We start from the raw sequence: 107,026 nt of genomic DNA on the forward strand, positions 1-107,026 counted from the left end.
AATTTTTCCATATCCGGCATTAAACTGTCGCTGTACCCGCAGCTGATAACTTCATTTGCTCAAGTAAAAACCGCAGCCGCACGGGCAAACCGGGACTTGGGACTTTTACCCGATAATTTGTACAGAGCGATTGAAAAAGCATGCGACGAAGTGCGTACCGGTGCGTTTAACGGCGAGTTTATCATCGATATGGTACAAGGCGGTGCGGGAACTTCAACGAATATGAACGCAAACGAAGTGATTGCCAACCGCGCGCTCGAACTTTTGGGGCATAAAAAAGGCGAGTATACACACTGTCATCCGAACAATCACGTCAATTTATCGCAGTCTACAAACGACGCCTACCCTACCGCCGTAAAAATCGCCCTGTACGCGGGCAATAAAAAACTGACTGCCGAATTAAGCACGCTTATAAGCGCAATGCATGCAAAGGCTAAAGAGTTTGCAAACGTGTTAAAAATGGGGCGCACGCAGCTTCAAGACGCCGTTCCGATGACACTCGGTCAAACCTTTGAAGCGTATGCCGTTACGCTCGAAGAAGAAATTCAGCGCTTAAACGAAAACGCACGGCTTTTTTTGGAAATCAATATGGGGGCTACTGCCATAGGAACGGGAATCAATAGCGAGCCCGGCTATGCCGAAAAAGTAACGGAACATTTAAGCGCGATTACCGGTACCCCCCTTGTTTCGGCACCCAATCTTATAGAAGCCACCCAAGATACCGGTTCGTTCGTTATGTATTCTTCATCGGTAAAGCGGCTTGCCGTAAAGCTTTCAAAAATCTGCAACGATTTACGTCTTTTATCGTCCGGACCGCGCTGCGGCATAAACGAAATAAACCTGCCGCCCATGCAGCCGGGTTCTTCGATTATGCCGGGCAAAGTAAATCCGGTTATTCCCGAAGTGGTAAACCAAACTGCTTTTAAAGTAATTGGAAACGATTTAACCGTTACGCTCGCTTCAGAGGCGGGACAGCTTGAACTGAACGTTTTTGAACCGATTATTACGCTCAGTTTGTTTCAATCGCAGGATATGATTTGCAATGCCATGAACACCCTGCGCGTACGCTGCATAGAAGGCATTACGGCAAATGCCGAACACTGCCGCAGCATGGTTTACGGAAGTATCGGTTTGGTAACTGCTCTTAATCCGGTAATCGGATATGAAGAAGCAAGCGATATTGCGCGCACTGCTTTAAAAACGGGAACGTCGGTATATGATTTGGTGCTGCAAAAAAAACTGTTGACTAAAGCTCAGCTCGACGATGTTTTAAATCCTGAAAACATGACACACCCGCGCAAAATATGAGGGAAAAGCACTGACATACAACGCATAGGTACCAAACCATGATTATAAAAAAATCGGTTTGTATTTTACTTTGAACCGCTGCCGAAAGTATTTTTTGCAGGGTTAAGCGTAAAAGTTCCGTATTCATCTTCGATAACGGTTTTTAAACCTTTCATCGGTTTCCACAGCACGGATAAACTAAAATAAGGTTTGTAATCGTAATATTTTTTTCCGTTTTGCTGCTGTACAATGCGCGGTTCGACTTTAAATTCCGATGCCAGTACCCAATCGTGTAAATCGTGTTCAACTTTTAAAGAAAGACGTTTTATTTTAAACCCGGACGTATTGCGTTTTACTTCATCCCAAAAAGCAAAGGAATTGTATAAATCCAAAAAAATATTTTGCTCGCCGGGAATTTCGGTTGATAAACCCGCTCCTTTTTGAAAATACCGCAAAAGCTCACCGTTTCTGCTTTCTGCGCTGAATGTTACATCTAAAAAATCTTTTATTTTCAGCGTTGCCGACGGATTAAAACTAAAATAACTGTCGGTAGGCTTTACCATATTCCATGCAAAAATTGTGGAAAGAGATGGCTTAAACGCGGTTCTTTTACGTTTATCAGTTAATTCAAAGTTGGTTATATTCCAGCTTGCACTGATTGAATACGGCAAAAAGCTTTGGTTTTTTGATGCTTCCCAGCCTTTTGACGGATTTAATGTGTATGAATAAGAATATGCCATTTCGTAAGCAAAGCGTAAACCGCGCCACGATAAAGCTGTGCTGAATTTTTCAGGATGTTTGTCTTCAATATTGTACTGAAAGCGTTCGGAAAGCGACAGCTTGTTTTTATTTGCACTGCCGTCGGCATGCTTTGAAAACAAATTCCACGACGAAGATTGTACAAGGGGGTTAAAATACCAGCGCTCGGAATACCGACTGTTTTTTTTGTATCCTGTTTCCAACCCGGTACTGCCGATGGGAAAAACAAATTGCAAGTTTCCCGTATACGAATCTACCAAAGGCGGTAAATTCGTTTGTACGCTGAGCGTTTGAGAAAATCCGTTTTCTTTTGCGCTGACGGTAAAATTCAAATTGTGCGCGCTCATACCTTTTTCATCCCACGACGGACCGTCATACTTCCACTGAGGATCTGAAACCGTTCCGATAAAATTGCTGCGCAAAAATTTTACCCCCGTGTTCCAGCTTACCGATGAATCTTTTAAAAGCGAAACATTTAAAAGCGGTTTTACCGTCAGCGCGTTGGTATTTAAAATATCCAGTTTCTGCGCCGAATAATCGTTAACGATTATTCGGTCGCGCTCGGCGGCGCTGTACAAAGACGACAAAATCGGGTGTGTTTGATACTGAGGCGAAAACCCGAATGTGTTTGATACGGAAACAAAAGAATCGTACAGCGCCAGCGTGCTATTGATGTCAAGCGGCGATTTAAAAACGATTTCGGCAGCTTTAGGGTCCGCTGCCGAAAAATCGGCAGGACGAATGGAAGTGCCGTCCGCTTTAACGGCGCTGTACGTAAACAAAGATACAAAATCGGGCTTTATAGAATAACCAAGTTTATAAGAAAGCGGTTTATCGGAACGTAGTTGCGGTTTTTCAAAGGCGATATCGGGTAATGTCTGCACTTTAAACAAAGTGTCCGCCTCAGTAGAAAGAATCTCAGTAGAGCCACCCTCTGTAGCAGCCGCTGCAAACGAAGCATCCTGCCCTGCACTGACGCCGTCTTGTTTGTTTGCTTTTTGTTTGCCGCTGTCCGCTTCGCCGCCGTTTTTGTCAGCATTTTCAGATCCGGTTTGCCCGCCGTTTTTTTTCCGAGCTTCACTGTCATCCGCTATTTGTAAATTTTCCGGAATGCGCAAAGCGGGAAATGCCGCCAGTTTTTCACTGCCTTTGGTGCGCGAGCTTTTTTTTACGGCGGGCCACTGCACAAGCGTACCGGAAAAATTGACAGAAAAAGCAAGCGGTTTAATTTGCGAAGGGTAAAAAAAACGGCGGTTGGGACTGTATTCGTACCATTGGGTATCGTTTTCAAAATCGGCTTTAGGCGTTTCACGTTCGGCAAACACTATCGACGATGTAAACGAAGAAACGGAAAGCGTTTGAATATACGGCTGCAATTGCGGAAGCTGCGGAACATAGGAACCGGATATGTTCCACGTATAAGAAGAAACGGAAGACGCTTTAGACTGCGTAGCCGAAGCGACATCGCCCGTTTTTCCGCCGCCTGAAAAACCGCCTTTAAGAAAAAAGTCAATCCAATCCATATTTTCTTTTCTGTCGGCAAAGTCTTTATCAAACTGCGGGTCGGAATACAAAGGTAAAGAAAGCGCTAAAGAAAAAAAGCCGGTGCGGACATCGGTTTTTACAATACCGGCATAGCGGAAAGGCAGTTTTGCACCGAACAGCCATCCGTAATCGTTTCGTTTTTGCTTGCTTGTACTGTACGATATGTATTGCGTATAACCGCTCACCGGATACACGGTATTACTAAAGCCTATGCGGATATTAAATGAAAGATTGTTTACCGCTGTTTTGGGTTTAAACTCGCCTGCAATGCCTACCATAGAGCCCAAAGTAGTATAGTAGTCCGCCATAAACTTAAGAAAATACGGGGGCATTACGTCGTCGGAATCGAGGTTGCGCAGTATAAGACCGTCGAGCTGTTGTTTTTTAAGCGACGAGGGTTTCATAAAATTAAAACCTTTGGAATCCGTATCATCGCTTTCCAGCGGTTTTCTTCCCATAATGTACGTAGTGGTTTGTATAAAATAGCCTTCGCGGGGACGGTAGCCGAATGACGGATTAAAAACAAGTTCATCTTTCGGGTAATAAAAAAACGGAAAGTACATGACGGGTACAACCCCGACGTACAAAAGCGCATTTGCAAAAGCAAATTCGTTACCCGGCAAAAGCCATATACGGTGCGCTTTTATTTTCCAATGCGGATTTTCATCGCCGCAAAAGGTAATCATACCCTTTTTAAAAGCAACCGCATCAGAGCGGTCTTTTGCAAACAATTCGGAAGCGACTATCAGCGATGAACCTTCGGACAATTTAAGCGACTCTTGTTGTTTTTGCACCGCCCTGCCTTGCGTAAAAACACCTTCAAGCGTTACGGTATTAAACAATACCGTTTCGGCGCTGATAGTTTCGGTTAATTTGCCGTCGACATACCGTTCCACAACTACATCGCCGGAAGCAAATAAAACATCGCGCTTGCGGTCAAAGTTAACCGTTTCGGCGCGGATAAGCGTTTTTTTATTTTCCTTGATAACCGAAAGTATTACATTACCGGAAAAGCGTATTATTTCGGTGTTTTGCTCTTTATCTTTTACATAAGAAGTTTTAAGCGCCTGTTCTATGGATACGGTTGAAGCGCTTTTTTTTTCGCTCGCCGGTTTTTCCGAATCCGTTTTATCGTCGGAAAATGCCGAAACGGCGCATAAAAAGAGAATACACACACATACTATGCTTTTGCGCAGCATACTCATAGTTCAACTGCCGCCGCTTTTTTTCCGTTTGTGTTTTTTATGTTCGAGCATTTCTTTTATGTAGTATCCCGTATAGGAGTTTTTGCACTCGGCAATTTGTTCGGGAGTACCGCAAGCCATAACGGTTCCGCCTTTAAAACCGCCTTCAGGTCCTAAATCGATAATATTATCAGCTTGCAATATAACGTCCAAATTGTGCTCAATCATAACAACGGTATTACCTTGGTTTACCAAACGGTGAATTACTTCCATAAGCTGTTTAACGTCTGCAAAGTGCAATCCTGTTGTCGGTTCATCTAAAATATACAGCGTTTTTCCGGTAGACGGGCGGGCAAGTTCGTTTGCCAATTTAACGCGCTGAGCTTCTCCCCCGCTTAACGTAAGCGCCGACTGTCCCAGTTTTATATAGCCCAAACCGACGCTTAACAGAGTGTCCATTTTACGCGCAATATGCGGAATGTGGGCAAAAAAACCGGCAGCTTCTTCTATCGTCATATCCAGCACATCTGCTATATTTTTACCTTTATAGCGGACTTCAAGGGTTTCTCGGTTAAAGCGGTTGCCGCTGCACACATCGCAGGTAATATACACATCGGATAAAAAGTTCATCTCTATGGTAATTGTTCCGGCTCCCTGACAATTTTCGCACCTGCCGCCTTTTACGTTAAAACTAAAGCGTCCGGGTTTATAACCTTTGGCTTTAGCTTCCGGAAGAGACGCATACAAATCGCGTATGCCGTTAAATACGCCTACATAAGTTGCAGGATTAGAGCGTGGCGTTCTGCCGATGGGACTTTGGTCTATGTGAATAACTTTGTCGATATATTGCAAGCCGTCGATTGTTTTGTACGCGCCTACCGGCAAAGAAGTGCGCATTAATTTATTTGAAAGCAGCGGGTACAGTACATCGCTTATCAGAGTCGATTTTCCCGAACCGGATACGCCGGTAATGCAAGTGAATGTTCCCAGCGGAATCGACACCGATATATTTTTTAAATTATGTTCGCTTATACCGGTTAAACGCAAGCTGTGCGAATTACCCGTGCGGCGTTTTTCGGGGATATCCATTGTGAGCGTACCTGCCAAATACTGACCGGTAAGACTTTTTTTGCAGCGAGATACTTGCTCGGGAGTTCCTTGAGCGGTTACCTCGCCTCCGTGCACCCCTGCTCCCGGTCCTAAGTCTATAATCCAATCCGCCGTGCGCAAAGTTTGCTCGTCGTGCTCCACAACGATAAGGGTATTACCCAAATCGCGCAAATACGTAAGCGTGTCAATCAGTTTTTGGTTATCGCGCTGGTGCAAACCGATGGACGGTTCGTCCAAAATGTACAGAACGCCGACCAAACTGGAACCGATTTGCGTTGCCAAGCGTATGCGCTGGGCTTCCCCGCCGCTTAAAGTCGCCGCTTGCCGGTCGAGCGTTAAATAGTCCAAGCCGACATTTTTTAAAAAACTTAAACGGTTTTTTATTTCTTTTTCTATTTGAGCGGCGATTTGTTTTTCCGTTTCGCTTAATTTTAAAGTATTAAAAAAATCCAGCGATTCCGCCACCGAAAGCAAACAAAGATCGTAAATATTTTTTCCGCCGACGGTTACGGCAAGTGCTTCAGGCTTTAACCTGCGCCCGCAACAGCTTTGGCATTCGCGGTGTGCCATTAATTTTTCCAAACTGGCGCGCTGCGCTTCGGAATACGATTCGCGGTAGCGGCGACGTAAATCGGCATATAAGCCGGGCCATTTTTGATCGTAAGAAGAATAACCGGAACCGTCTTGTTTTTCGTATACGAATTGAATATTGTCTTTTGAACCGTTTAGCAAAATATCAAATTGTTTATCCGTCAGCTTTTCAATAGGATCGTCAAGCGAAAAACGCGCATACTTTGCAAGGGCTTCAAAGCGTGTCCGGTTCCACGCGGAATCCGGGTTGTACCACTGAATCGCCCCCTCGTTAAACGACAGCGTTTTATCCGGAATAATCAAATCGATGTCGAATTCCATTTTTTCGCCCAAACCGGTACATTCGGGGCACGCACCGAAAGGATTGTTAAACGAAAAAAGGCGCGGCTGCATTTCCGGAAACGATATTCCGCAATCGGGACATGCGTTTTTTTGCGAAAAAAAGTGCTCGCTTTCCGTTTGCTCATCCGGCAAACGGCGCACGGCAGTTAAAAGCCCCCCCGCACTTACAAGCGCGGTTTCCACCGAATCGGCAAGACGTTTTCTAATTCCACTTCCGCCGATAATACGGTCTATAACCAATTCTATCGTATGTTTTTTTTGTTTATCCAATTTTCCGACGTCTTCGAGTTCACACATAAGACCGTCTATGCGCGCACGGACAAAACCTGCCGCTTTTGCATCGTCGAGTACTTTTTGATGCTCGCCTTTTTTTCCGCGCACAACCGGCGCTAAAATTTGTATGCGCGTTCCTTCAGGCCATGTCATTATCGTATCGATTATTTGGTCGGTAGACTGCTCTTCTATTTCGCGGCCGCACTGCGGACAATGCGGGATTCCTATACGTGCGTACAGCAAGCGGTAATAATCGTAAATTTCGGTTACCGTACCGACGGTTGAGCGCGGATTGCGGTGTGTCGTTTTTTGTTCGATTGAAATTGCCGGAGAAAGCCCTTCAATATAGTCGATATCGGGTTTATCCATACGCCCCAAAAATTGGCGCGCATAAGCAGATAAACTTTCTACATAACGGCGCTGACCTTCGGCAAAAATCGTATCGAATGCCAAAGAGCTTTTGCCCGAACCGGACAAACCGGAAATAACGACCAATTTATTACGCGGCAGTTCCACATCTATGTTTTTTAAATTGTGCTCACGGGCACCTTTTATAATGAGTTTATCGCTTTCAGCCATACAAACGAGTATAGCTTAAAAAAAGGGTAAATGCAATCGTACGTTTATAAACCGCTTTACAAACAGCACACGCGGTTTCTGCCGTTTTGTTTTGCGCAATACAAAGCCGTATCAGCTTTTGCGATAAAATCCTCGTAGCTGTTACAATTGGTAACCGTCCACACAAAAACGCCGATGCTTACCGTAAGAGATCCGTCAAACAGTTCGCTCGTTTTGTTTTCCACGTTTTCGCGTATACGTTCGGCAAAAAAATTTGCCGAACCGCACTCATGCCGGGCAAGAAGTACGACGAATTCGTCTCCGCCGTAACGGAAAACATTCCCTTCTTTTTTAGTTACATCTTTTAACGTAGAAGCGATTATTTTTAAGATTTTATCGCCGGCAAGGTGCCCGTGCGTATCGTTGTAAGTTTTAAAATAATCGATGTCGACCATAAGAACGGCAAGAGAATCTTTATCTTTTACCAACAACGGCCATATTTTTTTTAGATAAGCCGTTAAACCGTGGCGGTTATATACTCCGGTAAGAGAATCTTTATAAGTTAAAGATTCCAGCTTTTTATTTTCTTTTTGTAAAGTACGCTGTATGTGTTCCAATTCATCCAAACGTTTGCGCGTGTGAGCAAGCGTACGCAATTTTAAAACCATAAACACAAAGGCAGCGGTAATTACAAGATACAAAAGCAAAAAATACCAACGCAAAAATAATAATTGTTTAATAACAAAAACCGTTTCCGCACTTTCGCTAGTTTTATCGTCGCCGGTTTTTACCGCTTTTACCGTAAACCGATAGGTACCCGGCCGCAAGTTCGTATACTGAACAAAATTCCGGTTACCGGCGGGAACCCAATCGCTGTCAAAACCTTCAAGTTTGTATGCGTAATTCGGACGGGCAAGCGGTGAATAGTCCAATAATGCGTATTGCGCATTAAACGTAGCCCTAAAAGCTTCAACGACCGGAATGTTGTTTTTTAACTGCAAACGTTGCGAAGATTCTGCCGAAAAACCGCCATCCGGCGATAAACCGTTGAGAGAAAAATCCGTAATAGCCATTTTGGGTTTGACAAATACTTCGCTACGGAATTTGCTGTACATATCTTCATCAAAATACACCAAACCCTGCGTCGTCGGAAAATATACGACAGTTTTGTTAAAACGCAGCGGATGACCGTTAAACCGTTCGGTAAACACATCGTTTGATACGTGATATATGGAAAAGGTTTTTAGGTCGGCTGAAAAAATATATAAACCACTGTTTGCCGCAACAAAAAAATCTCCGTTGCTCATTTGTTCAAAACCGAAAACGGTGTTTAAATTCAAACCGTTTTCAAAACCGTAATTTTCAAATATACCGGTTTCAGGATTAAAAATCGAAAAACCGTTTCCTTTTGTACCTATCCACAGTCTTCCGTCATCATGCACAAATAAATTTAAAATTCCGTTGCCAGGAATTCCTTTTGTATTTTTGGGGTCGTATAAATATTTTTTAAATTCTCCTGTTTGCCGGTTAAATAAATTCAAACCTCTATTTGTTGCAATCCACACACGGTTTTGCGCATCGCATTTGATATCGTATATGATATTATCGCTCAAATAGCAATCTTCAAACTCGCTGTATAAAAAATGACGGATTTCTCCGGTTTGTAAATTACAGCACATCAAGCCTTTGCCGTAAGTACCGACCCATACATTACCGGACAAATCCGTTCCCAAACTGTACACAAGCACATCGGGAAAAGCTTCAGCAAATTGCTTTACCGGTTCAAAGCGCTCTTTTGCCGCATTATATACCGCAAGCCCTTCATCCGTTCCGGCATAACAAGTACCGTCCGCACCGATGTGTATGGAATTTACGGTATTGCCGATCAAACGTCCGTTTTTTTTGTTAAAAAAGCTGCGGGAGCAGTTAAAAGTATCATATAAAATCAAACCGTCGTTTTGTAAACCTATCCATAAAAAATCCCCGTCTTGCTCCAAACAACGGATACTTTTACCGGGAAGCGCTTTATTGCTTTCGGAAGAGTTCAAAAACTGCAAGCGTCTTCGGTCATACATATTAATTCCGCCGCCTTGAGTGCCGACCCATAAAAGACCTACCGCATCTTCAAATATTGCCAAAACCGTATCGTGCGACAATCTGTGCGAAGCAAAACTTTTAGTTGTATACGAAACCGTTTTTTTAGTTTTTGTATCGAAACGGTATAAGCCGCCGCCGAACGTACCGGCTAAAACAACACCTTTTTCAAAGGTATGGTTTACCGTATAAATACGGTTATCGGGTAAAGAGTATACGGTAAAATCTTTTGTTGCAGGATCGGTTTTTATCAATCCTTTGTCCCACACTGCAGTCCAAAAAAAGCCGTTTTCGTCTTCAAAGGCGGCATAAACTTTACCGTCAAAAATAGGATTTCCTTTTACTGCAAAATCGGGGCGGTAAAAAGCATCGCTGTGTTCGTTATAGTAAAACACACCGCCGTATGTACAAGCATACAAAGTGCCGCTCACGTCTTCATATATGCTTCGCACGGTTTCGTTTTCAAGATAATGCTTTTGATTATCGGGGGCATAACGCACAAACGAGCCGTCTTTATCAAAAAATAAAAACAAACCGTTAAGAGTGCCGACCCATAAACGGTCGTGAGAATCTTTAAAAATCGAACAAACAACGCTGTCGGTTAAAGTAAAGTTATGCACGCTTCCGGATACCGTGTCGATTGCGGACAAACCGGCGTGCGTTCCTACCCACAAGCATTCTCCATCCATGTACATACACTGTACTTGGCTTGAAGCAAGACTGGATTCGTCAAACGGAACGCTTATAAAAGCTTTCCATGAACCAGGCACATACTTGATAACGCCGCTGTGCGAAGTTCCTATCCACACGTAACCGCGCGGATCCTGAGCGAATGCGGATACCGATAAAGAAGGCAAGTCGGAGCCTAAAGGATAGAATTTATAATCAAGATCGGCTGCAAGGGCAGTTTGAAATACGGTTAAAAAAAGCGCGCATAATAAAAAAGAGAGATTTATTTTCATATGTACATACGTGCACATATTATCCGCACCGCCTTTGCTTATCCTATCGCAACAGGTGGGAACAGCAGCATCCATTTTACCAAACCTCGTCCAGCTATTTATAAATCTTTTTTTAATATAAAATATAGTATATACTCAAAACATATAAATTGCAAGCAATATGAATCCGCACCAGCGTGCAGCCGATGTGCAGTTTAAAACCGAGCTTGCAATACTGCGCTTATAATGCCTTGACCAAGCCTTTCTTTTAGCCGATAATCGGTTTTATGAAAAAAGTTATGTATCCGTTTTTTTTATTTGTTTTACTGATCCATAGCGCGATTTTGCAAGCGCAAGCTGCAGCCGATATTTTTGATCCTTTTTATGAAGACCTTTCGGTGTGGGAAAAAACAAACTTAATATGCGATACGGTGCCGGAGCGCCCCTACCCTTTACAGGAAATAAAGCGTATTTTAAACCTCGTTATGCAAAACGGCGATACGGTACAGCAAAAAGCTGCCCGTGCGCATTACGAGCGTTTTTTCGGTAAAGTTTTTCATGCGGGAAGCAAAACGGAATTTGCTGCACAGATTGCACAAAGTGAACAAACGGCACAAAACGGTTTGCCCGGCGCACAAAATGAGACGGAAATCGATGCAGCCGCTTTTTGCGACTTTAATTATTTTTTAAACAATGCTCTGACGCTTTCGGCGCGAGGCGGCGCGCTTTTTACCGATAGGTTTATGCACAATGCGCTGGTACCCGCTTTCCGCTATTCTTCGTACGATTTAGCAGTAGACTATGTACACGTCGGTTCTTTGTACTTATTGCCCTTTGTAAATTCCGTTGCCGCAATCGGAAACCCTAATTGTTATTTAAGCGCAGGAATTACGCGTACAAACAGCGCACCGTTTTTTAGCGGCGGCATAGTTAGCGGAGCTCATGCTATGCATCAAGGGCGCTTTAATTTTGTTTTTAGACAAAACAACTGGACATACAGCCAATCGTTTTTAACACTGAGCGCATCGGATAACAAAGGACAAAATCTTTCGCCCGGCAAATTCGCAATGCTGCATTCGCTTACAATACAAGCATTTAGACAACTGTCATTCGGCATAACGGATACGGTTATATACGGAGGCAGGTTCGAACCGCTGTACGTTGTCCCCTTTTCGGCTTTTTTTATGAGTCAAGGATTGTACGCTTTTCCCGACAACAGTTTAATCGGCGTGCAGTGCAGTGTAAAACCGCTTAAAAGTTTACAAGTAAACGCTCAAGTATACGCCGACGACATCGGCTTTAATCAAATCATCACATTTAAAAAAGATGCAAAATGGCGTTTAAGCGGACAATTCGGCGTATCGTACGCCGCTTCCGGCACGTTTCCCTTTCCGTTTGCATTTGCTTGCGCCGATTTGGATTACACATTCGTTACGCCGTACACATATACACATGCGGATATAAAAGATGCTCAGTATTCCCCCTCACATGCCAACTACCAAAACTATACGCACAACGGCGCACCGCTGGGAAGCAATTTACAGCCGAATTCCGACCGCGTGCGTTTAAGCTTGCAATTCCGTCCTCTGCGCTTTTTAAACGGTTTGAGTATAAAAGCAGAAGACAGTTTTATACGGCATGGCAATGTAAGCGAAAGCGTTTCCGATATCCGCGCACTTAAAGATTATCTTTCAAATGAATATGCTACCGACGGTTCCGTTTTTAATCACGCTTCATACCAAATTGTCGCCCCCGGCGGCGTTATACACAAAGATCAAGTTTTTGCCTACGCTACCCCTTTTTTAAATCAAAAAACCGTTCAATACGTAAATCAGCTTGAATTGGAATTAAATTACCGCACGCCGATTGTGCGTTCTGCCGGCTACGTACAGTTTAAACTCAGCTATGTATTTGAAACAAACCTTAACCCGAAAGTCGGTACGCATATATATCAGCCTGACGGTACTACGGACGGTTGGAAAACAAAAACCGTAGAACAAATAGGACACGCAATTATCGAACAAAAAGCCGCACAACAATTGCAAAACTGGCGGCAGCAAGCGCAAGGTTATGAAGTAAAGCACTACATCAGGCTGGGAGCCGAAATAGTGTATTAACAGTATCACCAATATATACATTTTTTCCGTAATATCGTATACTATGTGTTATGGAAACAGTTACTTTACGCTTAAGCGACGGCAGCACAATACAAACACCTTTAGGCACTCCCGCTGCCGATATTATTTGTCATTTTAAAGAAAAACCGAACACAATTGTAGCCGTGCGCTTTAACAATGAAATATGCTCTTTAACCCAGCCGCTTGAAAACAGCGGCGATGTGGAACCGGTGTGCATCGGATCTTCGGAAGCGTCCGCCATTTACCGGCGCTCTTTGTGTTTACTGCTTGCCGCAGCCGCTCACACATTGTTTCCCGGAAAACGCTTGGTCGTCGGTCACAGTTTGGGGCACGGTTATTATTATACGCTGGATACCGCAAAATCGCTTTCAAGCGCCGATGTAAAACGGCTGCAAGAAAAAATGAGCGAATTGGTAAAACAAAACCACAGCATACGCCAATCCTTTATTTCATACAAAGAAACCACCGCTTTATTCGAGCATTTAAACATGAGCGAAACGCGGAAACAGCTGAACTTTATTTGTCCGCCCCGGTTTAAAATAAACACGCTCAACGGTTTTTCGGATTTGTATTTTGCACCGCTTTTGCCGTCTACCGGTTATATTACACAGTTTGAACTTATGCCTTACGGCGAAGGTTTTTTATTGCGCTACCCGTCTACCAAAAATCCGAAACACATAGAAAAATTTAAAGACATTCCGCAATTGTTCAATGTGTACAAACGCTACAAAGAATGGGGAAAAATGCTGGGCGTCACTTCCGCATCATCGCTGAACGAAATGGTATTTAACCGCAAAATAAAAGATTTTATAAACATAACCGAAACGTTACAAAACAAATGCATTGCAGATATCGCAGACCAAATAAAAGAAAAAAGCAGCATAAAAACGGTTTTAATTGCCGGTCCTTCAAGTTCGGGAAAAACCACTACATCAAAAAAACTGTCAATGCAATTACAAGTGCTCGGCTATAAGCCCAAAGTAATAGAATTGGATTCGTACTATGTCGGAAGAGATTTAACCCCAAAAACAAAAACCGGCGAATACGATTACGAAAGTTTGCAAGCGCTCGACATCGCTCAATTAAACCGCGATTTGGAAGATTTATTTTCCGGAAAAGAAATACAACTGCCTTCTTACGACTTTGCGCAAGGAAAACGCCGCTACAGCGGAAAAACTATGAAACTGGATACGCAAAATATTTTAATACTGGAAGGCATTCACGGCTTAAACGATAAACTTACTCCCGCCGTTGCTAAAAAAAATAAATTCAAAATATATCTTTCGGCGCTTACCCAATTAAATTTGGATGATCACAACCGCATTGCAACCAGCGACAACCGGCTTATTCGGCGCATTGTACGCGATTCGCAATTTAGAGGTAAATCGGCAAGCGAAACAATTCAAATGTGGCCAAACGTACAAGCCGGCGAGCGCACGCACATATTCCCCTTTCAAGATAATGCGGATGCCATGCTCAATACCGCGCTCGACTACGAATTAGCGGTATTAAAAATATATGCCGAACCGCTTTTGCGCTGTGTAACACCTTTGCAGCGCGAATATGCCGAAGCAAGCCGTTTATTGCGGTTTTTAAACAATTTTTTACCCATCCCGACACACTTTGTCCCGGGGCATTCGATTATAAGGGAATTTATAGGAGACAGCGCATTTAAGTATTAGCTTAAACCGAAAGAACCGTACACAGCGTCTTCTACGGCGCTTTCTTCATCTTTTTCGCGCGCTTTTTTCCACAAAAATAATTTCTTTTCTTTAAGTTTATCCAAAACACTGCGTTTTTGCATACGCTCTACAAAAACCGCCCGTTTTTGCTCTATAACAAGCTGAGCTTGAGCAAGAGCTTCCAATAATTCTTCTTTTCGCACATCCAAGCGGTTTACATAGTGTTCAATTTGCACTAAAGAAGCAACATCGACATTGTCGTTGCGCGTTTTGTTTATCCTCACGCGTTCTGCGGCAATAGTTTGCAATTCGGCTTGTAATTTTTCGGCTTCAGCTACCGCGTGTGCCAATGCATCTTTTGCTTCTTTTTCTTCAAATTCGCGCAACTCAAGCAATTTTTGCAAATTAAACGAAAAACGCTTCATACGATCATTTCTTCTTCGGGGATGTCGACACCGGCTAATGAACCCAAATCGGTTAAAGTTTGTTCAATCGAAGTTTTTTCCGCTTCTTCTTGCATTAAAAAGCGTTCTATTGCCGGGTGCAGTTCTACCGCCGCATCCAAATCGGCATTGCTCCCCTTTTGGTACGCGCCGACGGTTATCATATCTTCGGATTCCGCATACAGCGCCATCGAACGGCGCAAAGCGGCAACGGCTTTTTGCGTTTGGCTTCCCGACACACGTTTGGAAAGCCGGCTAATACTTGCTAATACATCTATTGCCGGAAAATGGTAGGCTTGAGCCAATTTTCGGCTTAAAATGATATGACCGTCCAAAATACCGCGTACGGTATCCGAAACCGGCTCATCCATATCGTCTCCGTCAACCAGTACGGTATAAAAACCGGTAATGGAACCGGTTTTTGCAGTTCCGCTTCGCTCAAGCAGTTTGGGCATAGTTTCAAACACACTGGGCGTATAGCCGCGTTGTGCGGGAGGCTCTCCTATGGCAAGACCTATTTCCCGCTGAGCGCGGGCAAAACGGGTAACCGAATCGAACATAAGCATAACGTCTTTGCCTTGGTCCCTAAAATATTCTGCTACCGCAGTCGCCGTATATGCACCGCGCAAGCGCGCAATGGGTGATTGATCGGAAGTAGCCGTAACCACTACCGAGCGTTTTAAACCATCTTCCCCCAAATCGCGTTGCAAAAAATCCACCACTTCGCGCCCGCGCTCGCCTATTAAAGCAATAACGTTTACATCTGCGTTTGTGTTGCGCGCAATCATTCCCAGCAGTGTGGATTTTCCCACACCCGAACCGGAAAATATACCTAAGCGCTGCCCTTTTCCGACGGCTAAAAGCGAATCGATTGCCCTCACTCCGGTTACAATGCGGCTTTTAATCGGCGCACGGTCCAAAGGATCGGGAGGAGATGCTACAACCGGATAAAATTGCGAAAATGCTATATCGCCTTTTTTATCGCACGTTTTACCGGTAGCATCGAGTACGCGCCCGAGCAATTCTTTACCCACGCCCACTTGCAGCACGCTGCCGGAAGCGCTTACCGTACAGCCTATTTCTATACCTTTGGTATCGCCGTATGCCATAAGCTGTACGGTAGTATCGTATAAGCCTACAACTTCAGCTAAAACGTGCGAACCGGTTGAAGGAATTTTTATAGTACAGATTTCCCCGATAACGGCTTGAGGTCCCTTGCTTTCTACAAGCATACCGCGCACACGGATTACCGAACCGGTATAATGGATTGTTTCGGTTCGTTTTACGGTTTCCATGTATTTGGTAAAAACGCTTTCCATGAGGCGCCTGCCTTATTCGCCGGGCAGGGGCGCCGTTTTCGATACGGTTTTTATAGGAGAGATTTCAAGAATCTTTTGTTCAAGTTCGGCAAGCTGACTTGAAATGCGGGCGTCTATGGCGCCGAAATCGGTTTCTACTATACAGCCGCCTTTTTCCACTGTGGAATCTTCAGCAACCGTAATACTTTTTACGCTTTCAACCGCTTGCATAAAATCTTTAATATGTTCGGTAGTTAACTGCACATCGGCAAGGTTTACCCTCACCGTTATATCCCCTCTACCCTTTACTTTGCGCAGCGCTTGCAGCACATTGGACATTACTACGTTGCGCTGACTTTCGGAAATAATTTTTATAACTTTGCGCGATATAAGCAATACCAAATCGACGATTTGCTGTTCGGTTTCCTGCAAAATATTTTGCCGCTTGTCCATCGTGCGCTCAAGAATAATATGCATACGGTCTATAAGCCGCTGTACTTCTTGTCGCCCGCTTTGGTAACCGTCTTCGTGCCCTTGTTCAAAGCCTTCTTTTCGCGCATCGCTTACGTTTTTTTCATAGTTTTGTTCAGCTTGGCGCACAATCTCGGCGGAACGAAGCTCTGCATCTTTTATAAGCTCGTCTGCTTTATCTTCGGCTTGTTTTTTTATAACCGCCGCTTGGTCCGATTTGCGCTTTACTTCATCAAATGCCGCTTGTTCCGCATTTTGTACAATTTGCTGTGCTTGCGTTTGTGCATCGGCAAGCATTTTTTCTTTTTCCGCTTCCCAATCTTTTTTAAACGCTTCGGCTTCGCGGCGCAAATCGTCGGCAGTAGGACCCGAGTACTCCGGAATCTCTTCAACTTCGCTTTCTTCCGGTTCCGGCGTAAAATCGTGAGTTAATTTAAGTAAAACCTTTTGGTCTGATTTTATTATTTCCGTCGGGCGGAAAACCGTTTTAGCCATTGCGTACTCCCCGTTACACTACCAGTTCGTCCTCTCCGGAACGTGCGATAACGATTTCGCCGCCGTCTTCAAGCCGCCGGATAGTAGACACAATCTTTTGCTGCGCTTCTTCCACGTCTTTTAAGCGTACCGGTCCCATAAATTCCATATCTTCTTTTAACATGCTTGCCGCACGTTTTGACATATTGCGGAAAATCTTATCCTGTACTTCGGTATCGACCGCTTTAAGCGCTTTTGCCAATTCTTGCGTATCGACTTCGCGCATAACCTTTTGAATGGAACGGTCGTCGAGCATAACAATATCTTCGAACACAAACATGCGCTTTTTGATTTCTTCCGCCAAATCCGGATCGTCTTCTTCCAAAGATTCTATAATGGATTTTTCGGAAGAACGGTCTACCAAGTTCAATATTTCTACGATACTTTCCACACCGCCGGCGGTTGCGTAATCTTCGCTGGACAGCGTAGAAAGCTTTTTTTCCAAAACGCGCTCAACTTCGCGCAAAACATCGGGAGAAGTTCTATCCATAGTTGCAATGCGCCGGGCAACATCACTTTGTATTTCGTCCGGCAAATTTTGCAAAATAATGGAAGCTTTATTCGGCTCAAGGTAAGCTAAAATAAGCGCTATGGTTTGCGGATGTTCTTGCTGAATAAAGTTCAAAAGGTGCGCAGGGTCGGTGCGGCGGATAAAGTCAAAGGGACGCACTTGCAGCGAACTGGTTAAGCGGTTGATAATATCGATTGCTTTTTGGCTTCCCAAGGATTTTTCCAACAGTTCGCGTGCAAAATCGATACCGCCGGAAGTAATAAAATTTTGCGCTTTTATTAAGTCTTGGAATTCGCGCAATACCGCATCTTTTAACTCCGCATCGACGGTGTCAAAGCGTGCAATTTCAAAGGTAAGCGTTTCAACTTCATCTTCGCGCAAATGCTTAAAAATTTCTGCAGAAATATCGGCTCCCAGCGAAACCATAAAAATAGCCGCTTTTTGCCGTCCGTTTAGATTTTTATAATCTTTATTTTTTTTGGAACTGCCGCCGGTTGTCGATGCGGGTTTGGTTTGCGTGGATGCCATATTATTCCTCCATCAGCCACGAACGTATAAGCATTGCCACATCTTCCGGATGTTCGCGGGCGATTGAGATCGCACTTTCCTGAAGTTCCGCACGTTCACGTTCTTCAACAGACATGGTAACTTCCATACCCGCTTGTTCCGCTTCCCACAGCGTTTTTTCACGCTCCATTTGATGCTTGCGCAAAAGCTCTTCTTCGCGCAGCCGCCGTCGGCGCTCCATTTCCATAGAAATAAAACGGAACAAAATAAAAGACAGCAGCACCACAATAACGGCGATAACCACTAAAAGCACCGTACGCTTGGTTTGCTCTTTGCGCAAATAAGCAAGGTCTTCGGCAGCAAACTGCGCCGTACGGTCTACCGCAATATTTGTTACGGTAACCGAATCACCGCGGCTTCTGTTATAGCCGACGGCATCTTTTACCAAAGATTTTGCTTTTTCAAGATCTTCTTCGGAAACGGGAATATATTCTCGCTCTATTCTGCCATCTGCGCTAATAATCGGCTTTCCCGTTTTAGCATCCGTTTTGCGCTGCCACAACCCGTCGATGTTTACCGCAACGGTAACACGGTCTATAGCAGGACTTTTTGTTTCCTGCGTTTCGCGCGTATTGATAACTTGATTTTTTGTTTCCGACTTTTCTTGATTTATGCCGTACACGTTCGACATATCGGAATACACCGGCGGATTTTGTCCTTCTATACCGGCAGGTCCTTCGGGATTATAACCGGTACCTTTCCACACTTTTTCGATTGTTTGCGAAGAAAGCGTAACCGAATCCAAAATTTCCGAATCGTCGTAGGGGGTGTCCGGATTGTCCGGACGGCGCGTAAACGGAAAATACTCGGTCGAATTGACTTGCTTTTCGGACATATCCATATCGACTTTTATATTCAAATTGCGTACGCGGTCTTTGTCGAAATTCGCTTGCAGCGTCGCCAGCACTTTTTCGCGGTAAATATTTTCCAGATTTTCTATAAGCTTTTGTTCTTTAGCAATAATGTCTACGCGCTCGGAAGCCGCCATTCCCTTAAAATCGTTGAGCACATCCCCTGCAGAATCAACTATCGTAATGTTTTCGGCTTTTAAACCGGGAACCGCCATAATTAAAAGCTTTTGAACGCCTTCAACTTTCTTTTTATTTGAAGCAAAATCGCTTCCGGGTTTTACGGTTAAAATCACGCTTGCGCTAACCGGCTTTTGATCCGCGCTGAACAGCTCTTTTTCCGGCATACCCAACACTACTTCGGCTCGGTCTATTTCGTCCAGCGATTCTATATGCTGGCGTACTTGCGCCGTTATCGAGCGCTGTAAATTAACGTTTTGCTGAAAATCATCAACCGTCCAGCGCTCCACATCGAACAGCGACCACGGATCCACATTGCCGGGAACCAAATCTTCACGCACTAAAAGCGAACGCATACGACGCGCCGTCATTTCGTCGTCTACCGACAGCATACCGCTGTCGGATACGTGCACGGCAACGTTTTCCTGTGCAAGACGGTACACAATTTTATCGCGCATAGTTTGGTCGCTTACCGGCACGCTAAACAGCGGCACTGTTGTCGGACGTGATGAAAACACCGTTACCAAAACCAAGGCGGCAATAACCGCCGCCGTAATGCCGATGAGAATAACCTTTTGAACTGCGCTCCACTTAGCCCATAGTTCTTTTATTTGCTGAAAAAGCTTTTTAAGCCATTCGTTCATGCACCCTCCCGTCAAAAGCGGCTGCCGCTTTTGTGAACGAATTTACTTCCGTTGTTATAATGTGTTATTATAACACGTTTTACACGAATTGTCTACCTATTCGTAGTAATTTCGTTCCACGCCTGCGTAAGGCGGCTTATTACGTTTTGCGCTATGCTCAGCGTAAGATGCGCTTTGGACATGGCAATCGTTACATCGTGTACGTCAACCGAATCCGGATCTGCGGCATAGCGCTGCATCATATCGGTAACGTCTTGCTGTTTATCGTTTACATACGTAACGGCACTCGTTAAATATGTGTCGAATGCGGTAGGTTTAGCTTCCCCGGGATTTGTATTTTGTGCGTTTTTTGCACGCGAAACGCTCAGCGCTCCTATATCTGCCAATTCCGAAGAACCGATATGAGCGGGATTTGAACGTACTAAAGCTAATTGACTAAACATAGTTTATTTTACCTTTTTTTATTGACCGATGACAAGGGCTTGCTGAAACATTTCTTTAGCCCCCTGAATAACCGTAGTATTCGCTTCATATGCACGCGAAGCCGAAATAAGATCTATCATTTCGTTTACGATATTAACGTTCGGATATTCAACATAGCCTGCATTCGGTCCGGTTTTTATGGCATCGGCATTGGTGGGGTCGTACACCAGCTTTCCTTCGGTGGTATCTTTTTCGATTTTCATAACGCGCACGCCCTTGCCGACACCGTTGTCCAAATCTTCGGGAACAAAGGGACTGCGGAACGTAGGATGTTTTTGAGCGCTTGCCAACACAACGCGCGAGCGCTTAAAGGGACCGCCTTCTTGTGTGCGGGTGGTAGTCGCATTGGCAATGTTATCCGATATAACGTCGGTACGCAAACGCTGAGCGCTTAAGCCCGTTGCCGCAATATTGATACTCGAAAAAAATCCCATACCCTACCCCCGTTTATTTAAGAATAACTTTCATTTGCGAAAACTGAAAATTTTCCATTTGAGTTAACATTTGGTAACTCATTTGCGTTTTCAGTACATTCATAGCTTCTTGTTCGGCATCTACGTTGTTGCCGTTTGCCTTTACCGTACTCCAATAATCGGTAACCCGGCGCGGTTCAACCGTGCGGTAATCTATAAAGGTTTCGTTTTTTATGTGCCGCTCATCGGAAGTAACCAGCCGGGCAATGTCTTTGTCCGTTTTTTCCGATTCAAAGGCTTTTTTAAGTTCGCTTTCAAAGTTAAGGTGCGTGCGTTTAAAATTGGGCACTTCCGCATTTGCCAAATTGTGAGCCGTAATTTGATAGCGCAGTGCGCTCGCATCCAAAGCACGGTGCAATATGTCTACCGTGCGTGAAAAATCGTTCATCATATATTTATTTTCGGAAACGGGGTAAAAAAGTTTAGAAAAAGCTTCACATTACCGATTTTATAGTGTATACTGTTTCCAAGAAAATTTTAAACATTACAGGAGAAAAATCGTGTTAAGAAAAAAAATTCCGGCAACCCCTTCAATCAGACGTTTGCCGTCTTATCTGCATATAATCAGAAATGCCGTCAGCGAAGGCTATGACTTTATTTCGGGAACGGTAATAGCGCGTGAACTTGATTTGGAAGCAATTCAAGTACGCAAAGACTTGGCAATTACCGGTATCAGCGGTAAACCGAAAATAGGCTATCCGGTTACCGCTCTTATTGCAGCAATAGAACATTTTTTAGGCTGGGACAGTTCCAAAAACACCGTTATTATAGGAGCGGGTAATTTGGCAACCGCCCTTACAGGTTATCAGGAATTCAAATTTCACGGTTTGCACTTTGTAGCCGCCTTTGATACCAATCCCAAAAAGGTCGGCACCGACATACACGGAGTTCCCGTATATTCTATGGATGACCTTAAAGAGCAAGTAAAAAAATTAAAAGCTTCGATTGCCATTTTAACCGTACCTTCTTCATACGCGCAAGAAACGGCGGACAAAGCGGTTGCGGCAAATATAAAAGCTATATGGAATTTTACCAACGTTAAATTAAAGCTGCCCAAAGACGTAGTGTGCCAAAGAGAAGATTTAACTTCCGGCTATGCCATGCTCAGCCTTATGCTTAACAATAAAAAACCGCAGCGGCTTAAAGATTGACGGCATCAGACGGTAAAACGGCATGCCAAGCGCAGCTGTTTATAAACCGGCTGATAAAGCGAAGCCGCCACCTAAAAAAATGGGCGCGCAAAAACGGTATAAGCTGCTACCGGCTGTACGACCGCGATATCCCCGAAATTCCCGTGTGTCTTGACGTATACGAAGACCTTTCGCTTACAAGCTATGCCGTTTTATACTTATATGAACGCCCGTACGAAAAAGACAAAGCCGAAGAAGAGCTGTGGCTGAACGCTATAAAAAAAGCCGCATGCAGCGCATTGCATATTGCGGAGTGCAATATTTTTACCAAAACGCGCTACCGGCAGCGAAAAAACGGTAGCGGTCAATACCAAAAACAAAGCGCACAAACCGCTCCTGCCATGCAAACTGAAGCTCAAAAAGCTGCAGCTGTACGGCAGAGCAAAGATTCGGCTAGGCGTATAATTGTGCAAGAGCAAGGCTTGCGTTTTTGCGTAAACCTTGTTTTGTATTTGGATACCGGTTTGTTTTTTGACCACCGCATATTGCGCCAAACAGTGCGCGGCGCAGCACAAAATAAAACGGTTTTAAATTTATTTTGCTATACCGGTTCTTTTAGCGTATATGCGGCATCAGGCGGCGCACATCAGGTAACGTCGGTTGATTTATCTTCGACGTATTTGGATTGGGCGCACGACAACCTTGTGCTTAACGGCTTTACCGACGAAAAGCGCTACCCGCTTGTAAAAAGCGATGTGCTCGCCTTTTTGCAAAACACGCACCAAAGCTGGGATATCATTATCCTCGACCCGCCGACCTTTTCCAATTCAAAAAAAATGAACGGCGTGCTCGACATTAACCGCGATTGGCAAGTTCTTACCGCCTTGTGCCTTAAGCGGCTTAACAAAGGCGGCACGCTGTATTTTTCTTCAAACAGCCGCACGCTTAAATTCGATGAAGATTTTGTACGCACGTGCACGGCAAAAGGTGCGCCGTGCACGGTAACCGACATCGGCGAGTGCACAATCCCCGAAGACTTTAGGAACAAGCGCATACACCGCTGCTGGCAAATCGATAAAACTTAAGTATTTAAATTGTTGTTTTCAGGAGTTAACATATAATACTGGTGCGAAAGCGGTCCTTGCACCCACAGCAAAGACGGCAACCAAAAAAACAAACCGAAAATTAAATTAACGGCTTTTATTTCTTTTTTTGTTCCCGTGTGTATATCCTTATAACCATCTTTGCGGATAAGAATGTCGGGATCGTCCCATACGGCATTGCTCATGCGCGTGGTTGCAGGAGTTTTTCCGATGTATTCGCCGTCGACATATACGTCTGCACCGGGAACATCGGTGTTAAAACTAACCCTTGTGTGCGTAACACAGCTTGTTACAAGCGTAAGCACAAAAACCGAAAGCAATACAACTGCTCCAATCTTTTTCATCGTTTTCCTCACTTTAACTGTCGCTTAGTTACTTTTAAACTTATCCGGCGTCGTACCCATTACGGACGCTCTAGCTATATACATAGGTAATTGCTCCGCAGGCACTTGTATACCGCCGTCATCCAAATTTAAGCAGTTTTCAAAAGCTTTGCCGAAATTAGACTCACTGATATAATTGCAGTTAAGCGTAACCGAACGAAGTTCGCTGCAGCCTTTAAAACAAGTTGCAATATTCATTTCAGACGAAAAAGGAATTTCCGGTCCTTGCTGAAGCGCCGTGCAGCCTTCAAAAGCAGAGCTCATCACATTAATACTGTCCGGAATTTTAGATACCTTTGTAAGCGCAGTACAATTTTTAAAACAGCCGGTAAGGTCGGTAACGTTGTTAGGAATAAGCGGCATTTCCGTAAGCGCGGTACAGCCTTCAAAACAATAATCCAAATCCGTAACGCTGTCGGGAATGACAGGCGCCTTTGCAAGAGAAGTACAGCCTTTAAAGCAACCGTCCATCTTTGTAACGGTTTTAGGAATTTCCGGAGCGCTTACCAAATTGGTGCAGCCGGCAAAGCTGTAGCACATTTCGGTAAGATTTTCTATTGCACCGTCGAATTTAAGATCAATTTTTTTATCCGGATTTTCTTGCAGTATTTTTGCTAATTTACTTGTTTTATTTTTTTTAGCTTTCAAATCTTCCTGTGTAAGACCGGTTAGTTCAATACGGTTCACTTGTTCTGTGGAAGCTTTTTTTAGATAGGCATCCAAGCCGGCACCGTTTTGCCCAAAAGGCACTTGTGCGTACAGGGATTTACCTGCAGCAGAGTTCAAAAATGAAAAATCACTTTCATCGGCAACATTTTTACAACCGATACAGAGAAACAGTGCAACAAGCATCACTACAACCGAATAAAAAAAGATATTCGTTTTTTTGCAACTTGTTTTACTCATTGAAATCTCCTTAATATAACAAATCGTAAATAAATATATATCAAAATATATAAAAAATCAATAGTTTTAGCGATAGCATATACATTGACACAGCTTGCTCACCGTGATAAACTCGTTTAATATACCATTTTGTTACAAGGACTCACGCATGAAAAAAGAAGGTCATAAAAGCGTTACAAAAACGCTGTTGTATATAGGGTCGGTTGTTATACTGATTCTTGCGGCAGTATCTTTTGTCGTTATTCCGGCAATGCTTCCCGGCAAACAAACACAGCTGCCGCCGCTGGGTTCATACAAAAATAAAAAAATAGAATACGTGCAAGGCTCATACTTTTTGGATGCCGTTGCTTACTACGAACAGCAAAAAAAGAATTCAAACAAAACCGGACGCTCGCAAGAAAGCGATTTATTCGATGTTTTTAACAACGCATTCCGCGATACGGTTATTACCCTAGCTTTTAGCGACGAAGTAAAAAGAAGCGGTTACAAAGCTCCCGAACCTTTGGTAGAGCGTTCAATGCTGCCTTATTTTTACAATGCAAACGGCGTATATTCGGCAAAAATATTCCGCGATACGCCGGACAGCCGCAAAGCTGAAATCCGCAAAGAAGTTGAAAACCGGCTTGTATACAGCCGTTATGCAAACGATATCGGCAATTTAAAAACTTCGGCGGCCGAAATTCAATTTATATCGGACATGGGAGTACACAAGCGTTCTTTTGACGCAGCATTTTTTTCTACCGCAGATTATCCTCAAAGCGAAGCCGCTTTGTTCGGTACAAACAATGCACAGCTTTTTACCGTATATGATTTATCGATTATAACGCTTAACAGCGAAGCGGAAGCAAAGAAAATTTTATCGCAACTTAAAAACAATGAACTGGTATTTGCCGATGCGGTAAGCGAATACTCAACTAAGCAGTACAGCGATGCATCCGGTAAATTAAACGAAAGCTATTATTACCGGCTTAAAAATCTTATAAAGTCGGAAGAACAGCTTGCCAAAATAACCGAACTTGCAAGCGGTTCTTTAAGCGATGTAACTGAAACGAGTTTCGGCTTTTCCATTTTTTATGCAAACGGCGAAAGCATTCAGCCTGATTTTACTTCCGCCGAAATGCTGAACGTTGTACAACACTATATGAGCATTTATGAAGCCGGAATTATAGAAGATTACTACATTAACATTGCAAAAGACTTTTCGGCAAAAGCTGCCGTAGAAGGCTTTTTTTCCGCCGCAGCGCAATTCAATGCGCAAACATCCGATATTCCTTTGTTTCCGATAAATTACGGTAATGTGCCGCTTCTTTCTCCCCTGCCCGTGCAGGAAGTACCGCAGCTATCTCAAGAAACTTCAAACGAAAGCTTTTTACAAACCGCGTTTTCTTTAACCGAAGGAGAGTTGTCTTCTCCGCTCGTAACGGGTAAAAACATAACCGTGCTCCGTCTTAAAAAAATTGAAAATGACGATGTGGCTGCTGCAGGCACAATGAATTTTATGTATCCGTATTACGTATCTCAGTCGGACAGTGCCGCCGTGCAATCGTATTTTATGCGCAGCCCGCACTTAAAAAACAATTTGTTTAATGTGTTTTTTAAGTATTTTATAAACAGCTGAAATTCGGTGGCGAACGGCGTTTTAATCGATACAACCGGCACTCTTATCCAAACGGTACAAACCGAGCGGGGAATGTCGGTTTTATACGCGGGACAATATTTGTTTTCCCGCTACGATCCCGAAAAAACGCTGCGCACGCTTTTGGATTCGCTTACGTTCCAAAGCGGAACGCTGATTTTATGTTTTTCTCCCGTACTTCCTTTTACCGTAGAACTTATTAAAAAAAAGCTTGCCTCACAGCGCGCCGATAACTGTTTTATCCTCGGCATTGAAAAAGATGTACACTTGTACCGTTTGTATTGTAAAGCGGCAAGCACGTTAAAAAAAAGTGTACTAAAAAAAACAAGCACCAGCGCCCCCCCTGCAGCCGTTATGCAAAAGACAAGCGGTGTGCAGGATACAATCGGCACGCCGGAAAAAACAGCGGAAGCAAATGTACCGTCGGCAATCGTTTTGCTTGAGCGCGCGCAGGATACGGCAGTGCTGCTCGAAAAAGGCGGCTTTCCGGACAATCAGCAAAACCGTGAACGTTATTTTGGCGACAAATTGCCGAACGAGGGAACATTCCGCCGTATAAGCGTAATCGACGGTTCTGCGGGAGTACGCTTACATAAAGATTTTTACGATGCCGCAGCCGATTACGCACAAAACAGCATAAACGTTTTTTGGAAAAACCGCATAACCCTCGTTAGACTGGGCCGCCTTTTTTCCCGCAATGCACTTAAAAACTGCGCACGCGCGGCTGTTTCCGTTCCGCTCGTAAAACAATCGGTATGCCGCCCGATTTTAGTATGCGGCGCCGGCACTTCTTTAAACCGCCTTATTCCTTTTATCCGCATAAACCGCACGCGTTTGCATATTCTTGCGGTAGACGCCGCACTCCGCTCTCTTTTGGACCAAGGCATACGTGCCGACGCCGTTATTGCCGTAGAAAGTCAAGCTGCAACAAGCAAAGCGTTTACCGGAACAGCGGGTACCGATATTCCCCTTATAGCCGACTTGTGTTCAAGAGCGCAAATACTGCGCATTACCGGCGGCAGCGTATCGTTTTTTATATCGGAATATTATGCGAACCCTTTGCTTGAGCGCATAAAACAAACACTCGGTAATTTAAGCGTACTGCCGCCGCTCGGTTCTGTAGGTTTGGTATCTATGGAAATCGCGCTTTTACTGCGCGCGCAAAACGTTCCGGTATTTACATGTGGTCTCGATTTTTCCTACCCTGCAGGTATAAGCCACTGTAAAGAGGCTCCGTCGCAAAAAGAAAGCCACCGTGTCTCAAACCGCTTTTTTCCTGCAGGAAATCCCGAAAGCGCATTCCGTAACGGTACTTTTTTTGCAAAAAGCAAAAGCGGCAGCGATTTTGTATGCGACCCTGCTTTACGCGGCTATGCTCAATTGTTTAGCGCGCGCTATAAAAATGCGGCTCAAGTATACGACCTTGCAGATGAAGGCTTGGACACCGGTTTGCCGCGCTTAACCGAAACACAAGCATCCGCTATGTTGGATACATTTTTTTGCAATAACGGCACAAGTACCTCTGCTTCATCTGCGGTCGAAGACAATAAAAAAAATGCCGGCACCGGCACTAATAAAAGCTGCGCTCCAATTGATTTTTTTTATCTTGCCGAAAAAAAACGCTTAACCGATTTACGCGGCATACTGACCGGATCACTACCTGCCGTATCAAAAGGCGAACTTTTAGAACGCTTGAGTGAATGCAGTTACCTATATTTACACTTTCCCGACGGGTATAAAAATCCGCAATCCGACAAAAACTTTTTAAATCAAAGTTTTTTAAACCGTATCCGCAGCGAAATAGATGTGTTTTTAAAAGATATCGACATGCAAATCGAACAAAATAAAGAAAACGTATAAGGATGTTTATATGAATAAACTACACAAAATTGTATTACCCTTTGCACTGATATTAAGTGCCGCCGCTTTTTTATGCTTTTCATGCCGCAGCTCGGAGCAGGACAAAGCCGATTTACAAAGTATCGATTTCCGTTCGGAAATGCGCAGCTTTATCAGCGCCATAGCTCAAAAAGCACGGGTGCAAAATCCCTCGTTTATCGTTATACCGCAAAACGGTCAAGAGTTGATTACGTTAAACGACGAATCTGACGGACCGCTTGCACAAGAATACGTAAGCCGGATAAACGGTATCGGACGCGAAGATGTATACTTCGGCTACGAAAAAGACAATGTGCCCACACCCAAAAAAGTCAGCGAATATTTAAAAACATGGCTCGATGTGTACACACAAAACGGAAAATCCGTATTGGTTATAGATTATTGTAAGGGTAAAGAAAATACCGATTTTTCTTACAAAAAAAATGCCGAAAACGGTTACATTTCTTTTGCCGCAGACCAAAGAGCGTTAAACGCCGTTCCAAAATACCCTCAAAAACCGTTTCGTGTAAATACAAACGATATAAAAGAGCTTGCTCAAGCACGGAATTTTTTATATTTAATTAACCCGGAGCACTACAAAACAAAAGAAGAGTTTATAGACGACATGGCTAAAACCGATTACGACCTTATTGTCGTCGATTTGTTTTTTAACGGAACGGAATTAAGCGCTCAAGACGTGAAGCGCTTACAGCGCAAAAACAACGGAGCACGGCGCCTTATTATATGCTATATGAGCATAGGGGAAGCCGAAGATTACCGCTACTATTGGCGGCAGGAATGGAAACAACAAAAACCGTCATGGCTAAAAAAAGAAAATCCCGATTGGCAAGGAAATTACATAGTCGCTTATTGGGAAAGCGAATGGCAAAACATTATATTCAATTATACGGACAAAATAACATCGCGCGGTTTTGACGGCGTGTATTTGGACGTTGTAGACGTATTTACTTACTTTGAAAGTAAATAGGAGCAAAGCGGCGTTTGTATACCGCCTGAATGCAAGACGTCGGCTTACTTTGCTTAAGTTTGCAAGCTTTACTCTTTTCTAAAAGCTAAAAAACCGAGCGGCAGCACTTTACTTACCGAGCGCGCCCATGTTGTAGGATTTAAACCGACGGAAACCGCGTAAGCGTTTACAAACCAGTATTCGCCGGAAGCGGACGAAAATTCAAAATCTCCGTCACCGCTTTTTGGAAGCTGTGCTGCCGTATTGCCGAAATGAAAATCTTTATCGCCGTAACGGCGCGGATTAAAAGAAGGTACGGCAGTAGGAATACCGTCGTAAAAAACGCCCAAATTATAAGTATAGGGGAACGCGGCGCCTTCATTTACCAGTCTGATAACAACCCTATGACTTCCTTCTATAAGCATATCGCTTCCGGAAGATGTCCGTATGCGCCGATAGTTTAAACTTTGCATTTTATAAAATCCGTCGGCACTGTTATCTTTATTCACCGCATTTATTTGCGCGGCATCTTTTTGCAAAGTTTCTTGCGAATTATAAATGCGGTAATACACTTCGGTTCCCGAAGCGATAAAACCGGTATTTTGCACCGAAGAAAATTCAAATTTACGGGTTTCCGCCGTCGACGTTTGTGTGTTAACCGTTGTACCGTCGGCAGGATTTTGCGGCACTGCATTTTCGGGCGGATTTATTTCGTAAAAAGTTTCCAACCCGCATGAAGTAAACAGCAAAAAAAAGCACACTGTCAAACGGCACAACAAACGCACAGGCATGCTTACTGGATTTTTCCTTCCGAACGCAAAGCAATTATACGGCTTTTGCCCAAATTAGCCCAGTCGGTGCCGCTGTGCGTATCGTTTAATTTTTGATAACGTTCGGCAGCCGCTTGGTAATTCATCCTTTGATCTTCAATGCGTGCTGCGTTAAACATAGCTTTTGACGCAAGCGGAAAATCTTCTGCTTGCGATGCTTTATCAAAGTAAGCTACGGCATTGTCGAAGTCGCCAAGCTCTTCGCTGCATACGGCAGCATTGTAAAAACATATCGCAGCCGTATAGGATTTTTTTTGCGTTTCTGCTGCCAAAACCCAGTTTGTACGGGATTCTTCCCAATTTTTACGGTCAAAATCGATATCAGCTGCAGCCATAGCGGCTCTAACGCGTACAACGCCTGCCGATTTTTTTACCAGTTCGTTAAATCCGTTTAAAATTTCGGTTATTTGCGCTTCAGCCGTTTGCTCTTCTTTTTGCACTTTTTCCAAGCGGAATTGCAAAGCGTCTACCGCAGCAAGTCCCGATTTTTTTTGTGCGGAAAGCAGCGACAGTACAATACCTGCAATAAGCGCCGCACCGATAAGCACGGCAAGAAAGCTTAAAATAACTACGCGGTACTTTAAAATTGCCGCTCCCACATAATCGCTCAGTGTCTTTTTTTCCGTTTCCGACATATCAAAACTCCTGTACCGCTTGATCAGCGTATTTTTAATTCATTTAATAAACGGCACACATACGTGCGCTGTACATCCAATAATTTTGCAGCTTCCGTTTGATTCCACCCTGTTTGTTCCAAAACATTGATAACATAAGCTCTTTTAAAATCGAATAAAGCTGTTTTAAGCGACATATCGCCCTTTTGTTTATCCGCGTGCGCACGTAAATCAAAGCTTTGGACAGCGGTATTTTCAACCGCCGTTAAACGTAAATCTTCGGCGTAAATTAACGGCGGTTTTCCCAAAACGCACGCGCGTTCTATCGAATTTTCCAATTCACGGATATTTCCCGGCCACGAATAGGTGTGAAGTAAATGCAATGCGCTGTCCGAAAAACCGCTAAAATTCTTTTTTGTTTCAACCGAAAACTTTTTTCTAAAAAAATCGGCAAGCGCTTCTATATCGTTTCGGCGTTGGCGAAGCGGCGGCACTTGCACAGGCAGTACGTTAAGCCTAAAATACAAGTCCGATCGGAACGTACCCTTTTTTACCATTTCTTCCAAATTGCGGTTAGTAGCTGCAATAATGCGTACATCAACCCTTACGGTTTTGCTTGAACCGACTTTTTCAAAACTGCGGTTTTGTATAGCGCGCAGCAGCTTTGCCTGTACGTTAAGCGGAAACTCTCCTATTTCGTCCAAAAACAAAGTGCCGCCGTCGGCAGCTTCAAAACGTCCTGCCGCATCGGAAACGGCATCGGTAAACGCACCTTTAACATGACCGAACAATTCACTTTCCAAAAGCTGTTCCGATAAAGCAGCGCAGTTTACCCGCACAAACGGTTTTGAACAACGCGCGCTTTTTAAGTGGATATGTTCGGCTACCAATTCTTTGCCGACGCCGCTTTCGCCTAAAATCAAAACCGACGAATTGGTAGCGGCAATTTGTTCGATTACTTTTATCAAATCGAGCATTACCGGATCTGCTGCAATAAACTTATGGAATTCGCTTCGCGCAGCCAGTGCATTTTTCAATTCGTGTATTTCGTTACGTGCTTGCCGGTAAGTTGCGGCATTTTGGTAAGCGATTCCCACTTGAACGCTTAACAATTCCAAAATGCTCAAATCATCTTCGTCAAAAGGAATGCCGTTTTCTTTATTTAAAAGCTCAATAACGCCGATACAGGTTTGCTTTACCCGCAGCGGCACGACGGTCATAGATTTGGTAATATAGCCCGTTTTTTCCTGTACACCGGAAGAAAAGCGCGGATCGCTGGATACATCGTTTATAATAAGTGATTTATCGTTTTCGACAACCCAGCCGGCAATACTTCCCTTTACCGCAACGGGAATCGACATTACCTTTACGCCTGCAGGTCCCAAAGCAACTTTAAATTTAAGCGTTTGTTCGTTTTCTACCAGTAAAAGCGAAGAAGCTTCACATTTAACCAAACGCATTGCCGATTCCAAAATATGAACCAGCAATGCGTCCAAGTCGGCATAACTTTCATTTATCCAAGCGTTAATTTCGACAAGGGTATTCAGCTTTTCGACGTCAACGGCATGAGATGTCATAGCGAGCCAGCCGATATCAGCTTTGTTTGTTTTTCAGCAAATCACCCAGCGTAAATGCGCCGTCTTCGTCGTTATCCGAAGCCGACATATACTGCGAAATTTCAGCACGCTGCATTTTTTTCTTAAATTCTTTAACGGAAAAAGCGGCTTTTTGTTTTTCAGGGTTTATTTCAACAACGTATACATTGATTTTGTCGCCCACATTGTATTTTTTTACCGCTTCTTCGTAGGGTTCGTCTTTATCTTCGCTTAAATTCGATTTATTAACCAAACCTTCAATGTCGCCATCAACCCGCACAAACAAACCGAAATCGGTAATCGAAACGATTTCTCCTTCCAAAACGGAGCCTGCAGGATAAGATGCTGCAAAGGGCTGCCACGGATCTTCGGTAAGATGTTTTACACTTAAGCGGATGCGGCGGTTTTCAGGATCGTTTTCGGTAACGATAACTTCAATTTCCTGATCAACGGACAATTCGCTTCCCGGATGTTTAACTTTCTTTTTCCACGATAAATCTTCGGCAGGCAAAAAGCCGTCTATGCCTTCTTCCAATTCCACAAAGGCTCCGGCATTGGTTAACTTAACCACTTTGCGCGTTAAACGGGTTCCTACAGGATATTTATCAGCGATATTGTCCCATGGGTTCGCCGTTACTTGCTTTAAGCCCAGCGATACGCGACCTGCTTGAATATCGTAGCCGAGTACCATGCATTCCACTTCGTCACCGACTTTAACTACGTCGGAAGGTTTGTTTATTTTGCGTACCCACGAAAATTCGCTGATATGTACCAAACCTTCAATACCTTCTTCCAATTCGATAAAAGCACCGAAATCGGCAAGCTTGGTTACGTGCCCTTTAACGATATCGTTTACATGATATTTGTCTTCAAAGTGCAGCCAGGGGTCTTCGCTAAAGTGTTTAAGCGACAGGTTTATGCGTTTTTCCGCCGGATCGAGGCGGACTACTTTTAGCGTAATTTCCTGTCCTTTTTTTACAAAGTCTTTCGGACGCGTTACGTGTCCCCAGCTCATATCGTTTATGTGTAAAAGTCCGTCAAAGCCGCCCAAGTCTATAAAAGCGCCGAAACTGGTAAAACTTTTTACCGTACCGGTTACCGTATCGCCGATGGAAACATCGTTAAAAAATGCTTCGCGCTTTTTTTCCATATTTTCTTCCATGTAGCGGCGGCGGTTTACCACTACATTGGCTTTATTGTCCGAATACAAACGTTCTATATAAAATTTACTCTTTGTGCCCAAAAGCTTTTCGGGTTTTTCAACCCTTTGCATATCAGACTGGCTTATAGGCAAAAAAGCACGCATATCGCTGCCTAAATTAACTTCAAAACCGCCTTTAACGGCTTTTTCGATTACACCGTCCACCGGTGTTTTATCTTGAAAAGCTTGACGCAAATTTTTCCACAATTGTTTAGCGTCTGCTTTTTGCTTTGAAACAATAACTTCACCGTGTTTGTTTTCTTTTGCAATTAAAACAACACTTACCGTATCCCCGATTTTCGGCAATTCCGAAAATTCAGATATCGGAATTTTACCTTCAGATTTATACCCTACGTCGATAAACACTTGATCAGGTGTTATTTGTATAACAATACCGTCAACGAGCTGTCCTTCTTCAAGCGTCTCAAGACTTTTAAGATATTCTTCCTGTAACTGTGTCTGAATGTTCTCCGGGGAGTTTTGGGCGTCATTCACTGCCACTTCCGTCTTATCCATACTTAACCCTTAATCTTAATTTTTCGTATTATTATCTCACAAACCTGTTCAATGGTCAATAGCGTTGTATCGATATAATGCGCGTCCGAAGCGATTTTTAACGCTCCTTCTCTTTTATTTTTATCGATTTTGTCGCGCTCGATTATGGATTGTTTTATTTGTTCAAGCGATAAATTGCTTACTCCTTGCTTAAAACGCCGCTCGGCTTGGGCGTCTATCGATGCGTCCAAATAAAACTTGTAATCGGCATGAGGAAATACAACCGTAGTCATATCCCTGCCCTCGCATACAAAACTGAGCGAATCGGTTAGTTTACGCAGTTTTTCGTTTATAATATGACGCAGCTCTACAATACAGGATACTTGAGCGGCATGAGCGTCCACTTGGTCCGAATGCAGTAAGTGCTCAACGTCCGTTCCGTTTAAAATTAGATGCTCGTTTACGTAATCCATTTTTATTAAGCGCGCACGCTGCGTTACCGCTTTTTCGTCTTGCATATCTATACCGTTTTGCAATAAATCGAGCGTAACGGCGCGGTAAAAACTGCCCGAATTTAAAAACGCTATTCCCAGCGTGCGCGCAACCGCTTTGGCAACCGTACTTTTTCCCGTTCCGGCAGGACCGTCAATTGCTATAACCATATTTTTCCTCGAATAAATGTAATTCCGCATCAGTTAATTCTCTAAAAGCGCCGCACGCCAAACCGTCTATACGTATATTTCCTATGCGCACACGCTCAAGGGAGCGGATACCTGTTTCAAAAAAATCAAATACGCGCCGTATTTCGCGGTTTTTTCCTTCAACAAGCACAATGCGCATACTGCGCGCGGAAAGCGGCTGTGCACAACGGCATTTATAAAAAACACCGTCTATGCGTATTCCTTTTTCAAAACGCTGCGCCAATTCCCGGGGAAACGGAACACTTGTTTTTACAATGTATTCTTTTTCTATAAGCGACGAAGGGTGCTGCAGTTTTTTTGCAAACTGTCCGTCGTTGGTAAAAATAATAAGTCCTGAAGAAAACATATCCAATCTGCCGACATTGTACAAGCGTTCTTTAAAAAACGGCTGCAAAAGAGAAGCTGCCGTTTGCCTTCCCTGTTCGTCTGCCATAGAACACACATAACCTGCAGGTTTATTGAGCAGCACATAGCGCAAAGTTTGTTCCGGTTTTAAAACGCGGTTGTCCAAACTGACTTCATCGCTTGCACACACTTTTGTTCCTAAAGTGTCGACTACAACGCCGTTTACTTTTACGCGGCCCGAACTGATAAAAGTTTCTGCCGTGCGCCGACTTGCCGCCCCGCAGCGGGCAAGATACACTTGCAGCCGTATCGGTTCAGCGGGCAAGTTCGAATCGTTCACTTTCGGTTTCATCCAGTTTAGGTAAATCGGCTATACTGTTCAGTCTAAAAAATTTTAAAAAGTCTTTTGTCGTGCCGTACTGAGAAGGTTTACCGGGAATATCTTTTTTACCGACTTCTTTAATTAAATTGCGCTCGGCAAGCAAGCGTATCATATTGTCTGCGGATACGCCGCGTATGGCTTCTATTTCTCCACGCGTTATAGGCTGGGAATATGCAATAATAGAAAGCGTTTCCATTGCCGCGCGGGAAAGTTTTCCTTCGTTTTTTTTACCGTAGCGCTCTTTTAAAAAGCCCCACAAATCTTTTTTAGGAGTAATTACCCAGCCGCCCGATATTTGCGTCAGTTCAACGCCGCAATCTGCTGCACTATAGCGCTTTTGCAAACGTTCTAAAGCAGACGCCACCACTTCTTTGGACAAATCGGAAATACGCGCCAAAGCTTCCGTATTGAGCGGCTCTCCTTCAAGGTAAAAAATCGCTTCTACAAGCGCCGTTTCTTTGTCTAAATCCACTTACAACCCCGCTGGCATTGTACAGCCGCAGGGAAGCGCTTTTTTTATTTAAGCGCGCAGTACCCTTAGGCGGCTTGTACCGGCCTGATTTTTATATCACCGAACATACGGTTTTGGTAAATACAGGCAGTTTTGAATTTTACCGCTTCCAATATTGCCATAAAAGCGCATACAATGTCCATAATATTGCCCTTTTGTACAACCAAATCCGTAAAAAAACATTCACCTTTGTTGTCAAAAAACTCGTTCATAAGCGCCATTTTCTCGCTTACCGAAATTTCTTCGTACATGCTCATAATTTGTTCGTGCGAATAAGCACCGATAAGCTGCGAAAAAGTTTTCATTAACGACCATGTATCGATTTTTTCCCACAGTTCGTCTTCTTCAAAAGGCAAAACGCGCTGTATTTTTTTTCTTTCCAAAGTCCATTCGGCTTCCTGTTCTTTTTCTTCCATAAGCTCGGATAATTTTTTAAATTTTTGGTATTCAATCAGTTTTTCAACCAATTCTTTGCGCGGATCTTCCATATCTTCATCGGCAAAATCGGCTTCAACCGGTAAAAGCATACGGGATTTTATATATAACAAATCTGCGGCGGTTGCATAAAAATCGGTTAAACTGGCAAGGTCGGTAGTAACCGCATAGTCAAGATATTCCAAAAACTGTTCGGTAATTTCTCCGATGGGAATGTCGTAAATATTGACTTCGTTTTTTTTAATTAAAAAAAGCAATAAATCGAGCGGCCCTTCGAATTGTCCGAGTTTAAAAACCGTCGATTGTTCCGTTTCCGTTTGATCCGCATACTCTTCCACGCTGCGCCTCCTCGTGTAGTAAGCTCCTCTTAAAGTTTAAAGGGGCTGCAAAACTTTTTAATACCCGATACTTTACACACCGTATTCAAAACTTCAAAGCTGTACGCATCGGTATTGCAAACACAGTGCGCACCGCTTGTTTTTTGAACGGCAAGTGCACACAAACAGTGTTCATAAAAAGTTCTCTTTTGAGTATCGGCAGGTTCGGTTAAAATCTCCAGCAGAGGAATCAGCACAAAAGCTCTTTCGCTTAAGCGCGGATGCGGTATGTGCAGCGTTTGCGTTTGTATGTGCATATCGGCAAACAATTCGATGTCGATATCGAGTGTGCGCGGTCCAAAGCGCGTTTCTTTAGTTCTTGTGCGCCCGTATGCGGCTTCGGTTTGCTGCGTTAAACGCAAAAGCTGTTCGGCACTTCCGTCAAAAAAACCGGAAACCACCATATTGTAAAACAGGGGTTGCCTTTCCACATACATAGGAGCGCTTGTATACACCGATGAAAGTTTTATGCCGCTCAAAAAACCTTGTATTGAGCGGCATGCTTTTTTGAGTATGTCGAGCGGTTCAAGGCTTTGCCCGTTTGCACAAAAAGGAAGATTTGAACCGAGTCCCAAAACCACCGAAAAAGGCGGCATATTAAAACAAATCGGCGCCGGGATTTGCTGCAGCAGCGTTTGCGGCAGAAGCGGCGGCAGACGCACTTGCGTTCGGCGCACTTGAGCTACCCGCGCTTGCACTTTGCGCGGCGGCACTTGCAGAACTTGGAGCGTTTACTGCGCCGTTAGCGCCGGCACTTGCAGAACCGGCAGCACTTGCATTTACACCGGCATTTGACGTACGTGCAGCAGCTTTTGCATTCGCCGCGTCTTTTTTAGGCAGCACTTGCCCCGGAAAAAGTTTTTCGCGTATTTTCTTTTCAATATCCGCCGCAAAATCTTTATTTTGTTCCAAAAAGGCTATAGCGTTTTCTCTTCCCTGCCCGACTTTTTCGTCTTCGGTTGTATACCACGCGCCTTTTTTGTCTATAAAGCCGTGTCGCACTGCAGAATCGAGCAAACTGGCATAAGCGGAAACGCCCTTACCGAACATAATATCGAGTTCCACTTTTCTAAAAGGCGGCGCTACTTTGTTTTTTACTACTTTTACGCGCACGCGGTTTCCCACAACGTCTTCTTCACCTTTTGCATCGATGGATTCTATGCGGCGCACTTCAAGCCTAAGCGAAGAATAAAATTTAAGTGCATTGCCTCCGGTTGTCGTTTCCGGATTGCCGAACATAACTCCGATTTTCATACGGATTTGGTTGATAAAGATAAGCAAAGTTTTTGATTTTCCGATAATGGCGGTTAATTTACGCAGCGCTTGGCTCATAAGACGTGCTTGCAATCCCATGTGCGAATCGCCCATATCGCCTTCGATTTCCGCTTGCGGAGTAAGAGCTGCAACCGAGTCCACAACGATAACATCTACCGCACCGGAGCGCACTAAACTTTCGGCAATTTCCAAAGCTTGCTCTCCCGTATCCGGCTGCGACACCCACAGTTCGTCGATATTAACACCCAGATTTTTTGCATATGCCGGATCAAGCGCATGTTCGGCATCGATAAACGCCGCAATACCACCCATCTTTTGTGCTTCCGCAATAGCATGCAGGGTAAGCGTCGTTTTTCCTGAAGATTCGGGTCCGTATACTTCTATAACGCGGCCGCGCGGATAACCGCCTATACCAAGCGCTTCATCCAACAGGATAGAACCTGACGGAATAACGTCAATCCCCGCCGTGTGCGATGAAGTTCCAAGTTTCATTAAAGAACCTTGCCCGAACTGCTTTTCGATTTGCAGCCGAGCGGCTTCCAAAGCTTGCAATTTTCCCTGCATATCAGATGTTGCAGGCATTTCGTTTGTTACTTTAGCCATTATAGCCTCCCGCTATATATTATTAGGTATTTTTATTCATTTTTATCTAATTTTTCCGCACATTTTTTTCTTTTTTGTGTTTTATGCCTATTTTGCCGCCGTGCCGCACCGATTACCGTTATGCACGCTAAAGACAAACACACGCCGTTTATTATTGAGCGCGAACCGGCTGGTATACCGATTTACCTTTAAGCACAAGGCGTCCGTTTTCAATTCCGATACGGGCTAAAACGCTTACGGGCAAAGCCGTATCTATAACAACCGGCTGTTTTAAAACCAAAGGAACTATACCTTCCATTTTTTTCATCGTATCGTAGCCTACTAAAAAATCGCAGCGGTACTCGCTTGCTCCCGAATCGACGTTTGTTACCCTGCCCGACCACACTACCCAGCAATCCATATACAGCCACGGCTGCGATTGCACGGCAGTATAGCCGTAGTTGTCGCTGACGGTATCAAAACCGGGTTCTTTTAAATAGTCCATTAAAAGGCGCGCTTTTTGCCGTATAGCCGATGAAGCGTTTGAATTTAATATACGATTGATTTCCACTTGAGCGGCATTATCTTTGTATTTTTGAAAATACATTTGAGCGTCGGCATAAGCTTTTTCCAATTCTTTTTTGGTAAGAATGCACTTAAACACCGATGAGGCGGTATCTTGAACCAAAGCATTTTGCTTTTCTTCTACAGTAAGCACAAATGAAGAAAGATCCGCCCGTTTTTCCGTGTGTTTAAAAGGTGTTACAAACACAAATAAAACAAAAGCCGCACATAAAACGGCAGCGCTTGCCGCAATTAAAATACGCACGGCAGGATGCATAGCCAGAGGCGGATAAAATTGACGGATTTTACCGGTTTGAACCGCCGCGTTCAGTTTTTCCGCATCGCTGTTCTTTTTTATAAAATCGAGCGCTTTTTTTGCCGTCGGTTCGCCCGAATCGTATTCTTGCACTTCAAGGTAATATTCAACAGCTTTTTGCACATCGCCGCGGCGCAAAAACAGTACCGCTTGCGCATTGATAAGCGCAGTGTCGGTCAGTTTTAAATTGCGCGCTTTTTTATAATACAGTTCCGCCCCGCCTATATCTCCGACATACAAGCAAGCGGTTCCCAATGTGTAATAAAACGAAAACGAATCGCGGTAATCGATCAAAAGCGGTTCCAAAAGCGCAATTACTTCGGGAAAGCGGCGCGCATTGAGCAAACGCTTAGCCTTTGTTAAAACATCCGTTTTCATAGCGCCTACCGTTTTACCTTTGAAAGCACGGCATCTATTTCGGCATTTAAGCGTATAATCTCTTCAGGCTTTGCGGAAGCCGGATTTGCTTCCAAAACGCGTATGCGCTCCAACAACGAGTGTATATAAGCCGTTTCTTCATCGGTTAAATCGTAGCGCTCGCGCTCAAAAGGCAGCTGAGGATAAGAGCCGATATTTTCCGCATCGGGTTTATATTTTTTCATAGCATCATTGTCAAAATTGCGGTACAAATTTTCAAAATCAGCCGGCGGAATTCTTCCTGCACCCGTGGTAATATAAAAACGTATTTGAAGCGTTTCATTCGGATCAAGGTATTGCGGATTCCACGCGGCGCTTACAGCCGAATTATTAAACGATTGTATTGAATCGAATTTTCGCTGCGGAACCAAAACGGGCGCCCACACCGGAACGGCAAGCACGTCTTTGTTTGCCAGCGCAACCGTTTGTGTTTTTGTTATATCCCCGCCGAAAAACAAAAGACGCAGCGCAACTTCGCCGTTTGCCGATTGTATCCAGCGCTCGTTTTTCATATCGGTAAAATAGTATTCGGCGGCGGCGCTGTCCTGCAAAGCGGTGGAAAAATGCACACCCGAATTTTCGCCCAGCCACGTGTCGAACACGGCTTTTATTCCCATAAGGTGCTGTACGTCGTCGGTATTTTGAGCGCGTATGTCCACGCACAAAGCTTCGCTGTCGTGTACACCGTCGGAAATAAAAGTAAACACAATAGTGCATGCCATTTTATTTTGTACGGTAAAATTCAATTCGGCACCTTGTTCCAATGCGTTCGATTTTATACGGACGCCGCCGCTTCGCGACAGTTTTTGCACACTTCTGTCAATCAATGCGTAAAAAGCCGAGTTGGCGCTGTAGCGCTTTGAATCCAAAAGGGATACGTACGCGCCTTTAGCGTTTTTGCGGTATAAAAAAAATGTTCCGTCGTAATCTTCAATAACCAATTTAAGTTTACCGCTTGAAACTTCGGTATCGGCATATACAAAGCACAGCGCGCATACCAGTGCGGCATATATAAAGCATAGAATTTTTTTCATAACTTACGTTCCTCCCCTTACGGAACGTTCATCGAGCACGCGCTGCAGCCTGCCGGCTTTTTCGCGCAAAAGCCTCATCCAATCTTCCGAACCGTCGGGAAGTGCACCCTCTTGCTTCGGCATTTGTGCCGCATTTGCGCTTTCGCTTTCGCCGTTTGCAAAAGCCGAAGCGGTATCATCTGCTATAAGCGGCGCTTGGCTCGCTGCAGCCTCTTGTCCCGTTTGCGCTACAGCCGCTTTTTCAATATCCGCTTCGCTTCGCAATTGTTCGTTTAGCAAAAGCAAATCGTCCATTTTTCCGTCGAGTTCGGCATTGCGCCGGCGAGCTTCGTCCAAATCGCTTTGCAAAACGGCAGCTTGTGTTTCCAAATCCTGCACTTTACGTTTAAGCGCAAACGCTTCATCGCTTTGCATTTGTTTTATGCGCCGCTCGTAATCTTCTTTTGCCGCGGCAGCTTCTTCGCCGGTAAGGCGCAAAAGATACAAAAGTTTTTCTTCGCGTTCGCGCTGTTTTAATATTTCTATACGGTACAAACTTTCACCGTATTTTGAACTTTCGGGAAACTCTTGCACTACGCGCCGGTACAAGGGCAAAGCGCGCGCAAATTCATAAGAACGGTATAAAGATTCGGCAGTCCAAAACAAAGCCGAAGAAAACAAAGGATGATCGCTGTAGCGCGCGCAAAAAGCGGAAAAGCCTTCTGCCGCCTCGGCGTACAGTTTTAAGCCGAAGCGCGCCAACTGTGCTTGATATTCAACATACGAACGGTACGGGCTTGAAGCAAAGTGCGATATAAATATTTCACTGTCGCGCAAAACCGCAGCGTACTCGTGTAAATTCATTTGCGCACCGATTGCCAAATACCACACTTCTTCCGAAGCGGTTTGCGGGTTCCCTGCGGCTTTGCGCAAAAAAAACAATGCATTCGCCCAATCTTTATTTTTATATGCTTCAAGTCCGTGTATCAGCTCATCGTTGTACCGATACGAAAAATTGCGCGCCGGATTTTGTGCCGCGCTTTGGCGCACACTGCCGCCGGAGAGCAAAAAGTCTTCAGTTCTCGCCTCGGCGGTAAAACCGGTTTGAGCGGCAAATACAAGTACAGCGGCGGCGCATAATACGTTTAGTATAGAACGCAACGAAAACGGCTTCATCCTCTTAACTGCTCCCAGTGCAAGCTGCCGTCAAAAAAAGAAGAGCCGGAAACAAGCACATCGGCTCCCGCTTTTATCGCGTCTGCTGCCGTAAAATTGTTTATTCCGCCGTCGACGGAAATAAGATATGTTCCCCCGTGCTTTTCGCGGAAAAAAGCAAGTTCGGGAATTTTTTCCAAACAAAGCGGTATTAATTTTTGCCCGCCGAAACCCGGATTAACGGTCATAACGAGAACCAAATCGACATACGGCAAAAGCGCTTCTACCGCGCTTACCGGAGTTGAAGGAACAATGCTTACCCCGGCTTTTTTACCCAAACCGTGAATTTGTTCTACAAGGCGGTGTGCGTGAATAACGTTTTCCCAGTGAAAGGTTATATAATCGGCTCCCGCTTCGGCAAAAGAGCACACGTGTTTTTCCGGTTCGTTTATCATAAGGTGCACGTCAAAGGGTAATGTAGTCAGCGGCCGCAAAGCGCGCACTATAGGCTGCCCAAAAGAAATATTCGGTACAAAAGCACCGTCCATAACATCTATGTGAACCCAATCAGCGCCGGCACTTTCTATTTTTTCCATCGAAAAAGCAAGATGAGTAAAATCGGCGGATAAAACCGAAGGTGCAAGCAGTATATTTTTCATACTATTATAGTAACAAACAAGTTGAATTGTGTAAATGGGTGATTTTTGATTTTTTACTTAAGTTTTTGATATGCACATACATGCATATCAAGGCTAAAACCGCATATATAACGATAAATTGCAAACTGCCCGGCGGCAGCAAAGACAACGAACTTTGATGTATAAAGCCTATTGCCGAAAGTGCGCTTAAAAGCAAAGCCGTAACGCCAGCTCTTAAATATTCTTTTTTGATAATATACGCAATCCACACACTGTATAAAAAACCTAAAGTAAATGCACCGTTTGCCAAATACGTAAAACCCTGTACGGCAACTCCTGCTGCTGCAAAAGTTTTGTAGTCTATATCCGCTACCGAACTTCCGGCTGCATGCAGCGCATTGTCCAAAACCGTCAGCACATATTGTGCAAAAATAGGAAACAAAGAAAGATATATAACGCTGCTGTAATCTTTTTTTAAATTATTTTGCACTTCCACGGCAACGCTTATGCCTACGATAATTAAAAAACACATAATAACTTGAAAAGGAATAAAAGCGATAAGCAGCAAAGGCAAACCGAAAAACAACAGCACGTACGGAATAATCATACACAATAAATAACCGCTTTTTGCCCCGCTTCGTTTCCAAGCTGGGTGCCCGTAGTATACGGTTGTCGGAAACGGGCTTCCGAATACGGCGGCAGCAAGAGTTGTCAGTCCGTCGTATATCATAGTTTGACGCAAGGGGTAGCTGTCTCCCGCAGCATCGGCGCTTTCGACGGCTTGCATCGTGGACAAAGAATTTGAAATTTGTAGCGGCACAATCACGCACAGATACGGGTTAATTTGACCAAAAGCGGCTATAATATCTTTTATGCATAAAACGGGAGGATACCAACCTACATTTTGAACAGCTTGCGCTACTTGTGCACTTGTTTGCGACTTGGCAAGCCATGCCGAAAGCGAGCCTAAAATTAAAATTAAAACCGCATTCGGTACTTTCGGAATTAAGTTTTTAGTATAAAACAGCGTTAAAAAAGCTATAAAAAGCGGTACAAGCGCACTGCGCGGTTGACTAAACACTTCGGTAAAACCGTTAAACGAAAGCCACACCAAAGAAGCTGCAGCCATATTTCCTACAAGGGCGGAACGGGGAATAAAACGGCGGATAAAGGGAGCGGCAAAACCGCTGGCAATTTCAATAAGGCCGCCTACAAAACAGCTTGCCAAGCCTACCGTCCATGCAAAATACGGATTTCCCGTTTGCCGGTATACGGGTACTATAATAATAAAAAGCCACGCCAACGTTTGTGTAGAACTTATGCCGAAAGGTAACGCCGTTACATCGCTTTTGTGCTCCCGTATACTCAGCTTATAAGCTTGGCACACATAAACGATACTTCCGGCAATGGAGCTTACCGCAATACCCGGAAGTATGCGTCCCAGTACAAGAGCAGCCGGCATTTTTTCGGCAAACAAAAGAACTGTGATAACAATCGAAATTTTGGAAAAAGCATCGGCTAAAACGCCGAAAAAAGCCCCTACATCACCTGAAGAAAAATACGAACGCATCCGCATACTATAATACAGCGGAGTATTTTTTGTAAAGCCGGCTGCACACAGGTACGCTGCGGGCTGCATAGCCGACAAGTATCCGTAATTGACTAAAACGCTCTAATCTGCGATAATAAAAAGAGTATTATGAGTACTCAGGCTGAAACAGGATTAACCGCAGCTTTTAATGCACTCACCGAGGGCAACCCTCGAAAGGCAAAAGCGGTACTCGAACATACCTTGTCAAACGACCTCGAAAACGGGGAAGTGATATTCGCGCTTAAGTGCGCAAACTTTTGGTGCGTCATACTCGAAGAAGCGCAGCTTACGGAAACCGCCTACCGCAAAGGCGAAATGCTGCTGGAACAATGGAAGCGTTTTACCGCCTTTATCGGAGAAGAGGCAAAGCGCCATGAACAAGCCGTGTACGCGGTAAAAAAAGGTGTATTTTCTTTAGCGTTGGAAAATTACCAGCGCATGCTAAATGAAAAAAACAAAACCTTAAAAGCCGAAATGCTGTACAAAACCGGTTTGTGTCACAAACTGTTGGGGAACTACGAAACGGCTATACGTTTTTTTCAAGACGCAAATACTTTGCAGCCGAATTCGGCGGATATTTTTGCCGAATTGGCGGATTGCTATGCGTTATGCGGCGAAGAAAAAACGGCAAAAGTGCTGTTTCGAGAAGCTTTTTTTATAGAGCCGCAGCAAGTAGACAATTCATTTTTGGAATCGGAATTGTTTTGCCGTTTAGCCGAACGCACGCAAAAAGCCGGTTATAGCGGGCAAGCACTGCAAGAATGGCTGCCGGTATACGGTGTGCTGTACGGCGTTTTTAATATAAAACGCGAACTGAGGGCTTTGGAAGCGGGTAAATTAAAGCAAGCGGTGTTTGCTCTGGAAAACGAATTAAAAGAAGCGGAAAGTCAAACGGAATTGCTTGTGCCGCGTTTGATAAACCATTATTTTTGGCTTATAGACCATTATAATACTACAAACAGCGAACGGGCGCGGATAAACGAAACCCTGCTGAAGATAAAACTGCTAGACAGTTCCATATACGATATGTATACGGTGTAGAGCAAAAACGGCAAGCATTGCAAGGAGAAACTTATGTCGGAAACGTTGGTAAAGTCGGTTCAGAATATGCTGAACGAAGAAAAATGGACACGAGCCGCTATCAGCAATTATACCAAAAATCATTTTATTGAACTGGCAGCTGTCGTAGAAAAAGCGCGTGAAGAAAACCGTATCGATGAAATTCAAAAAGAGTGCGACGACCACCTTGCACATACTAAAAACAGCATTATCGCTTTATACATTTCAGGCATGCTCGGATTAAAGAAAAAAAACCTGGACAATTCCGCCCTTATTTCTTTGGTTAATATTTTTCAAGATAACCACAAAAACCCCATCGTCATATATTTATGCGAAACCATATTAGCCGAAGACGAAAGTAATAAATTTGCCTTGCGTACGCTTGCCAATGCATACCGCGAAGAAAACAACGAAAAAATCTGGGATATTTACGAAAGCTTGGTTAAATTGGATTACGAAGAAGCCGACATTGCCAAACTGCTTGCCGAAAAATATGAAAAAGACGGCAATATGGAAGATGCCGTTGACTACTATAAGAAAGCTTTGCTGCGCTATGTCAATAGAAAGACACTTAATCAAATTAAAGAAGTGTGGATAAAGCTGATAGCCCTTATCCCCGAAGAAATTGACTTTTTTTACTTGGTACAGCGCAAAATCGCAAAATCGATAAGCGATATACGCAGCGCATCGTTAATGCAGGAATTATACGCATACTATAAAGACAATCAAAAATGGGACACCGCAATCGACATATTAAAGCTCATTTTAAGCATTGACGAAAAAGACTCGTGGGCGCGCAAAGAATTAACCGAATGTTTCCGCGGTAAATATGCCGACCACAGCCAATTGGACGATTATATCCGCATTTCCAATTTAACGCAAAGCTGGCGCAACGTATTTGAAGCGATAAGCGATTTTGAAAAGCACATTGCTTTCGACGCTAAAAACTTTGTATTCCATCGCTCGTGGGGCGTTGGCATTATCCGCAAAGTACAGGACGATGAAATTTCCATTAACTTCGGAAAAAAATTCGGCATACGCTCCATGTCGCTAAAAATGGCGGTAAACGCTTTACAGCCTTTGCAAAAAGACCATATTTGGGTTTTAAAAGCTACCAAATCGAAAGAAGAATTGGCAAAAATGATAAAAGCAGACAAAGCCTGGGCTTTGAAAGTAATTATCAAAAGTTTCGGCAACAGCTGCGATTTTAAACGCATAAAAGCGGAACTGGTACCTTCAATTCTTACAGCAGGGGAATGGACAAGCTGGAACACGGGCGCTCACAAAGTGCTGGAAAACGATTCCACATTCGGCGTAAACCCGAACGATATAAGCATGTATATGGTGCGCGACCGCGCTATTTCACAAGAAGAAAAACTGTCAAACGAATTTAAAGCTCAAAAACAGTTTTTTATGCGCATAGATATTTTAATGAAATTCGCTCAAGATGCGGATACCGAATCGGAATTGTTTGCCGATATGTTTTCGTATTTTACCGGCTATTTGCGCGCTTTTTCGTCCGTTAACGAACAAACGCTGGCAGCATTTTTGGTTATACGGCGTATCGTAACCGAACACCCGCACATGAATCCGGGCATTTCTTATACCTTTGAACAACTGTACGGCGAAATTAAAAATCCGAATGCGCTGTATTTGGCTTTAAAAGACACTAAAAACACTTTTTTACGCAAAGATTTTCTTACCTGCATACGCACGCTGCTTCCCGATTGGCAAAAACAATACGTACGCTTGTTCCCCACTGTACTGCAGCAGGAAATGCTCACTGCCCTTTTGAACAACGGGCATACGGATTTACTAAAACAGCTTGCAATTAACAGCTTTGAAAACTTCCGCGATTACCGCGAAGCGGCTTTGTTTTTCTTTAAAGAATCACAAAACGAAGATTGGTTTAAAGAAACGGGCATAAGCTTCGAAAAACAATTAATTACGCTTATCCATATTTTGGATGTAACGTACCGTGAAATTGCAAACCACCGCGACACAACCGATAACAGAAAAATAAACCGTCAAGTGCAGCTGTTGTTGTTCAAAGAAAACACGCTGTTAACTTATATGCTAGAAAACGATGAAGACACCATCACGCGTTTGTACACATTGGTAAACGATGTGCGCGATTTGGATCCTGCAATAAAAATGAATATGCGCAACCGCATTTTGGAAAAACACCCCGAATTTAAATTTTACGGAACCGAAGAAAAAACGGTGGTTACGCGCGGTCTTATCGTTACGGCAAAAATGCTGGACCAAAAAAAGCAGCAGCTTGAACATATTATTTCTGTGGAAGTACCGGAAAACTCAAAAGAAATCGGCGAAGCGCTTGCACAAGGCGACTTAAGAGAAAACGCCGAATATAAAGCGGCAAAAGAGCGACAACAGCAATTAAACAGCACCGCTTCGCGCTTGCAAGATGAAATAGACCGCGCTCAAATATTCGATCCTTCAACGGTTACCACGGCGCGCGTATCGTTCGGCACAACAGTATTTTTATTAAATAAAAATACCGGAAAAGACGAAGAATACACGATTTTAGGACCGTGGGAATCCGACCCGGATAATAAAATTATTTCGTATATGTCGCCCTTGGGCAATGCTTTAATGAACGCAAAAGAAAACGAAGAATTAAACTTTGAAATTAACGAACAAAGCTATGCGTATACGGTAAAAAAAATAAAAGCCGTTAAATTTTAACTGTTAAACACCGGCTATAGGCAGTTATTGAGCGCTGTCCAACAGCGCTTTGGCTTTTGAACGGATGCTCGACGGTTTTTCTTCTTCGGCAATACTTTGCACAAGCGGCAAAACTGATGTAAAACGGTTTTTTTTGTATATATCCAATCCGGTTGCCTTTGTTGCTACATCGGCGCTTTTAATATAAGCGGCGCAAACGGTTTCAAATTTGGCGTTTTCGTATTTGGCAAATTCTTTGCCTAAAGCATAGCGGAGCGCCTTTTTTTTATCGTCGGCAAGCGATTTTTCTGCAAGTTCAACTACCGCTTCTACTCCGCCGGGAGCATTATATTTTAAAAGAGAAGCGGCAGCTTTTACCTTTAGCGTATCGCCGCGACGTGCGTCTTTTAATATGCCTATCATATAATCAATGCCGTCTTTATCGGTAAAAAAAGCCAAAGCGTCAAAACATTCGTATTTAACCGCATTTTCCGCATCGTTTTTTGCACGGTACAATAAATACGGCAACGCGTCCTTATACTCTTGTTCTTTAACGGCGCTCACTGCTTCCAAACGGACTTTATAGTGATTGTCTTTTAAAGCGGCTAAAAACACATCGTGGGCGGTATCGGTTTTACTGTGAGAAAGCCCCTTTATAACGTATTGGCGTAAATTGGGATCGGTGCTGTCAAAAAGTTCAACTAAAACTGCAGAAGCTTCATCCGGTTTTATATTACCGATTGCTTCAGCTGCATACATGCGCACAAAGCCGTTTTCTTCTTCGTCTTTTGCCGTTTCAACCAATTTGTCCCAAGTTTTTTCCGCTTTTATTTTACCGAGTGCTTTTACTACGCTTTGCTTTTGCGCTACGGTTATATCTTTATCAAACCACTCGGCTAAAAAAACGGCATCTTCTTCGCTGCCGACCGTACCGAGCGCGATAATCGACGAGTCGAAAAACGCTTCGTTTTCGTTTTCTATAAGCGCACGCAATAAAGGAGCGGCTTCGCGCAGTTTTATTTTTTCGGCATACTTTATTAAAGCGTTTATCGTCGATTTTTTTTCGTCGTACGGGTCAGCTAAAACTTCCAGAGCATATTCTTTTAAAACGGGATCTTCAAATTCCGTATGGTATGCGATTATTTTATCGCGCAAAGCACTTGTTTTTACCGCAGGAAACAGGCGCTCCAATTCGGCAGAAAACGAATCGTCTTTTTCTTTTATAAGCGTATCGAGTAAAGACACTGCTTCGCTTTCCAATCCGTATAGCAGGGTTTCTTTTCGACTTTCAGAACGGTCGGTATCGGACGCACCGGGCTGCTTTGCGCCGCCCGTTTCGTTTGCAGACGGCTTTTCAAAAGCGGAAGGCTTTTTCGCAGCCGGTGGCGCAGAGCCGGACGCTTTTTCCGAAACTGCCGGCTGCTCACTTGCCGCAGACGGCTTTTGGGCGCTTGCTGCCGGAGCAGCGCTCGGCTGTACAATCAGTACGCACAATAGCGCCGCAAAACTTACACCAAAGCTTTTCACTTACGTCCTCCGTATCGGCTTAAAAAAGCGCTGCGGTAATCTTCAAAACGTCCTTCGCGGATTGCGCTTCGCACTTCAATCATCATATTATACAAAAAAGCCAAATTATGATAGCTTCCGAGCATGGATGCGGCAATTTCATTATTTTTATATAAATGATGCAAATATGCGCGTGAATAATTTTTACACACTTTACACGTGCACTCACTGTCTATCGGAGAAAAATCGGCAGCATAACAGGCTTTTTTTATAGCAATGGGACCGTCTTTGGTAAAGTACGAACCGTTGCGCCCGTTGCGGGTAGGAAGCACGCAGTCAAACATATCTATGCCGTTTGCAACCGCCGTTAAAATATATTCGGGTGTACCGATACCCATAACATAGCGTACTTTATGAGGGGGCAAAAGAGAAGCGGTAAAAGCGAGCATTTCGCAATACAGTTCATAGGGCTCGCCGACGGAAAGTCCGCCTATTGCAATACCCGGCAAATCGAGAGAGGCAACAAATTCGGCGCTTTGTATGCGCAAATCTTTAAAAAAGTTTCCCTGCACAATGGGAAACAGCATTCCTTCGTAGCCTTCTGCTCTGCGTTTTTCCCACTGAGCTTTTGCGCGCCGTGCCCAATTTTCGGTAATGCGCAGCGCTTCTACAGCTTTTTTTTCGGTTATGCCGTAGCCCGTGCACACGTCAAGCTGCATTTGAATATCGCTGTTAAAGCGCGCTTGAATATCCGCAACGGTTTCGGGCGTTAAAATATGACGAGAACCGTCTATATGGCTTTGAAAACGAACTCCTTCGTTGGTAATTTTTCTAAACGGCGCAAGCGAAAATACTTGAAAACCGCCCGAATCGGTTAAAAAGTTTTTATTCCACCCGGAAAAACCGTGCAATCCGCCGGCTTTTTCCAAAATATCGGCACCCGGCCGCAAATACAAGTGATAGGTATTTGCCAATATAATTTCAAAACCGATTTCCGCCAAATCGTCTTTACTTACCCCCTTTACGGATGCATTTGTACCTACGGGCATAAAAACCGGTGTTTGCACGCTGCCGTGAGCAAGAGAAAGTACGCCGCAGCGCGAACGTCCGTTTGAGTCGGTATGAGTGCATTTAAAAATTTCTTTCACGGTAAAACATCCTCTATACCTTTAGTTTACTTTATTTTATGTGCGGGCAAAACGAAGCAGTACCGCACTGACTGCCGTAAACAAAAACACGGGAAACCACGCGCCGGCAAACGGCGAAATATAGCCGAACTGTGCCAAAAGCATAGTAACCATTTGCGTTATATAAAACAATACTGCAGCGCTTACACAGGATACAAGGCTTATCATTAAAACATTTTTACGCGACTTTCCCGCTAAGCCGACCGATAAAAATACGGCAATAAACACGATAAAAGGGAAAGCGAATTTTTTATGATACAAAGAACTTTCTTCGGCGTGCGGTATACCGGTGCGTTTTAATTTTGCAATATATTCGCGCGCTTGTGCAGTGCCGATTTCTTCAACCGAAAGGGCAATATTTTTAAACGTGTCCGGAATTTCTGTTGAAACGAAATCGGAACCTTCGGTAAACGATAAACCGTTTTCATCGTGTATATAGGTGTACGGTTCGGTTAACACCCATTTTTCCCCGTCCCACCAAGCGCTTTGTGCGCAAATAATACGGTCGAGCGTTTTATCTTGCGCGCGCACTACAATCATAGGAGAGTACAAACGCTTTTGCGTATCATCATAGTAGTCGGCGCGGTACACAACCGAACCGCCTTCCGCCAACACAACAACGCGGTCGTTATCGTATGAAACGGGACGGTTAAGTGTTACCTTTTGTAAATCGGTTTTTTTGCGGTAATACGGCACCACTACATTGTCTTCAAAAAAGAAAAAACCTATGCTCAAGGCAAACGAAAAAATCAAAAGCGGCAAAGAAAAACGCAAAAGCGAAACGCCGGAAGCAAAAATAACAGTTAACTCGTTGTTTGCATACAGTGCACTCAAAGTAAAAGCTGCTGCAAACAATACGGCTAAAGGAATTGAATACGAAAGTGCTTTGGGAACATACAATAAACTGATGTGTGCAATACGCTTTAAGCCGGCTCCTTCAAGTATATACTGCCACAGATTGGTTAATAAATCGACTAAAAGCAATATAAAACAAAAAAATACCAAAGCACCGATAAACACGGGTACAAAGCGCTTTAAAAGATAGCGGAGCAGTGTCATGAGCGCACCAACTTAATATAAAACAACAGCGCGCATACAAACGTTAAGATGTTGGGAATCCACATAGACCAAAACCCGTTAAAACCGTTGCGCAAACCGAATTGCTGCCCTAAAATCATCAGCGCCCAATAAAAAACGGCAATAACCACGCCTATAATCAAACCTGCCGTTTGCCCGTTGCGTTTGCCGAACACGGCAGCTAAGGGAAAAGCCAGCAGCGCAAAAAATAAAGAACCGAACGGGAGCGAAAATTTACGGTGGTATTCAAGTTTATATGAATTAAGCAAAAGTTCGTTTGCCGAATTTGAATTTTCTTTCATTTCTTTTAATTTGATTTTTAAATCATGCGAAGTTAATTCCTGCGGGTTTACGTTTTTATACGACGGCAAAAACGACGAAGAAAAGATATTGAGTACGGCTTTATCGGATCGCAAAAAATCGTAAAAATCTTTTCGTTTTGCGTCAAAAAAAATAACCAACGCTTTTTTCATATCGAGCCGCATAATGACCGCATCGTCTTCAGGAGCTTGAATATCCGCTCCGGCTGCAACAACTATACGCTGATTTCCGGCAGAATCGGTGTCGAACAAAAGCAAATCGGAAACCGAGCGCTTGGACACATCGCCGATAACGAGGGTGGAATTTTGAGTGCGTTTTATGGAATGCGGTTCCAATTCAACCGCAGGGTTCGACACAATAATGGATAAATACAATTTATTGTATGAAATCGTTCCCAAAGGCAATAAATAATCGTTTACCGCAAACGAAAATACGGAAATAAGCAAACCGAGCAGTACCACCGGCAGCATAAAAAAAAGCGGAGAATGACCGGCGCTGCGGATAATAAGAAACTCGTTGTCCGTTACCATGCGTCCGATACACATTAAAAAACCGACAAGCGTTGCAAAGGGAGCCGATTGCGCGATTACAAAGGGAAGCGAATAAAAAATAAACAAGGCAACTTTTCCCAAAGGAACGCGTTTTTCCAAAATATCGCCGGCGCGCAAAAGCATGTGGTTAACAAAAAATATTAAAAAGAAAAATAAAAAAGCGACGATAAAGTACAAAAGCAGCTCACGCAAAATATACGAAAACAACACGTGTTTCATGCGCACGGCAGCTCGAAAACGTTTTACGCGCTCGATATAAGGTAAAAGATACGGTACAAGCGTTTTATAAACGCGCAAAGCTGCATTTAAAACGGAGCGCCGGCACACACGGTATATGTCGGCAAATATGCCGATCATACGCCCGTACTTCCGAAGCCGCCGTCGGAGCGCTGCGTGTGCGACAAAGTTTCGGCAAGCACAAAAACGGCGCGTTCCGTACGGGCAATAACCAATTGTGCAATTCTGTCGCCGTGCGAAACGGTAAAGTTTTCTTTTCCGTGATTGATTAACAAAACTTTAAGTTCTCCGCGGTAATCCGAATCGATTGTTCCCGGCGCATTTAATACCGTAACGCCTTGTTTTGCCGCAAGACCGGAACGCGGACGCACTTGTATTTCGTAGCCTGCAGGAATTTCAAAAAAAAGACCGGTAGGAACGGCGCACCACTGGCCTGCACAAAGGACCAGCGGTTTTTCAAGGCATGCACGCACATCGGCTCCGGCAGCCCCTTGCGTTTGATATTCGGGAAGCACAACATTTTCGGCGGCTTTGCATTTTATGTGTACGGTATTGTTTTTTTTACTATCCGTATCGGTGTTTACATCGGCATACATATCGTTCATATCGGCGCTCCTTTAAATGCACATATTCATAACAGCGCGCACTTGTTCCAAAGTTTCGCATGCCGTTTTTTGTGCAGTTTCGGCTCCGTCGAGCAGCACTTTGCGGATATAGGCAGGGTCGGCTTCCAAGCGTTTGCGTTCAGCGCGCAACGGGCGCAGCGTTTCGTTCAAAGCTTCGCTGAGCATCTTTTTAAGCATACCGCCGCCGCCGTCGCCTATTTTTTGTGCAACGGCAGAGGGATCTTCTCCCGTACACAAAGACAAAAGCATCAGTAAATTTGCAACTTCCGGACGTTTTTCCGGATCGTAGGTAATAAAACGCTGCGAATCGGTTTTTGCTTTTTTTATTAAAGCAGCCGTTTCGTCTTCGCTTGCCGAAAGCATAATCGCATTGCCGCGGCTTTTACTCATTTTTTGACTGCCGTCCAAGCCCAAAATCGACGGTGTTTTACTGAGCAAAGCTTCCGGTTCGGGGAAGAGTGGCTTTTTTGCACAAAATTTTTCGTTAAAGCGGCGGGCTATTGTGCGCGTCAACTCCAAGTGCGGCAGCTGATCTTTTCCCACCGGCACAACCGTCGCTTTGCAAAACAATATGTCGCATGCTTGGTGCACCGGATAGGTATACATGCCCGCATTTACGCTTTTTAAACCTGCCGAAACGATTTCTTCTTTTACCGTAGGATTGCGGTTTAATTCGGCATTGGTCACAAGCGCTAAAAAAGGCAGCATAAGCTGATTTGCTTGCGGAATATAGCTGTGCGGAAAAATAACGACGTCTTTTGAAGGCACAATGCCCGATGCTAAATAGTCTATAGTCAGCTGCTTTACATTTTGCGATATTTCACCGAATGCATCGTGATCGGTTAACACTTGATAATCGGCAATGACGATATACGTGGGAATGCCCATTTTGGCAAGACGCACTCTGTTTTGCAAAGAACCGAAATAATGCCCGATGTGCAGCCGTCCGGTAGGGCGGTCGCCGGTGAGCACCCGATAATTTTTAGGATGTTTTTGAATATCTGCTTCCAGTTTTTTGCTTCGTTCTAAAGCCGCTTTATATGTATCCGACATAGTAACCTCAACGGCAAGTATAGCAAAAAATATAACATATTGGAAGCGTCAGTAGCGGCACGGATGCCGCCGATTCCACGCAGTAGTGAGTTTCAGCCGCAGCTGAAACTCATAGTGAAAACTGCACTCATGACGTGCAGTTTTCATCAGGGGCGGCAAGCCAACCGCAAGCCAACACCTCTTTGACTGATGCCGTTGGTCGGGTAGCTCCAGCCCCGCCACACACGATTGACGGACCCCACCTCGTTGTACCAGCTGCCGCTACGCATGATGCGGTTAGGACCGAAAGCGCCCCCCGCGTAGTCTTCCGGCAACGGATCGGGCAAAGTGCCTGGGTCCCAGCACCATTCCCATACATTCCCGCTCATGTCGTAAAGCCCGTAGCCGTTCGGCAGCTTTTTCTTTACTTCATGCGACTTATCTTCACTGTTTTTTTTGTACCACGCATACTCACCAAGTTTGTCTTCTTCATCCGTTCCTGCCCATCTGTCCTCAGTGCCGCCCTTGGCAGCCCATTCCCATTCAGCCTCAGTCGGCAATCGGAACCCTTTTTTATTCATTTTCATGACAGGTACTTTTTCTGCCGCTGCATCGGTCGTGCTGTAGGTATGACCGCCAACCGTGTATACGCACTCGCTGTCAGAGCCTCCATTCACTTTCTTGGTAAGCTCATTGCAAAATACTATACAATCATACCAACTTACACTCTCTACCGGGCGCTTTGCCTGTTCTTCGCCGCTTGCAGGATTATTCTTATACCGACTAGGGTTCTCCCCCATCACTGCCTGCCACAGCTCCTGTGTTACTTCGATCTCTCCGATCCGGTAGGCGGAAAGGCTTACCGTGTGCAGCGGATTAGTGCTGTTATCGTTGTGCCCTACAGTCTTGTTCTTTACGGCGGCGATCTTTTTCATCGTAAAGTTCACTCCGCCAACCGTGTATGTTTTATCGGCAGATGCAGGTGGCTGGGGTTCTTTCGGTGCTGCCGCATTGGGGCAGGCAGTAAAGACCAGTGCTGCGCCGAGCGTCAGTGTGATAAGTGCTGCTGTGATGAGCGCTGCTCTCGTATTCAATTCACACCGTTTTTCAAAGGAGGATGCCCCCCCTGGAAACCATACATTTGTATAGTTTTTTTTGTTTTTGTCATACAATTCTCCTGTATATAAATAGTGTGCTTTTAGACCGCTTCGGACAGCGGTTAAGCTACTTTTATGCAGTATACCACATTCCCCGGAAAAAACCAATTTTTTTGAGGATTTTTTTAAGAATTTATGCAATATTTTCCCTGTTTTTATACATCATCAGCAACTTGGAATATGCATACAAAAGGTTCGGAAACAAACGTGTAAGACGGTACACCAGTTTTGATGTAAAACCGGGAATAATTAAAAATTTTTTACGTTTAACGCCGCGCAATATGGCATACGCTGTTTTTTCAGCACTAAGCGGTTTGATTGAACCGGCAATGCGCTTGGTTATATCCGGCTTGGTAAGGTTTTCATTTGCCAATTGCGGAGTATCAGTGTCCGGCGGCAAAACAAGGGAAACATGTATAGCGCGGCATAACAATTCACAGCGTAAAACTTCGGTAAATCCGGTAACGGCATATTTTGCAGCGCCGTATGCAGTATAGCCGTATACACCCATAACACCCGCCATCGAAGAAATATTGACTATATGCGCGCCTTTTTGCATATGCGGTACAAAATGCTTTACCGTTAAAACCGTTCCCAAATAATCGATGTCGCTTACCAGCCGGTATTCGTCAGAATCGATATCTTCCATTTTTTTACAAACGGATATACCGGCACAGTTAAACAAAAAATCGATAGTTCCTTGTGATGTTTGCGCTGCCTGTGCTGCCGCATGTACGCAAAAATCGGCAAACTGTGCAATCGATTTTTCATCGGCAACATCAACTCGGCATGAATGCACAAACTGCCCCGCGATCGCATACGATGCCAAATCCGCACATGCCTTGTCAAGCGAATGTGTTTGTCTGGATCCGATAATAACGTTCCAGCCGTTTTTTACACACGCTTTTGCTAAAGCTTTTCCTATACCGCTTGAACCGCCGGTAATAACGGCGCATAGATTTTGCATATAAAAATCACGCTATAAAATATATTTGGACAAATCTTGATTTTGTACAATGTCCTTTAGACGCTCGTCGACATAAGAGCCGGTAATTTCAACCGTTTCGCCGGAATGTTCGTCTGCTGTAAAAGACAAGTCTTCCAAAAGGGTTTCCATAATGGTATGCAGCCGGCGCGCACCTATGTTTTCCATACGGGAATTGGTATCCGCTGCAAGGGCGCTCATTCTTTCTATCGCTTCTTCGGTAAAGGTTATAGTAAGGTTTTCGGTTCCCAAAAGTGCCGTATACTGACGGGTTAGTGCATTTTTGGGCTCGGTTAAAATACGCTGAAAATCCTGCGCATTTAAAGAATCCAACTCCACGCGTAACGGAAAGCGCCCTTGCAGCTCCGGTATCAAATCGGACGGCTTTGATAAATTAAACGCGCCGGCTGCAATAAACAGTATGTGCGTCGTATCGATAACACCGTATTTGGTATTTACGGTCGAACCTTCTACAATCGGTAAAATATCGCGCTGCACGCCTTCGCGCGATACGTCGGCACTGCCGCGGTTGTTTCCCTGAACGGCTATTTTATCGATTTCATCGATAAAAATAATTCCCATCTGTTCAACGCGCTCTTTTGCTTGTTCGGCGGCTTTGTCGGGGTCGGTCATACGATCGAGCTGATCTTCAAGCAGTATGCGCCGCGCTTCGGCAACGCTTACCGTCCTTTTTTTAGTCCGTGATCCGGTAAGCAGCGAAGAAATATTTTGCATAGCGCTTTCCATATCTTCCATATTGCCGCCGGCAATAATTTCCATAGAAGGCATACGTTGTTTTTTTTGAACGGTTACTTCTATGGGACGGTCTTCCAATTTACCTTCACGAAGCATTGTGCGAAACTTTTCGCGCGTACTGCCGCTGTTTGTATCTTTAGCCGAAGCGCCGTCTGCAGCGGCACTTGAGCGCGTATGCTCTCCGGCGGAAATGGCAGCCGATGCGCCATCTGCAGCCGACAAAACCGGCTCACTTGTAGCACTTGTACCGCTGCCGCTGTTGTCTGCACTGCCGTTAGCGGCGGCACCGGTTTCAGTATTTACAGCGTTTTTATCGGATGAAACATCCACACCGAATACGTTAAACGGCAGTACAAAACCGTTTGATTCGGCTTTTGCTTGCCCCGCTGCAGACTGTTTTGTTTTTCCGCTTCCCGGCAGTAAAAGATCCAATAATTCTTCTTCTACCCGCTCTTGGGCGGCGTTTTTTAATTTTTCCTGCATTTCGGCTTTTACCATATTGTAGCCGACCGCCATTAAATCGCGTATCATAGATTCCACGTCGCGCCCGACATAGCCTACTTCGGTATACTTTGTCGCTTCAACTTTTAAAAACGGCGCACCGCATAATTTTGCAAGACGGCGCGCTATTTCAGTTTTTCCTACCCCGGTAGGTCCTATCATCAATATGTTTTTAGGCGCAATTTCGTCGCGGATTTCCTGCGGCAATTTTAAACGGCGCGTACGGTTTCTTAATGCTATTGCAACCGATTTTTTTGCTTTTTTTTGCCCGATAATGTATGTATCCAGTTTTTCAACTATTTGTTTCGGTGTCAGCGTTTCCAACGCGGTTTCCGTACTCATTTATAATTCCTCCGCAGTAATGTTAGCGTTTGTATATATGCAGATATCTCCTGCGATTTTAAGACTTTTTTTAGCTATGTCTAAAGCGCTTAATTCGGAAGATTCCATGTATGCCAAAGCTGCCGCATAAGCATAATTGCCGCCCGAACCGATGGCAAGCACATCATTTTCAGGTTCTATAACATCCCCGTTACCCGAAATCAGCAGAATTTTATCACGGCTTGCAACCAAAAGCAGCGCTTCCAAATTGCGCAGCGCTTTATCGGTACGCCATATTTTTGCAAGTTCCACTGCAGAACGAACGATGTCTCCTGAATATTCTTGCAGTTTCATTTCAAATTTATCAAACAAATTGAATGCATCCGCCGTAGCTCCGGCAAAACCGATAATCACTTTGCCTTCGTAGATTTTACGCACCTTGCGCGCATTGCCTTTCATAACGGTTTCGCCCATCGTTACTTGCCCGTCTCCTGCCATAGCGATATGCCCGTTGCGTTTTACGGCAATAACCGTAGTACTGCGAATCTTTTTACTATTCATTGGTGCCTCTTTTATAACCTCGTTTGTTTTTTTTATTTTGTACCGTGCGGGTGCGCACGGTTGTACAATGCTTTTAATTGTGCAGTAGTTACATGGGTATAGCGCTGCGTAGTGGAAATACTGGAATGACCGAGCATTTCCTGCACTGTCCGTATGTCCGCTCCCGCGCCTATCATAGCGGTTGCAAACGTGTGTCTAAAAACGTGAGGCGATACGTGACGGTTTGTACCTTCGGCAGACGAATAGCGGCTTATAATAAAGCGGATACCGCGTACTGAAAGGTTTGTTCCTTTGCAGTTAATAAACAAAGCTGCAGGATTTTTTCCCGCTTGCAGCAAACCCAATTCACGCAAACGTTTTTCGCGTTCTTGCATATACCGTTTAAGAGAAACCACCGCGTCGTGCGAAAAAAACACCCGCCTGTCTTTGCCGCCCTTACCTCGCACTAAAGCGGAATCCTGCAAAGCCGAAAGATCCTCAAGTTTTATGCCGGCGATTTCGGAAACGCGGCAGCCCGAAGAATACAACATTTCAAACAAAGCATTGTCGCGTTCTGCCCACAACAAAGGATTGTCAATCGGACAGCGGCATAAATCATCGACTTCGGCGGCATTCATAAATTTGGGAACGCGCACCGGCTGTTTAACCGTTTTTAATTCGGCTGCCGGATCTATTTTAATATAATCAAATCGGCGGCAATAGGCAAAAAAATTACGGACTGCCGCTATAAAGCGATTTATACTTGAAGCCGCTTTTTTATCCCGGGAAAGCTGTCCTATGCACGAGCGAAGATCTGAGGTTTGCACGCTACACACCGGTGCACTTCCGGTAAAATTTGCATTTACAGCGGACAGTATGCGCAGCATTTGAGATAAATCGCGCCGATATGCTTGCACCGAATGCGCCGATAAACCGCGAACACCGTCTTGCCATGCAAGAAATTCTTCGATTAAATCATCTAATGTATCGCTCATTCGTCCTTATCTTTACCGGCAAAATTTTCCTGTACATCGTCATCGGCGGTATGCAGATAATCGCATTCCGGATTGATGCACGATTTATACGTACCGCGTTTTTTGTCATATTTTTCAACTAAAAACTGACCGCATTTCGGACACTGTGCATTAATCGGTTTAAAATGACTGATAAAATCGCATTCCGGATAATTGGTACACCCGTAAAATTCTTTTCCTCTGCCCTTTGTTTTTCTGGCAACGATTTCTCCGTTGCAGCCCGGACGCGGACATTTTGCCAAAGGAACCGAACGGGTATTGCGGCATTCGGGGAAACCGGAGCAAGCTAAAAAGTAACCGAAACGTCCCAGTTTTTTTATCATCGGTTTACCGCACAGTTCGCATACTTTGTCGGTAGGTTCGTCCATCGTTCCTTTATAACTTTCAAGTGTTGCCATAACGTCTTCCACACGGTTGTGAAACGGCGCATAAAAATCGCTCATCATTTGCGTCCACTTAACGGTATTTTCTTCAACTTGATCGAGCTTTTGTTCTATTTCGGCGGTAAAGTTTTCGTTTATAACTTCGGGAAACGAGTCTACCAAAATATCGTTTATAATTCTGCCCAAAGCGGTCGGCACAAGCTGGCGGTTGTTGCGCGTAACGTAATAGCGGTCTAAAAGAACCGATATAATCGGGGCATAGGTTGAAGGGCGTCCGATACCTTTTTCTTCGAGGGTTTTTACGATTGAAGCGTCGGTATAGCGCGCAGGTCCTTGTGTAAAGTGTTGGGCAGGAGAAAATCCTGCAATTTCCAATTTTTCGCCAACTTTAAGGGACGGCACCCGCGAAGAGTTTTCTTCTTTTGAAGACAAAAGCTTGATAACGCTATAAAAACCTTTTTCTACAATTTTTCCGGAAGAAATATGAAAGACTGCCTCTCCTGCTTTAATGTCGAGGGCAAGGGTGCGGCTTTTTGCATTTTTCATTTGGCTGGATACAAAGGCTTCCCAAATAATCGTATACAAACGCAGCTGGTCGCGGTTTAAATATTTTTTTACGTAATCGGGAGTATAGGAAGTGTATGTCGGACGTATAGCTTCGTGTGCGTCTTGAGCCTTTGCCCCCACGCTGTAGTGAATGGCTTGCTCAGGTAATTCATTGGGAAAATTTTCTTGCAGCCAATGACGCACATCGTCTATAGCCGTTTGCGATATACGCACCGAGTCGGTACGCATGTAAGTAATAAGACCGACGCGGCTTGAACCGATATTTACGCCCTCGTACAATTGCTGGGCGATTTGCATGGTTTTGCGCGAGGTAAAGCCGAGTTTGTTTGCCGCCGCTTGCTGTAATTTTGACGTAGTAAAAGGGGCTTTCGGCTTTAATATGCGTTCGCTTGTTTTTATGTCGGCAACTTCAGCTTCGCAGCCTTTTAATTGCGCAACAATTTCCTGAACTGAGCGCTCTGACGGCAGAGATGGTTTTTCTCCCTTGTATTGCGTCAATTCCGCAGTAAAAGCGGTTTTACCTTTTTTAAATTCTGCTTCAAGCGACCAATACTCTTCGGGTAAAAAACTTTCAACTTCTTTTTCGCGCTCGCACAATAAGCGCAAAGCAACCGATTGTACCCGTCCTGCAGAAAGACCGTTTTTTACTTTTTTCCACAAAAGCGGCGACAAATTATAACCGACAAGCCGGTCAAGTACGCGGCGCGCTTTTTGTGCGTTTACTTTAAACTCGTCGATATCGGACGGGTGCGCAACCGCTTCTTTTATGGCAATCGGCGTTATTTCATTAAATACAATACGCTTTATCGTCGCATTCGTTTTTGCACTTAGCGAATTGCGCAAATGCCACGCAATAGCTTCTCCTTCGCGGTCATTATCGCTTGCCAGCAGTACTTCGTCCGCTTTTTTTGCGTCTTTTTGCAAATCCTTGAGTATCGGAGCGCGGCCGCGCACGGTTATATATTCCGGTTCAAAATTCTTTTCTATATTTACTGCCATGCGCGATTTGGGCAAATCGATTAAATGTCCCATGGAAGCTTTTACCGTATAGCCTGAGCCCAAATATTTTTCGATCGTTTTCGCTTTTGCAGGCGACTCCACTATAATAAGAGCGGAATGTTCTTTTTTGCTTTTTTTCGCTCCCGTTTTTGCTGCCATAATAACTCCCCTAACTCCTATTTTATAAGTTTTATAACGTCAGCGGCACACGAAATAAACGAAGCTCCTTCGTCTATATACTGTGAAACCCTGCGCGCATTCTTTTTTGTGCTGCGTAAGGCAAGGCTCCGATCCGCAGCTTTTTCATACTCCGAAGCGCACGAATGAAAACACAGCTCACGGTTTTGTTCGAGCGCAAAATCGGCGGTAATAAGCGCCCCTGAGCCCGGAGGAGCTTCCACTACAACTGTTACCGGACTTAATGCCGATATAATACGGTTTCGCTGCGGAAAATGCCATTTTTCAGGCGGCGTCCCGGGGGCATATTCGCTTACAATACAGCCGCTGTTTTTAAGCAAAGCGGCTGCAAGCGTTTTATTTGCAGCAGGCGTAACCGTATCCACTCCGGAACCGAGCACCGCCGCCGTTTTTCCGTTTTCCGCTTGCAAAGCACCCGCATGCGCACACGCGTCCGTTCCCAGTGCAAGTCCGGATACAACCGTAAACCCTGCAGCTGCAAATTCGCAAGCAAGGTCTTTGGTATGCCGCATACCCAAACCCGTCGGTCGGCGTGTTCCGACTATCGATACGCACGGCATATTTAACACGCTCATATTTCCGCGGTAAAACAATGCATACGGCGGATCGTATATTTCTTTAAGCAAAGCAGGATAACTCTCGTCGTCGTAAAACACCGCTTGAATGCCGAACGCTTCCATAATACGCACATCGTGCAAAGCCTGTTCTTCCATACTGCTTTGCTTTTGCTCCGTCTGCCACAAGCGGCTGTTAATCACCCTGCCGACCGCCAAAGAAAGATCATCTATAGAAAGTAACGCAAGGCGGGACACTGTGTCAAGTTTTTTTTCAAGTATCTTTTTTTCTTCGGTATTTAGAAAACTTAAGCGGCTAATCGCCGTACGCAGCAAAAATCTATCGTTCATGTTTTCACTCGGGTGAAGCGTATAAAGCGTCCAATACCGTTTTTTTATTAGCTTCGGCTTCGCCAATTTTTACTTTGTCTTTTGATGTTTTTATAATACGCTCATAGATATCGGCTGCAGCTTGATAGTCGTATAACATATAGTACGCACGGGCAAGCACAAACAAAGCGTCGGTGTGTCCTGTATCTATAGTTAAAAGCCGCTGTAAAAACGGAACAGCTTCGCCAGGACGGTTTAATTCAAATACGTACAGCACCGCAAGGGCATACAGCGAGCGCACAAAGCCCGGTTCAAGTTCCAGCGAACGCTTATAAGCCGATTCGGCAAGCGCCAAATACGAAGCGCGTTTTGCAGTGGAGCCTGAAGCGTTGTAATCAAGTTCTGCTTTTGCCATATACCCTGCACAAATACCCACATAATAGTATAGATTTTGATTGTCCGGATGATAGCGCACCGACTCTTGAAAACAGTCTAAAGCTTTACCGTACATACGGTTATCCAAATAGCGCACACCCAGTATTTTATACCAAATACCGATTTGATTTTCGGCAGCCATTATATCTTCCACGCGCTGACGATATTTTTGAATGGCAACGGTAATTTCTTCTTCCGTTTGCGGATGCGATACGCCTTCTTCCAAAGATTGCATGCGTTTTATGTATTTAACATTCGCTCGGCATGCGCTAAAAAACAAAAGCACACAACATGCCGACAAAATGCCTGTTAGCCGTATAACTTCCTTTATTTTCATTATAAAAAATATGGCTTATATTTACGCTTGTGTCAAGGTTTCGTTTGCTATTGACGAGTTTCGTTGGTTGCTTTGGTTTAGTTTGCTGTTTGACGGATTTTCAATCGGCGCCTCTGCGGTGCGCGGGGAAAAAGCGCGTGTGGTAGTCGTGCAGCGCTTTATCGTCTATATGCGTGTATATTTGCGTAGTGGAAAGGTCTGCATGACCGAGCAATTCTTGAACGCTTCGTAAATCGGCGCCGCCTGCAAGCAAGTGAGTTGCAAACGAGTGGCGCAGCGTATGCACTTTTGCCGTAACGCCCGAAAGCGCTTCCAACTCTTGAAAGCGCTTCCAAATACCTTTGCGCGAAAAACGGTTTCCTCTCCGATTTACAAACAGCCAAGGAACAGCGCGCTTACCGGTAAAAACAGATCTTCCGTTTTCAAGCCAATCGGCAATGCAGCGTTCGGCTTGCGCACCGAAAGGTACTAAGCGCTCTTTATCGCCTTTGCCGCGCACCCACAGTATGCGCTCCGCCAAGTGTACGTTTTGCAGTTCCAAATTTGCAACTTCGCTTATGCGAAGCCCCGACGAATACACCAGTTCAAACAACGCACGATCGCGTAATCCCAAAGGCGAAGTAAGGTCTATAACCGAAAGCAGTTTTTCTATTTGTTCTACGGAAAGTACTTTGGGAAGCCGCCGCTTTGCCCGGGGACGCTGCAGCAAAAGCGCAATGTTTTCGCTCCATATTCCGCTCCGTGTTAAAAACACACCGAATGAGCGGATTGCCGATATGTCTTTTGCAACGGTTAATTCATCGGCGCCGCTTGCACCTTTTTGTCCTGCTTTGCGCTCTACCAAATAATGCAGTAAATTTTGAATAGACAGCCGCTCATAAGCAATCGATGCACGATCGCACCAATCGAGTAATTCTTTAACGGCAATTTTATACGTTTGCGCGGTTAAAACGCTTTTGCGTTCTACGGTAATTAAATCGTCGTAAAAACGGTCAAGAACGGAAAAAAAAGAAAGCGTTTCCGCCATACGTCAATCGTCGTTTAAGTTAATACGGTTTGAACGCACGCATGCCGGAATTTCAAGATCCTCTTGCCCCTTAAACAGCGAAAAACTGCGCTTTGTATCGTCTGCAACCGACGACAAGGGCGCTTTTGCTCCGGAAAGCTGCGTTGCAGCTCCCGTATGAGGCTGAGTTGAAGAAACGCTTTGTGAGTGTGAAGACAGCGGGTGCAAAGAAGAAGTACTTGCCGCCGAAGCGGAAGAAGCGGCTTTGGAACCGTGTCCTATGGTTTCCCACTGACTGTAAGACACTAAATTGCCTTCAGGGGCACTGCTTCGCTCAAACGAAGAGCGCACGGGAGAATCAAAGGAATACCCGGTGCTTGCGGGAAATCCGGTGGCGATAACGGTTACCGCTACAGCGTCTCCCATAGAAGAATCTATAGTTTGACCGTAGATAATGTGTACTTCAGGATCCGCGGTTTGACTTATCGTATCGACTATTTCATTTGTTTCGGCAAGCGAAAGCGTATCGCCGCTGGTAATGTTTACCAAAATATTTTTTGCGCCTTCTATGTGAGAATCTTCAAGCAAAGGATTGTTTATAGCTGCCGTTGCAGCGTCTACCGCTCTGTTTTCTCCTTCTCCTTTACCGACGCCTAAAATAGCGTCTCCCTTACCTTCCATTGTTGTACGCACATCGGCAAAATCGATATTTACTTCGCCCGGCTGCGTTATCAAATCGGAAATTCCCTGAACCCCCTGACGGAGCACATCGTCTGCAATTAAAAACGCTTGTTTTATCGGCGTAGTTTTATCTACAATGCGCAATAAATTTTGATTGGGAATAACGATAAGCGTATCCACTTGTTCGTGCAGCTTGGCAATGCCTTCGTCGGCAAGCCGCATTTTTACCTTGCCTTCAAAATCAAAAGGTTTGGTAACAACGCCCACGGTTAATGCGCCGTTTTCTTTTGCGGCTTTTGCTATAATGGGTGCAGCTCCCGTTCCGGTTCCGCCGCCCATACCTGCCGTTACAAACACCATATCGGCGCCTTTAAGCATATTTGCAATCGTATCTATATCTTCTTCGGCAGCTTGCTCGCCGATTTCCGGTTTACCGCCGGCACCCAAACCGCCGGTTAATTTTGAACCGATACCTATTTTTTTAGGGGCACGCGATCCGGAAAGCGCTTGTAAATCGGTATTTGCGACAATAAATTCGACATTTTTTATGCCGGCATCTATCATTCTGTTTACCGCATTGGAACCGCCGCCGCCGACTCCGATTACTTTAATAACAGTCGGATTAGCGGCTTTTTCACCGATTTTGTCATCAACTATGGAAAAATCAATCATATATAACTCCCGTCCCGGCTTGCCCACCCCGGACTAATTTATAGATCAGTGTATACTGTATACCACTTCGCAATACATTTCAATATGTGCATAAGCTTATCTTAAAAGCCGGTTAGTTTTTTTTACAAGCTGCCGTTTTTAAAATCACGGAAGCTGTCTAAAACTTAAAATTTGCAGTCAAGCCGATGTAGTTTTTTAAAAAAACTCTTTAAACCAGCCGCCTATGCTTCGCAGCACGGACCCCTTGTCGTTTTCGCCGCCTTTTCCGTGTTTTTTTGCGCTTTCGCCGCTGTGCCGCACTCTGTTTGTTTCGGCGGTTAATAAGCCTATAACGGTGGAAAATTCCGGCGAACGATAGGTTTCAACCGGACCGCCGTAATTGGTAGGCTGTGCAATGCGCACGTTATCCGTTTTAAATTCTTTTGATGCAAGTTCGGCAATGCCCGGCAGCAGAGCCCCGCCGCCTGCAAGAATAACGCTTCCGCTTAACCTTTGCTTTTTTACTTGTTCAGGCAGCTTTTGGCGTACCATAGCAAAAATTTCTTCAATACGCGGCTGAATTATTGCACATATTTCGCGCCGGGAAACAACTTGGGGCGGGTTTCCGCCTATACCGGGAATAACGACTTCTTCATCCGCCCCTATAAGCGGCTCCCAACAACAGCCCGACGTTTTTTTTATTTTTTCCGCAGTATCGTAAGAAATACCGCGCACTAAAGAAATATCGTTGGTTACCAAACTTCCGCCGACGGGAACCGATACCGCACACAAAGGTGAACCTTCGGCAAGCACAAGCACATCGGTAGTTCCGCCGCCCAAATCCAAAACAATAGAACCCAATTCTTTTTCTTCGTCGGTAACAACCGCTTGGGCAGAAGAAAGCGTTTTAAGCATAACAGCGTTTACCGTGTAGCCTGCCCGCGAAATACAACGCAAAAGATTTTGAGTAGAAGTTCCTGACGAAGTGATAATGCATACTTCGGCTTCTAAACGCACGCCGAGCATATTCATCGGGTCTTTTATGCCGCTTTGCCCGTCTACAATGTATGAACGGGGTATAACATGCAAAATATGACGGTCGAGCGGAATATTAATTGCGCGCGAAGCCTCTATTACGCGCTCGATATCGGCTCCATTTATTTCGCGGCTGCCGCGTGTTTTAGTCGTTATGGCAACCAAGCCTTTGGAAATAAGACTTTCGATTTGACCGCCGCCGATAGCCGTTATGCACGAGTCGACTTCTCTTCCCGCCATCATTTCCGCGTTTTCAACGGCGGTTTTTATAGACTTCATAGTAGATTCTATATTAACGATAAGACCTGCACGCAACCCGGTAGATACCGCGCTTCCGATTCCCGTTATTAAAAGCGAACCGTCTTCCCCGTATTCACCGATAACCGCGCGCACATTGCTGGTGCCGATATCGATACCCACCGCTATGTCGTTCACAAAAACCTCCCGAACGTTTTATAAATTCATTTTATACGACACGGAACCGTAACGCAAATCCACTTCGTTTACATCCGGCTCTATGCTGTTTATTACGTCCAACACAACCATCATATATTGCAGCGTTTTTTCGCTCAAATTACGGTCGGTAAGCACACGTGTTTTTGAATGCAAAGGATACAAAGTCAGTTCATAGTTGTCGTATTCTTTCGGCAGCACCCGGATTTCGGAAATAGCCGAAAAATATACCGCATTCGTTTTTTGAATCTCGGCGATTTGCTCCAAAAGCGATCGGAATTTAGTGTTTACCCTCACGCCGTCGCCAAGCGAATCCAATTCCAAACCCGTTATAAGGGGTACGGAAGACGAAGCACTTGCCGCATTCGACTTAAATAGTACTCCATTTTTGTCGATTTGAACAGATACCGTCTTGCCTTCAATTTGCACAAAGCTTATGGCAACGGGTACGCGCTCTTTTACCGTTACAAAAATTCTGTTGGGAAAACGTTTTTCCACCGACACGCTTTCTACCGAACCGTAAGAAGCTATTTGAGAGGCGGCAAGAGCGGTATCAAAGCCTATCCACTGCGTACCGCAGCGAAGCGACAGGGTACGCCCCAATTCGGAAGCTTGCAGCGTTTTTAAGCCGCTAAAAGTAACTTGTACTTCGTTTAAGCAGGGAATTACCACCAAATAAATGATGCCCTCAATTAAAAGAACTGCGCCGAGCAAACACAGCAAAAGTTTTAAAACCTTTGTTTTTTCCTTGTTTTTGCGCCGCTGATGAGCGCGCTCGGCAGTTTCAACCGGCGCACGGTACAGTTCAAAATCTTCAAAATCGGAATATGCGTAATTGTTACTCATACAAGATTTCCGCCTCTTCTTCGTTTTTATATCGGGATACGTTTATTAAAATACCGCACAGGCATAAAGTTATCAGTATTGAAGAGCCGCCGGATGAAAAAAACGGCAGCGGGATTCCGGTAGCCGGAAGCAAACCGCTTACAACGGCAATATTGACAAGCGATTGCATAACGATGGCAAGGGCACAGCCGAATGCCGTTAAGCTTTTAAAACGGTCGGTACACGCAAAAGCGATTGCAAAAGAACGATAGGCAAAAAAACCGAGCAGTACCATATACAGCACCACACCTATAAAACCCATCGCTTCTGCCCAGCCGGCAAAAATAAAGTCTGCTTGTACTTCAGGTATAGCATTAATCCGTTCCATTCCGCCGAAGCCTTGACCGAAAAAACCGCCAGCGCTGACAGCTCTGCGAGACACTATAATTTGATAGTTAAGTCCGTTTATGTCGAATTCGGGGCGCAAAAATGCAATAAGCCGGTTAACGCGGTACGCTTCGGTAAAAATAAAAAGTACGCTTATCGGAACGGCAAACAAAGCGAATATAGCAAACCAATATATTTTAACGCCGGCTATAAAAAACATAATAAGACCGGTTAAAAGCAAAAACACTGCAGTGGAAAAATCGTCTTGCAAAAATACTATCAGTACAAAAGCAAATAAACCGACCGCCGCAGGATACACCGACAACATGGGATTGTCGAGCCTGTCATGTTTTTTTTCGAATAAATTCGCTAAAAACAGTATAACCGCAAGTTTTGCCGCTTCGGAAGGCTGAAATGTGGAAAACAGAGGAAGCCGTATCCAACGGCGCGCTCCGTTGCGCTCCACTCCGATACCGGGCAAAAAGGTAAGCAAACACAGTATAAAAATGCTTATTACCAAAACGGGAAGTATTTTGCGTAGTACGGCGGTATCCAATTTGGCAAATACAAACAAAAATACGAAACCGAGCGCTATACTTATCGATTGGCGTTTGATAAAATACAAGGGATCGCCGAATATGCGAGATGCGTAACTTGCAGAAGTAATGTACAGCGTTATTAAACCCAAACCGAGCAGTAAAACAATGGATGCGGCAAGACCTGAGTCCGTGCGCATAATACCGACGGGGCGCTGCGCCGATATAAAAAAGTTATTTACGCGCATTCTTTTACCCCCTCGTTAAACAGCACGGCAAGTCGTTCAAGACGCAAAGAACGCGATGCTTTAATTAACACCAAATCCCCGCTGTGCGCCAGTGACTGTAATAAAGAGGCGTTTTCAGCGCAAGCGGCTTGGTCGGCACAAGGTATAACAACAAGCTTTTTACCGCCGCCGTAGTTTTGTACCGACGGGCAAGAAGCAAAATTTGCCCCCACAAAAACAAGCGTTTGCGCGCTGCACAAAAGCGCATAAGAGGCAATTTTTTCGTGTGCGGCGGCGCTTTCGTTTCCGAGTTCCATCATATCGCCCAATATCAGCATTTTTTTACCCTGCCACTCCAGCGAATCAAAAAACTCGACGGCAGCCGCCATAGAATCCGGATTTGCATTATAACAATCGCGGACAACGGTTATATCGCCTTTTAAAATCTCGGTTCTGCCGAACAAGGGACGTACGCTTTGCAAACCCGCTTGTATTTGTTCCGGCGTTAAACCGAAAAAATCGCCTATTGCAACGGCGGCGCATGCATTTTTAAAATTATGGGAGCCGCACAGCGGAAAATCTATGCGTAACCCTTTGTACGTAAAGCGCGTTCCTTCAAGAGCGCACGGGCACACGTTTTCGATGCCGTAAACGGCGGAAGGACCGAACTTGTGCACGGTTCCCAACACGCCTTTTGTTAAAAAATCTTTATACGGCTCGTCCGCATACACAAAAGCGTTGCACTCGCTTGTAAAATTAGAAAAGATTTGTTTTTTTTGCTCAGCTATTTTATCCGTGCTGCCGAGAATACCGATATGGGCGGTACCTATGTTTGTAATAAGCGCAGTTTGAGGAAAAAGCACATCGGCAAGTTCTTTGATTTCTCCGGCACGGTTCATGCCCAATTCAAACACGCCGATTTCGTGTTCTTTTTTTATGCGGAACACCGAAAGCGGCAATCCCGTTTCGGAATTAAAGTTACCCTCATTCATTATTACGTTATAGCGCTGCGAAAGAACGGCAGCCACGCACTCTTTTGCCGTCGTTTTACCGTTTGAACCGGTAATGCCGATTTTTTGCAAACGCGGAAATTTGCGCACATAGCAAGCGGCAGCTTTTTGCAAAGCATGCATCGTGTTTTTAACTTCAATAACATACACGCCTTGCTGCGCAAGTTTTTTATACAGGACTTCAAACGACGAAAGAGAAGAGTTTTGCACCAAAATAACGGAAGCACCTTTTTGAGCGGCTTCGGCGACATATTCGTGACCGTCACATTTTTCACCGATTAACGGAACAAACAGCGTATTTTTTTCTATCGCTCTGCTGTCCGTCGAAACTGAGGTAAAACAAAACTGCAGACTCTGCTCTTTTTTAGGCATATCAGAGGCACCGAGTACATCCGGCGAAGCGGATGCATTCGCCATCAGCCCCGGCAAAGCAAAAAGACTGCCGTCGACTGCAAAGAGAAGTTCATCCAAACTAAGCAAAGAACACGCTTCGCTCATTCAGCGCCCTCCCTTCTTTTTTTGAGAATCTTCTCCGATACGTACTTGCACGCGTACTATTTCATCGCTTTGTGCCGGATGCATATCCAAATCTTCAATTGCGATTTTTTCTATACGCGACGAAGAAGACAATACGCCGATATCGGTTATCAATGTTTTATTGCTTTCGATAAGATCGTTTTGTGTTTTTTCAAGATTTTTAAACTGCCGTTCAAGCTGCATATAGCGGTGCCCCTGAAAACTTTGAATTGCGAGCAAAGCGGGTATACACAAAGCAAGCAGCATAAAAGCAGCGTCTTTACAAAATAACTTTATACGTTTCAACACAAAACTCCTATAATTTACATATACAGCGCAGTTTTGCGCTGCGCGACGGCGGATTTTTTTGTATTTCGTCCGCATCGGCGGCAACCGGCTTACGGGTAAGAGAGCGCGCTTTTGTTTTGCCCCCGCATTTACATATCGGCTGTTCCGGCGGACAAGTACAGTGTTTCTCCAAATCCTTAAAATACCGTTTTACGATTTTATCTTCCAAAGAATGAAAGGTTATTACCCCCATTTTTCCGCCTGTTTTTAAAACGGCAAAAGCGTCGCTCAATGCTTGTTCCAACTTATCCAATTCACCGTTTACCGCTATGCGCAGCGCTTGAAAAGTTTTTGTAGCAGGATGAATAAAACCGTGCCGGTATGCGCCCGGTACCGCTTGATACACACATTCTGCCAATTGTTTTGCCGTAATAAAGGGAGCACAGCGGCGGTGCAATACAATTGCTTTAGCTATACGCCTGCTGTAACGCTCTTGTGCAAAATTAAACAGCACATCCGCCAATTCGTTTTCATTTAAACCGTTTACCAAATCGGCAGCGTTTTTTTCCTGTTCCGGATTAAGGCGCATATCGAGTTTTTCATCGCTGCGGAACGAAAAGCCGCGCCCGGAACATTCATAGTGAAACACAGATATTCCCAAATCAAATAAAATAATATCGGGTCGCGCCAAAGAAGAAGGATACTGTGCATAAAAATCGGTAAACCACCCGTTATAAAACGACATCCTGTCACCGAAAACACTTAAGCGCTCGCGGGCGCGTTTTTGAATTTGAGCGTCCGCATCCAAACCCATAATACGAAGCGAGGGAAAACGATTTAAAAAAGCAAAAGAATGACCGCCCTCACCCAAAGTAGAATCTATCATAAGGGGAGTATCGCACGCGGCAGTACCGTTGACTTCGGGAGACAAAAGCTCCAGCGTTTCTTTAAGAAGAACCGGTGTGTGAACATACTGTGTATTTTCAGTTGCGGTCATGCCGCTTCCCCTCCCCGTTTTGCGAGCCTACAAGTGAATGGCGCTTAAGCCTTCGGCAGCTTCTTTAAAGCTTAAATCGGTTTCCGCTAAATACTGTTCGTAACGCTCGGCGTCCCACAGTTCCATATATTTATTCACTCCCATAATCACACAATCTTTTACCAAGCCCGCATGCTCGCGTAAGCTTTGCGGAATGGACAATCTTCCGGCTTTATCGAATTCGACTTCTTGTGCCGGAGCAATTAAATGGCGCAATACCAAGCGGGAATCTTTATTAAACGGAGAAGCGCTTTCCATTAACTTTTGGGAAAAATTCTTCCACTCGCTGCTCGTATACAGCCACAAACAGCCGTCGAGTCCCTGCGTTATCATGAGAACATTTTCCGTTAATACAGTACGCAAACGCGCCGGAAACAAAATCCGGCCTTTTTCATCAAGCGTATTGCGGTACTCACCCGTCAGCAATTCCATGCCACACTCTACCACTTATTACCACTAATTACCACTTTTTAACATTCTATCCCAAAAAAAGCCGAATATCAACTTAAAAACAAAAAAAAGTTAAAAAAAAACAAGAGTATTTACATTTCAAACATACAGATGTATAGTAGTATTATGATAAATACATACAATGAGTCTTCTTTGCATAAAAAGTTTAAAATTGCGGCGGCACAAAAATATAAGGGAAAGACAGAACAAAGCGTCGGTCAATACATTTGCGATGTTGCAACCGGCGACGGAACGGTAATAGAAATACAAACGGGAAGCTTTAAACATATATGTGCCAAGCTTGCCGATTTATTAAAAACACATCGGGTACATCTTATACATCCGATTGCATGCGAAACATATATAGAATATTACGACAGAAACGGCCGCCTTTTGTCGCGCCGCAAAAGCCCGGTAAAGCGCGGTATCTACCACATCTTTGACGAACTGACCGCACTGTATGCGCTATTGCCGCATACAAGCTTTTCGTTCGAAGCGGTTGAAACGTCAGTGGTAAAAAAGCGCATAAAAACCGCCGAACCGGTACAGTCGGCGAACAAAAGGCGGCGCTATAAAAAAGCATGGCTTGCTTCAGATACGGACATAGAACATTTTGGAAAAAGCCGCATTTTTTATACTTTAGACGAGTACCTTGAGTTTTTACCGAAAAATCTTCCGCCGCAATTTTGTACAAAAGATGTGTATGCCCTTATTAAAGAGCCGGCGGCGGGCGTAAAGCAAATAAATGAAATGCTGTGGTTGTTTCGAAAACTGAACCTTGTTGCGCGCATCGGAAAGCGCGGAAACGGATTTATATATTCGAAGATTAAAACAGGGATTTAAAAACAAAAACCCGACTATAAAACCGCTCGGGTTTTGCAGTCGGGTTCTTTATCGAAGTGAGGGATGTCCGGTAATTTTACCAGTTATCCATCATATCGTAGGGGTCGCGGTTTTCAAAAGCATACATATCGCTTATAGCCCGCAAATCATCGAAGTAAATATAGTAAGTACCGAAAGCAAATTCGGGGTTGCAGTCAACACGGAATCCTACCACCGAAAGTCCGGGACGGCTGCTAAAATATGCGCTGTCTTGTACAATACCGTGTTTGCCGTCCGGAGAAGGCGGAATTGCTACCACCATTTGTTTCCAGCCCGTAAATGCCAAAGTTCCCATATACAATTCAAAGTTGTTGCCGAAAAAGTCCTGCACAAGCAAAGTAAGCGTATGGTTTTGATTGCGTCCTGCAACCCACACCGATACCGTTTTTGCAACCCCGTCGATTGCTAAAGGCTGCGAGGGAGTAATAAAAAACGAATTGATACCGCGGCGGAAAAATTCAACTTTTGCGCCGTATGTGCGTTTATCGGATACGGCTTGTTCACCGGAACCGGAAGAAACCGTGCTTTTTGCTTCAGGGTCGGGACCGCCTTCAAAAAAACGTCCGGTAATAATACCGTAGTCGGGGGACATTTTTACGTTCCACGATCCTTCGCGTTCAAACAAATCGATCGATACTTCACGAAGCGCAAAGTTTGCCGAATCCGCTCCCACAATCGTCGGATCGGGGGCAGTTAAGTCTGCGTTTTGCGCATACACAAGCGCCGCCGTACAAGCGACAGCCGCTATAAGAATAATCAGTTTTTTCATCAGTTCGTTCCCCCGTTTGTGTTTACGGCGTTCAAATCGATATTCCGCAAATTAAATCCGTCGTACACATTGGACAGCGTATTTGAAGAGTATCTGACTTGATCAAAATAAATTAAAAAGTCGTCTACATATTCTTTCGGATCCGTTCTAATACGGAAACCGACAAAGGTCATTTCTCTGGGAGCGGTGCGGAGACGGGAACGCTGGGGAATCCACGACGGAACACGTACTACTACGTTTTTCCAGCCGTAAAAATTCAAATTGGCTGCAGGAAGTACGTGAACCCTGCCGGTTGTATCGCGCACAAGTACATCCAAATAGTACAAATAATTTGCTCCCCATACCCAAAAATCGAGTTGCAGTACGCTTCCTTTAAAAGGAACTTCGTAGGGAGTCATCGTACCGTCTTCGGCTTTTTTTTGCGGATACAGTTCAACCCAGTTATTGCCTTTGCGCTGGAATTTGACCTGCAAACCGAGTACTTGCGGATCGGGATCGCCTTCTACTCTGTACAGCTGCAGAGAATTGGGGATACCGGGAACGTATGCCATTTTAGGGTATACTTCACCTTCTTCTTCATTGACGTATATCAATTTGCTCGCTTGAACAGCCCACGACCAATCCTGACTATCGGGTACGTCAAAGTTATCGATTAAAATCGTCTCAACGCTTTTCGCATTTGGCTGGGCAGACAGCGGCAGACAAACACATAAAGCAAGTACAAGACTTACACAGACCAAACCGTAATGTTTCATCCAACAACTCCTTTTCTCAGTATCTTAGGAAAAAAGACATTCATATATAACTATATCGGCATAATTATATTTCTTCATCATATCTTTGTCAATCTTTGTATTGATTATTTTTATAAAACTGCATATTATTGTACCGGTAATTCCAATAAGGAGCTTTTATGGTCAGTTACAAGGATTTAGGTTTGGTAAACACAAAAAAGATGTTTGCCAAAGCAATTAAAGGCGGCTACGCAATTCCTGCTTACAATTTCAATAATATGGAACAACTTCAAGCGATTATTCAAGCATGCGTAGAAACAAATTCACCCGTTATTTTGCAAGTTTCTTCCGGTGCGCGCAAATATGCGAATCAAACGCTTTTGCGCTATATGGCGCAAGGTGCCGTAGCTTATGCAAAAGAACTGGGCTGCAAAAAACCGCAAATCGTGTTGCACTTGGATCACGGCGATTCGTTTGAACTGTGCAAATCCTGCATTCAAATGGGTTTTTCCTCAGTTATGATTGACGGATCTTCTTTGCCCTACGATGAAAACGTCAAACTGACAAAAAAAGTATGCGACTATGCGCACAAACAAAAAGACTACGTAACCGTAGAAGGCGAATTGGGCGTTTTGGCAGGCGTTGAAGACGACGTATGCGCCGAAGAAAGCCATTATACCAAACCCGAAGAAGTACAAGACTTTGTAAAAAAGACAGGCGTAGACTCTTTGGCAATTTCCATCGGTACCAGCCACGGTAGGCAAAAATTTAAACCCGAACAGTGCAAAAAAAATGCCGACGGAATTTTGATTCCTCCTCCCCTCGCCTTTGACGTATTGTCGGAAATAGAAAAAAAATTGCCCGGCTTTCCGATTGTATTGCACGGCTCGTCTTCCGTACCGATCGAATACGTTAAACAAATCGAAAAATTCGGCGGAAAATTAAAAGATTCGGTCGGTATTCCTGAAGCGCAATTGCGCAAAGCATCCAAGTCTGCCGTATGCAAAATAAACATCGATTCGGACGGACGTCTTGCGATGACCGCAGCTATCCGCAAAGTATTTGCCGAAAGCCCGAGCGAATTCGACCCGCGCAAATATTTGGGTCCCGCACGCGACGAACTGAAAAAAATGTACATTCACAAAAACAAAGAAGTACTCGGTTCGGCGGGAAAACTGGACTAAGCGTTTTAAGAGGCTGTCCAAAAACTGAAGTTTTTGGACAGTTTCCTTGATTTTATATGCGATGTTTTAAATTAAGTCATTACTGACAAAGACTTAATTTAAAACTCGTCGGGGATGGCGAAAAAGTAACCGACTTTTGAGACATCCCCTCGTTTAACCGAAATATTGAGTCTGGTGCGGAAACTGAAGTTTTTGCACCAGACTCTTTGATTTTATACGCAAACAGCAGTCGTTATTAATAATAAGGCGGCGCCGTTCCGCTTGCCTGCCGACGGAGTGCCGACAGGGCGGCACAAATTAAGCTTTTGCTTTTCCGTACCAATCGACTTTTCGTGTAAGGAACATAAGAAGCGCAACAACGCAAAAAATGCCGATGCTTCCGATAAGCAGCGCGTAATCTTCCGACTGTAAAATACCGAACAGCAAAAAATACGAAACCGCTTGTACCGCCGAAAGCAGCAAACCCCACTTAAAGCGATGGAAGATCGCTGTCGCATAAAACAGCACAACGGCACATACACCGGTTGTCGCAATAAAATAACTTAATTTAAACGAAAGATGTTCTGATATGGAAAGAATAAGTAAATAAAACAAAATATCGGCAATACCTATAAGAAAATATTGGATGGGATGAATTTTAACCGCGCTCCACAATTCGCATAAAAAAATAGCCAAAAACGGCACTGCCAAAAATAAAAGCGCATAGGTTATACAGCGCTTGGCTTGCGAATAATTGTTTACCGGAGTGATAAAATCCACAACTACTTTTTCAGCTTCCAAACCTATTTTTGCCGTGTTTACAAAAAGTTCCGCATCTGCGTTTTTTCGGTTGCGGCTTTCCGTTTTCCACGTGCGCGGAAAAACCGTGCTTAAACCGGAAATATTCCATACGGCGCTAAAGCCGTCTTTGCCGAGCGTGCGTTCGGTAGGAAGCCATCCGCCGGTAAAACTGGGAGAGGACCAAGTTGAGCGCAAATCGAATACGTTATCCTGCGCAAGCGGAACGATTTTTAAGCTTTTGCCGCCTTGAACGGAAAGTTTTCCTTTAAGCGAAAAACCGGATTTTACCGCCGATTCGTTTACCGTATAGTATACGGCGTTGCCGAAAGGAGAAGCATCGTTAGGGTCAGAAAGCGCAAGTTTAAGTTCGTTTCCGTTTAATTGCAGCGCAGGCTGCGCGGTAAAACTTTTTTTGTTTTCTATTCCCAGTATAAGAACGGCATCTTTATAGCGTATGTCTTTTTCCGGTATATTAAATTGACTAAAACGGAACGGCGGAAATTCGGCAGCAACATCAACGTCGGCGTTAAAAACGGGCACGTTAAAAATACCTCGCGAAAGATAATACGGATTCACTTGCGCCGAAAGCTCATATTTTTCGGGAACTTCAATAACATAGTAAGTTTTAACGCTGCGGACCGTATTGCCGTTTTCGTCTTTGCGCTCGACAAGTTTTTCGTAGGGTACGGCAAGCACCAGTCCTTCGAGCGTCGGCTGACCGCCGACCGGTTCCATAATGGAATCTTCGGCGCTTTCTTTGTAAAATTCTCTATCGCGTATCAGCGATTTAATAAAGGCAATCGGAATTAAAAGCACAAGTAAAAGCGCAAAAATAATCAGCGGTTTTACCCATGCCCATTTACCCGAAAAATTAATCGATTTTGTTTCCATAATAATTCCTTAATATTTTTTTGTAACATATTGTAATATATTAAAAACGGCTGTTAAGCAATGCAGCTCCTACTACGCCCGCTTTATCCTGTAAAACTCCCGTGCAAATAAGCGGCAGCTCCGTATTCGGGCCGCGCAAACACTCTTTTTCGGCAATCGCGCGAAGCGGTGCCAGTAAAGCTTCACCCTCTTTGCTTACCCCTCCCGAAAGCACAATCATTTGCGGCTGAAAAATACTTACGGCATTTACCGTACACGCCGCTAAAGAGCGGATATAATAGTCGAGTGCCGCCTTTGCCGCTTTATCGCCCGCCTTTGCCGCACAAAACGCGGTACGGCCGCTTACTCCCTCAAGTGTACCGCCCGCTTCGCGCCACAAACTGCTTTCCGGAAAGCGCTGCATAAACTCGCGCGTAGTTTGCTTTAAACCGTTTGCCGAAGCATACATATTAATACAGCCTTTTCTTCCGCACGGACAGTCTCTTCCGTCCAATTCGATAACAGTATGCCCCAACTCCCCTGCAAGACCGTTGCTTCCGCGGAATATGGAACCGTTTAAAATAATGCCCGAGCCTATGCCCGTACCGATGGTAATCGATACCATGTCGGTGCACGGTTTTGCAAGTTTTGCGCAAGAGCCTGCACCGGCAATATACTCTCCCCATGCTGCGGCGTTGGCATCGTTTTCCGTATACACGGAGATATGCAATTTTTTTTCCAAATAGTCTTTTATCGGAACTCCGTAAAACCCCAAATTTGCGGCAACTTCCACCACTCCTTTTTCGATATCCACAATTCCGGGCGTACCGATACCCGCAAAAGCGCATTTTTTAAGCGACATATCCGGCACTTGCGCGCACACATCAAAAACGGATTGCGCACAATCGTCCAAAATCTCGTTCCACGGGCGGGGCAAACGCGTTTCCCGTGTGCAAGAGGCTATAATACGGTATGTATTGTCCAGCACGGCGGTTTTTATTGCTGTGCCGCCTAAATCTATGCCTAAAAAATATTCCATATTTTCTTATAATGTGCTATAATAAATCTTATGTCAACCGATACCGCTTTTTTACAACGCACCGTTTTACCGCACAAAGTACTTGAAGTATGCGCCGATTCTTTTGACTCTGCCGTATGCGCACAAAAAGCAGGAGCCATGCGTATAGAATTGTGCGCCAATTTGATTATCGGCGGCACCACGCCTACACAAGCTTTAACGGAAGTAGTTGTACAAGCGCTTTCGATTCCCGTCCATGTACTCATACGGCCACGCTTCGGCGACTTTTATTACAGCGCATCCGAAACCGAATGCATGAAACGCGATATAGCGCTGTCATGCAAAGCCGGAGCCGCAGGTATTGTAATCGGCTGCTTACAAACGGACGGTTCTTTGGATACAAAAAAGCTTAAAGCTTTAATGCAAGCCGCTAAAGAAGCTGCCGGAAGCGGCAAAAAACTTTCGTTTACCCTGCACCGCGCATTCGATATGTGTAAAGACCCTTTAAAAGCATTTGAGCAAGCAGGAGAATTGGGCTTTGATACCGTTTTAACATCCGGGCAAGCTGCAACATGCTGGGAAGGACAAGCTTTGCTTAGCGAACTTGTCTCCCTTTCACGTGCAAACACAAACGGCGTCGGTCAAACCGGTAAAGCCGAAAAAAACGTGCACTACCCTGCAGTTATGGCGGGAAGCGGTTTAAAACCGGAATATATCGTACCGCTTGCACAAAAATGCGGCATAAACTGTTTTCATCTTTCCGGGAAAAAAGTCGTACACAGCCCCATGCTCTATAAAAATAAAAACGTCAGTATGTCGTTTAAAGGAATGAGCGAATACGAGCTGTGGACAGCAGACGAAAAAACAATCGCCGAAGCGCGATGCCAATTCAATATGCTGTAATTTTTTACAGTCGAAAACTTTTATTTTAACAACCGTTCAAGTTCGGAATTAAGCTTTAAAAAAGCCGTGTCGGCAGGGTTTAGAGCAATTACTTGCTTCAGATAATACTGCGCTTTGCGGTAATCGGCGCGGCGGTAATAATATGCGTATAAATCATACAGCGCGTCTTCGTTGCGCGGATTTGAAGTTAAACTGGAACGTAAATCAGAAAGGCTTTGCGCATCCGAATCGTCCAAGCGGCTGCGTTCGTAGTACAGCACGCTTTTCATTTTACCGGCAGCACCGGGAAGCAGCGTGTTTATAAGCGCAGCGGCTTCTTTTTTTTTGCCTTCGGCAATCAGCAGCCGTATGTACCAGCGCTGCAGTTGTTCATTTTTGGTATCGGCAGTATAAAACTCTTTTAAAACGCTGCGCGCTTCTTCGGTTTTTCCCAAAGAAAGACAAATTTGTACGTGAGCCAATGCTGTATCAAGGGTAAAAGGCTGTTCGCGGGACGCTTCGCTGCTGTATTCGTATGCTTTTTCCCAATTTTTCTTTAAAACGGCATCTTTTGTTAAAACGTTCAACGCACGGTTATTGTGCCGATCTTTTTCCAATACGCGCGCGGCAAGCTGCGCCGCCGTTTGAGAATTGATGTTTTGAGCGGAAGCCGAAGCGGTTTCCGCAGCTAACAAAAGCACTTCGGTGTCGTTGGGGTAGCGGCTAAGCGCTTCTTGTACCGAAACAAGGGCTGCACTGATGTTTTTATTCCACACCGTTTGAAGATGCGCGCGCAGCAAAAGATATTCTTTTGCCGTTTTATCGTTTCTGGCATACGCATCCAAAAGAGCTGATACGCTCAAATAATCTTCAAGCTGAAACAAAATCTTTGCCCTAAAAAGCAAAAAATGCAAATTATCCGGTTCACGCTGCAGTATGCGCGCCGCAAGGTTTTCCGCACTTGCATAGTCGAGCGCTTTAAACGCTGCTTCTGCGCTATGCTTTAACACATCCGTATTTTGCGGTTCGCTTGCCAACAATTTTTTTGCCGTCTCGTATGCACGTTCGGTTTGCCCTGAATCCGAAAGCGCTTGTATAAGCGCAAGGGTAAGGTACGTATTGTTTGATTCGAACCTTGCGGCGCGCTCCAAAAGAGCGAGTGCTTCATCGCTTTTTTTTAAGCGTAATTTAAGTGTTCCTGCCAAATACAGGGCAAGCACCGAATCGGGGTTTATAGTAAGGGCTTTATCGAGCGAAGTTTCCGCCGCATCGTAAAACCCGTCCGTAACCGATGAGGGTAAAATCAAAGACGGCAGCACCAGCATAAAAATATCGTCAGATGCAGAAGAAAAAACGTACACTCCCTGCGCTACCGAATTCAGCGTGGAAGTATACAGGTTGTCGGGTAAAGGAGCGGGTACTTCCCATGTTATTTTTTCGTTTTGCCATACGTGCTTAAAAATCGAAGCACATACGGCAAGCAATACTTTTTCCTGTTCCGAATACTTTTGATTTGCTTTTCGAACAGAAGCAACAGCTCTGCGCACGGAAGACGGGCTGCCGTTTTGTATATTTCGCAATACGGCGGTATCCACTCCCCTAAAATACGACGGAAAAATTTTAGCCGAAATTACGGTTTGCACGGGCGCATTTTCGCCAAAAGCGCTTTCCAATGCGCGCTGTGCTTGTGCAGTTTTTGCCTCGTTTTTAGCAGATGAAGCACACGAAGCAAAAAATGAAGACAGTGCTAAAATTAAAAAAACGGTATGGGCGAGTGAGCGCAAACGCCCGAAGTATGTACCGCTTTGCCGCATACAATTCATATTATTGTAAATATTCCTCGTCGTCTTCGGAATCTTCAGCTAAAACAGGTGTTTTTTGTTTTTGCATATACAAAAACAGCACAATCAATACCAAGCCGAATACAACGAAAATAAGAGGCCACCACATACGGGCAAATTCCGCAAACGAAACGGAAATAATATCGAGCGAAAAGCACAAAAAAAACAAGCCCAATCCGGTAAGCGTAATCCCCGGCACAATATAAAACGCTTGCAGTTTACAAAACCGAATATAGCCGGACGGAAACAACAAAACTCCCGATAAAATAACGATAAACGGCCACACTTTGTTTAACCCGTAAGGAATCAAACGCGCACCGATAAGCAAAAACAACACGCCCGCACAGCATAAAAACAAACCGATAAATACAAAAAATGCCCGCTTTGTTCCCCGCAGTGCAAAATACGATATAATTCCGCCGGCACAAAGCAATACCAACGGGCGCAGAGCATACGAGCCGAAAGGCAAAGCCGATAAAAAACTTATTAAAAGTATAATTCCGCCTAAAGCAAAGATTAAACCGGCGGCAAGCAGCATATCGGGTTTACTGTGTTTCATACACACAGCATACAACAAGAAGGCAGTCTTGCCAATAACCTGCCGGACATGTTACAATAAAAAAATGTCCGGAAAAGCAAAAAAAACGCTGTACGGTAAACCTATGCGTCTTTTTATATACAACCTTTGCCTGTTTTGCCTGTGTGCGCTCTTGTGCTCATGCGCCGATTTTGCAAAAGAGCGTAAACCGATCCACAGTCAAAACGAACTGTTTGCTCTTTTAAATAAAACAGCCGAAGATGACGAACGGCGCTTTTTTATCATCAATCAAATAGCTTCAAATTACCGCAAAGCAAAAAAAGACGGCGAGCTTATATTATTTTTAACCGATTATGTAAAAAAACACCCGCAAGACAAATACAATGCGTATTGGCTGCTTTTAACCGCATACGTGTACCAAAAAGAAGGCGCAGAGCCCATTGCGGAAATGTATTTTGAACGGATAATAAAAAATTACGAAGATTTAGCCGTTCAGGGAAAATCGATTCATATCATCTGTTTGCAAAATTTGGTTAGAATAAGTACGTCGGCGGAAAACCGTATTGACTATTTTAAACAGCTGATAACGCATTTTCCTGAACAAATTAGCAAAACGGAATTATATATGCGTTTGGCGCTTGAATACGAAAAAACGGGAGAATGGTACCAAGCGCTGCAATCGTATTCACTTTTTTTGGGGCAAGAAGATGCTTCAAAAATACAAATTCCGGGAGTACCCGACGCGTACGAACAAGCGCGCAAATTGGTCGATTTTAACAATTCGCCAAAAGACTGGACCTTTGAAAGCCTTGAAGCTTTGGAAACGGCGGTAAAACAATCCATTACCGCATATCAATTCAATACTTTGGACAGGTACCGTTCAAAAGTAAATTTTTTTGCCATGTCATGGAAGCAGGATGCCGGAGACCCGAACACTCAAGTTGATTTTTCTATGCGCGATTTCGGTTACGGCAACCGCGTGCGCTACAATGTGCAATTAAGCGAAGCTTCAAACCCGAACGAAGCATATCTTCGCACGTGGGGATGGAACTCATACGTAAAAATATGGTATTTTTATTTTAGAAAAGTCAATTTTCCGCTTAATCCCGACATTCACGGAAGATGGGAATGGGCGGGCATTTACTACGGTGAAAAGCTATGAAAAGCCGAAAGCTTTACGTGTATGTCTTTTTTTTAACCTTTATAGCGGCAGCCCTGCCTTGCAGCGAACAAAGCAGTCGTGAGAATACTGAGAATACGCGCACAAAAGCTTACGTTCCGCTCGATATGCCTTACAGCGACCACCGTCTTATAGAAAAACAACGAAAAGAATTTTTATCCGATTCCGGTAAAAAATGGCTGACCGGCGTTGTGCAGCGCTCAGCAATATACCGCCCCTACATACGTAGTAAACTTGCCCAATACGGATTGCCGCAATGCCTTGAATTTTTGCCGATTATAGAATCGGCTTACAACCCGCATGCGGTTTCCAAATCAGGTGCAACCGGTTTGTGGCAGTTTATGGATAACAGCATAGCCGGCTTTTTGCAAAAAAACGAATGGGTGGACGAGCGCAAAGACCCGTGGTTCAGCACGGAAGCGGCAGCAAAAAAATTAAAAAACAATTACACTTTTTTTTCAAATTGGGAACTTGCACTCGCCGCATACAATATGGGCTTGGGCGGTATGCAAAAACTGATAAAAAAAACGGGACATAAAAACTTTTGGTATTTAGCCGACCACGGACTTTTACGGTCAGAAACCAAAAATTACGTACCCAAATTCATAGCTATTGCAGATTTAATTACCAATGCCGAGTATTACGGCTTGGATATTCCCTCATACGACAGCGACGCGGGTTTGAATTTCGGTGAATGCATGCTGACAAAACAAATCAGCCTCGAAATTCTTGCAAAGGATACGGGCATTGACTACAATGTGTATAAATTATTAAATCCGTCATTGCGTTACCAATTAACTCCGCCGGGCACGGTATACAGACTGCGCATTCCTTCAAACTGCGAACAATTGGTATTGCACGCGCTGACAAACCAGCAAACCGGCGATTTTGCCCGTATTTATACGGTAAAACAGGGAGACACGTTGTGGGGTTTGGCAAAACGCTTCGGGACAAGCGTAGAAAGTTTGTGCGCTATGAATAACCGAAACCCAAACACAATTTTACGTATAGGAACGGTATTATTTGTGCCGATACTTAAATAAGGCGGTGCGCTATGAAGGGTATAACACAAAAAAGCATACACAGTCAAAATATTCAAAAGATTAAAAACGTTGTGCTGTTTACGGCAATGTGTGCGTGCTTTTTTTTCATATATCCGCACATATATGCACAAAGCGCTCAAAAAACCGCAAACGAAAGTATTACAGCCGAAAGTTTTATAAATTGGCAAACGGGCTTTTTTTCATCGAATATTATGCTCGATATGAAAGCATCAGGTTTTACGCTTCCTGCAGGACGCAGCGCTGCAGTTAACCGCATACAACAGCAGCTGCCCCTTTTAATCAAAGACCCGCTTTTAACGGTTTTAGTCGATTCTTCCACCCAGCTGGGCGATGTTGTTTCAAAAAATCAAATGACCCTTGAAGAATTAACCGGTATTATCGATAAAGGAACAAAATCTGCCGGCGTGTACGGAAGACAAACCGATACGCTTTCCGTAACGCACAGTATGCAATTACACTCATTATCTTCTCCGCTTGTTTTGCACAAAAGTCCTTACGCGCCCACCGTTCCTATAGAACAGATTTCTTCGCGGGTATATACGGGTATTATTATAGATGCCCGCGGCGCGCTTCCCGTGCACGGCGAATTTGTAGAAGAACACGGTTCTCCCTGTTTGTTTCCCAAAATTTGGGATACGACTATGGAATTATTATACGAGCGCAATATGAGCGATCCGGAAGTTGAAAAAAAAACGGGACCGGTATCTTACGAGTTTTCTCCTGAACGCGCATACGAAGCAAAACGTGTAGGCAACGATCCTTTGTATATCAGCGCACGGGAAATATTCGGCATATACCGCACCGATCCGGTTATTGCACGTTCGGACGCACTGAAAATACTGTCGGTTCCTGAAAACAGACAGCTGCTGCGGCAAGCAAAAGTAGTTATACTGCTTGACGAACAAGCGCTTGTGCATCCGGTCGCCGCTCCACTAAAAGATAAAACTTATTATTTTGAATACAAAGAAACCGAAGACTTTATACATGAAAACAAAATACCCGATGTAGAAATAAACGATACTCCCCGGGGTATGCAAATTTCGGTGCGTGATTTAAAATTTAAAGCTGATTCCGCCGTTTTGCTTCCTGAAGAAACAAAGCGACTGGATTTAATTGCCCAAGCGCTCAAAAAAGCGGCAGCGGGCAACGAATATACAATTTTAGTTGAAGGCCACACGGCAAGCGTCGGCAAAGAACGCGGCGAAAAAATACTGTCCGTGCAAAGGGCGCAAACCATTATTGCCGAGATGGCGCGCCGCGGCGTAAACGAAAAATTGTTTACCTACCGCGGTTACGGCGGTACGCACCCCATCGGCGACAACACCACTACAGAAGGACGCGCACTAAACCGCCGCGTTGAAATTACCGTTGTTCCCAAAACAACCTATATTCAACGCTTGTACTAGTATTGTGGCGTGCCGCAATACGCGCACAAATTAAAGACCGTTTTGGTTTATCAGCGCTTTAACTTTATTAACCATTGCTTGCTGATCGGCGCCCGTCTTTAAATCGGCGGCAACTTTATCGATAACAGAAAGCACTTGCCTGTCTAAAGAATCGCGGTCTATCGTATAAAACACATATACGCGGTATTCGTCGGCATATTTTGTTTTACTGTTCGGCTCATAACGGCGCAATAATACCCACCAATCGTTTATTTTACGTGCACCACTGTATTCGATATTCGATGCGGTTTTTACAACGTTTTCAAAATACGTTGCATAAGAGCCGTCCGTGCCGCCGCTTGAAGCGCCGCTAAACAGCGCGTCTACACGCGTAGAAACCGTGCGCGCAATCGTTTGCGGCATGTTAAAGCCGTTTACCCACGCCTGCCCTGCATCAACGTTTGATGCAGTTGTTTCGGCTACAAAACAATATACATTTTTATAGTCATTCAGTTTTTCCAAACCGGTAATTCCTTTTTGGATATAGGTTTGCACCCATACCGGCAGCTCGTTAATTCCCAAAGCGGAGCCTTTGTGTTCGAGTACTTCAGTTTTAACCGTTCCCGACAATTCCCGTGCTTCCGGTTCCGCATTTTTTTTAGATGCACAGCCTGCAAGTATCAGAAATACCGACACGGCTGCACAAAAAAGAACAGATGCTGTTTTAATACGCATTGTTTACCTCCAGTTAATATAGCGAATGTAACATAAAATAACTGAAAATACCAGAGCTAAACACATCCGTAGAGCGCAGCAGTGTTCACCCCTGCTGCAGCGTTCACATCCCGTTCGATGCCGATATAAAGCGAGCCGACTTTGCCAAATGCCCGGGCGTCTTTGTGCATAATGTGCGGATAGCAAAAGCGAGCGATCTTTCCGAATCACAAATTAAAAAGCTTTAAAACGAAAAAATGCTCGGTTGCCATAAAAAAGCGAATTCGGTATAATACGGTATTCTATTTTTTGAGAGGAACATCATGATTAGAGGCGGAGATATCGCCAAAGGCACGGTACTTTTAATAAAAAATGCGCCCTTTTTAGTTGTTGAACGCGAATTTGTAAATCCCGGAAAAGGCACCGCTTTTGCCCGCGTAAAAATGAAAAACTTAAAAGACGGTTCGGTTTTAACGCAAACGATTAAAACCCCCGATATGGTTGAAGATGCAACCGTAGAAACTATAGAAGGACAGTATCAATATTCGGACGGAGAACATCACATTTTTATGGACACCGTATCTTTTGACACTGTCAACGTACCGACCGGTTTAAACGAAAATCTAAAATACTATTTGCGCGAAGGCGATACCTACCCCATCGTTATTTGGGATGAACAGCCCATCGACGTTAAAATACCGCAAAAAATGGTGTTTACGGTTGCCGAAAGTGAAAACTATGTAAAAGGAGACACTGTATCCGGTGCAACAAAACCCATTATAACCGAAACGGGTTTAACCGTACGTGTGCCCCTTTTTATAAAGCAAGACGAAAAAATCTTGGTAAATACCGAAACGAATGACTATGTTGAACGGGTAAACAAGTAAAATACTTGTAGCACAAATGCAAGTTTTGTGATATAATTACTGCAGTTAATGAAGTGCTGGGCGATACTGGGATCGAACCAGTGACCCCTACCATGTCAAGGTAGTACTCTAACCAGCTGAGCTAATCGCCCTAAAGATGTTCAACCATAACATATAGCAGTATTTTGGTCAAGCGTTGTGCTTTGACCAAACCGTTTTCATTTCGGTATTCCTCGCGCCGAAAAGGGTAATAGCAGTGTACGTACTAATATTACACAAAGAGGGCGGCAACACAGAACTTTTGCAATATGCGCTTACACGTGAAGGCTGCACTCAAAAAGCAGTTTTTGATTTTATAAGTTTGCTTACGGAAATCCGCTTAAAACTTCCTGATTGTATTGTTATATACCGTTCTTTTTTTCCGGCTTCAAGTACAACCGAACAAATTACGCGCTGTCTTGACATGTTTATTCCCATACATTGGTTTGAATTTTCAATACTTTTATACGACGTAAACAACGACAAGGCAGCCCTATCCGAAATACTGTGCAGCGAACTGTGTACCGAAGAAAAAAATGAACAAACCCGCCGCTTATTAGACAGCGCAATGCATACAATACATCGGTTACAATGCTTACCGCAGCAATTCCGCGCTGCAGAAAAAAAACTGTACGCAATCCTTATGGAAACAAATGCTGCACTTTCGCTTAAAGAAATGAGTTATGCACTATGGGGTACATGCACAAGCGCTCACATAAGAACGCTGTACACATATATACACAGAATCAAACATCTTTTACAAGAAGACCAATCGCGATCGGAAGTATTGGTAAAAATAAAAAAAGGCTGTTATAAACTCACATTCGGTGAATGGTGAACTGTAACAGCCTTTTTAACTTTGATTTTAGAACAAGCGGCGCTTTATTTTGTACAAGCGGCTATGCGTTCCAAAACTTTTTTGCGGTCAAGCGGTTTAACGATGTAGTTTTTAGCGCCTAAAAGCAAAGACTTTTTAACCAATTCTTCTTTTCCAAGCGCACTTATCATAACCACGCGGGCATTTTTATCAAACGCCATAATTTGTTCCAATGCGGTAATACCGTCCATTTTCGGCATGGTAATATCCATCGTAACCAAATCCACATTCGGGCATAATTCTTTGTATTTGTCTACGCCTTCTTGTCCGTCGGCGGCGGTCGCGACCACTTCATAACCTTCGCTGGTAAGGATTTGACCAAGCTGTTTTGCAACGAACATTGAATCGTCAACGATAAGGACGCGTACTTTGCTTCCGTCGTCTTTTAATCCTTCGGGCGGTCTTTCATTAATCGACGGAAAATCCTGTTTTGTTTTCATGATTTTATGTCTCCCTTACTTCCCTCAGTTTTTTTCACGGATGGCAACGTTTACTTCCAATTTACCGAATTCGGTAATCATCGGAACAATCAAAGCTTCAACTTGATGATCCGAGATTTCCATTTTTTCACCGGTAAACAGAGCCGGCGGCGTTAAATCGAATTTAAAGCCTAAATCGTGCAGTTTTGTAACCGCTTGCGCCGTTATCAAGTTTGCCAATTCCGTAATGGTAGCTTTTGCCAATTCATCAAAAGCAGGTAATTCTTCCATATTCATACGGGAAGCAATTTTCATTGCAGTATCGAGCGTCATATCAAATAAAACACGACCCTCTACATCTCCTGCAAGCCCTACCAAAGCCGCAACTCCCATTACCGGCATTGTTGTCGATTTAAGATATAAATCGCCCCGCGTTACCTTACAATTTAACACTTCCGATAAAACGCTGTATGCTGTTTCTACAAAAGGATTGATGTACTCTACGCGCAAAATGTCCTCCTAAAATTTATTGTTTCGTATATGTTATAACGGAACCCTTGGTAATTTCAAGCCATTTAATTTTATCGGCAAGCGCTTCGTTGTCACCGACGATAATAAAGCCGTTTCCTCTGATTTTTTCGTAAAAGTCAGTAAGCACATTTTGCCGGCTTTCTTTCGGAACAAAAGACAAAAAGTCTCGGGCATAAATAATATCTACCGGCGAAACGGAATTGGTGTTTGTACAATCGTGATACTCAAACGATACCGAATCGCGTATTTGCGGCGCAAACATCATTTCGCCCGATACGGTTTTTGAAAGATAGGGATTATACCAACTGTCGGCTTGTGTAGGATCTATGTGTAAAAGCGGTGCATTTGAAACGGCAATTAAATCCGTATCTTGCGCATACACGCGGATTTTTGCATTCGGATAGCGTTTTTTAAGCAAACAGGCAAGCGAATACGCTTCGTAACCGTTACCGCAGCCCGGATTCCACGCTTGTATTTGTTTTGCATTGCTTTCGGGCAAAAGCGCATACACTGCAGCCGCATATTCATTTGACCACAGTTTATTTGCGTATTGCGAATAAAACGGAGACAAAAACGCATCGGCATCCGCTTCATTTAAAATCTGTACGTTTGCACCGGAACGTTCTTTTTTCCACTGCATATAACGCGATTTTGCCCAATTTTCGTTAATATCCGAAACATAAAAGTGCTTAAACGAAGCTAAACTGTCCACAATAAACGAAAATTCCGGCTCGTTTATTTCAGAAGCTGCATCGGTATCGGCTTGTTTTGCCGGTGCTTTTTTATCTTGAGAAGCAGATCTTGCATCGGCGTTTGCGGTTTGCGCCGTTGGTGCAGCCGCTTTTTCGGCGGTAGGCACATTTGACATATTGTGCACCACAGCTTGCGCACTTTCGGAAACAAAAGCCCTATCGCGCAATAAACCGACATTTTGCTCGTCGTCGCAGCGTTCTCCGGTTTGAAAACCGAAAATACGGTCTACATCGAGCAAAATGTACAAACTGTCCGACGTTTCCACAACGCCGTAAATATACTTTATGTTTATATCGCCGAACAGCGGGTGCGGCGGCTGAATGGTACTGCTTTGAATACCGACAACTTTGTCTATGCGGTCTACCACAACACCGTATTTTTGTTCGCCGAAGCTGATAATAATAATGCTTTCCTGTTCTTCTCCGGAGCGCTCCGGTACATCGATATTAAAAAACAAACGCAAATCGATAATGGGTATTATTTCGCCGCGTAAATTATACACACCGATAACAAAAGGAGCGCTGTTCGGAACATAAGTAAAGCGTCCCGCTTTTGCAATTTCTTTTACTTTAAGAATATCAATAGCATAATCTTTGCCCGCAAGCGCAAAGGTTACCATTTTAAAGTCTATATTTACTATTTATTCTTTTTTTTCGGCAGTTTCTTCGCCGACTGCTTGCATTTCGAGTGTATTTTCCATTGCTTTCTCCACTTCCTTACCCCGGTTGCCTACGATTATTTACCGCCGACAAGCTGTGTATCTTTTACGGATAACTTATCCAAAGCATTCAGTTCTTGTTTAACGCCGAGTTCCAACAACTGCCCGACATCGATAATCAAAGAAACCGAACCGTCGCCCAAAATGGAAGCGCCGGCAATACCCGGAGAATTCGCAAACTGGTCTTTAAGCGGTTTTATAACCACGTCTTCTTCGCCGATAAGAGCGTCTACCATAATACCGATTTTTTTATCAGCCGTACCGACGATTACGATAAACACATATTCCGATTCCTGTTTGTTGCGTATACCGAACAAACGGCTTAAGCGCAATACGCTGATAACTTCATTGCGCACGTTTAGAACTTCGTAATTATCTATGCGGTTAATTTCCGATGTACGGATTCTTTGGCTTTCGATAACCGAAGCAATCGGAATGGAGTATACTTCACTGCCGACGCGCACCAAAAGACCTTGAATAATAGCCAATGTAAGCGGCAGTTTTATGCTGAAAGTCGTGCCTTTTCCGTGCTCGGAAGTAACGATAACCGTACCGTTTAATTTTTCTATTTGTGTTTTTACTACGTCCAAACCGACGCCGCGGCCGGATACATTGCTGATTGTTTTTGAAGTGGAAAAACCTGCGTCAAAAATAAATTGAAACGCTTCTTGATCGGTAATAATTTTGTCCGGATGAATAAGACCGCGTTCAATCGCTTTTGCTCTAACGGCGTCCACGTCTATACCCTTGCCGTCGTCTTCGATTTCGATAACGATCATATTACCTTCGTTTCTGGCTTTTAAATGCACCGTTCCGGTTTCGTTTTTTCCTGCAGCGCGGCGCGCTTCCGGCGACTCAATGCCGTGGTCCAAAGAATTGCGGACGCAGTGCATAATGGGATCAAGCAAATCTTCAACAACCGATTTATCCAGTTCCGTTTCTTCACCTTCAATTACCAAATCGACTTTTTTATCCAAGTCGCGCGACAAATCGCGCACGACGCGCGGAAAGCGCGAAAAAATCTGACTGATGGGAACCATACGGATTTTCATAACGCCTTCTTGCAATTCCCCCGCTATGCGGCCGAGGTTTTGCGTATACGAGCGGAATTTACCCGAAAAGGTTTTAAATTTGGAATCGAACGGATCGAACATCGTATACAATCCGCTAAAATCCTGCGTAACGGCTGATTTAATATCTTTTGTATTTTTACCGTTTTGTGCACTTTCAAGATAATTCGGTAACTGTTCAAACAATGCGCGCACCCGGTCTTTATAAGACGCTTCAATGCCTTGAAGTTCGGCTTGCAAATCGTTTACTTGCAAAGCCGTTTGGTTAAACGCCGCTTTTGCAATAACCGTTTCGCTGACAAGGTTTAAAAGATAGTCTATGCGCTTTGAATCGACGCGCAATACGCTTCCTGCAGCAGCGTGTGCGGCGGATGGGGCAGCAGCAGCTTTTTTTGCGCCGGCACCACTTGTTACGCTTTGTCCGGATCCGGAAGCAGAGGCTGCTTTTGTTTCCCCGCTTGCAGCCGAAGCAATTTTTTCTTCGGCAGTACCGGATGCAGGTGCCGTCTCGGCAGCAGCTTTCGGCTGCGCTTCAGCTGAACTTGCGCCCGTATCGGTCTTTGCTTCAGGTTTTGCCGCAGACGGTTCGGGAGCAGCTTGGGCTGCCGGAGTGCTTGAGCCTACAGCGTCGCTTATATCTTGAGCGTCAACTGCAGTTACCACATCGTCTAAAAAAGCTATATCTTCAATTTCATCGCCGCTTACGGCGGATGCTACATAATACACAACTTGAGGGTGAAATTCATCTTCATATAATTCTTCAAAATCGGGAATTGTTTTTAAAATATCGGTTTTTTCTTTAAGGGCTGCAAAAACTTGAATACCGCCGACCGAATTCATGGGGTTCGACTCATCGAAAAAAACGGTAACTCCCCACAGTTTTTTCGGAGCAGGACTCAATTGCTTTAATTCAAGCAATTCGTACTCCGACACATAGCCTGCAGGAGACGGCAACTTATCCGGTATACCGTCTGAAAAATCAGGCAGTACGGACGTGCGTGCCGGAGCTTCGGGAGCGGGGGCTGCAGGAGCCGGCGCTTTTGCAGCCGAAGACTTTCCTTTTTTCTTTTTTGTGTCGGCGGGAACAAAAGAGTGCAGCTTTTGTTTTAATTCTTCCACATCTTCTTCATAAACGGAACCGTTTGAACGAGCGGCAAGCATTGCTTTAATAACGTCTATTGACGATAACAGCACATCCACAACATCTTCGGTAACCGGTATCGCATCGGAACGCAGCTCATCCAATACGTCTTCCACCGCATGGGTAAAGGTGGAAAGCTCGGTCATTTCGACGGTTGCCGAACCGCCTTTTAATGTGTGTGCCGCACGGAAAATTTCGTCTATGGCTTCGTGATTAGAGGGATCGTTTTCGATAACGAGAATATTACTCTCTAAATTTTCAACCTGCTGCTCAGCTTCGCTGAAAAAATCCTTTAATAATTCTTCATTATTAATATCAAGATAATCACTCATATCTATATATTCTATCCAGATAAACGGATAAGTCAAGTAGGAAATGTGTTATTTAATGAAAATTCCGTTTTTTTTCTTTTAAATAGGGTAAAATTAAAGTTGAACGTATTTTATGCCGATAATGGAAAAGAACGACTATATACGCGGGAGCGTTTTGATGAAAATATTTAATACTTTAAAAAAATACGGCTTTATTTCCTTTATATTTTGTGTTTGTTTGTATCACCTTGAAGCTGAAGTTTTTTTTAGCGGGACTGCCGGCACAGCTTTAGATATACTGCCTGCCGCACATATTGAAAATGCCGAAGTCCGTTTTAAAGGATTTTATCGTGCGCAAATGCAAATCGGTCAGCGCTTTTTTTCAAACGGCGCCATTTCGCTTAGAAGCGGCAATATTTTCCAAAGCCCGCAATTGCGCGACATTCCTTCTCTGTTTAACATAGACGAACTGTCACTGATGTACCGCTTTAAAATAGAAAAATCGACCGCACAGCTTTCGCTTTTTTTTAGCGAATACGAACCGCTTGGAGCCGACACTTTTGCAGGGCGCTATGTAGGAGCAAAAAAAATTAGCTCTTATTTATTAAAAAAACAAATCGGTATTCCCGCTCCTTCAATTATTCCGGTAAGCGGCATAGGCGGAGCGTTTACGGTAACATATAACGCTCCGGTTGCACAAGCGCTCTATTTTTATTACGATAAAAAATACGGCAGCGAACAATTGAACACGGATATGCGTGTTGCAGGAGTTTCAAACGCTTTTGTCGGAGATTTTTTATTCGGAGCAAGCTTTCCGCTGGAAAGCACCGATGCGGACGGTAATGCGGTTGTACTGATAATCCGCAGAGCCGAATTTCATTTGGGCTTTACCGCCCTTATCGGAGACAATCCCTATGCTAATTTATATGTACAAGCAGGTCTCGCACGTATACAGGCAAAGCCTGATTCGGGAAACAGCGTGCTTTCGCTTGCCGACCTATATGCATTTATAGAACCGCGCTTTGCGCTGTACAAAACGGTATTCTCGCTTTCGATGTTTACCTTGCCCGAACAAACCTATAAAAAAACTGCACATATAGATGAAGCAACCGGAGCGGCTTTTATGATTCGCTCAACTGCGTGCAATTTAGGCTCGACGCAGGGAATTTTCGGCGGCATAGCATGCGCTTGTGTACCCAATCCTGCCGTTACCGATTTTAATCCGGACAATATAGTATTTAAACTGGTACCCTTTGCCGAATTTACCGTAAAAACCGGAGCACTTTCTTTGTGCATTCCCGTGCGTCCGCTTGAATACAACAATGTGTCGCGCTTTATTTCTCTTTCAGCATCGTATACGGTTCAGTTATGACAAGTTTTTGCAAGCGCCGTGCCCTCACCCTCGGCACAAAAGCATACCGTACGGCGCGGTGTATATGTGCAAGCGCGCTTTTTTTACTCATAGTGCCGGTATGTGCTACCGAATTAACGTTTTCCGGTGTGTATGAGCTCGCGCAAAACAAGCATGGCGGCGGCAATCAAAACAGCGGGCAAAACAAATATGGCGGCGGGCAAAGCCGTACGCCCACAGAACACACAGGCGGCGTAAACATAGAAGCCCAAGGTAAAATTCTAAACAACGTGCTGCTTACCTCAAAATTGACGTATAAAGGGGACAATACCTACGACACTTTGTGTTCCGCCGTGTATTCGGGTAAATGGTATTCGGCAGGCGGCGGCTGTGCTTTTGTTTTAAGCAAAGACAATTTGCTTCCGGGTGTATATTTTATTGCAGGAGTGCACGGAAAAGCAAAAACGGGCAACGAATACAAAAAAAACGAAACGGTATACCTCTTTGCCGCCGACGCCGAGTTAAAGCTGTCTTTACAAGCGGCAAACTTGAGCCGTCCGGTACATTATGACGTTTGTTTAAACCTGCACGCCGCGCCTGAAAACGCGCGGGTATTGTTTTGTGCAGGTTATACCACAAAACCGAATTTGAACGCAAAAAACATACCGATAGTATACACCCGTTTTAACGTACTTGCGTTTACCCCGCGTTTTCCCGTACAAATCGGCTTGGAAAACGAAACAGATTTTATTATCGGAGAACCTCAATACGACGGAGCGCACTCGCGCACAGGCGGCACGCTGTACGTTAACACCGGCAAAGGCGGAACTTATTTTGCAGGCTCGGATGTCGATTTGTATTCGTTATTCTTTTTTGATTATACCGCAGTGCGCGTAAAAGCGGGTGTGCGCTTTATTTTATAATTTATACTCTGCGCACAAACTTAATCCACATCGCGGACGACTTGCTCCGGCGGAACATCGAGTAAATCCGGATTTTTTAAATATTTACGCAGCTCGTGAAATGCGGACGCATAATAAAAACCGTCGCAAATACGCTCGTCGGTTGTAACGGAAAAATCCAAACGGCGCACGCGGTGCACTGTGCCGTCCGCAGCGTTTTCGTATGATTTACGCATTGCGCTGAACGTAATAAACACGGGTGCATTACCGAAATCGTACAAATGATGAAAAATCGGCTGAATACCTAACGATCCCATAGAAGAAAATACTGCGGAGCAATGAAAAGGACTTAAGCGGCGCAAGCGTTCCGGCAAAAAATTGTGAAAATCAAGCCACGTTAAAAACGAAATAGCAGCTTTTAATTGAAAGCGCGGCATATAACCGAGAAGACGTGCAAGGCGGTCGAACGCGTTTTCTTTTTCCGTTTTATTTTGATACTCTTCGATTTTTTGCGTCATCAAACGGTACACATCGGTTACGGTAGCACGGTGATCGAAAAAAAACTTCATCATCGTTTCTTCGGCTTCAATCGAAAGCGATTTTTTTACCGCCATTACCACTTCAATATTGTGCCGCGCATACAAACGCAAACCGCTTATAAAACGGTTGATTGCAGGACGCTGAGACACCGTCCGCACGTATGCGGCTATGAGTACGTGCATAATACCGAAACCACTCAACCCCTCTTCCCTTTTTTTGTGCACAAAGCGTTCCAAAGGAGAAGCGATTACACTGTCTTGAAATAAATTTTGCGAACCGATACGGGATGGCATAATAAACGGAGCAACGACTGTCATCGGTTCAAGCGAGCGTATCCGCCTTCCTTCGCTTCTGTCGCCGAAACGACGGCGCGGCAAAGGATTAGCGGTTTCGGTTATATCCATAAAACCTAGTATGTTTTGCAGATAGGTTCGAACGTTTCAACTTTTAACGCAGCACCGCCGATAAGACCGCCGTCGACATCCGGCTTTGCCAAAAGCCCCGCAGCGTTTTCGGCTTTCATTGAACCGCCGTATTGAATGATGATTTCATCGGCAGCAGCTTTGCCGTACATATCGGCAATAATGTTGCGCACATACAAGTGAATGGCTTGGGCATCGTCGGCTGTAGCCGTTTGCCCCGTACCGATAGCCCATACGGGTTCATACGCAATGGTAACTTTTTTAAGCTCATCCGCACTCACACCTGCAAGACCTTTGCGCGTTTGTTCTTCGCATACCTTTTCGGCTTTACCTGCCTGACGTTCTTCCAACAGTTCGCCGATGCATAAAACCACTTCCAAACCATGCTTTAAAGCGAGTTTGACTTTTTTATTGATCATTGTGTCGTCTTCTTTATAGATATGACGGCGTTCGGAGTGACCTAAAATAACCGTTTGTACACCCAAGTCTTTAAGCATTAATACCGAAACTTCTCCGGTATGAGCCCCCGATTCTTCGGTAGACATGTTTTGCGCGCCGAGTAAAATATTCGAACCTTTTATTATTTGACCGACGGCATCGAGATTGGTAAACGACGGGGCTATCATATATTTGTTTTTTCCGTCTTTTAAAGCTTGCACCAATGCTTTTGCAAGTTCTACGGCTTCCGGTTTTGTTTTGTTCATTTTCCAGTTACCGGCAATATAATATTTTCTCATAAGGGTTCTCCTCAGCCGCTGGTCGTTTAGGCGCACACGGCAAAATTAAAGCGCCGCTTTGCACGAACGCCGGTACAAAGTATAGCAGGTTTTACCGCAAAAACGCAAGCACTCTGTGCAGAGCGCAGCGCGGCAGAGCACAACAACGCACCGCACGGCGCTGTCACTTCACCCTGCAATTTTCAAAGCCTTTCCAGCGCTTTGTATTCCTTTATAAGCAAAACGAGCGAAAATGCCAAAATGACGATGTCGTTTAAGGGGAGTGCCGCCCATACACCGGCGACGTTTCCGCCCAGCAATACGGGAACTAAAAGTACCAAGGGAACGATAAGTGCAAGCTGTCTGAACACGACAAGTAAGCCCGCCTGCTTTGCTTTCCCTAACGATTGCAAATACGTGAGTGTCATAATAAGAAGACCGTAAGTGGGAAAAACGGCGAACATAAGGCGGAAGTTCGTTATTCCTTTTGCGACGATATCGGCTTGCGTAATAAATGCCGATAAAATTCCGCGCGCAAAGCATTCTATAACAAGCCAAAATACAAGCGATAAACACGTAGAGCCTGCAATAAAAACGTTTGTCAGTTTTTTTACGCGCGCATACTTTTTTGCGCCGTAATTTGTTCCGACGGCGGGCTGTAAACCTTGGCTCATGCCCCACACGGGCACAAAGGCAAGCTGCATAACGCGTAAAGCGGCTCCCATTAAAGCGATTTGATCGGCGCCGCCGTATTTAACCGCCGTGTTGTACACGACAGTCATTTGAATGAGCATCATCACTTGCATGAGCATGGCGCTTACACCGACGGCAAAAGTTTCTCCGGTGAGCTTTTTTTCAAGGCGGAGGGCGTGAAATTTAACGACCGGACTTTTGCGCAAAAAGTACCACAGGGTAACGGCGGCTTGCAGCAGCTGCGACACAACCGTAGCGACGGCAACCGCTTGCGGTCCGAAACCGGGCAGCAAAAGGATAAAAAACGGATCGAGTATGATGTTCAAGACGGCGCCGCCTGCCATAATGCCCATGGCAATTCCCATACGTCCTTCCGCGCGCAGCACCATATTGGCGCCCTGCATAAAATTAACGAACACGGAACCGATATACACCGTGCGTAAATACGAAACACCCATGTCGAGGACGGCACCTTGCGCTCCCGATAAACGCAAAAATACGGGGGCAAGCGGAATACCGACTGCCATAACGCAGGCGGACATTAAAAGTACCAAAACGCTTAAGTTACCCATAATTTTATCAACCGTTTGCCAATCCTTTGCACCGATTGCGCGCGAGAGAATCGAACCCGATCCGATGCCGAGCAACACCGCGATGCCGTTGTTAATCAGCACAAAGGGAGACGCTGCAGAAACTGCGCTCATCGCATCCGTTCCCACCATTTGTCCGACGTAAATCGAATCGACAAAGGCATATAAGCCGACTACAAATTGTCCCAAAATTGCCGGAAGACTTAACTTAATCATTAAACTCCACGGATTTTTGTTTAATAATTCTTCCCTTACCTCACTCATACATACCCCTTTGTAGATAAAAATTACACAATATGAAAAAAACCCAAACAAACCGACGCGTAAAGCTGCACGGCACAGGCGGCGGAAAACATAACTGCCGGGCCGAAACGCTTTTTATAAAACAAGTACACGCAGCTGCATACTGTGCACAGTGCGCATGCGGCATTTATCGCAACTATGAGATTCATTTGAACCGAATCTATCGTATAGATTGCAAACCAATTGCGCATTCCCGCAATTATGCTCACATCCGCAATCAAGCCGCATGCGGCGCATAGAACTTTTGGCAGCCTGTCTGCCGGCGCACGCATAACCGGTGCACGGGTATCTGCCGCGTGTGCAGCCCGAATACCCGATACTGCAAGGGCTATACCGGATCCAAGCCAAAATACAAAGGCTAGTACAAAGGCTGCCGTACACGACAGCAAAAAGCCGGTGCTATATCTTCCTTTTGCCGGAACATAATCGTGCGCAAGAAAAAAAGTCATGGAAAGGACATCTCCGTTTTTGGTTTTAAAAGCGACGTATTGTTCTTCCGGCAGCGCTTCTTTGCAATAAAAGCGGTTGTTTCCGATTGACCGATACGTGAGGCTTTTACCGTCGCTTCTTTTTTTCAACACAATACCGGTACCGTCCGTATTTTGTTGTATGGAAATCATTTGCATATAACCGTTCAGTTTTCCCGCGTGAGTCCATACGGAACGCGCCGGAAAATATTCGCCCGAAAACCGTGCAAAGTCCGCCGTATCGGTACCGGCAGCGGCATTTGTACCGGCACTTCCGTTTGTATTTGCGCTCACCCTCTCGCCCTCATTTCCGTTGCCGCTCGCACTCAGACTTTCACCCTCACTTCCGTTGCCGGCTTGCGCCCGATCGCTTTGAACAAGCTCATTCATAAGACTGCGGCAAAAATCGGATTCCATAACGTTCGTTGCAATGAGGATTGCGCGCTCCCGCTCCGGCTGCACCCACAACTGGGTTTTAAAACCGTAGGTTCCGCCCTCGTGTCCGAATATGCCGTTGTTTTTCGTATACTCCCAAAAGCCGTGCGCAAGCCCCGAAGCGGCTCCGAAAGAACGGTAGGTTTCGCCGAACAGTTTGTCCTTCGTCGCGGGATCCGAAAACAAAAGCGAATGTTCGCCGCTTTTTTTTGCCAATTCGGCTGCGTATTTTATGAGCGCGTTCGGCGTTCCGTTTAATGAACCTGCGGGATACAGCCGCAAGCGCATAAAATCTTCTTTGCGGAATCCTTTTTTCGAATACGAGTACCCGTTTATCTTTTTTTTGAGCGTTTCGGCTGTCCACTGCGGTTTCAGCTCCGCGTCTTGTATGCCGAGCGGCGTAAAAATGTGTTCGGTAACATACTCGTCAAAACTTTGCCCGCTTATTCGCTCTACGATAAAACCCGCAAGCGCCGCGCCCCAGTTTGAGTACGCCGATACGCTTCCCGGTTCAAACACTTGCGCTGGCTGATGTGCGGACAATACATCGACAAGCGGTTTTACCGGCTGTTCGTTCAAATAACGAAAATCAATTAAATATTCTTCAAAACCTGCCGTATGGTTCATCAGGTCGAGCATGGTAATGGGCGCATCGTATCGCAAATTGCGCAAAAAGTTGTCGGGAAGATAGCGCCGTATGTCCGCGTTAAGGTCAAGCAAGCCTTTTTCTTCAAGTTGGAGCGCGCTTACCCATACGAGCGTTTTGGTAATGGAACCCCATTCAAAAAAATCGGTATCGGGCCGTATGCGCTGTTGTGTGTCGAGGTTTGTATACCCGTAACATTTAGAAAAAACGACGGTGCCGTGTTCGGCGATGATAACGCATGCTCCCGGAACGCTCTTCCCGACATAGGAAGCAGCTACGCCGTCGACGATGTTTTCGTATCCGTTTTGCAGCGGTTGTACGTCTTGCGCGTTTTGTGCTGCGGCGGCGTACAATGACGCTGCAGTACAAAAACCGGCACAGAGGCAAAGAAAAAATACTGCTGCACGGCATAAGCGGCGGAAAGTATCGCTGAGCGACCGTAAGGTTTTATACATATTTTTCCGCCTTTTTGCCCTTGTCTTTGCCGCGTTTGTTTTCGCCGGACACATTTTCGGCGCGCTCGTTGTAAAAAGTAAAATCGCAAACATCGTCACCGTTGCCGATAGTGCGTGTGCGCGCCCAGCGTATTGTCGGAATACTTCCGTATACGACGTCGTCGCTTTCGCAAAAAATCGATGTCAATTCGCTTACTTTGTGCTGCGTAAAAATATCGGCATAAAAACAGCGGCTGCAATCCCATTTGAGAGCACGGCGGTCGTTTTGTTTCCATGTAAAATCCCAGCCGCTCGGACCGAAAGTCGTTTTTAACGATAGGGGCGTCATAAGGCGCATGAGGAAAAAACCGAACGGCAGTGTACCGATTTTTTGAAACGCAATTTTTTGTTTTTCCGAGTCGGCCAGCACGGAAGCGCGCACGGCTTCAAACGCTTGATTTTTTGTTTTTCCGTCCGCAATGAGCGTTTTGTATGCGGCGACGGCAGGCAGTATTGATTTTTTTAAATGGCGCGCCAACATTGCGTCTGCAAAAGTTTGTTCGCTTAAAAGGCGTTTGTATTCGCTTTCCATACGCAGTACAAGCGCTGCGTTTTTCTCCGCCGATTTGTCCGACAGCGTATCGAGCAGGGCTTTCATTTGAGTACCGTACAGCAATAATTTTTGTTTTTGCATTCTTGTGTTTTTCTTCCGCTCCTTATTTTATCTTTCAAGAATATATCAGCGATATATATCATTGATATATAAAACCGAAATAAATCTTTTGTCAAGAGGAGGAAAAAAGATAAAGGTACTAAAGACGCGCTTGTAATGCTTCTTGTAATACTTGAGAGTAGTTTACATGCTGCTTATCTGCAAGTTCAGATAACCAAACCGGAAGTGATACATTCTTTTTTAATGTTTATTATGCGCGTGCAGGCTGCTTCTATGAGTTCATAATCGTGGGTAATAACGATTACTAATTTATTTTGCCGCGCAAGTTCTTTAAGCAAACGGGCAACTTGGTGCATGCTGTGTAAATCCAAACCGCTGGTAGGCTCGTCAAAGATAAGTATTTGTTTGCCGCAAATCATACTGACCGCCACCGCAAGCCGTTGGCGCTGTCCGCCTGATAAAGCAAGCGGGTGTCTGTCTTTGTATTCATTTAACCCCATAGCGCGCAGTGCATGTTCTATTTGTGCTGCATTAGCTTCTTTGATTCCGAGCGTGCATTCGGCTTGTACGCTGTCGGTAAAAAGTTGATGTCCGACATCCTGCATAACCATATACGAAATATTCTTTCGCTCCCGGTTGTTCAAACGGCGAGCGTTTAACCTTACCGTACCGCAAGATTTTTGAAGTCCGCACAGCACTCGTGCCAGCGTCGTTTTTCCCGACCCGTTTTTACCGGTAATTGCAAGGATTTCTCCTGCACGAACTTCAAACGAAACGCCGTTAAGGATTGTGTGTTTTCCGATTTGTACCGACAGGTTTTCCGCTGTTAAAACGGTTGAGCCGTCCGTTCCGCCAGCCATTTCGCAACGCATATTACACTCTTGGCTGGATTCCGGCACAATGCATGTGCGCGCCCGCAAACCGAGTTCGCTGTACGGCTTTTTTGCAAGACCGTTAAATTCGCGTGCGCTCAAATCTTTTTCAATTCTGCCGTTTTTCATAAAAAGCACCCTGTCGATAATATCCGTTACATACCACAGCCGGTGCTCGGATACGATAATCGTCAATCCCAATTTTTTTGCTTTTTTTAAAAGACGCGCCAACTCCAATATGGAATCGTAATCCAAATTGGATGACGGCTCGTCCAACACTAGTACTTTCGGAAAAGCGGCATACGCAGATGCAAAAGCGATTTTTTGTTTTTCGCCGCCGGACAGTTCAAAAATGTTTTTACTGCGCAATCGCTGCAAATTTAACTCGGCGGTTACGGCTTCCAAGCGTTCCAAAATGTCGTTTACGGGCATTCCTCGATTTTCCATGCCGAATACGATTTCGCTGTCGGTGTCCGCATTAAAAAACTGCGTGCGCGGATTTTGAAACACCGAGCCGACCGTATCCGATATATCCGCTATGGGTGTGGCGGATGTTTCTCTGCCGGCAACGCGGACGCTTCCCGAAAGATTGCCTGAAAAAAAATGCGGTATAAGACCGTTAATCAGCCTTGTTATTGTCGTTTTGCCGCACCCGCTTGCACCGCACACAAGGATGAATTGTCCTTCCGGTACTGAAAACAAAATATCGTGTACGGCGCCCGTTCCGTTTTCGGTATATGAAAATGAAACCGAATTGAATTCCACCATCATACCGGCAGTACCCCGTTTGAGCGTAAAAACAACAGCACAATACCGGCGTAAACCGCCAGCACAAACACATCGAAAACGGAAAACCGCACGGTTTCGATACACGTTCTGCGCTGCACGTGATCGATGCCCCTCGTGACAGCAGCTTGTGTAATTTCATCGGAAATTTTTGAAGCGGAAACCAACATCGGTACGTAAATGTACTCCATCGTCTTTATCGGTCGACGCAGTACAGCCGGAAAAGACGCAGACAATCCGCGAAGCGCCATCGCTTCTTTTATAAACGTCCACTCTTCCTTCATCGTCGGAAAGTATCTGAGCGTAATGCTCAAGGCAACGGCAAAACCTTTGGGAATATGCATTTTATACAGAGATGCCATAAAGCGGCTTACCTGCGTTGTTGCAATCAAAAAATTCCCAAGCATAAGGCAGGGAATGAGTTTTCTGATGTATACCGAAAACACATAGACGATACTTCCCGCCGCCGCCGGCATAAGCGGCACAACCGTGTACTGCAGCGCAACAAGAGCACTGAACAAAAGTCCGTAGGAAAATGCGGTTTTCAGCCGTTTTGCCGTACACAGCAAAACAAACGGGAAAAGCGCAAACAAACATTCAATGAACAGATTGCCGTTCAAAAATACCGTTATGCCGGTAATCGCCAAAATAAACAATTTTGTTCTCGGATCGAGTTTCATACCGCTACACAATACCCGCTTTTTCAAAATGCTTGCGCAAAATGCGTTTGCCGATTAAACCGCCGAGGATGGCGCACAGCAGTGTAATTGCAGTCATTGCCGGAAGCACCCATACGCTCGTACCGATTGTGTGAATGATTTGCTCAAAGGCGGCAGTGTTCCCCTTTTTTTTCATAAAAGCGTCAAATTGTGCGGGAAGCAGCGCCATGGGAAGGTATGCGCCGAAGGGAGCAAGTGCCATTATGCAATATGCGCTAAGATTTTTTTTAAACGAGCGGAAATGCCCGGACGCGCAAATACAGTCTGCCGCAATACCGAACAGCACAAAAAAAAGACTCATCATCCAAAACATGCCGGTAATAAACAGCAAAATGCCGCCGATAACACCGAGGCAGCTTAATGCGCCGCGCTTCGGAATTTTTGCAACATAGAGCATAAAGACGGTACCCGTAAACAGCGCAATACATGCAGGCATTAAAGGAAAGGTGAGCGGCGTCATCTGCGCTATGCCGCCGACAACAAAAGCGACAACCGAATAAATAAGCGAAAAAATTCCTATCGAAATAAAGTCTTTTGTTTGTAATTTTTCTTGTTCCATTGCAGCCCCCTTTTTCTGGTTTGCAGTATTTTATATCAGTGATATATATATCAGTGGTATATATTAAACCGGAATGTTTGTCAAGGACGAACGTTTGGAACGAAGGTTCAGAACACTTAGCTGCACTCATAAACCTTTGGGCGACTTCTTTTTCAATCGTTTTGATTAAATTATCGGTCGAATAATCTTCGTGTAGGCTGAACGGAGCTACAATTAATTCTCGTAATGCCCGCGGCAGGAAATCAGTATAATAACCTTTTCCTCTACGACATACACAAGTCGATTTTCTTCATCAATCCATGTCCCACTGTATTATCTTGTCCGGCATACAGTTAATCCTCTATCAATTCATGCTCTGCCAGCTGAAGTTTGCCTGCCTTATAATCTGCCATTTTCTTTTCAAGGTAAGCAATATTACTTGCAGAATAAAACGGGTCTACTGATATTTCAAACGGTATTTTTTGTTTCCTGACCGCGGCTTTTGCAAATACGCAAAATGCTGTTGTCATAGTCATTCCAATATTGGAACAAAAAGCTTCGAACTGCTTTTTTAAGTCCTCGTCTATACGGATATTTATGTTCGTCTGTGCCATAATAGCAACTCCTTAATTCTCTTACAAACTCGTCCAAGTGTGCTACTTGACCATAGTTCCCTTTCCTTTATTTTTCGATTTTTTAGCTCTGCACTTTTATGATAACGCTTCACCGAGTTTGCGGAGAAAACTCGAGTTGAGGATTGCGCACGGATGTGCAATCCTCATACAATTGCGAACTTAAAGCCGGTACGCGACGCCGAAAACGCTGTTCCGCCATAGTTGGCGGGGGAAACGCTGTAAGTCCGGCGATGTTTTGGTAGGCGTAAGCCTGCCGAAACTCGTGTTAAAAATCGTACACGGATGTACGATTTTCAAACCCTCGCCGTAGCAGCGGGCATCGCCGTATGCCGTTCCTCCCCTAATTCATCAAAACTCCACAATCGTGCCGAAGTCTTTCCAGCCTTCTGCGGCTTGGTAGAGTGCTTTGGAGCCGGCGGGGATGCGGAGCGTTGCGGATGCGATGGGCGTGTTTTTAAACGCGTTGCCGTTAATGACCGGCGGATTTAACGCTTTGCACTTTACCGTCTTCAGTTTAGGATCGTCTGCAAGGACATCCCCCCTCATTTCGGTAAGCGTTGAGGGGAGCTCGACCGACGTCAGTTCAGGGCATCTGGAAAGAAATAAATCCCAAAGCTGCGTTATGTTTTCCGGCACAACTATCGAGCTCACCTTTATACTCCACAGCGAACGCCAGCCGATAGATTCCAGCGAAGACGGCAGGTTAAGCGCAACAAGGTTTTCGCAGTCCATAAGCACCTTATCTTCAATAGCCTTTAAGCCGTTTGGCAGTGTAAGGGATGTCAGTGCGGGAACGTTTGAAAAAGAGCCCTCTCCCAATCTTATTACGCTTGCAGGAACGGTGTAAAAAACATCCGGTTTACCCGGCAGATAGCCTAACAGTACGGTTTTATCCTTGTTAAAGATAACGCCGTTTTCGGCCAAAAGGTAGGCGTTATCGGACGCAACCGTTACGCTTTGCAGCGTAGTTCCCCACCCATCGACTCTCTCTACGCTCGTTACCGTGTAGGTTATGCCGCCGTGGGTAACTTCTTTGGGTATGGTAAGCGATGGTACCGTATACGGCGCGTAGATATAGTGAGCTGTCTCTGCAGTTACGCTCACCTTTTCCGCTCCGGCGGTTTTGTCCGTTATGCGGTAGCGCATGCCGCCTTCTTCAAAGTAGTCTTCGTCCGGTTTTACGGTAATGAGGCCTGAAAAAGCGGTTTGCCCGCTTACTTTGTCGGTTATCTTTATGCGCGTTGAACCGACTTGTTCGCACCGCATCCCGATTTCACCCTGACTGTTCAGGTCGTCTGTGAAAAGTGTGAGGATGTCCGGTGTTTCAGCTTCCGCCGTGTAGCTGCCGGAGCCTCCCGTTACGAACCGGTGTGCAAAGGTACGTCCTAGCGTTCCGGTAAGTTCTGTTGTATCTACCATGAGCGCGGCTCCGGTATATTTAAACTTTACTTTGATGTTTGCCGCTGCCGTTACCGTGTGGTTGTAGGTTGTATTTGCTCCTCCCGAGATGACCGTTCCGTTGTTCGTCCATTGTTCGACCGCATAACTCGAATATGCCGGCGTTGCCGTAAAGACGACGGTTTTGCCGTGTTCCACTTTATCGCCCGAATGGATTTCCGTGCCGTCAACTTCGGCTTTGAGTGTGCCGTGTCCGCCATCCACACCGAAATCGATTTTGAACTGTACCTGCTTAAAGGTTACGGTTACGGTAACGGCTTCGGTGATTTTGAGCGTTGCGCTCACGCTTCCGTCGGTGCCGCCTGCTAAAAACGAGCCCGACGAAACCGTCCACTTATCTACCGCATAGCCTGCATCCGGTTCTGCCCTAAAGATAAGTTCGGTGCCTTCGGGCACTTTGTGATGGCCGGGCGGGATTACCGGCACAGTATCTACACTGCCGTGCTCCGGCTCGGTAAGCGTTACCGTGTGCATGGCAGGAGGCGTTCCGCCGTTCCGTTTAAAGAATACAAAAACCTTTGCGTTTGCCGTAACTTTGAGCGTGTAGGTAAGCGCTGTGCCGTTTACCGCCGTGCCGTCAAGCTCCCACTTTTCAAGATCATAGCCTTGAAGCGGTTCTGCCGTAAAGGTAAGCACGGTGTTTTCGGCTACCATGCCGTCATCGGGCAATGCGGGTGTTACTTTTACATTGCCGCCAATATTGCGGTCAAGCTCTACCTTGTACTTCGGTACCGGCGGCGGTGTGGGCTCCGGCTTGCTCCCGCCCGCATTGTTCGGGCAGGCGGTCATTCCAAATAGCGCA

Annotated in this window: 90 protein-coding genes, 1 tRNA gene and 2 pseudogenes (1 of these 93 running past the window's edge); 20 read left to right on the forward strand and 73 right to left on the reverse strand. The window is 44.7% G+C overall.

Annotated elements, in window-relative coordinates:
* Nucleotides 1-1,308, forward strand: partial view of an aspartate ammonia-lyase gene (aspA, locus tag HMPREF9193_RS08430; protein WP_021687694.1) — the 3' portion only. It extends 84 nt beyond the left edge of the window; the window shows 1,308 of its 1,392 coding nt (coding positions 85-1,392); its start codon lies off the left edge, out of view; it ends in the stop codon at nt 1,306-1,308.
* A gap of 65 nt (nt 1,309-1,373) precedes the next feature.
* On the opposite strand, the gene HMPREF9193_RS08435 is transcribed toward aspA, so the two are convergent.
* Genes HMPREF9193_RS08435 through HMPREF9193_RS08445 form a run of 3 tightly spaced genes read right to left on the reverse strand, consistent with a single transcriptional unit; the run spans nt 1,374 to nt 10,705 of the window.
* The gene (locus tag HMPREF9193_RS08435; RefSeq protein ID WP_021687695.1) at nt 1,374-4,796 is read right to left on the reverse strand and encodes an LPS-assembly protein LptD; all 3,423 of its coding nucleotides are present in this window, start codon (nt 4,794-4,796) and stop codon (nt 1,374-1,376) included.
* A gap of 3 nt (nt 4,797-4,799) precedes the next feature.
* Nucleotides 4,800-7,670, reverse strand: a complete 2,871-nt coding sequence (uvrA, locus tag HMPREF9193_RS08440; protein ID WP_021687696.1) for an excinuclease ABC subunit UvrA — start codon at nt 7,668-7,670, stop codon at nt 4,800-4,802.
* Between the two features lie 56 nt (nt 7,671-7,726).
* Nucleotides 7,727-10,705 (reverse strand): diguanylate cyclase, encoded by a 2,979-nt coding sequence (locus HMPREF9193_RS08445; protein WP_169720463.1) that lies wholly within the window; start codon nt 10,703-10,705, stop codon nt 7,727-7,729.
* Between the two features lie 266 nt (nt 10,706-10,971).
* Between HMPREF9193_RS08445 and HMPREF9193_RS08450 the strand changes: the two genes are divergently transcribed.
* Nucleotides 10,972-12,801 (forward strand): hypothetical protein, encoded by a 1,830-nt coding sequence (locus HMPREF9193_RS08450; RefSeq protein WP_021687698.1) that lies wholly within the window; start codon nt 10,972-10,974, stop codon nt 12,799-12,801.
* Nucleotides 12,802-12,851: 50 nt separating this feature from the next.
* Nucleotides 12,852-14,504 carry a nucleoside kinase gene (locus HMPREF9193_RS08455; protein ID WP_021687699.1) on the forward strand — a complete coding sequence of 551 codons (1,653 nt, stop codon included), beginning with the start codon at nt 12,852-12,854 and terminating at the stop codon, nt 14,502-14,504.
* On the opposite strand, the gene fliJ is transcribed toward HMPREF9193_RS08455, so the two are convergent.
* The 8 genes from fliJ to flgB all read right to left on the reverse strand — a co-directional run bounded on the left by fliJ (nt 14,501) and on the right by flgB (nt 21,344).
* Complete coding sequence (gene fliJ / locus HMPREF9193_RS08460) at nt 14,501-14,929, reverse strand: flagellar export protein FliJ (RefSeq protein WP_021687700.1); 429 nt, start codon at nt 14,927-14,929, stop codon at nt 14,501-14,503. The two genes, HMPREF9193_RS08455 and fliJ, sit on opposite strands and share 4 nt — an antisense overlap.
* Nucleotides 14,926-16,266: a FliI/YscN family ATPase gene (locus HMPREF9193_RS08465; RefSeq protein ID WP_021687701.1), complete on the reverse strand. Its 1,341-nt coding sequence runs from the start codon at nt 16,264-16,266 to the stop codon at nt 14,926-14,928. The genes fliJ and HMPREF9193_RS08465 overlap by 4 nt, the downstream gene beginning before the upstream one ends.
* 12 nt (nt 16,267-16,278) lie before the next feature.
* The gene (fliH, locus tag HMPREF9193_RS08470) at nt 16,279-17,211 is read right to left on the reverse strand and encodes a flagellar assembly protein FliH (RefSeq protein ID WP_021687702.1); all 933 of its coding nucleotides are present in this window, start codon (nt 17,209-17,211) and stop codon (nt 16,279-16,281) included.
* A 13-nt stretch (nt 17,212-17,224) separates the two neighbouring features.
* Nucleotides 17,225-18,289 (reverse strand): flagellar motor switch protein FliG, encoded by a 1,065-nt coding sequence (gene fliG, locus HMPREF9193_RS08475; protein WP_021687703.1) that lies wholly within the window; start codon nt 18,287-18,289, stop codon nt 17,225-17,227.
* 1 nt (nt 18,290) lies between these two features.
* Nucleotides 18,291-20,000 (reverse strand): flagellar basal-body MS-ring/collar protein FliF, encoded by a 1,710-nt coding sequence (fliF, locus tag HMPREF9193_RS08480; protein WP_021687704.1) that lies wholly within the window; start codon nt 19,998-20,000, stop codon nt 18,291-18,293.
* Between the two features lie 92 nt (nt 20,001-20,092).
* Complete coding sequence (gene fliE, locus HMPREF9193_RS08485; RefSeq protein ID WP_021687705.1) at nt 20,093-20,443, reverse strand: flagellar hook-basal body complex protein FliE; 351 nt, start codon at nt 20,441-20,443, stop codon at nt 20,093-20,095.
* Between the two features lie 18 nt (nt 20,444-20,461).
* Nucleotides 20,462-20,917: a flagellar basal body rod protein FlgC gene (gene flgC / locus HMPREF9193_RS08490; RefSeq protein ID WP_021687706.1), complete on the reverse strand. Its 456-nt coding sequence runs from the start codon at nt 20,915-20,917 to the stop codon at nt 20,462-20,464.
* Nucleotides 20,918-20,930: 13 nt separating this feature from the next.
* Nucleotides 20,931-21,344, reverse strand: a complete 414-nt coding sequence (flgB, locus tag HMPREF9193_RS08495; protein ID WP_040848041.1) for a flagellar basal body rod protein FlgB — start codon at nt 21,342-21,344, stop codon at nt 20,931-20,933.
* A gap of 112 nt (nt 21,345-21,456) precedes the next feature.
* On the opposite strand from flgB, the gene HMPREF9193_RS08500 reads away from it, so the two are divergent.
* Both HMPREF9193_RS08500 and HMPREF9193_RS08505 read left to right on the forward strand, forming a co-directional pair.
* A complete protein-coding gene (locus tag HMPREF9193_RS08500; protein ID WP_021687708.1) occupies nt 21,457-22,107 on the forward strand; it encodes a redox-sensing transcriptional repressor Rex in 651 nt (216 codons plus the stop codon).
* Nucleotides 22,104-23,171 carry a class I SAM-dependent methyltransferase gene (locus tag HMPREF9193_RS08505; RefSeq protein WP_021687709.1) on the forward strand — a complete coding sequence of 356 codons (1,068 nt, stop codon included), beginning with the start codon at nt 22,104-22,106 and terminating at the stop codon, nt 23,169-23,171. Before HMPREF9193_RS08500 ends, HMPREF9193_RS08505 begins: the two co-directional genes overlap by 4 nt.
* Here HMPREF9193_RS08505 and HMPREF9193_RS08510 read toward each other — a convergent pair.
* Nucleotides 23,168-23,533, reverse strand: coding sequence for a PEGA domain-containing protein (locus tag HMPREF9193_RS08510; RefSeq protein WP_021687710.1), 366 nt, complete (start codon nt 23,531-23,533; stop codon nt 23,168-23,170). The two genes, HMPREF9193_RS08505 and HMPREF9193_RS08510, sit on opposite strands and share 4 nt — an antisense overlap.
* Before the next feature lie 24 nt (nt 23,534-23,557).
* A complete protein-coding gene (locus HMPREF9193_RS10905; protein ID WP_021687711.1) occupies nt 23,558-24,478 on the reverse strand; it encodes a leucine-rich repeat domain-containing protein in 921 nt (306 codons plus the stop codon).
* A 148-nt stretch (nt 24,479-24,626) separates the two neighbouring features.
* Here HMPREF9193_RS10905 and HMPREF9193_RS08520 point away from each other — a divergent pair, with 148 nt between their 5' ends.
* The 3 genes from HMPREF9193_RS08520 to HMPREF9193_RS08530 are packed head-to-tail and all read left to right on the forward strand — an operon-like array spanning nt 24,627 to nt 28,980.
* Nucleotides 24,627-26,096, forward strand: a complete 1,470-nt coding sequence (locus HMPREF9193_RS08520; protein ID WP_021687712.1) for a peptidylprolyl isomerase — start codon at nt 24,627-24,629, stop codon at nt 26,094-26,096.
* Between the two features lie 6 nt (nt 26,097-26,102).
* Complete coding sequence (locus HMPREF9193_RS08525) at nt 26,103-27,974, forward strand: 6-hydroxymethylpterin diphosphokinase MptE-like protein (RefSeq protein WP_021687713.1); 1,872 nt, start codon at nt 26,103-26,105, stop codon at nt 27,972-27,974.
* Between the two features lie 10 nt (nt 27,975-27,984).
* Complete coding sequence (locus tag HMPREF9193_RS08530) at nt 27,985-28,980, forward strand: endo alpha-1,4 polygalactosaminidase (RefSeq protein ID WP_021687714.1); 996 nt, start codon at nt 27,985-27,987, stop codon at nt 28,978-28,980.
* Nucleotides 28,981-29,048: 68 nt separating this feature from the next.
* On the opposite strand, the gene HMPREF9193_RS08535 is transcribed toward HMPREF9193_RS08530, so the two are convergent.
* The 14 genes and pseudogenes from HMPREF9193_RS08535 to HMPREF9193_RS08605 all read right to left on the reverse strand — a co-directional run bounded on the left by HMPREF9193_RS08535 (nt 29,049) and on the right by HMPREF9193_RS08605 (nt 43,975).
* The gene (locus HMPREF9193_RS08535; protein ID WP_040848043.1) at nt 29,049-29,750 is read right to left on the reverse strand and encodes a hypothetical protein; all 702 of its coding nucleotides are present in this window, start codon (nt 29,748-29,750) and stop codon (nt 29,049-29,051) included.
* 2 nt (nt 29,751-29,752) lie between these two features.
* Nucleotides 29,753-30,424, reverse strand: a complete 672-nt coding sequence (locus tag HMPREF9193_RS10910; protein WP_021687716.1) for a tetratricopeptide repeat protein — start codon at nt 30,422-30,424, stop codon at nt 29,753-29,755.
* Nucleotides 30,425-30,447: 23 nt separating this feature from the next.
* Entirely contained in the window at nt 30,448-31,980 is a 1,533-nt protein-coding gene (locus HMPREF9193_RS08545; protein ID WP_021687717.1) for a sigma-54-dependent Fis family transcriptional regulator, read from the reverse strand.
* 16 nt (nt 31,981-31,996) lie between these two features.
* A pseudogene (rpsA, locus tag HMPREF9193_RS08550) lies at nt 31,997-34,356 on the reverse strand (30S ribosomal protein S1).
* Complete coding sequence (locus HMPREF9193_RS08560; protein ID WP_306699055.1) at nt 34,340-35,080, reverse strand: pseudouridine synthase; 741 nt, start codon at nt 35,078-35,080, stop codon at nt 34,340-34,342. Before HMPREF9193_RS08560 ends, rpsA begins: the two are co-directional and overlap by 17 nt.
* A complete protein-coding gene (gene scpB / locus HMPREF9193_RS08565; protein ID WP_021687721.1) occupies nt 35,055-35,594 on the reverse strand; it encodes an SMC-Scp complex subunit ScpB in 540 nt (179 codons plus the stop codon). Before scpB ends, HMPREF9193_RS08560 begins: the two co-directional genes overlap by 26 nt.
* Nucleotides 35,595-35,659: 65 nt before the next feature.
* Complete coding sequence (locus tag HMPREF9193_RS08570) at nt 35,660-36,406, reverse strand: segregation and condensation protein A (RefSeq protein WP_021687722.1); 747 nt, start codon at nt 36,404-36,406, stop codon at nt 35,660-35,662.
* Between the two features lie 29 nt (nt 36,407-36,435).
* Nucleotides 36,436-37,041 carry a 2-amino-4-hydroxy-6-hydroxymethyldihydropteridine diphosphokinase gene (folK, locus tag HMPREF9193_RS08575; RefSeq protein WP_021687723.1) on the reverse strand — a complete coding sequence of 202 codons (606 nt, stop codon included), beginning with the start codon at nt 37,039-37,041 and terminating at the stop codon, nt 36,436-36,438.
* Between the two features lies 1 nt (nt 37,042).
* Nucleotides 37,043-38,323 carry a recombinase RecA gene (gene recA / locus HMPREF9193_RS08580; RefSeq protein WP_021687724.1) on the reverse strand — a complete coding sequence of 427 codons (1,281 nt, stop codon included), beginning with the start codon at nt 38,321-38,323 and terminating at the stop codon, nt 37,043-37,045.
* Between the two features lie 151 nt (nt 38,324-38,474).
* Nucleotides 38,475-39,560, reverse strand: a complete 1,086-nt coding sequence (locus tag HMPREF9193_RS08585; protein ID WP_021687725.1) for a tetratricopeptide repeat protein — start codon at nt 39,558-39,560, stop codon at nt 38,475-38,477.
* A gap of 5 nt (nt 39,561-39,565) precedes the next feature.
* Nucleotides 39,566-40,633: a hypothetical protein gene (locus tag HMPREF9193_RS08590; RefSeq protein WP_021687726.1), complete on the reverse strand. Its 1,068-nt coding sequence runs from the start codon at nt 40,631-40,633 to the stop codon at nt 39,566-39,568.
* 3 nt (nt 40,634-40,636) lie between these two features.
* Nucleotides 40,637-41,788 (reverse strand): tol-pal system YbgF family protein, encoded by a 1,152-nt coding sequence (locus HMPREF9193_RS08595; RefSeq protein ID WP_021687727.1) that lies wholly within the window; start codon nt 41,786-41,788, stop codon nt 40,637-40,639.
* Nucleotides 41,785-42,426, reverse strand: coding sequence for a ribulose-phosphate 3-epimerase (rpe, locus tag HMPREF9193_RS08600; RefSeq protein ID WP_021687728.1), 642 nt, complete (start codon nt 42,424-42,426; stop codon nt 41,785-41,787). The genes HMPREF9193_RS08595 and rpe overlap by 4 nt, the downstream gene beginning before the upstream one ends.
* A gap of 4 nt (nt 42,427-42,430) precedes the next feature.
* On the reverse strand, nt 42,431-43,975 hold the full coding sequence (locus HMPREF9193_RS08605; RefSeq protein WP_156882489.1) for a uracil permease: 1,545 nt from the start codon (nt 43,973-43,975) through the stop codon (nt 42,431-42,433).
* Nucleotides 43,976-44,104: 129 nt separating this feature from the next.
* Between HMPREF9193_RS08605 and HMPREF9193_RS08610 the strand changes: the two genes are divergently transcribed.
* Nucleotides 44,105-45,037 carry a tetratricopeptide repeat protein gene (locus HMPREF9193_RS08610; protein ID WP_021687730.1) on the forward strand — a complete coding sequence of 311 codons (933 nt, stop codon included), beginning with the start codon at nt 44,105-44,107 and terminating at the stop codon, nt 45,035-45,037.
* 33 nt (nt 45,038-45,070) lie between these two features.
* Nucleotides 45,071-47,764 carry a transcription elongation factor GreA gene (gene greA / locus HMPREF9193_RS08615; protein ID WP_021687731.1) on the forward strand — a complete coding sequence of 898 codons (2,694 nt, stop codon included), beginning with the start codon at nt 45,071-45,073 and terminating at the stop codon, nt 47,762-47,764.
* Between the two features lie 24 nt (nt 47,765-47,788).
* Here greA and HMPREF9193_RS08620 read toward each other — a convergent pair whose 3' ends face one another.
* The 23 genes from HMPREF9193_RS08620 to mraZ all read right to left on the reverse strand — a co-directional run bounded on the left by HMPREF9193_RS08620 (nt 47,789) and on the right by mraZ (nt 72,460).
* Complete coding sequence (locus HMPREF9193_RS08620) at nt 47,789-49,270, reverse strand: HEAT repeat domain-containing protein (RefSeq protein WP_021687732.1); 1,482 nt, start codon at nt 49,268-49,270, stop codon at nt 47,789-47,791.
* The gene (gene tgt, locus HMPREF9193_RS08625) at nt 49,267-50,397 is read right to left on the reverse strand and encodes a tRNA guanosine(34) transglycosylase Tgt (protein WP_051306051.1); all 1,131 of its coding nucleotides are present in this window, start codon (nt 50,395-50,397) and stop codon (nt 49,267-49,269) included. Before tgt ends, HMPREF9193_RS08620 begins: the two co-directional genes overlap by 4 nt.
* A 36-nt stretch (nt 50,398-50,433) precedes the next feature.
* Nucleotides 50,434-51,495, reverse strand: a complete 1,062-nt coding sequence (locus tag HMPREF9193_RS08630; protein ID WP_021687734.1) for an LptF/LptG family permease — start codon at nt 51,493-51,495, stop codon at nt 50,434-50,436.
* Nucleotides 51,492-52,742, reverse strand: coding sequence for an LptF/LptG family permease (locus HMPREF9193_RS08635; protein WP_021687735.1), 1,251 nt, complete (start codon nt 52,740-52,742; stop codon nt 51,492-51,494). Before HMPREF9193_RS08635 ends, HMPREF9193_RS08630 begins: the two co-directional genes overlap by 4 nt.
* Entirely contained in the window at nt 52,739-53,218 is a 480-nt protein-coding gene (gene dut / locus HMPREF9193_RS08640; protein WP_084604395.1) for a dUTP diphosphatase, read from the reverse strand. Before dut ends, HMPREF9193_RS08635 begins: the two co-directional genes overlap by 4 nt.
* Nucleotides 53,219-53,239: 21 nt before the next feature.
* Nucleotides 53,240-54,301, reverse strand: a complete 1,062-nt coding sequence (trpS, locus tag HMPREF9193_RS08645) for a tryptophan--tRNA ligase (protein WP_021687737.1) — start codon at nt 54,299-54,301, stop codon at nt 53,240-53,242.
* A 146-nt stretch (nt 54,302-54,447) separates the two neighbouring features.
* Nucleotides 54,448-55,578: a formylglycine-generating enzyme family protein gene (locus HMPREF9193_RS08650; RefSeq protein WP_021687738.1), complete on the reverse strand. Its 1,131-nt coding sequence runs from the start codon at nt 55,576-55,578 to the stop codon at nt 54,448-54,450.
* Nucleotides 55,571-56,404 (reverse strand): SDR family oxidoreductase, encoded by an 834-nt coding sequence (locus HMPREF9193_RS08655; RefSeq protein ID WP_021687739.1) that lies wholly within the window; start codon nt 56,402-56,404, stop codon nt 55,571-55,573. Before HMPREF9193_RS08655 ends, HMPREF9193_RS08650 begins: the two co-directional genes overlap by 8 nt.
* A 12-nt stretch (nt 56,405-56,416) precedes the next feature.
* Nucleotides 56,417-58,021 carry an ATP-dependent protease ATPase subunit HslU gene (gene hslU, locus HMPREF9193_RS08660; RefSeq protein ID WP_021687740.1) on the reverse strand — a complete coding sequence of 535 codons (1,605 nt, stop codon included), beginning with the start codon at nt 58,019-58,021 and terminating at the stop codon, nt 56,417-56,419.
* Nucleotides 58,022-58,561 carry an ATP-dependent protease subunit HslV gene (gene hslV / locus HMPREF9193_RS08665; protein ID WP_021687741.1) on the reverse strand — a complete coding sequence of 180 codons (540 nt, stop codon included), beginning with the start codon at nt 58,559-58,561 and terminating at the stop codon, nt 58,022-58,024.
* 32 nt (nt 58,562-58,593) lie between these two features.
* A complete protein-coding gene (locus HMPREF9193_RS08670; protein ID WP_021687742.1) occupies nt 58,594-59,535 on the reverse strand; it encodes a tyrosine-type recombinase/integrase in 942 nt (313 codons plus the stop codon).
* The gene (gene topA, locus HMPREF9193_RS08675) at nt 59,532-61,682 is read right to left on the reverse strand and encodes a type I DNA topoisomerase (protein ID WP_021687743.1); all 2,151 of its coding nucleotides are present in this window, start codon (nt 61,680-61,682) and stop codon (nt 59,532-59,534) included. The genes HMPREF9193_RS08670 and topA overlap by 4 nt, the downstream gene beginning before the upstream one ends.
* A 17-nt stretch (nt 61,683-61,699) precedes the next feature.
* A complete protein-coding gene (gene dprA / locus HMPREF9193_RS08680; protein ID WP_021687744.1) occupies nt 61,700-62,626 on the reverse strand; it encodes a DNA-processing protein DprA in 927 nt (308 codons plus the stop codon).
* A gap of 4 nt (nt 62,627-62,630) precedes the next feature.
* Entirely contained in the window at nt 62,631-63,377 is a 747-nt protein-coding gene (locus HMPREF9193_RS08685) for a tetratricopeptide repeat protein (protein ID WP_021687745.1), read from the reverse strand.
* 100 nt (nt 63,378-63,477) lie between these two features.
* Complete coding sequence (locus HMPREF9193_RS08690) at nt 63,478-64,404, reverse strand: tyrosine recombinase (protein WP_021687746.1); 927 nt, start codon at nt 64,402-64,404, stop codon at nt 63,478-63,480.
* A 3-nt stretch (nt 64,405-64,407) separates the two neighbouring features.
* On the reverse strand, nt 64,408-65,736 hold the full coding sequence (gene ftsZ, locus HMPREF9193_RS08695) for a cell division protein FtsZ (RefSeq protein ID WP_021687747.1): 1,329 nt from the start codon (nt 65,734-65,736) through the stop codon (nt 64,408-64,410).
* Nucleotides 65,737-65,931: 195 nt separating this feature from the next.
* On the reverse strand, nt 65,932-67,185 hold the full coding sequence (ftsA, locus tag HMPREF9193_RS08700; RefSeq protein ID WP_021687748.1) for a cell division protein FtsA: 1,254 nt from the start codon (nt 67,183-67,185) through the stop codon (nt 65,932-65,934).
* Nucleotides 67,186-67,203: 18 nt separating this feature from the next.
* Nucleotides 67,204-68,049, reverse strand: a complete 846-nt coding sequence (locus HMPREF9193_RS08705; protein WP_021687749.1) for a cell division protein FtsQ/DivIB — start codon at nt 68,047-68,049, stop codon at nt 67,204-67,206.
* Nucleotides 68,042-69,199 (reverse strand): peptidoglycan glycosyltransferase FtsW, encoded by a 1,158-nt coding sequence (locus HMPREF9193_RS08710; RefSeq protein ID WP_021687750.1) that lies wholly within the window; start codon nt 69,197-69,199, stop codon nt 68,042-68,044. The genes HMPREF9193_RS08705 and HMPREF9193_RS08710 overlap by 8 nt, the downstream gene beginning before the upstream one ends.
* Complete coding sequence (locus HMPREF9193_RS08715) at nt 69,190-70,686, reverse strand: UDP-N-acetylmuramoyl-tripeptide--D-alanyl-D-alanine ligase (RefSeq protein ID WP_021687751.1); 1,497 nt, start codon at nt 70,684-70,686, stop codon at nt 69,190-69,192. The genes HMPREF9193_RS08710 and HMPREF9193_RS08715 overlap by 10 nt, the downstream gene beginning before the upstream one ends.
* A complete protein-coding gene (locus HMPREF9193_RS08720) occupies nt 70,687-71,010 on the reverse strand; it encodes a cell division protein FtsL (protein WP_051306052.1) in 324 nt (107 codons plus the stop codon). It lies immediately after the preceding gene.
* Nucleotides 71,011-71,020: 10 nt separating this feature from the next.
* On the reverse strand, nt 71,021-71,989 hold the full coding sequence (rsmH, locus tag HMPREF9193_RS08725) for a 16S rRNA (cytosine(1402)-N(4))-methyltransferase RsmH (RefSeq protein ID WP_021687753.1): 969 nt from the start codon (nt 71,987-71,989) through the stop codon (nt 71,021-71,023).
* A gap of 27 nt (nt 71,990-72,016) precedes the next feature.
* Nucleotides 72,017-72,460, reverse strand: a complete 444-nt coding sequence (gene mraZ, locus HMPREF9193_RS08730) for a division/cell wall cluster transcriptional repressor MraZ (RefSeq protein WP_021687754.1) — start codon at nt 72,458-72,460, stop codon at nt 72,017-72,019.
* Between the two features lie 144 nt (nt 72,461-72,604).
* On the opposite strand from mraZ, the gene HMPREF9193_RS10915 reads away from it, so the two are divergent.
* Nucleotides 72,605-73,321 carry a DUF8091 domain-containing protein gene (locus tag HMPREF9193_RS10915; protein ID WP_021687755.1) on the forward strand — a complete coding sequence of 239 codons (717 nt, stop codon included), beginning with the start codon at nt 72,605-72,607 and terminating at the stop codon, nt 73,319-73,321.
* 76 nt (nt 73,322-73,397) lie between these two features.
* On the opposite strand, the gene HMPREF9193_RS08740 is transcribed toward HMPREF9193_RS10915, so the two are convergent.
* On the reverse strand, nt 73,398-74,129 hold the full coding sequence (locus tag HMPREF9193_RS08740; protein WP_021687756.1) for a flagellar filament outer layer protein FlaA: 732 nt from the start codon (nt 74,127-74,129) through the stop codon (nt 73,398-73,400).
* On the reverse strand, nt 74,129-74,884 hold the full coding sequence (locus HMPREF9193_RS08745; protein ID WP_021687757.1) for a flagellar filament outer layer protein FlaA: 756 nt from the start codon (nt 74,882-74,884) through the stop codon (nt 74,129-74,131). The genes HMPREF9193_RS08740 and HMPREF9193_RS08745 overlap by 1 nt, the downstream gene beginning before the upstream one ends.
* Before the next feature lie 158 nt (nt 74,885-75,042).
* Here HMPREF9193_RS08745 and HMPREF9193_RS08750 point away from each other — a divergent pair, with 158 nt between their 5' ends.
* Nucleotides 75,043-76,047, forward strand: coding sequence for a class II fructose-bisphosphate aldolase (locus tag HMPREF9193_RS08750; RefSeq protein WP_021687758.1), 1,005 nt, complete (start codon nt 75,043-75,045; stop codon nt 76,045-76,047).
* Nucleotides 76,048-76,344: 297 nt separating this feature from the next.
* On the opposite strand, the gene creD is transcribed toward HMPREF9193_RS08750, so the two are convergent.
* On the reverse strand, nt 76,345-77,718 hold the full coding sequence (creD, locus tag HMPREF9193_RS08755) for a cell envelope integrity protein CreD (RefSeq protein ID WP_021687760.1): 1,374 nt from the start codon (nt 77,716-77,718) through the stop codon (nt 76,345-76,347).
* A 40-nt stretch (nt 77,719-77,758) separates the two neighbouring features.
* Complete coding sequence (locus tag HMPREF9193_RS08760) at nt 77,759-78,736, reverse strand: ROK family protein (protein ID WP_021687761.1); 978 nt, start codon at nt 78,734-78,736, stop codon at nt 77,759-77,761.
* Nucleotides 78,737-78,766: 30 nt separating this feature from the next.
* Here HMPREF9193_RS08760 and HMPREF9193_RS08765 point away from each other — a divergent pair, with 30 nt between their 5' ends.
* Entirely contained in the window at nt 78,767-79,618 is an 852-nt protein-coding gene (locus tag HMPREF9193_RS08765) for a copper homeostasis protein CutC (RefSeq protein ID WP_021687762.1), read from the forward strand.
* 20 nt (nt 79,619-79,638) lie between these two features.
* On the opposite strand, the gene HMPREF9193_RS08770 is transcribed toward HMPREF9193_RS08765, so the two are convergent.
* On the reverse strand, nt 79,639-81,420 hold the full coding sequence (locus HMPREF9193_RS08770; RefSeq protein WP_040848047.1) for a tetratricopeptide repeat protein: 1,782 nt from the start codon (nt 81,418-81,420) through the stop codon (nt 79,639-79,641).
* A gap of 1 nt (nt 81,421) precedes the next feature.
* Entirely contained in the window at nt 81,422-81,997 is a 576-nt protein-coding gene (locus HMPREF9193_RS08775; protein ID WP_021687764.1) for a LiaI-LiaF-like domain-containing protein, read from the reverse strand.
* 64 nt (nt 81,998-82,061) lie between these two features.
* Between HMPREF9193_RS08775 and HMPREF9193_RS08780 the strand changes: the two genes are divergently transcribed.
* The 3 genes from HMPREF9193_RS08780 to HMPREF9193_RS08790 are packed head-to-tail and all read left to right on the forward strand — an operon-like array spanning nt 82,062 to nt 85,626.
* Entirely contained in the window at nt 82,062-83,138 is a 1,077-nt protein-coding gene (locus HMPREF9193_RS08780; RefSeq protein WP_021687765.1) for a tetratricopeptide repeat protein, read from the forward strand.
* Nucleotides 83,135-84,199 (forward strand): lytic transglycosylase domain-containing protein, encoded by a 1,065-nt coding sequence (locus HMPREF9193_RS08785; RefSeq protein WP_021687766.1) that lies wholly within the window; start codon nt 83,135-83,137, stop codon nt 84,197-84,199. Before HMPREF9193_RS08780 ends, HMPREF9193_RS08785 begins: the two co-directional genes overlap by 4 nt.
* An 11-nt stretch (nt 84,200-84,210) precedes the next feature.
* Nucleotides 84,211-85,626 (forward strand): OmpA family protein, encoded by a 1,416-nt coding sequence (locus HMPREF9193_RS08790; protein ID WP_021687767.1) that lies wholly within the window; start codon nt 84,211-84,213, stop codon nt 85,624-85,626.
* Between the two features lie 30 nt (nt 85,627-85,656).
* On the opposite strand, the gene HMPREF9193_RS08795 is transcribed toward HMPREF9193_RS08790, so the two are convergent.
* Nucleotides 85,657-86,340: a hypothetical protein gene (locus tag HMPREF9193_RS08795; RefSeq protein ID WP_021687768.1), complete on the reverse strand. Its 684-nt coding sequence runs from the start codon at nt 86,338-86,340 to the stop codon at nt 85,657-85,659.
* 302 nt (nt 86,341-86,642) lie between these two features.
* On the opposite strand from HMPREF9193_RS08795, the gene efp reads away from it, so the two are divergent.
* Nucleotides 86,643-87,206, forward strand: coding sequence for an elongation factor P (gene efp, locus HMPREF9193_RS08800; RefSeq protein WP_021687769.1), 564 nt, complete (start codon nt 86,643-86,645; stop codon nt 87,204-87,206).
* Between the two features lie 57 nt (nt 87,207-87,263).
* On the opposite strand, the gene HMPREF9193_RS08805 is transcribed toward efp, so the two are convergent.
* Nucleotides 87,264-87,337 (reverse strand) — tRNA-Val (locus HMPREF9193_RS08805).
* 104 nt (nt 87,338-87,441) lie between these two features.
* Here HMPREF9193_RS08805 and HMPREF9193_RS08810 point away from each other — a divergent pair.
* On the forward strand, nt 87,442-88,062 hold the full coding sequence (locus HMPREF9193_RS08810; RefSeq protein WP_040848050.1) for a hypothetical protein: 621 nt from the start codon (nt 87,442-87,444) through the stop codon (nt 88,060-88,062).
* A gap of 44 nt (nt 88,063-88,106) precedes the next feature.
* On the opposite strand, the gene HMPREF9193_RS08815 is transcribed toward HMPREF9193_RS08810, so the two are convergent.
* The 4 genes and pseudogenes from HMPREF9193_RS08815 to HMPREF9193_RS08830 form a co-directional block, all read right to left on the reverse strand.
* Entirely contained in the window at nt 88,107-88,541 is a 435-nt protein-coding gene (locus tag HMPREF9193_RS08815) for a response regulator (protein ID WP_021687771.1), read from the reverse strand.
* Between the two features lie 24 nt (nt 88,542-88,565).
* Complete coding sequence (locus HMPREF9193_RS08820) at nt 88,566-89,030, reverse strand: chemotaxis protein CheX (RefSeq protein WP_040848052.1); 465 nt, start codon at nt 89,028-89,030, stop codon at nt 88,566-88,568.
* A gap of 16 nt (nt 89,031-89,046) precedes the next feature.
* Nucleotides 89,047-90,486, reverse strand: a pseudogene (locus HMPREF9193_RS08825) (chemotaxis protein CheW).
* 53 nt (nt 90,487-90,539) lie between these two features.
* On the reverse strand, nt 90,540-93,065 hold the full coding sequence (locus tag HMPREF9193_RS08830) for a chemotaxis protein CheA (protein WP_021687774.1): 2,526 nt from the start codon (nt 93,063-93,065) through the stop codon (nt 90,540-90,542).
* 157 nt (nt 93,066-93,222) lie between these two features.
* Here HMPREF9193_RS08830 and HMPREF9193_RS08835 point away from each other — a divergent pair, with 157 nt between their 5' ends.
* Both HMPREF9193_RS08835 and HMPREF9193_RS08840 read left to right on the forward strand, forming a co-directional pair.
* Nucleotides 93,223-94,416 carry a hypothetical protein gene (locus tag HMPREF9193_RS08835; RefSeq protein WP_156882490.1) on the forward strand — a complete coding sequence of 398 codons (1,194 nt, stop codon included), beginning with the start codon at nt 93,223-93,225 and terminating at the stop codon, nt 94,414-94,416.
* Nucleotides 94,413-95,318 (forward strand): hypothetical protein, encoded by a 906-nt coding sequence (locus tag HMPREF9193_RS08840; RefSeq protein ID WP_021687776.1) that lies wholly within the window; start codon nt 94,413-94,415, stop codon nt 95,316-95,318. The genes HMPREF9193_RS08835 and HMPREF9193_RS08840 overlap by 4 nt, the downstream gene beginning before the upstream one ends.
* 20 nt (nt 95,319-95,338) lie before the next feature.
* Here the strand turns inward: HMPREF9193_RS08840 and HMPREF9193_RS08845 are convergent, their stop codons facing one another.
* The 11 genes from HMPREF9193_RS08845 to HMPREF9193_RS11425 all read right to left on the reverse strand — a co-directional run bounded on the left by HMPREF9193_RS08845 (nt 95,339) and on the right by HMPREF9193_RS11425 (nt 107,013).
* Nucleotides 95,339-96,241 (reverse strand): hypothetical protein, encoded by a 903-nt coding sequence (locus tag HMPREF9193_RS08845; RefSeq protein ID WP_021687777.1) that lies wholly within the window; start codon nt 96,239-96,241, stop codon nt 95,339-95,341.
* A gap of 5 nt (nt 96,242-96,246) precedes the next feature.
* Entirely contained in the window at nt 96,247-96,996 is a 750-nt protein-coding gene (gene tpiA, locus HMPREF9193_RS08850; RefSeq protein ID WP_021687778.1) for a triose-phosphate isomerase, read from the reverse strand.
* A gap of 182 nt (nt 96,997-97,178) precedes the next feature.
* Nucleotides 97,179-98,522: an MATE family efflux transporter gene (locus HMPREF9193_RS08855; protein WP_021687780.1), complete on the reverse strand. Its 1,344-nt coding sequence runs from the start codon at nt 98,520-98,522 to the stop codon at nt 97,179-97,181.
* 23 nt (nt 98,523-98,545) lie between these two features.
* A complete protein-coding gene (locus tag HMPREF9193_RS08860; RefSeq protein ID WP_021687781.1) occupies nt 98,546-100,564 on the reverse strand; it encodes a serine hydrolase domain-containing protein in 2,019 nt (672 codons plus the stop codon).
* Entirely contained in the window at nt 100,557-101,237 is a 681-nt protein-coding gene (locus tag HMPREF9193_RS08865) for an L-2-amino-thiazoline-4-carboxylic acid hydrolase (RefSeq protein WP_021687782.1), read from the reverse strand. Before HMPREF9193_RS08865 ends, HMPREF9193_RS08860 begins: the two co-directional genes overlap by 8 nt.
* A 185-nt stretch (nt 101,238-101,422) precedes the next feature.
* Nucleotides 101,423-102,859: an ABC transporter ATP-binding protein gene (locus HMPREF9193_RS08870; protein ID WP_021687783.1), complete on the reverse strand. Its 1,437-nt coding sequence runs from the start codon at nt 102,857-102,859 to the stop codon at nt 101,423-101,425.
* Nucleotides 102,856-103,554 carry an energy-coupling factor transporter transmembrane component T gene (locus HMPREF9193_RS08875; RefSeq protein WP_021687784.1) on the reverse strand — a complete coding sequence of 233 codons (699 nt, stop codon included), beginning with the start codon at nt 103,552-103,554 and terminating at the stop codon, nt 102,856-102,858. Before HMPREF9193_RS08875 ends, HMPREF9193_RS08870 begins: the two co-directional genes overlap by 4 nt.
* Nucleotides 103,555-103,558: 4 nt before the next feature.
* Nucleotides 103,559-104,152, reverse strand: coding sequence for an MptD family putative ECF transporter S component (locus HMPREF9193_RS08880; protein ID WP_021687785.1), 594 nt, complete (start codon nt 104,150-104,152; stop codon nt 103,559-103,561).
* 213 nt (nt 104,153-104,365) lie between these two features.
* Nucleotides 104,366-104,449 (reverse strand): type II toxin-antitoxin system YoeB family toxin, encoded by an 84-nt coding sequence (locus HMPREF9193_RS11525; RefSeq protein ID WP_084604396.1) that lies wholly within the window; start codon nt 104,447-104,449, stop codon nt 104,366-104,368.
* Between the two features lie 35 nt (nt 104,450-104,484).
* The gene (locus HMPREF9193_RS08885) at nt 104,485-104,745 is read right to left on the reverse strand and encodes a type II toxin-antitoxin system RelB/DinJ family antitoxin (protein ID WP_021687786.1); all 261 of its coding nucleotides are present in this window, start codon (nt 104,743-104,745) and stop codon (nt 104,485-104,487) included.
* 369 nt (nt 104,746-105,114) lie between these two features.
* Complete coding sequence (locus HMPREF9193_RS11425; protein ID WP_245565507.1) at nt 105,115-107,013, reverse strand: leucine-rich repeat domain-containing protein; 1,899 nt, start codon at nt 107,011-107,013, stop codon at nt 105,115-105,117.
* Between the last annotated feature and the right edge of the window lie 13 nt (nt 107,014-107,026).

It is taken from the genome of Treponema lecithinolyticum ATCC 700332 (genome assembly GCA_000468055.1).
GTDB classification, from domain to species: Bacteria; Spirochaetota; Spirochaetia; order Treponematales; family Treponemataceae; genus Treponema_C; species Treponema_C lecithinolyticum.

Bases quoted from the DNA above. Each gene is read 5' to 3' on its own strand.
- HMPREF9193_RS08435 (WP_021687695.1), bottom strand. From the start codon at position 4,796: ATGAGTATGCTGCGCAAAAGCATAGTATGTGTGTGTATTCTCTTTTTA.
- uvrA (WP_021687696.1), bottom strand. From the start codon at position 7,670: ATGGCTGAAAGCGATAAACTCATTATAAAAGGTGCCCGTGAGCACAAT.
- HMPREF9193_RS08445 (WP_169720463.1), bottom strand. From the start codon at position 10,705: ATGAAAATAAATCTCTCTTTTTTATTATGCGCGCTTTTTTTAACCGTA.
- HMPREF9193_RS08450 (WP_021687698.1), top strand. From the start codon at position 10,972: ATGAAAAAAGTTATGTATCCGTTTTTTTTATTTGTTTTACTGATCCAT.
- HMPREF9193_RS08455 (WP_021687699.1), top strand. From the start codon at position 12,852: ATGGAAACAGTTACTTTACGCTTAAGCGACGGCAGCACAATACAAACA.
- fliJ (WP_021687700.1), bottom strand. From the start codon at position 14,929: ATGAAGCGTTTTTCGTTTAATTTGCAAAAATTGCTTGAGTTGCGCGAA.
- HMPREF9193_RS08465 (WP_021687701.1), bottom strand. From the start codon at position 16,266: ATGGAAAGCGTTTTTACCAAATACATGGAAACCGTAAAACGAACCGAA.
- fliH (WP_021687702.1), bottom strand. From the start codon at position 17,211: ATGGCTAAAACGGTTTTCCGCCCGACGGAAATAATAAAATCAGACCAA.
- fliG (WP_021687703.1), bottom strand. From the start codon at position 18,289: ATGGCATCCACGCAAACCAAACCCGCATCGACAACCGGCGGCAGTTCC.
- fliF (WP_021687704.1), bottom strand. From the start codon at position 20,000: ATGAACGAATGGCTTAAAAAGCTTTTTCAGCAAATAAAAGAACTATGG.
- fliE (WP_021687705.1), bottom strand. From the start codon at position 20,443: ATGTTTAGTCAATTAGCTTTAGTACGTTCAAATCCCGCTCATATCGGT.
- flgC (WP_021687706.1), bottom strand. From the start codon at position 20,917: ATGGGATTTTTTTCGAGTATCAATATTGCGGCAACGGGCTTAAGCGCT.
- flgB (WP_040848041.1), bottom strand. From the start codon at position 21,344: ATGAACGATTTTTCACGCACGGTAGACATATTGCACCGTGCTTTGGAT.
- HMPREF9193_RS08510 (WP_021687710.1), bottom strand. From the start codon at position 23,533: ATGAAAAAGATTGGAGCAGTTGTATTGCTTTCGGTTTTTGTGCTTACG.
- HMPREF9193_RS10905 (WP_021687711.1), bottom strand. From the start codon at position 24,478: ATGAGTAAAACAAGTTGCAAAAAAACGAATATCTTTTTTTATTCGGTT.
- HMPREF9193_RS08520 (WP_021687712.1), top strand. From the start codon at position 24,627: ATGAAAAAAGAAGGTCATAAAAGCGTTACAAAAACGCTGTTGTATATA.
- HMPREF9193_RS08530 (WP_021687714.1), top strand. From the start codon at position 27,985: ATGAATAAACTACACAAAATTGTATTACCCTTTGCACTGATATTAAGT.
- HMPREF9193_RS08535 (WP_040848043.1), bottom strand. From the start codon at position 29,750: ATGCCTGTGCGTTTGTTGTGCCGTTTGACAGTGTGCTTTTTTTTGCTG.
- HMPREF9193_RS10910 (WP_021687716.1), bottom strand. From the start codon at position 30,424: ATGTCGGAAACGGAAAAAAAGACACTGAGCGATTATGTGGGAGCGGCA.
- HMPREF9193_RS08545 (WP_021687717.1), bottom strand. From the start codon at position 31,980: ATGACATCTCATGCCGTTGACGTCGAAAAGCTGAATACCCTTGTCGAA.
- folK (WP_021687723.1), bottom strand. From the start codon at position 37,041: ATGCCGCCTTTTTCGGTGGTTTTGGGACTCGGTTCAAATCTTCCTTTT.
- recA (WP_021687724.1), bottom strand. From the start codon at position 38,323: ATGGCTAAAGTAACAAACGAAATGCCTGCAACATCTGATATGCAGGGA.
- HMPREF9193_RS08585 (WP_021687725.1), bottom strand. From the start codon at position 39,560: ATGAAAACGGATGTTTTAACAAAGGCTAAGCGTTTGCTCAATGCGCGC.
- HMPREF9193_RS08590 (WP_021687726.1), bottom strand. From the start codon at position 40,633: ATGAAAAAAATTCTATGCTTTATATATGCCGCACTGGTATGCGCGCTG.
- HMPREF9193_RS08595 (WP_021687727.1), bottom strand. From the start codon at position 41,788: ATGAAGCCGTTTTCGTTGCGTTCTATACTAAACGTATTATGCGCCGCC.
- rpe (WP_021687728.1), bottom strand. From the start codon at position 42,426: ATGAAAAATATACTGCTTGCACCTTCGGTTTTATCCGCCGATTTTACT.
- HMPREF9193_RS08605 (WP_156882489.1), bottom strand. From the start codon at position 43,975: ATGCGTTCGTATTTTTCTTCAGGTGATGTAGGGGCTTTTTTCGGCGTT.
- HMPREF9193_RS08610 (WP_021687730.1), top strand. From the start codon at position 44,105: ATGAGTACTCAGGCTGAAACAGGATTAACCGCAGCTTTTAATGCACTC.
- greA (WP_021687731.1), top strand. From the start codon at position 45,071: ATGTCGGAAACGTTGGTAAAGTCGGTTCAGAATATGCTGAACGAAGAA.
- HMPREF9193_RS08630 (WP_021687734.1), bottom strand. From the start codon at position 51,495: ATGACACTGCTCCGCTATCTTTTAAAGCGCTTTGTACCCGTGTTTATC.
- HMPREF9193_RS08635 (WP_021687735.1), bottom strand. From the start codon at position 52,742: ATGATCGGCATATTTGCCGACATATACCGTGTGTGCCGGCGCTCCGTT.
- dut (WP_084604395.1), bottom strand. From the start codon at position 53,218: ATGTATGCCGATGTAAACACCGATACGGATAGTAAAAAAAACAATACC.
- trpS (WP_021687737.1), bottom strand. From the start codon at position 54,301: ATGTCGGATACATATAAAGCGGCTTTAGAACGAAGCAAAAAACTGGAA.
- HMPREF9193_RS08655 (WP_021687739.1), bottom strand. From the start codon at position 56,404: ATGCAAAATCTATGCGCCGTTATTACCGGCGGTTCAAGCGGTATAGGA.
- hslU (WP_021687740.1), bottom strand. From the start codon at position 58,021: ATGAGTACGGAAACCGCGTTGGAAACGCTGACACCGAAACAAATAGTT.
- hslV (WP_021687741.1), bottom strand. From the start codon at position 58,561: ATGAATAGTAAAAAGATTCGCAGTACTACGGTTATTGCCGTAAAACGC.
- HMPREF9193_RS08670 (WP_021687742.1), bottom strand. From the start codon at position 59,535: ATGAGCGATACATTAGATGATTTAATCGAAGAATTTCTTGCATGGCAA.
- topA (WP_021687743.1), bottom strand. From the start codon at position 61,682: ATGGCAGCAAAAACGGGAGCGAAAAAAAGCAAAAAAGAACATTCCGCT.
- dprA (WP_021687744.1), bottom strand. From the start codon at position 62,626: ATGAACGATAGATTTTTGCTGCGTACGGCGATTAGCCGCTTAAGTTTT.
- HMPREF9193_RS08685 (WP_021687745.1), bottom strand. From the start codon at position 63,377: ATGAAAATAAAGGAAGTTATACGGCTAACAGGCATTTTGTCGGCATGT.
- HMPREF9193_RS08690 (WP_021687746.1), bottom strand. From the start codon at position 64,404: ATGGCGGAAACGCTTTCTTTTTTTTCCGTTCTTGACCGTTTTTACGAC.
- ftsZ (WP_021687747.1), bottom strand. From the start codon at position 65,736: ATGATTGATTTTTCCATAGTTGATGACAAAATCGGTGAAAAAGCCGCT.
- HMPREF9193_RS08705 (WP_021687749.1), bottom strand. From the start codon at position 68,049: ATGAGTAACAATTACGCATATTCCGATTTTGAAGATTTTGAACTGTAC.
- HMPREF9193_RS08710 (WP_021687750.1), bottom strand. From the start codon at position 69,199: ATGCGCGTAAATAACTTTTTTATATCGGCGCAGCGCCCCGTCGGTATT.
- HMPREF9193_RS08715 (WP_021687751.1), bottom strand. From the start codon at position 70,686: ATGAGCGAAGCGTGTTCTTTGCTTAGTTTGGATGAACTTCTCTTTGCA.
- rsmH (WP_021687753.1), bottom strand. From the start codon at position 71,989: ATGACCGCAACTGAAAATACACAGTATGTTCACACACCGGTTCTTCTT.
- mraZ (WP_021687754.1), bottom strand. From the start codon at position 72,460: ATGGAATTGCTGACGGGTGAGTACCGCAATACGCTTGATGAAAAAGGC.
- HMPREF9193_RS10915 (WP_021687755.1), top strand. From the start codon at position 72,605: ATGATAAATACATACAATGAGTCTTCTTTGCATAAAAAGTTTAAAATT.
- HMPREF9193_RS08740 (WP_021687756.1), bottom strand. From the start codon at position 74,129: ATGAAAAAACTGATTATTCTTATAGCGGCTGTCGCTTGTACGGCGGCG.
- HMPREF9193_RS08745 (WP_021687757.1), bottom strand. From the start codon at position 74,884: ATGAAACATTACGGTTTGGTCTGTGTAAGTCTTGTACTTGCTTTATGT.
- HMPREF9193_RS08750 (WP_021687758.1), top strand. From the start codon at position 75,043: ATGGTCAGTTACAAGGATTTAGGTTTGGTAAACACAAAAAAGATGTTT.
- creD (WP_021687760.1), bottom strand. From the start codon at position 77,718: ATGGAAACAAAATCGATTAATTTTTCGGGTAAATGGGCATGGGTAAAA.
- HMPREF9193_RS08760 (WP_021687761.1), bottom strand. From the start codon at position 78,736: ATGGAATATTTTTTAGGCATAGATTTAGGCGGCACAGCAATAAAAACC.
- HMPREF9193_RS08765 (WP_021687762.1), top strand. From the start codon at position 78,767: ATGTCAACCGATACCGCTTTTTTACAACGCACCGTTTTACCGCACAAA.
- HMPREF9193_RS08770 (WP_040848047.1), bottom strand. From the start codon at position 81,420: ATGAATTGTATGCGGCAAAGCGGTACATACTTCGGGCGTTTGCGCTCA.
- HMPREF9193_RS08775 (WP_021687764.1), bottom strand. From the start codon at position 81,997: ATGAAACACAGTAAACCCGATATGCTGCTTGCCGCCGGTTTAATCTTT.
- HMPREF9193_RS08780 (WP_021687765.1), top strand. From the start codon at position 82,062: ATGTCCGGAAAAGCAAAAAAAACGCTGTACGGTAAACCTATGCGTCTT.
- HMPREF9193_RS08785 (WP_021687766.1), top strand. From the start codon at position 83,135: ATGAAAAGCCGAAAGCTTTACGTGTATGTCTTTTTTTTAACCTTTATA.
- HMPREF9193_RS08790 (WP_021687767.1), top strand. From the start codon at position 84,211: ATGAAGGGTATAACACAAAAAAGCATACACAGTCAAAATATTCAAAAG.
- HMPREF9193_RS08795 (WP_021687768.1), bottom strand. From the start codon at position 86,340: ATGCGTATTAAAACAGCATCTGTTCTTTTTTGTGCAGCCGTGTCGGTA.
- efp (WP_021687769.1), top strand. From the start codon at position 86,643: ATGATTAGAGGCGGAGATATCGCCAAAGGCACGGTACTTTTAATAAAA.
- HMPREF9193_RS08815 (WP_021687771.1), bottom strand. From the start codon at position 88,541: ATGAAAACAAAACAGGATTTTCCGTCGATTAATGAAAGACCGCCCGAA.
- HMPREF9193_RS08830 (WP_021687774.1), bottom strand. From the start codon at position 93,065: ATGAGTGATTATCTTGATATTAATAATGAAGAATTATTAAAGGATTTT.
- HMPREF9193_RS08835 (WP_156882490.1), top strand. From the start codon at position 93,223: ATGAAAATATTTAATACTTTAAAAAAATACGGCTTTATTTCCTTTATA.
- HMPREF9193_RS08840 (WP_021687776.1), top strand. From the start codon at position 94,413: ATGACAAGTTTTTGCAAGCGCCGTGCCCTCACCCTCGGCACAAAAGCA.
- HMPREF9193_RS08845 (WP_021687777.1), bottom strand. From the start codon at position 96,241: ATGGATATAACCGAAACCGCTAATCCTTTGCCGCGCCGTCGTTTCGGC.
- tpiA (WP_021687778.1), bottom strand. From the start codon at position 96,996: ATGAGAAAATATTATATTGCCGGTAACTGGAAAATGAACAAAACAAAA.
- HMPREF9193_RS08855 (WP_021687780.1), bottom strand. From the start codon at position 98,522: ATGAGTGAGGTAAGGGAAGAATTATTAAACAAAAATCCGTGGAGTTTA.
- HMPREF9193_RS08860 (WP_021687781.1), bottom strand. From the start codon at position 100,564: ATGTATAAAACCTTACGGTCGCTCAGCGATACTTTCCGCCGCTTATGC.
- HMPREF9193_RS08865 (WP_021687782.1), bottom strand. From the start codon at position 101,237: ATGCAAAAACAAAAATTATTGCTGTACGGTACTCAAATGAAAGCCCTG.
- HMPREF9193_RS08870 (WP_021687783.1), bottom strand. From the start codon at position 102,859: ATGATGGTGGAATTCAATTCGGTTTCATTTTCATATACCGAAAACGGA.
- HMPREF9193_RS08875 (WP_021687784.1), bottom strand. From the start codon at position 103,554: ATGAAACTCGATCCGAGAACAAAATTGTTTATTTTGGCGATTACCGGC.
- HMPREF9193_RS08880 (WP_021687785.1), bottom strand. From the start codon at position 104,152: ATGGAACAAGAAAAATTACAAACAAAAGACTTTATTTCGATAGGAATT.
- HMPREF9193_RS08885 (WP_021687786.1), bottom strand. From the start codon at position 104,745: ATGGCACAGACGAACATAAATATCCGTATAGACGAGGACTTAAAAAAG.
- HMPREF9193_RS11425 (WP_245565507.1), bottom strand. From the start codon at position 107,013: ATGACCGCCTGCCCGAACAATGCGGGCGGGAGCAAGCCGGAGCCCACA.